This is a genomic window from Nitratidesulfovibrio sp., from assembly GCF_040373385.1.
Taxonomy (GTDB): domain Bacteria; phylum Desulfobacterota; class Desulfovibrionia; order Desulfovibrionales; family Desulfovibrionaceae; genus Cupidesulfovibrio.
Genome location: NZ_JBDXXH010000012.1, coordinates 1 through 91,391, shown reverse-complemented (window position 1 = coordinate 91,391; position 91,391 = coordinate 1). Strand labels below are relative to the sequence as shown.

General features: G+C 66.4%; 71 protein-coding genes, 1 tRNA gene and 2 pseudogenes. 23 read left to right on the top strand and 51 right to left on the bottom strand.

Annotation, left to right across the window (positions count from 1 at the left end; genetic code table 11):
* Positions 1-128 precede the first annotated feature (128 nt).
* From dapB to uvrB, 5 genes are all read right to left on the bottom strand, one after another.
* Positions 129-908 (bottom strand): 4-hydroxy-tetrahydrodipicolinate reductase, encoded by a 780-nt coding sequence (dapB, locus tag ABWO17_RS16270; RefSeq protein WP_353120380.1) that lies wholly within the window; start codon positions 906-908, stop codon positions 129-131.
* 83 nt (positions 909-991) lie between these two features.
* Complete coding sequence (gene ligA, locus ABWO17_RS16265; protein ID WP_353120379.1) at positions 992-3,412, bottom strand: NAD-dependent DNA ligase LigA; 2,421 nt, start codon at positions 3,410-3,412, stop codon at positions 992-994.
* Complete coding sequence (locus tag ABWO17_RS16260; protein WP_353120377.1) at positions 3,388-4,233, bottom strand: glycosyltransferase family protein; 846 nt, start codon at positions 4,231-4,233, stop codon at positions 3,388-3,390. Before ABWO17_RS16260 ends, ligA begins: the two co-directional genes overlap by 25 nt.
* A complete protein-coding gene (locus tag ABWO17_RS16255) occupies positions 4,230-5,270 on the bottom strand; it encodes a potassium channel family protein (protein ID WP_353120375.1) in 1,041 nt (346 codons plus the stop codon). Before ABWO17_RS16255 ends, ABWO17_RS16260 begins: the two co-directional genes overlap by 4 nt.
* 255 nt (positions 5,271-5,525) lie before the next feature.
* Entirely contained in the window at positions 5,526-7,553 is a 2,028-nt protein-coding gene (gene uvrB / locus ABWO17_RS16250) for an excinuclease ABC subunit UvrB (protein ID WP_353120374.1), read from the bottom strand.
* A 377-nt stretch (positions 7,554-7,930) separates the two neighbouring features.
* On the opposite strand from uvrB, the gene ABWO17_RS16245 reads away from it, so the two are divergent.
* Positions 7,931-8,452: a hypothetical protein gene (locus ABWO17_RS16245; RefSeq protein ID WP_353120372.1), complete on the top strand. Its 522-nt coding sequence runs from the start codon at positions 7,931-7,933 to the stop codon at positions 8,450-8,452.
* 190 nt (positions 8,453-8,642) lie between these two features.
* Here the strand turns inward: ABWO17_RS16245 and aat are convergent, their stop codons facing one another.
* The 4 genes from aat to ABWO17_RS16225 form a co-directional block, all read right to left on the bottom strand.
* The gene (gene aat, locus ABWO17_RS16240) at positions 8,643-9,464 is read right to left on the bottom strand and encodes a leucyl/phenylalanyl-tRNA--protein transferase (RefSeq protein ID WP_353120370.1); all 822 of its coding nucleotides are present in this window, start codon (positions 9,462-9,464) and stop codon (positions 8,643-8,645) included.
* Positions 9,461-11,932 (bottom strand): ATP-dependent Clp protease ATP-binding subunit ClpA, encoded by a 2,472-nt coding sequence (clpA, locus tag ABWO17_RS16235; RefSeq protein ID WP_353120368.1) that lies wholly within the window; start codon positions 11,930-11,932, stop codon positions 9,461-9,463. Before clpA ends, aat begins: the two co-directional genes overlap by 4 nt.
* Position 11,933: 1 nt before the next feature.
* A complete protein-coding gene (locus ABWO17_RS16230) occupies positions 11,934-12,236 on the bottom strand; it encodes an ATP-dependent Clp protease adaptor ClpS (protein ID WP_035069479.1) in 303 nt (100 codons plus the stop codon).
* Positions 12,237-12,702: 466 nt separating this feature from the next.
* Complete coding sequence (locus ABWO17_RS16225; RefSeq protein WP_353120366.1) at positions 12,703-13,380, bottom strand: class IV adenylate cyclase; 678 nt, start codon at positions 13,378-13,380, stop codon at positions 12,703-12,705.
* A 120-nt stretch (positions 13,381-13,500) separates the two neighbouring features.
* Between ABWO17_RS16225 and crcB the strand changes: the two genes are divergently transcribed.
* Entirely contained in the window at positions 13,501-13,875 is a 375-nt protein-coding gene (crcB, locus tag ABWO17_RS16220; protein WP_353120364.1) for a fluoride efflux transporter CrcB, read from the top strand.
* Between the two features lie 310 nt (positions 13,876-14,185).
* Positions 14,186-14,524: pseudogene (locus tag ABWO17_RS16215) on the top strand (DUF190 domain-containing protein); the annotation flags it as partial.
* Positions 14,525-14,777: 253 nt separating this feature from the next.
* On the opposite strand, the gene ABWO17_RS16210 reads toward ABWO17_RS16215, so the two are convergent.
* The 13 genes from ABWO17_RS16210 to ABWO17_RS16150 all read right to left on the bottom strand — a co-directional run bounded on the left by ABWO17_RS16210 (position 14,778) and on the right by ABWO17_RS16150 (position 32,172).
* Entirely contained in the window at positions 14,778-15,455 is a 678-nt protein-coding gene (locus tag ABWO17_RS16210; protein ID WP_353120362.1) for a ferredoxin-like domain-containing protein, read from the bottom strand.
* A 195-nt stretch (positions 15,456-15,650) separates the two neighbouring features.
* A complete protein-coding gene (locus tag ABWO17_RS16205; RefSeq protein WP_353120360.1) occupies positions 15,651-16,721 on the bottom strand; it encodes a protein-glutamate methylesterase/protein-glutamine glutaminase in 1,071 nt (356 codons plus the stop codon).
* The gene (locus ABWO17_RS16200) at positions 16,718-17,605 is read right to left on the bottom strand and encodes a CheR family methyltransferase (RefSeq protein ID WP_353120358.1); all 888 of its coding nucleotides are present in this window, start codon (positions 17,603-17,605) and stop codon (positions 16,718-16,720) included. The genes ABWO17_RS16205 and ABWO17_RS16200 overlap by 4 nt, the downstream gene beginning before the upstream one ends.
* Positions 17,602-19,782 carry a chemotaxis protein CheA gene (locus ABWO17_RS16195; protein WP_353120356.1) on the bottom strand — a complete coding sequence of 727 codons (2,181 nt, stop codon included), beginning with the start codon at positions 19,780-19,782 and terminating at the stop codon, positions 17,602-17,604. Before ABWO17_RS16195 ends, ABWO17_RS16200 begins: the two co-directional genes overlap by 4 nt.
* 325 nt (positions 19,783-20,107) lie before the next feature.
* A complete protein-coding gene (locus tag ABWO17_RS16190) occupies positions 20,108-20,470 on the bottom strand; it encodes a response regulator (RefSeq protein WP_353120354.1) in 363 nt (120 codons plus the stop codon).
* 150 nt (positions 20,471-20,620) lie between these two features.
* Complete coding sequence (locus ABWO17_RS16185) at positions 20,621-22,432, bottom strand: methyl-accepting chemotaxis protein (RefSeq protein WP_353120352.1); 1,812 nt, start codon at positions 22,430-22,432, stop codon at positions 20,621-20,623.
* Between the two features lie 315 nt (positions 22,433-22,747).
* Positions 22,748-24,853: a methyl-accepting chemotaxis protein gene (locus ABWO17_RS16180; RefSeq protein ID WP_353120350.1), complete on the bottom strand. Its 2,106-nt coding sequence runs from the start codon at positions 24,851-24,853 to the stop codon at positions 22,748-22,750.
* 409 nt (positions 24,854-25,262) lie between these two features.
* Positions 25,263-26,771 carry a DNA repair protein RadA gene (gene radA, locus ABWO17_RS16175; protein ID WP_353120348.1) on the bottom strand — a complete coding sequence of 503 codons (1,509 nt, stop codon included), beginning with the start codon at positions 26,769-26,771 and terminating at the stop codon, positions 25,263-25,265.
* Positions 26,772-26,780: 9 nt separating this feature from the next.
* Positions 26,781-27,746, bottom strand: a complete 966-nt coding sequence (locus tag ABWO17_RS16170; RefSeq protein WP_353120346.1) for a DUF3426 domain-containing protein — start codon at positions 27,744-27,746, stop codon at positions 26,781-26,783.
* Positions 27,747-27,815: 69 nt separating this feature from the next.
* Entirely contained in the window at positions 27,816-28,355 is a 540-nt protein-coding gene (gene hpt, locus ABWO17_RS16165) for a hypoxanthine phosphoribosyltransferase (protein ID WP_353120344.1), read from the bottom strand.
* 163 nt (positions 28,356-28,518) lie between these two features.
* The gene (locus ABWO17_RS16160) at positions 28,519-28,986 is read right to left on the bottom strand and encodes an N-acetyltransferase (RefSeq protein WP_353120343.1); all 468 of its coding nucleotides are present in this window, start codon (positions 28,984-28,986) and stop codon (positions 28,519-28,521) included.
* Complete coding sequence (locus ABWO17_RS16155; protein ID WP_353120341.1) at positions 28,987-29,472, bottom strand: TlpA family protein disulfide reductase; 486 nt, start codon at positions 29,470-29,472, stop codon at positions 28,987-28,989.
* A 243-nt stretch (positions 29,473-29,715) separates the two neighbouring features.
* Entirely contained in the window at positions 29,716-32,172 is a 2,457-nt protein-coding gene (locus ABWO17_RS16150; protein ID WP_353120339.1) for a homocysteine S-methyltransferase family protein, read from the bottom strand.
* 342 nt (positions 32,173-32,514) lie between these two features.
* Between ABWO17_RS16150 and ABWO17_RS16145 the strand changes: the two genes are divergently transcribed.
* From ABWO17_RS16145 to rho, 16 genes are all read left to right on the top strand, one after another.
* Positions 32,515-33,858 (top strand): sigma-70 family RNA polymerase sigma factor, encoded by a 1,344-nt coding sequence (locus tag ABWO17_RS16145; protein ID WP_502914925.1) that lies wholly within the window; start codon positions 32,515-32,517, stop codon positions 33,856-33,858.
* Positions 33,859-33,894: 36 nt separating this feature from the next.
* A complete protein-coding gene (locus ABWO17_RS16140; RefSeq protein WP_353120335.1) occupies positions 33,895-35,718 on the top strand; it encodes a tetratricopeptide repeat protein in 1,824 nt (607 codons plus the stop codon).
* A 98-nt stretch (positions 35,719-35,816) separates the two neighbouring features.
* Positions 35,817-36,695: a hypothetical protein gene (locus ABWO17_RS16135; RefSeq protein ID WP_353120334.1), complete on the top strand. Its 879-nt coding sequence runs from the start codon at positions 35,817-35,819 to the stop codon at positions 36,693-36,695.
* A gap of 112 nt (positions 36,696-36,807) precedes the next feature.
* On the top strand, positions 36,808-37,176 hold the full coding sequence (locus tag ABWO17_RS16130) for a hypothetical protein (RefSeq protein WP_353120332.1): 369 nt from the start codon (positions 36,808-36,810) through the stop codon (positions 37,174-37,176).
* A gap of 288 nt (positions 37,177-37,464) precedes the next feature.
* A complete protein-coding gene (rpiB, locus tag ABWO17_RS16125; RefSeq protein WP_353120386.1) occupies positions 37,465-37,917 on the top strand; it encodes a ribose 5-phosphate isomerase B in 453 nt (150 codons plus the stop codon).
* 258 nt (positions 37,918-38,175) lie between these two features.
* Entirely contained in the window at positions 38,176-39,633 is a 1,458-nt protein-coding gene (gene cysS, locus ABWO17_RS16120) for a cysteine--tRNA ligase (RefSeq protein ID WP_353120330.1), read from the top strand.
* Between the two features lie 20 nt (positions 39,634-39,653).
* Positions 39,654-41,111, top strand: a complete 1,458-nt coding sequence (locus ABWO17_RS16115; RefSeq protein WP_353120328.1) for a M48 family metalloprotease — start codon at positions 39,654-39,656, stop codon at positions 41,109-41,111.
* Between the two features lie 143 nt (positions 41,112-41,254).
* Positions 41,255-41,932 carry a macro domain-containing protein gene (locus ABWO17_RS16110; RefSeq protein WP_502914924.1) on the top strand — a complete coding sequence of 226 codons (678 nt, stop codon included), beginning with the start codon at positions 41,255-41,257 and terminating at the stop codon, positions 41,930-41,932.
* A 66-nt stretch (positions 41,933-41,998) separates the two neighbouring features.
* Entirely contained in the window at positions 41,999-42,556 is a 558-nt protein-coding gene (gene hslV / locus ABWO17_RS16105) for an ATP-dependent protease subunit HslV (protein WP_353120324.1), read from the top strand.
* Positions 42,557-42,600: 44 nt separating this feature from the next.
* Positions 42,601-43,590 (top strand): 4-(cytidine 5'-diphospho)-2-C-methyl-D-erythritol kinase, encoded by a 990-nt coding sequence (ispE, locus tag ABWO17_RS16100; protein WP_502914926.1) that lies wholly within the window; start codon positions 42,601-42,603, stop codon positions 43,588-43,590.
* Positions 43,591-43,652: 62 nt separating this feature from the next.
* Positions 43,653-43,728: transfer RNA gene (locus ABWO17_RS16095), tRNA-Gln, on the top strand.
* Positions 43,729-43,778: 50 nt separating this feature from the next.
* A complete protein-coding gene (locus ABWO17_RS16090; RefSeq protein ID WP_353120322.1) occupies positions 43,779-44,717 on the top strand; it encodes a ribose-phosphate diphosphokinase in 939 nt (312 codons plus the stop codon).
* A gap of 61 nt (positions 44,718-44,778) precedes the next feature.
* Entirely contained in the window at positions 44,779-45,354 is a 576-nt protein-coding gene (locus ABWO17_RS16085) for a 50S ribosomal protein L25/general stress protein Ctc (RefSeq protein ID WP_353120320.1), read from the top strand.
* A gap of 311 nt (positions 45,355-45,665) precedes the next feature.
* Positions 45,666-46,274 (top strand): aminoacyl-tRNA hydrolase, encoded by a 609-nt coding sequence (gene pth, locus ABWO17_RS16080; protein WP_353120318.1) that lies wholly within the window; start codon positions 45,666-45,668, stop codon positions 46,272-46,274.
* 314 nt (positions 46,275-46,588) lie between these two features.
* Complete coding sequence (locus ABWO17_RS16075) at positions 46,589-47,104, top strand: CarD family transcriptional regulator (protein WP_353120316.1); 516 nt, start codon at positions 46,589-46,591, stop codon at positions 47,102-47,104.
* Positions 47,105-47,452: 348 nt separating this feature from the next.
* Entirely contained in the window at positions 47,453-48,703 is a 1,251-nt protein-coding gene (rho, locus tag ABWO17_RS16070; protein WP_353120314.1) for a transcription termination factor Rho, read from the top strand.
* A gap of 203 nt (positions 48,704-48,906) precedes the next feature.
* Here rho and ABWO17_RS16065 read toward each other — a convergent pair whose 3' ends face one another.
* From ABWO17_RS16065 to ABWO17_RS15955, 23 genes are all read right to left on the bottom strand, one after another.
* Positions 48,907-50,100: a mandelate racemase/muconate lactonizing enzyme family protein gene (locus ABWO17_RS16065; protein WP_353120312.1), complete on the bottom strand. Its 1,194-nt coding sequence runs from the start codon at positions 50,098-50,100 to the stop codon at positions 48,907-48,909.
* Between the two features lie 64 nt (positions 50,101-50,164).
* Positions 50,165-50,767, bottom strand: a complete 603-nt coding sequence (locus ABWO17_RS16060) for a hypothetical protein (protein ID WP_353120310.1) — start codon at positions 50,765-50,767, stop codon at positions 50,165-50,167.
* 46 nt (positions 50,768-50,813) lie between these two features.
* Positions 50,814-51,809, bottom strand: coding sequence for an ABC transporter ATP-binding protein (locus tag ABWO17_RS16055; RefSeq protein WP_353120308.1), 996 nt, complete (start codon positions 51,807-51,809; stop codon positions 50,814-50,816).
* 38 nt (positions 51,810-51,847) lie between these two features.
* On the bottom strand, positions 51,848-52,819 hold the full coding sequence (locus ABWO17_RS16050; protein ID WP_353120306.1) for an ABC transporter ATP-binding protein: 972 nt from the start codon (positions 52,817-52,819) through the stop codon (positions 51,848-51,850).
* Positions 52,820-52,830: 11 nt separating this feature from the next.
* Complete coding sequence (locus ABWO17_RS16045) at positions 52,831-53,688, bottom strand: ABC transporter permease (RefSeq protein ID WP_353120304.1); 858 nt, start codon at positions 53,686-53,688, stop codon at positions 52,831-52,833.
* 61 nt (positions 53,689-53,749) lie between these two features.
* Entirely contained in the window at positions 53,750-54,679 is a 930-nt protein-coding gene (locus ABWO17_RS16040) for an ABC transporter permease (protein WP_353120302.1), read from the bottom strand.
* A gap of 143 nt (positions 54,680-54,822) precedes the next feature.
* A complete protein-coding gene (locus tag ABWO17_RS16035) occupies positions 54,823-56,340 on the bottom strand; it encodes an ABC transporter substrate-binding protein (RefSeq protein ID WP_353120300.1) in 1,518 nt (505 codons plus the stop codon).
* A gap of 56 nt (positions 56,341-56,396) precedes the next feature.
* Positions 56,397-58,142 (bottom strand): rhodanese-like domain-containing protein, encoded by a 1,746-nt coding sequence (locus ABWO17_RS16030; RefSeq protein WP_353120298.1) that lies wholly within the window; start codon positions 58,140-58,142, stop codon positions 56,397-56,399.
* A 267-nt stretch (positions 58,143-58,409) separates the two neighbouring features.
* Positions 58,410-60,356 (bottom strand): sigma 54-interacting transcriptional regulator, encoded by a 1,947-nt coding sequence (locus tag ABWO17_RS16025; protein ID WP_353120296.1) that lies wholly within the window; start codon positions 60,354-60,356, stop codon positions 58,410-58,412.
* A gap of 389 nt (positions 60,357-60,745) precedes the next feature.
* Positions 60,746-62,695: a multicopper oxidase family protein gene (locus ABWO17_RS16020; protein ID WP_353120294.1), complete on the bottom strand. Its 1,950-nt coding sequence runs from the start codon at positions 62,693-62,695 to the stop codon at positions 60,746-60,748.
* Between the two features lie 318 nt (positions 62,696-63,013).
* Positions 63,014-64,075, bottom strand: coding sequence for a GGDEF domain-containing protein (locus ABWO17_RS16015; RefSeq protein ID WP_353120292.1), 1,062 nt, complete (start codon positions 64,073-64,075; stop codon positions 63,014-63,016).
* A gap of 194 nt (positions 64,076-64,269) precedes the next feature.
* Entirely contained in the window at positions 64,270-66,042 is a 1,773-nt protein-coding gene (rpoD, locus tag ABWO17_RS16010; RefSeq protein WP_353120290.1) for an RNA polymerase sigma factor RpoD, read from the bottom strand.
* Entirely contained in the window at positions 66,035-67,834 is a 1,800-nt protein-coding gene (gene dnaG / locus ABWO17_RS16005; protein WP_353120288.1) for a DNA primase, read from the bottom strand. Before dnaG ends, rpoD begins: the two co-directional genes overlap by 8 nt.
* A 95-nt stretch (positions 67,835-67,929) precedes the next feature.
* Complete coding sequence (locus tag ABWO17_RS16000) at positions 67,930-70,380, bottom strand: endonuclease MutS2 (protein WP_353120286.1); 2,451 nt, start codon at positions 70,378-70,380, stop codon at positions 67,930-67,932.
* 8 nt (positions 70,381-70,388) lie between these two features.
* Positions 70,389-70,835: a GatB/YqeY domain-containing protein gene (locus ABWO17_RS15995; protein ID WP_353120285.1), complete on the bottom strand. Its 447-nt coding sequence runs from the start codon at positions 70,833-70,835 to the stop codon at positions 70,389-70,391.
* A gap of 127 nt (positions 70,836-70,962) precedes the next feature.
* A complete protein-coding gene (gene rpsU, locus ABWO17_RS15990) occupies positions 70,963-71,166 on the bottom strand; it encodes a 30S ribosomal protein S21 (RefSeq protein WP_012611647.1) in 204 nt (67 codons plus the stop codon).
* 194 nt (positions 71,167-71,360) lie between these two features.
* A complete protein-coding gene (locus tag ABWO17_RS15985) occupies positions 71,361-71,549 on the bottom strand; it encodes a hypothetical protein (protein ID WP_353120283.1) in 189 nt (62 codons plus the stop codon).
* Between the two features lie 15 nt (positions 71,550-71,564).
* On the bottom strand, positions 71,565-71,837 hold the full coding sequence (locus ABWO17_RS15980) for an HU family DNA-binding protein (protein WP_353120281.1): 273 nt from the start codon (positions 71,835-71,837) through the stop codon (positions 71,565-71,567).
* Positions 71,838-72,028: 191 nt separating this feature from the next.
* Positions 72,029-72,841, bottom strand: a complete 813-nt coding sequence (rsmA, locus tag ABWO17_RS15975) for a 16S rRNA (adenine(1518)-N(6)/adenine(1519)-N(6))-dimethyltransferase RsmA (protein ID WP_353120382.1) — start codon at positions 72,839-72,841, stop codon at positions 72,029-72,031.
* Positions 72,842-73,026: 185 nt separating this feature from the next.
* Positions 73,027-73,746, bottom strand: a complete 720-nt coding sequence (locus ABWO17_RS15970) for a DUF2062 domain-containing protein (protein ID WP_353120279.1) — start codon at positions 73,744-73,746, stop codon at positions 73,027-73,029.
* A 57-nt stretch (positions 73,747-73,803) separates the two neighbouring features.
* The gene (gene fusA / locus ABWO17_RS15965; protein WP_353120277.1) at positions 73,804-75,900 is read right to left on the bottom strand and encodes an elongation factor G; all 2,097 of its coding nucleotides are present in this window, start codon (positions 75,898-75,900) and stop codon (positions 73,804-73,806) included.
* A 106-nt stretch (positions 75,901-76,006) separates the two neighbouring features.
* On the bottom strand, positions 76,007-76,963 hold the full coding sequence (locus ABWO17_RS15960) for a hypothetical protein (RefSeq protein WP_353120275.1): 957 nt from the start codon (positions 76,961-76,963) through the stop codon (positions 76,007-76,009).
* 227 nt (positions 76,964-77,190) lie between these two features.
* Positions 77,191-78,441, bottom strand: coding sequence for a hypothetical protein (locus ABWO17_RS15955; protein ID WP_353120273.1), 1,251 nt, complete (start codon positions 78,439-78,441; stop codon positions 77,191-77,193).
* A gap of 464 nt (positions 78,442-78,905) precedes the next feature.
* On the opposite strand from ABWO17_RS15955, the gene ABWO17_RS15950 reads away from it, so the two are divergent.
* Positions 78,906-79,961 (top strand): esterase/lipase family protein, encoded by a 1,056-nt coding sequence (locus tag ABWO17_RS15950; protein WP_353120271.1) that lies wholly within the window; start codon positions 78,906-78,908, stop codon positions 79,959-79,961.
* A gap of 54 nt (positions 79,962-80,015) precedes the next feature.
* Here the strand turns inward: ABWO17_RS15950 and ABWO17_RS15945 are convergent, their stop codons facing one another.
* Both ABWO17_RS15945 and ABWO17_RS15940 read right to left on the bottom strand, forming a co-directional pair.
* Positions 80,016-81,320, bottom strand: a complete 1,305-nt coding sequence (locus ABWO17_RS15945) for a glycosyltransferase (RefSeq protein WP_353120269.1) — start codon at positions 81,318-81,320, stop codon at positions 80,016-80,018.
* The gene (locus ABWO17_RS15940; protein ID WP_353120267.1) at positions 81,317-83,194 is read right to left on the bottom strand and encodes a glycosyltransferase family 4 protein; all 1,878 of its coding nucleotides are present in this window, start codon (positions 83,192-83,194) and stop codon (positions 81,317-81,319) included. The genes ABWO17_RS15945 and ABWO17_RS15940 overlap by 4 nt, the downstream gene beginning before the upstream one ends.
* Positions 83,195-83,541: 347 nt before the next feature.
* Between ABWO17_RS15940 and ABWO17_RS15935 the strand changes: the two genes are divergently transcribed.
* A complete protein-coding gene (locus tag ABWO17_RS15935; RefSeq protein WP_353120265.1) occupies positions 83,542-85,038 on the top strand; it encodes a GGDEF domain-containing protein in 1,497 nt (498 codons plus the stop codon).
* Positions 85,039-85,220: 182 nt separating this feature from the next.
* Here ABWO17_RS15935 and ABWO17_RS15930 read toward each other — a convergent pair whose 3' ends face one another.
* Positions 85,221-85,700 (bottom strand): C-GCAxxG-C-C family protein, encoded by a 480-nt coding sequence (locus ABWO17_RS15930; RefSeq protein WP_353120264.1) that lies wholly within the window; start codon positions 85,698-85,700, stop codon positions 85,221-85,223.
* 148 nt (positions 85,701-85,848) lie between these two features.
* Here ABWO17_RS15930 and ABWO17_RS15925 point away from each other — a divergent pair, with 148 nt between their 5' ends.
* Together ABWO17_RS15925 and ABWO17_RS15920 are read left to right on the top strand one after the other, a co-directional pair.
* Entirely contained in the window at positions 85,849-87,786 is a 1,938-nt protein-coding gene (locus ABWO17_RS15925) for a LysR family transcriptional regulator (RefSeq protein ID WP_353120262.1), read from the top strand.
* Positions 87,787-88,111: 325 nt separating this feature from the next.
* Complete coding sequence (locus ABWO17_RS15920; RefSeq protein ID WP_353120260.1) at positions 88,112-88,831, top strand: queuosine precursor transporter; 720 nt, start codon at positions 88,112-88,114, stop codon at positions 88,829-88,831.
* A 144-nt stretch (positions 88,832-88,975) separates the two neighbouring features.
* Here ABWO17_RS15920 and ABWO17_RS15915 read toward each other — a convergent pair whose 3' ends face one another.
* The 3 genes and pseudogenes from ABWO17_RS15915 to ABWO17_RS15905 form a co-directional block, all read right to left on the bottom strand.
* On the bottom strand, positions 88,976-89,851 hold the full coding sequence (locus ABWO17_RS15915) for a GntR family transcriptional regulator (RefSeq protein ID WP_353120258.1): 876 nt from the start codon (positions 89,849-89,851) through the stop codon (positions 88,976-88,978).
* A 213-nt stretch (positions 89,852-90,064) separates the two neighbouring features.
* Positions 90,065-90,907 (bottom strand): phosphonoacetaldehyde hydrolase, encoded by an 843-nt coding sequence (phnX, locus tag ABWO17_RS15910; protein ID WP_353120256.1) that lies wholly within the window; start codon positions 90,905-90,907, stop codon positions 90,065-90,067.
* 293 nt (positions 90,908-91,200) lie between these two features.
* Positions 91,201-91,391 (bottom strand): annotated as a pseudogene (locus ABWO17_RS15905) (sulfoacetaldehyde acetyltransferase); the annotation flags it as partial.

The window sequence follows — 91,391 nt, the reverse complement described above, 5'->3', positions numbered from 1 at the left end:
TGGTGGGGGTCCGGGGGAGGAGGGAAACTTTGCCTCAGCCGTTAGGCGAGCGCAACGCGCGAGTCTTACGGATGAGGACCGCAGCGCGCAAAAGTTTCCCTCCTCCCCCGGTTACTCTTTTTATCTGCCTACAGCATGTCCAGCATGGAATAGAGCGTGCCGGGCTGCTGCTGCGGCAGCCACTTGGCGGCGCGCAGGGCGCCCTGCGCGAAGTTTTCGCGCGAGTGGGCCTGGTGGGTGATTTCGATGCGTTCGCCGGGGCCCATGGCGTAGATGGTGTGCACGCCCACAACGTCGCCCCCGCGAATGGTCTGGATGCCGATTTCGTCCTTGGGCCGTTCACCGATGATGCCTTCGCGGTGGTAGTTGGCCACGTCCGGCAGGTTCCAGCCGCGCGCCTCGGCCAGGCATTCGGCAAGGCGCAGGGCGGTGCCGCTGGGCGAATCCTTCTTGCGGTTGTGGTGCAGTTCCACCATCTCCAGGTCGTACTGCTCGCCCAGTTGCTGCACCAGTTGCGGCAGGATCTTGAGCAGCACGTTGACGCCGATGCTCATGTTGGGCGCCCAGAAGATGCGCGCGGTTTTGGCCAGTTCGGCCAGTTCCGACTTCTGCTCGGCGGTCAGGCCCGTGGTGCCGATGACGTGGGATACGCCAGCCCTGGCGGCGGCGCGGGCGTTGGCCAGGCTGGCCTCGGGCGAGGTGAAGTCCACCACCACGCCGCCGGGTACCTGCGCGAACACCGCATCCGCGTCGCTGCCTGCAGGGCATTTCCACACGTCGAGCGAGGCCAGGCGTTCGGGACGTTCGACGACGGCGGCCAGCGTAAGGGCCGGATCTTCCTGCGCCATGCGGCAGATGGTGGAACCCATGCGGCCACCCGCGCCCGTGACGATGATCGAAGTGCTCATGCTCGCTCCTTATGCGTTATGCACGCGCCGCCGTAACCGGATGCGGCCGGGTGGGCGCGGCGTCTGATCGGAAATGGCGGAAATCACAGCAACGAATGCTGGTCCTTCTTGCGGGACATGGCAGCTGCGGTTGATTCGGTTGATTCGGTTGATTCGGTCGAGGCGGACAGTGCAGACAGTGCAGACGGGGGCGCGACGTCCGAGGCCGCATCGGGCTCGACTTCCGGAGTCGCGTCGGACGCGACTTTGCCGCCCGCAAGAGCCTCTCCGCCCTTCCCTGCCAGCAGATCCAGAAACTCCTGTTCCCGCAGTACCCGTATGCCGAGTTTCGTGGCCTTGTCGAGCTTGGAACCGGGCTTGTCACCCACCACCAGCAGGTCCAGCTTCTTGCTGACGCTGCCAAGGATGTTGGCCCCGGCGGCAACGGCACGGCGTTCCGCATCGGAACGGGTAAGCGTGGACAGCGAGCCGGTGAACAGCACGCCAAGCCCGGCCAGGGGGCCGTTGCCTTCACCCGGTGTGCCTGTCGCGTCCGAGTCCGAGCGCACAGGGCGCACCGGCCAAAGTCCTACGCTCCGCAGCCGTTCCAGCAGGGTACGGTTGCCTTCGTTGGCGAAAAAAGCACGGATGGAGGCAGCCACCTCCGGCCCGATGTCCGGCAGTTGTTGCAGCGTCTCTGCCTCTGCCGCGCCCAGCGCGTCAAGGTCGGCAAAGTGGGTGGCCAGGGTGCGCGCGGTCTGCTCGCCCACATGGCGGATGCCCAGTGCGCAGATGAGTCGGTTCAGGGTGGCTCCGGTGCGTGCCCCATCAAAGGCGGCAACGAAATTCTCCGCCAGTTTCGGCCCCATGCGTTCGAAGGCCAGCAGGGTCTGCTTGTCGAGCGCAAAGAGGTCCGCCGGGCTGACCACCTTGCCCCGGTCCACCAGCAGTTCCACCCACTTGCGGCCCACACCCTGAATGTCCAGCCCGGCCTTGGACACGAAATGGATGATCGACTGGCGCACCACGGCAGGACAGCCCACGTTGACGCAGCGCCACGCGGCCTCGCCGGGTTCGCGGCGTACCGGGGTGTGGCAGACGGGACAGGCACGCGGAAATTCGAACTCCGGCAGGCCGGTGGGGGGGCGCTGGTCCACCAACGGGCGCACCACCTCGGGAATCACGTCGCCCGCGCGCTGCACGACCACCATGTCCCCCACGCGCAAATCCTTGGCGCGGATTTCGTCCTCGTTGTGCAGGGTGGCGCGCGACACGGTAACCCCGCCCACGGCCACGGGCGCCAGTTCGGCCACCGGGGTCAGCACCCCCGTACGGCCCACCTGAATGGCGATGTGCTCCAGCCGGGTGGTTGCCTGATGGGCAGGAAACTTCAGGGCGATGGCCCAGCGTGGGGCGCGGGCGGTATAGCCCAGCGCGGCCTGCGCGGCCAGATCGTCCAGTTTGGCCACCACGCCATCGATGTCGAAGGGCAGTTCCGACCGGCGGCGGCCCAAATCTTCGTAGTAGGCCATGACGTCCGCCGGGGTTTCGCAGCGGCGTGCATCGGGCGGGGTGCCAAAGCCGTAGTCCGCCAATGCGGCCATGACCTGGCAGTGGGTGGCCCAACGCGCTTCCGGCCCCTGTGCGCCGGAGGAGGAACCACCAGTCACCTCGGCAGGCCAGACCACCTGCCCCACCCCGTAGGCCAGAAAGCGCAGCGGACGCCCTGCCGTGACCGAGGCATCCAGTTGGCGCACCGAACCGGCGGCGGCGTTGCGCGGGTTGGCGAACAGCTTTTCGCCCGAGCCGCGTCGGGCGGCGTTGAGGGCCTCGAAATCATGACGAGTCATGATCAACTCGCCTCGAACCTCAAGCCGCGTCGGGTGTGGCCCATCACCCAGAAGACGGGGAGGCAAATTACGCACGGTACTCACTGCCTCGGTAACTATCTCCCCCTCATCACCATCACCTCGAGTAAGCGCCGTGGTGTACTCTCCGTTCTCGTAGATGACCTCAATAGCTAGGCCGTCCATTTTAGGATCACACCAGAAGGCCAGATCGGCTTTCGGCTCGGCCCGTAACAAGCGCTGTACAAATGCATCCCATTCTTCTGCTGAAAACACATTGTCCAGGCTATACATGCGAAGAGTATGCTGTTGTGCCCGCCCTTCAGCACGGATTGTACCCTCTAACTCAAGACGCGAACTGCCCGCACGGTTGATAGACGGATCCGTAGCATCTGCCAGACGACGCGGACTGCCCACCTGATGGGTGGGAGAATCCGACGTACGCAAACTCAACCATTCCGCCTCGATGTCCTGCAATTCGCGGAACAGGGCATCGTATTCAGCGTCGGAGATTTCCGGGGTACCCTTGTAGTAAAGCTGGCTGTGGTAGTTCAGCTGCTCGCGCAGCGATTCGGCACGGGCGGCGACATGGGAAGGGGCGACCGGAGCGGCTTCGGGCGCGGTATTGGCCGGGGAATTTTCGTCGGAAATGCTCACAGCGTGGTCTCGTCGGTCCATTGATGTTGCAGTCGGGCCACCTCGTCGCGCCATGAGGGGCCGAGGCGGCGGGTCATGTACTCGTGTTCGGCGCGGGCGGCGGCGTCCATGAAGCCATCCACGGAGCGCGCCGTGGTGTGGTAGCGGTGGCGCACCACCAGTTGATGATCCACCACCACCGGCCAGCCCGCGCGGTGCGCCCGCAGGGACAACCAGACATCCACCCCGTAGCCGCGCGGGTTGTCGGCGCAGTCCGCGCCGCCCACCTCGCGGGCGCAATCAAGGTCTATCAGCGGGGCAATGCCGTCCACCAGCGCCACGCGCCGGTACTGGACGCGCGCATCGCGCACCATCTGCGGGTGGTAGGGGTTGCGGTCCACCGCCGGGGCGTACACCCCCACCCTGCCTGCTGGTCCGCCCAGTCCGCGCGCGGCCAGTGCCGCGCCCATGCGAACCATGCGCAGGGCCGCCCGTGCCACCAGCGGCGGGCGCGTTTCGAAGGAAATGTCGTTGTTCAGAAACCACAGGTGCGTGCAGCCCATGTCACGCGCGGCGTCCAGACAGTAGGCCAGCGCGCCGCCCCAGAACAGGTTGTCCGGCAGCCTGCGCCATGCGCCGTTGGCTGGGCGCGGAGCCGCATTGTCCAGCACCAGTACCCGCTCCGCGTGGTTCACGGGATCGGGGTCTGCCCGGCGCAGGGTGTCGGCCAGGGTAGCAGCCAGGGCCGGGTCGCCGTAGTGCAGGATGACCGTTGCGATGACGGGGGAAGACGCGGGGCCGGATGCAGGCGCGGCGGCAGTCCCAGCATCCCCGCCGCCTTCCGGGCAGGCGCCGCCCGTCACAGGATATCCTGCAACTGCCGGAAGTTCTCCGGCCTGCCCACGGTGACCAGGGTGTCGCCGGGGTTCAGTTCATACGTGGATTCCGGGTTGAACAGCATGCGCCCGTCGGGCTTCTTGACCCCGATGACGATGAGGTTGAAGCGCTGCCGGATGCCCGACGCCATCAGCGTCTTGCCCGCCAGCTCGGAGGCATCGCCCACGGTCAGTTCTTCCATCTGGATGTTCAGGTCGGTCTTGGAGTGGGCCAGTTCCATGAACGTGGTCACCGTGGGCCGCAAGATGGACTGGGCCATGCGCAGCCCGCCAAGGTGATGCGGCAGGAATACCCTGTCCGCCCCGGCCAGTTGCAACTTGCCGATGTGCGAGGCATCGCCCGCGCGGGCGATGATGGCCATGTCCGGGTTCATCTGGCGCGCGCTGAGCACCACGTAGACGTTGGCGGAATCCAGCGACAGCGCGGCCACCAGCGCCCGGGCATGCCCGATGTTGCAGGCGTTCAGCACATCGTCGCTGGTGGCGTCGCCCGCAAGGTGCACGATGCCGTCGTTTTCCAGCCGTTCCACGGCCACGGGGTCGTTTTCCACCACCACGATGGGCACGCCTTCCTGCATCAGTTCGCGGGCCACCACGGAGCCGATGCGGCCGTAGCCGCAGACGATGCAGTGGCCGCGTAGCGACGATATGGTCTTCAGCACCCTGCGCCTCCCGAGCACTTTGTAAAGCTTGCCATCCACCAGCAGTTGCGAGAACGCGCCGAGGATGAAGGCGAAGTTGCCGACACCCGTCAGAATCAGCACCGTGGTCAGCACCCGGCCCGTGTTGGACAGGGGGTGCACCTCCTGGAAGCCCACGGTGGAAAGGGTGATGACCACCATGTAGAAGCTGTCCCACAGGGACCAGCCCTCGATGTGCGAGTAGGCCCAGGTTGCCGAGGCGAACACCAGCAGCATGGTGCACTGGCTGATGACCAGTGGCCCCCACGCGCCAAGACGGGTACGCAGCCGATGGTACGTGGTGATCAGCGGGTGTTGCCGCATGCGCCGTTTTCCTGTGTGACCGTTGTGGCCCGGAGTGGGCTGGTCATGCGCAAGGCGCACCATCGCGCACCCTCGCCCGCCATTGTCCCGCCAACTAACCCACCGTCGAACCCGCCGTTGAACCCGCCGTCGACCCCATGAACGCGGCCATACGCCACGCAGCATGCCGATGTGGACAAGGTGCCGTGCGTCTTGCGGCACGCCAGCCCCGGCTGCCCTGCATCTGGCTGGCCGGAAAGCATAGCCCCGGCAGCCCTAGCCCGCGCCGTCAGCCCCCAGCAGATGTTCGCGCAGCAGCCGGATGCGGTCGCGCAGTTCCGCCGCCCGCTCGAATTCCAGTTCCTTGGCGGCCTCGCGCATCTCGCGTTCCAGTTGCTGGATCTGTTTTGCCAGTTCGTGCGGATCGCTGGACCACGGGGCAAAGGTTTCCGCCGCCTGCGCCGCGCCCTTGCGGCCCTTGGCCTCTGCCGCTTCGGCATAGATGGCGTCGAACGGGGTTTCCACCGCCTTGCGGATGGTGGCGGGCACGATGTGGTGCGCCTCGTTGTAGCCGATCTGCCGTTCGCGCCGCCGGGCCGTCTCGTCCATGGCGGCCTGCATGGAGCGGGTCACCACGTCCGCGTACATCAGCACCCGGCCTTCGACGTTGCGCGCGGCGCGGCCAAAGGTCTGGATGAGCGAACCCATGGAGCGCAGAAAGCCCTCCTTGTCCGCATCAAGGATAGATACCAGAGAAACTTCCGGGATATCAAGACCTTCACGCAGCAGGTTGATGCCCACCAGCACGTCGAATTCCTTGCGGCGCAACGCCTGGATGATGGCCATGCGCTCCATGGTGTCGATGTCGGAATGCAGGTAGCGGGCGGCCACGCCCATCTCGTTGAAGTATTCGGTCAGGTCTTCTGCCATGCGCTTGGTAAGGGTGGTCACCAGCACCCGCTCGCCGCGCGCGGCGCGCAGGCGGCATTCGCCCAGAAGGTCATCCACCTGCCCCTTTGTCGGTCGCACTTCCGTGATGGGGTCGACAAGGCCGGTGGGCCGGATGATCTGCTCGGCCACGATGCCCTGCGAGCGGTCCAGCTCCCATTTGCCCGGCGTGGCGGAAACATAGATGGCCTGGTTCAGCCGGGCCAGGAATTCGTGGAATTCCAGCGGGCGGTTGTCCAGTGCCGAGGGCAGGCGGAACCCGTAGTCCACCAGGGTGGACTTGCGCGACCGGTCGCCCTTGTACATGGCCCCCACCTGCGAGACGGTGATGTGCGATTCGTCCACGAACAGCAGGAAGTCGTCGGGAAAGTAGTCCAGCAGGCACGATGGCGGGTCGCCCGCCTTGCGGCCATCCAGATGGCGCGAATAGTTTTCGACCCCGTTGCAGTAGCCCATTTCCTCCATCATTTCGAGGTCGAGCATGGTGCGCTGCTCCAGCCGCTGCGCCTCCACCAGGCGGTTGCCGCCTTTCAGTTCGCGCAGGCGCTCGCCCAATTCGTCGCGGATGTCGGAAATGGCGCGCACCAGGTTGTCGCGGTCGGACACATAGTGGCTGGCGGGGTAGATGACCGTCTTGCCCACGGAGGCCAGCACCTGCCCGGTGAGCGGGTCGATCTCGTTGATGGCGTCGATGTCGTCACCGAAGAATTCGATGCGCAGCGCCCGTTCGTGGTGGTAGGCGGGGATGATTTCCAGCACGTCGCCGCGCACCCGGAAGGTGCCGCGATGAAAGTCGTAGTCGTTGCGCTCGTACTGCACTTCCACCAGCCGGGTGATCAGCGAATCCATGGACAGCCGCTGCCCCGTCTCCACGGGGATGACCAGCTTGGCGTAGTATTCCGGCGAACCCAGGCCGTAGATGCACGACACCGAGGCCACGATGACAACGTCGCGCCGGGTGAGCAGCGCGTGGGTGGCCGCGTGGCGCAGCTTGTCGATGTTGTCGTTGATGGACGAATCCTTCTCGATGTACGTGTCCGACGACGGCACGTAGGCTTCCGGCTGGTAGTAGTCGTAATAGCTGACGAAGTATTCCACCGCGTTTTCCGGAAACAGCTGGCGGAATTCGTTGTACAACTGGGCGGCCAGGGTCTTGTTGGGGGCCAGCACCAGGGCGGGCCTGCCGCAGCGGGCAATGACCTGGGCCATGGTGAAGGTCTTGCCGGAACCGGTGACGCCCAGCAGTACCTGATCCGTCACGCCCGCCTCGATGTTGGAGACGATCTGGCCGATGGCTTCCGGCTGGTCGCCGCGCGGTTCGTACTCGGTGTGCAGGATGAACGGGGATTGGGTCATATGTGTTTCCGTGGCCCGCTGGCGGGCCCATGCTGCGTGGGATGCGTATGCTGGGTCTTGAACATTCGTGCGGGCACTCTGCCGCGCAGGAGCCGAGCGACACCGCCCGGCGGCCATGCAGGCCGACTGGGTGACCGTGGGTGACCGTGGGTGCCCGTGGGTGACATATCCGGGCAGGGCCGGAGACGCGGTACGGCCTGCCGCCCCCTTCCATCCGTCGGAAAGATGGTCTAGAAAATCCGGAAGCGGCACGGCCCGTTGTCTGCACCCGCAGGTACACCCCGGTCGCCCGCCACGCCAAACCCGACGAAGCACGCGCTTCCGGCGGCCAGGTCCACGACTCGGCCCCCCCCCCCGGAACCACGCATGGAGACCGCATGGAACTGACCGTCATTCCCGTGGAAGGCACGCCCCCGGTGCAGCGCATCCACGTCATATCCGTCACCATCCGCACCTTCAAGGGGCGGCGCAACGTACAGGCCCATCTTTTCCGGCTGGCCGGAGAGGACGACGCGGCGAAAGACCTGGCCAACCTGCGCGCGGTGCCCGGCCTGGTGGGCGCGCCGCTTGACCCCGACGCGCCGGGCTCCGACGACCTGAGCGGCCCCGAGGCGGAAACCGACGCCCTGCGCACGGTACTGGAATCCTTTACCGAGGCGGAACGCGACGCGGTGGTGGGCTACCTTTCGCAGCGCTACGCCGACCGGCTGACCTGCATCATCGCCTGTCCGCTGCAACTGCCGGTGCCGCGCGGCGTGGTGCCCTTTTCCGCCCTGCCCGAGGGCAAGACCATGGGGGTCATCCGCTTCGACGAGGTGCCGCGCTATCCGCTGCCCTTCGCCATTCGGGGCTTCTACGACCTGGCCCAGCACGAACCGCTGGTGCACGAACAGGAATAACCCGCCGCGCCGCTGCCCGCCACAGGGGTGCGCCACACGGGCCGCATCAGCCGGGCCAACCGGGCCGGGCAACCGGATCAACAGGCCGGGCGAACGCAATACCTTCCCGCCGCATGCGGCGCATGCGCACCACGAGCTGCGGGCGCCACGGGTGCCGAGGGCCTTTGACGCCGGGCCTTGCCTGCCCCCGTTACAAGGGTCTGAAACCGGCCGGTACACGCCAGTACCCGGCCGGTTTCACGTTGGGCGCATGTTTCCACGGGGCATCCGGCCCCGGCAGCAGTGGCCGCGCGGGCAGCTCCGAAATTTCCGGGCAGCGCGCCTCGCTGCCGTCTGCCAGGCGCAGCGCGCCGCGCACCCCTTCGGCCAGCCGGGCCAGGAATTCCGGACGCGGCAATTCGCGCGCGCCAAAGCGCACCATGTGCGGCGTGGTCTGCTGGCAGTCTATGAGGCTGCACCCCGCATGGCGCAGCCAGGCAGCCAGCCAGGTGAACGCCACCTTGGAGGCATCGGGCACCAAGTGGAACATGGATTCGCCGTAGAACACCCCGCCCAGGGCCACCCCGTACAGCCCGCCCACCAGCCTGCCGTCCTGCCACGCCTCCGCCGAATGGGCGATGCCCAGACGGTGCAGCGCCTCGTAGGCGTTGATCATGGCGGGCACCAGCCAGGTGCCGCGCTGCCCTTCCCTGGGGGTGGCCGCGCAGCGCCGGATGACCAGCGCGAAGGCCTTGTCGAAGGTGACCTCGAAGGCATCGGCGCGGATGCGCCGCGCAAGGCTGCGCTGCACGTGCAACTCGTCCGGCAGCAACGTGCAGCGCGGATCGGGTGACCACCACAGGATGGGCGTGCCCCGGTCGTACCACGGAAAGATGCCGCGCATGTACGCGGCAACCAGCCGGGCGGGCGAAAGGTCGCCCCCCACGGCCAGCAACCCCTCGGGCGGTGCGGCGGCCGGATCGGGAAAATCGGAACCGTCCCCGGTCATCCGGCCCAGCACGCGCACGTTCATTTTTCCGTGGCGGCTTCGATGCCGCCAAGCGGCTCGTAGCGGAACACCAGCCCCAGCCCGGCAAGGCCATGCTGCACGCCATGCTGCACGCCGGACGGCCCCGCCTTGACGGCATCAGCCGGAGGGGCGGCAACCACGTCGGCAGCCACGGCAGGCCGGTCGGCATCCTTCGCGGCAACCTTGCCCTTCCCCTTGCGGGGGGGCTTGGCCGGGGCAGGGGCCACTTCCGGCGCGGCCACGTCCACGATGGCGGTGCCGCCCTTGCGCAGCGCCCCGAACAACACCTCGCGGGCCAGTTCGTCTTCCAGCGCGGTGCGGATCACCCGGCGCAGCGGGCGCGCGCCGAAGGCAGGCTCGAAGCCCTTCTCGGCAAGGCGCTCGCGGGCCGCCGGGGTCAGTTCCAGGCGCACGCGGCGGTCCTTCAGCCCGGCTCCCAGTTCCAGCACGAACTTGTCCACGATGCGTTCCATGACCGGGGTGGTCAGCCCGGCAAAGGGGATCATGGCGTCCAGGCGGTTGCGGAATTCCGGGCTGAACATGTTCTCCACGGCCTTGCGCCCCTTGCCCGCCACGTCTTCCTGCGCGGTGGCCCCGAATCCGATGGACAGCGCGCTCATTTCACGCACGCCCGCGTTGGAGGTCATGATCAGCACCACGTTGCGGAAATCCGCCTTGCGCCCGGTATTGTCGGTAAGCGTGGCGTAGTCCATGACCTGAAGCAGGATGTTGAAGATGTCCGGGTGGGCCTTTTCGATCTCGTCCAGCAGCAGCACCGTGTACGGCTGCTTGCGGATGGCCTCGGTCAGCAGGCCGCCCTGGTCGAAGCCCACGTAGCCGGGGGGCGCCCCGATGAGCCGCGACACGGAATGCTTCTCCATGTACTCGCTCATGTCGTAGCGCACGAAGCCGATGCCCATGACCTCCGCCAGACGGCGGGCCAGTTCGGTCTTGCCCACCCCCGTGGGGCCGTAGAACAGGAAGCTGCCCGTGGGCCGGTCCTCGCGACCCAGCCCCGCCCGCGCGCGCAGGATGGCCCGCGACAGGATACCCACGGCCGCGTCCTGCCCGAAGACCACGTTGCGCAGGTCTTCATCGAGGGTGCGCAGGCGGTCGCGGTCGCTGGAAGACACCGTGCGCGACGGTATCTGGGCCATGCGCGCCACCACCTTTTCCACGTCCTTCACGCCGATGGCGGCATCGGATGCCGACGCGGCACGCCCGCCATAACTGGCACGCCGCAGCCGGGCCGCCGCGCCCGCCTCGTCCAGCACGTCGATGGCCTTGTCCGGCAGCAGCCGCTCGGTAATGTACCGGGCGGAAAGCTCCACTGCGGCGCGCAGGGCGGGCAGCGTGTAGCGCACCTTGTGGTGATCCTCGTAGTAGGGGCGCAACCCCTTCAGGATGTCCACGCATTCATCCTGCGAGGGCTCCTGCACGTCGATCTTCTGGAACCGGCGCGACAGGGCGCGGTCCTTCTCGAAGTGGTTGCGGTACTCTTCGTAGGTGGTGGACCCGATGCAGCGGATGCTGCCGTCGGCCAGCACGGGCTTCAGGATGTTGGAGGCATCCATGGACCCGCCGCTGGTGGAACCGGCGCCCACGATGGTGTGGATTTCGTCGATGAACAGGATGGCCCCCGGCACCTTGCCGAGATCGGTGATGACGCCCTTCAGGCGTTGCTCGAAGTCGCCCCGGTACTTGGTGCCCGCCAGCAGCGCGCCCATGTCCAGGGCGAATATGCGCACGTCGCGGAATTCCTCGGGCACGTCGCCGCCCGCCACGCGCAGGGCCAGCCCTTCGGCGATGGCGGTCTTGCCCACGCCGGGGTCGCCCACGTACAGCGGATTGTTCTTGCGCCGCCGGGCCAGCACCTGGATGGTCCGCTCCAGTTCCCTGGCCCTGCCGATCAACGGATCGATGCGGCCTTCGCGGGCGCGGGCGGTAAGGTCCACGGTGAACTTTTCCAGCGCATCGGTACGCGGCGTATCGGGCGCGCCGTCCTCGCCCTCGGTGTCGTCGGAACCGTCCCCGTCGCCGCCCTGCGGCGCGCCGTGCGAGATGTGCTGCAACACGTCCAGCCGGGTTACCCCCTGCGACTTCAGGAAATAGGTGGCGTAGGCGTCGTCTTCCTCGAAGATGGCGGCCAGCACGTCGCCGATTTCCACGGCGCCCTTGCCTGCGGACTGCATGTGGCGGATGGCCCGCTGCAACACACGCTGCACCCCAAGGGTCTGCACCACTTCGGTGGGGGTGTCGGCGGGCAGCGGTTCCAGATGGGTGGCGAAAAAGGTTTCCAGGCGCAGGCGCAGTGCCTTCACGTCCACCCCCACGGCCTCAAGGATGTGCTTGCCCGCATCCTCTCCGGTGATGGCGTAGAGCAGATGCTCCAGCGTCAGGAACTCGTGGTTGCGCGTCCGCACGTCGTTGACGGCGGCGGTAAGCGCTGCTTCAAGGCGTCTTCCGATCATGTCATACCTCTTCGAGGGTGCAGCGCAGTGGATAGCCTTCGCGCCGGGCGCGGGCATGCACGAGGGCGACCTTGGTTTCGGCCACCTCCGCCGTGTACACGCCGCATTCACCGACGCCTTTCTCGTGGACGGCCAGCATGATGCGCGTCGCCTCGTCGGGCGTTCTGCGGAACACCTCGACCAGAATCGACACCACGAACTCCATGGTCGTGTAGTCGTCGTTGTGCAGGAGCACCCGGAACATCCGGGGCTCGCGCACCTCGTCCTCGATGAGTATCTCCGTGTCCCTGCCGCCATCGGGCATGCCCGACGGATGCGACGGGCCTGCCGGTCCGGTGGGACCGCCCGGCCCGGCTGATCCGGTGGGTCCTGCTGGGCGGGACGGGCCTGCATTGTCCCCGGGGCAACACGGCCCCGCCGAACCCCTCGGACCTGCCTGACCGTCCGCACCGACAACGCTGGCCAGGCGGACCGCACAGATCGCGTAGACCGGAACGCCCGAACCGTCAGTCCGGGCCGAATCCGCCGAACAGGCCGTGCCGTCTCGCAGTGCCGTGGAGCAATGGTCGTCGAAATGGGTGCTCATGAGTGCTCGTTTCGCTGTTTCCGGCGGCCCGGCATCCCGTGGATGGGTGCGGGGAACGCCCATATACTAACATCGCGCCGCCCGCTGTCGAGGGGGTGTGCGCCTTCTGTGCGAGCTTGTCCGGCCCCTGCGCAACAAGGACGCGCGACCGCAACATTCGTGACCGTTTCCGGGCGGTGCCGGGTCATTCGGCAGCGCGGATATCCGCCCCGCCCTCACCGCGCCCGAAAACCGCGCGCCGCGCGGCGGCCAGCCCTGCCGCATCGAAGGTGAAGTCTTCCGACGGGGGCAGCCCGCGCGCCGCGCGCCACTGGCGGTTCAGGTCGTGATACGTTGCGGTGGATGCGCGCGCCCTGTCAAGGCCAAGCCGGTCGGCCATGGCCAGGATGGCCTCGCGGTCGCCCTCCAGTTCGACCACCGGGCCGAAGGGCATGGTGTCGAGGCATGCGTGCACCCCGTCCAGATGCCATACCTCGCGCACCTTGTCGTACCCGAAGGCCACGCCGTAGCCCAGGCCCGTCAGCATCTGGTGCATGGCGTCCGCGTCGGCCACGCCGGTCTGCACCTCGTCCCACACCTTCACGTCATCGGGAATGGGTGCGGACCCGCCCCCACCCGCACCACCGGCGTCCTCCGCACGGGGCGGTCGTTTCATGGTCAGCACGGCGGCGTGCAGGTTCGGCCCGGTCTTGGTGCGCAGCCGCAACAGCGTGTTCGCCGCGCGCAACCGGCGGTCCGGGGTGTCATACACCCGGTTGCATTCCAGGTATGGCGTGCCGCCGGTGGCCCCCATTGCTTGCAATGCGTCGCGAAGCGCGGCAAGGTCCGCCTCAGGGAACTTGATTTCGATTTCCAGTGCCATGTGAACTCCATGGACCGTGTCGCCGCCATTCCGCAGCCCGACGCCTGTCCGGCGCCATGATGCAAAGGGAAACGAGGCACGGCGGGCGCCGCCACACGCGGCGCGAAAGAGGGCCTTTTCGTGCAGAAAATCGTCTTGCTGGGCCTTGCGGGCGCCCTGGGCAGCCTGGCCCGCTACGGCCTCGCCGGGCTGGTACAGCGCGCCACACCCGGTTCCTTTCCGCTCGGCACGTTCATCGTCAACGTGCTGGGATGTCTGGCCTTCGGCTTTGTCTGGGGGGTGTGCGAAAACCGCATCTCCCTGCATCCCGATGTGCGCGTGGTGCTGCTGACCGGCTTCATGGGCGCGTTCACCACCTTTTCCACCTTCACCTTCGAAAGCCTGGGGCTCATGGAAACCGGGCAGTGGATGGCCTTTGCCCTGTACGCGGGCGGGCAACTGCTGCTGGGCCTTGCCATGGTGTGGCTGGGCCTGGGCACCGGACGGCTGGTCTAGGGGTCGTTTCTAAATTGTCTTTTCGCCCGTTGACTGACCGACTCGAAGTGCGCGAAGCGTGCCAGTTGGGCGAGCTTGCGAGCCCTACGAGCATCGTGCGCAACGCGGTCAAACTTCGCCTGCCATTTCTGTCAAATACGGTAAGAGTATGTTTCCTCATGGCAGGCTCGTTTTCCTTGCCAACGAACGAAACAACCCCTGGGACACCGGACGGCTGGTGCAGGACACCGGACGGCTGGCAGGCCAGCGGGCCGCCACTCTCCCACGCACGAAAACCCGACATCGCATCCGAAACCGGAAGGAGCACGTCATGCGCATCATCTCTGGCGACGCCCTGCGTCTGCGCATCTACACCGGCGAGCGCGACACCCACAAGGGCCGCGCCCTGCACGACGTCATCCTGGAATCCGCCCGCCGCGAAGGGCTGGCGGGCGGCACGGTGTTCCGGGGGCTTGCGGGCTTTGGCGCCAACAGCGTGGTGCACACCGCGCGGGTGCTGCGCCTGTCCGAAGACCTGCCCATCGTGGTCGAGATCATCGACGACGCGCCCAAGATAGAGGCATTCCTGCCCCGCGTCGAGGCACTGCTGGCCGAAGGGCTGGTTACCGTGGACCCGGTGCGCGTGCTGCTGTACCGCCACGGCCCCGGCAAGGAAGCGCAGCAGGGTGCACATGCAGCGCCCCACTCCGGCATGTCCGACATGTCCGCCACGTCCGGCATGTCCGGGAAGCAGCCGAATCAGGACAGCGACTGCCAGACCAGCGACTGCCAGACCAGCGACAAGCAGGCCATCTAGGCTCGCTGCCATCCTCTTTGCCCGCGCCTTGGTGGCGGATGCAGAAACGGCAGGACCGCCGGGCGGCCCTGCCGTACGCTTTCCGTCGGAGCGAGTGCCCCCGCGCTTACCCTACGGCGGGCAGCAGCGCGGCGCGGATGGCCTCTATGCCGGTCTTGTCCACGTACTTGGACACCCGCAGGCGCTTGCCGGAATTTTCGCGGTACATGGCCATGAAGCGCTGCACCAGGTCCAGCGCCGCCTCGCGGGTCAGGTCTTCCGCCAGCACGTCGCCAATGCGCGGATGCCCGCCGGAGTTGCCGCCCACGATCACCGTCCAGCCACGCTTGGTGCCCACAAGCCCCACGTCGCGCAGGTAGCTTTCGCCGCAGCACATGGGGCAGCCGGACACGCCGAACTTGACCTTGGCCGGGAAGGGCTGTTCCGCCAGCGTTTGCTCGATTTCGATGCCGAGCCCCAGCGAATCCTGAAGCCCGAGCTTACAGACCGCCGTGCCGGGGCAGGCCTGCACGTAGTGCACGCACAGTTCCACGGCGCGGCCCACGTCCATGCGCAGGTCTTCCCAGATGGGTTCCACCTGCTCCGCCGTCATGCCCACCAGGGCAAGGCGCTGGCCGGAGGTGATCTTGATGATGGGGATGGCGTACTTGCGCGCCACGCGGGAAATGGCGTCCAGGATGTCGGGCGACAGCATGCCGCAGGGAGTGCGGGGCACGATGGCGTAGGTCTGCTTGTCGCGCTGGAGAATGGCGCCTCTCGGTTCCGGCGTGCCGGTATCTGTCATGGTCGATGCTCCTTGAACCGTATGCGTTGTCGTTGCAGGGAACGTGATGATAGCCCCGGGACAATGGCCCCAGGGCTACCCCACAAGCGTTGCGCCCGTTGACCGTGCGCCTGTTGACCGTGCGCCCGTTGACGGTATGCCTGTTGACGGTGGCGACGTTGGCAGTTCGGCTGGCTTCGACCTGCGTCACCGGGCTCAGCAGGCCCGGAGGATGGCCGGGGCGATTTCCTCAAGGGAAACCACCTTGCGCACGCCGCCCAGTTTGATGGCCTCCTGCGGCATGCCGAAGACCACGCAACTGGCCTCGTCCTGGGCTATGGTGTGCGCGCCCACGTCGAACAGTTCCTTCATGCCCGCCGCGCCGTCGTCACCCATGCCGGTCATGATGGCGGCCACGGCATTGCGCCCGGCGTAGCGCGCGGCGGAACGGAACAGCACGTCCACGGAGGGGCGGTGCCTGCGCACCAGCGGGCCTTCGCGCACCTCGACATAGTAGCGCGACCCGTTGCGCTTGAGCAGCATGTGCAGGTTGCCCGGCGCTATGAGCACCTGGCCGCGCCGCATGACGTCGTTGTCCTGGGCCTCCTTCACGGTCACCCGGCAGATGGCGTTGAGTCGGCTGGCGAAGGCTGTGGTGAAGTGTTCCGGCATGTGCTGCACGATGGCGATGGGTGGACAGTCGGCGGGCAGTGCTTCCAGCACCACGCGCAGGGCTTCCGTGCCGCCGGTGGAAGCACCGATGACCACCATCTTTTCTGTCTGCTGCACCGTGGTGGTCAGCGGGGTGGCTGCGGGCAGTACCGCATCGGCGGAAAGCTTGGGCGGCACCCCGGCAGACAGCGGGCCAAGCTTGCGCAGCCTGGCGCGGGCGGCGGCCTTCAATGCATCGCAGATACGGATGCTGGATTCTTCCAGAAACCGCTTGGTGCCCATGCGCGGCTTCTGGATGACCTCCACCGCGCCGTATTCCATGGCCTTGAAGGTGGCCTCGGCCCCCTGCTCCGTCACCGACGAGCAGATCACCACCGGAATGGGATGCTGGGTCATGATCTTGCGCAGGAAGGTGATGCCGTCCATGCGCGGCATCTCCACGTCCAGCAGGATCACGTCGGGCGCCATGGCCTCCATGCGCTTGGCCGCCACGAAGGGGTCGGAGGCGGTGCCGATGAGTTCCAGTTCCTCGTCGCCGGAAACGATGTCGGCCAGGGTCTGGCGGACCAGGGCCGAATCGTCAACCACCAGTACCTTGATGCGGCGGGCGGTCATCGCGTCCTCCGGTAGACGGTGGGCGCCACCTGTTCAAGGGGCAGCGCCATGCCGGTAAGGCTTTCGGAGTGGCCGATGAACAGGTGCCCACCGGGGCGCAGGCATTGGCAGAACCGACCGAACAGCCCTTCCTGCGTGGGCTTGTCGAAGTAGATGATCACGTTGCGGCAGAAAATGATGTCCATGGGTTCCGTAAAGCCGAAGGGGTCCATGAAGTTCAGCCGCTCGAAGCGCACGGCGGAACGCAGCTCCGGCCCGATGCGCACCAGGCGGCGCGAACGGTCGCGGCTGCGCAGCAGGTAGCGCTTGCGGAACGGGTCCGGCACGTTGTGCACCCGCTCCTCTTCGTACACGGCGCGCACGGCCTGTTGCAGCGCCCGCGACGAAATGTCCGTGGCCAGAATGGAAAAGTTGAAACCGGGGGTGCGTTCCTGGTAGTCACGCAGCACCATGGCCAGGGTGTAGGGTTCCATGCCGATGGAACAGCCCGCGCTCCATACCCGCAGGGTGCGCTGGGAACGCAGGCGCGCCGCCTCGGTCGTCCAGCCGGGCAGCAACGTGGAGGTCAGATAGTCGAAATGACGCGGTTCGCGGAAGAATTCCGTGGTGTTGGTGGTCACCACGTCGATGAAGTTGCGCAATTCCTCGTCAAAGCCCTTTTCCGTGAACAGATAGTCCACGTACTGGTCGTAGCTGGCCATGCCCAGCACGCGCAGCCGTTTTTGCAGGCGCGCCTCCAGCATCACCCGCTTGGAGCCGGGCAGCTTGATGCCCACCTGCTCGTAGACGAAGCGGCTCATGCGGTCGAACAGCTTCTGCGACATGGGGCCCGGGCGGGCACAGCCAGCTGGCAGGGCCGGGCCGTCACTGTGGTTGGAACTCATGCACCTCCCCCGTGCGCGGCCACCGACATGCGCTGCCCGCGCGGAGGCTGGTCCGCCGCAAGCTGCACCAGACCCGGCACGTCCAGGATCAGGGCCATGCTGCCGTCACCCTTGATGGTGGCGCCGGAAATGCCCAGCACGTCCTTGTAGATGCGGCCCAGGCTCTTGATGACCGTCTGGTGCTCGCCCACCACGCAGTCCACCACCAGGCCGAAACGGCTGCCCTGCGCATCGACCACCACCACCTGTTCGATGGCGGGCGCGGGGCCGGATGAGGCAAACAGCTCGCGCAGGCGGATGTACGGCACGATCTCGCCGCGCAGGTTGATGATGCGCTGCCTGCCCTCTGCGGAACCGTGAGCGCTGGGCGTGGCGTGTTCCACGCATTCCTCCACGTGGTTCAGCGGGATGACGTACGATTCGCCGCCCACCAGCACTTGCAGTCCGTCGATGATGGCCAGGGTCAGCGGCAGGCGGATGGTCAGGGTGGTGCCCTTCCCCACCGTGCTGTCCAGTTCTATGCGACCGCGCAGTGCCTCGATGGAGCGTTTCACCACGTCCATGCCCACGCCCCGGCCGGAAACGCTGGTAACCTTCTCCGCCGTGGAAAAACCGGCCGCGAAGATGAGTTCGATGGCCTCGCGCGCGGGCAGTTCCACGTCAGGGGCGATGACGCCGCGCTTGCGGGCGATTTCCAGCACCCGCACCGGGTCGATGCCCGCGCCGTCGTCGGCGATGGTGATCAGCACCTCGCCCCCGGCATGGGCCGCCGAAAGGGTTACCGTGCCGGTGCGCGGCTTGCCTGCGGCGGCACGCACATCGGGCGGCTCCACCCCGTGGTCAAGGCTGTTGCGCAGGCAGTGCACCAGCGGGTCGCCCAGACGCTCGATGACGGTCTTGTCCAGTTCCGTCTCGCCGCCCAGGGTCACCAGTTCCACGTCCTTGCCCAGTTCCCCCGAAAGGTCGCGCACCAGTCGCCGGAACTTGCTGAAGGTGGTGCCGATGGGCAGCATGCGGATGCCAAGGGTGGTGTCGCGCAGTTCGTCGCTCAGTCGTTCCAGTTCCTCCACCAGTCCCAGCAGGGCGGGGTCGCTGCGCAGATGCGCCGCTTGCGAAAGCTGGGCCTGCACGATGACCAGTTCGCCCACCAGGTCCACCAGAAAGTCCAGCTTGGACGCCGCAACCCGAATGCTGGCCCCGGAATCGTCGCGCGCGGCCGATTCCTTGTCGCGCGACTGGCGCATGGCCCGCATGGCCTGCTGCTCGGCCAGCGCGGCCTCTACCCGTTCCGGGGGCACCACGCCCGCGTCGGTCAGCAGCTTGCCCAGAGGGCGCTGCTCGTCCAGCACGCGATGCAGATCGTCGGCACTGACGTCGCCGCGCTCGAGCAGGATTTCGCCCAGCCGCTTGTAGGCTGCGTCGTCCACGATGCGCGCGTCGTCCACCATGCGGATGTCGATGTCCGCGTCGTCCTCGACGAACAGGAACACGTCGCGGATGGCGGCCTCGTCCGATTCGCTGGAAAGCAGCACGTCCCACCACATGTGGCACAGCTCGGGCTGCAACTCGTCGAGGCCGGGCACATCGCTGAAGTGCGGGAACACCTGTGCTCCGCCAAGGTCGCGCAACTCGTCCAGCAGGGACAGGGGGTTCGCACCGCTGAAGAGAATGGACGGCGCGGGGCGAAAGCGCACCCGCCAGGTGCGGGCGCAGGGGGGACACGGCTGTTCGGGCTCGGCCGGGCATTCCCCGTCGGCGGCGTGCGCCGGGGCATCGGCCGAAGTGGCGGTTGCGGGCACCAGTGCCCGCAGCGACGCGGTGATGGCGGCGGCGTGCGACAGATCCGGGGCATCGCCGCTGACCGCGCAGTGCAGCAGTTGGGCGATATGGTCGCGCGAGGCCAGGGTCAGGTCCAGCAACTGGCGGGTGACGGGCACTTCACCGTTGCGTACCCTGTCGAACACCGTTTCCACGTCGTGGGTGAAATGGGCGATGTCGTCAAAGCCGAACATGGCCCCGGAACCCTTGATGGTATGCATGGCCCGGAACACACGCGCCACCAGGTCGCGGTCATCGGGCTGCGCCTCCAGTTCCAGCAGGGCCGTTTCCAGCTCCGCCAGCAGGTCCTGCGCCTCTTCGATGAAGGCTGCCCTGTTTGCGTCTTCCTGCGATTGCATGCGGCACTTCCTTGTCCGGCCCGACCGGCCATGCCGGGCCTGCTGAATCCGCCGATTTCGCCGTTTCCGCCGAATCCCAGGGGTTCACCGGCTCCGAGAGTCCGGCCTGCCCTGGCGATCGGGATGATCGGGGTGAACGGGATGGTCAGGATGAACGGGCGGCATGGCCTGTCTGAACTGGTTGTCAGGCCCGGACGGATTGTCGGGCCCGTGGGGCTGGGCAGGTTCGGGCCACGGGTACCCCCCGCTGCCGATCCCGTATCCGACCCGGTAATCCGGTGAACGTGTGCCCGCGTGAACCGGGCATGATCTGGCCAGGCCGGGTCTAGCCGAGCACCTTCTTGACAACGGCCAGCAACTGCTCCGGCTGAAACGGCTTGACGATCCACCCCGTGGCCCCGGCGGCCTTGCCTTCCTGCTTGCGCGTGGCCTGCGATTCGGTGGTCAGCATGACGACGGGAATGAACTTGTACGCAGGGGTCGCGCGAATCTGCCTGATCAGTTCTATGCCGTCCATGTTGGGCATGTTCAGGTCGGTGATCACCATCTTGATGGGGCCGGAGAGCTTGCTTACCGCATCCTTGCCGTCCTTGGCCTCGATGACTTCGTACCCGGCGTTGCGCAGGGTGAAGCCGACCATCTGCCGGATGCTCGCCGAATCGTCCACCGTCATGATGAGCTTGCTCATGAAATCCCTCGTGCTCGAATGTTCGGAGTTGGCGGTTCAGCGCCGGACGCCCAGACGGCGGCGTCCCCTGGCCGGTTCCGGCCTGCAAGGCCGGTCAGGCATGTCGGGCTGCCCGGCGGGCATCGCGGAGGGTGCCGCGACGCCGCATATTCAGAAAAGTTCCACGTTGTCGCCGTAGCCGTCCCCGCTCCCGTTTGCGGGTGTGGCATCGGCCGCACGGGTACCGCCCAGCACGCGGCCATGCAGCACCCGCTCCTGCTCCATGGTATAACGGTCACGCATGGCGGCAAGCCGATGCGAGGCCGCCGCCCGCGCGGAAGCGGGCAACCGTTCCCGCAGCGAGTCCGCCATCTCGCCCACGTCGCCGGCGGCACCGGAAAGCCCGGCCACCACCTGCGCGTCGAAGTCCAGCCCCTTTACCGCGTGGTCCACCCGGGCGGCCAGATCCGCGCAGGCCTGGCCCACCCTGGCGAACAGGCGGGCGGCCTCGCCGTTCACCTCGCGCAGGCCGTGGGTAAGCCCTTCCAGCTCGCCGGAAATCTCGGACACCCGCGAGGAATCGAGATAGGCGGTGGCGTAGGTCTTGAGCTGCCCGGCCACGCCGTCCACCTCGCGCAGGAGGGTGGACAGGGCCGTGGTACTTTCACCCGCGTCCTGCGACAGCCGCTGGATGGACGAGGCCAGCACCCCCAGGGCCTTGCCCTTTTCGCCGGTATGGGCGGCTCGGATGCTGGCATTGAGCGCAATGAGCTCTATCTCGTCACCAACGTCTTCTATGTCTTCAAGGAAAACGCTCATCTGCGCAACCATTTCGGCAACCTCGACCATGACGTGGCCCATGCGCTCGCCCTGCTCGGCCAGCGAGAGCATGCGCGTGGCTATCTCCGTCACACTGAGCTCCATGTGGTCGAGCACGGCAGTGCCGCCGCAGCCTTCGCCCAGGCACGATTCGTCCGAAAAACCGCCGGTGCGCTGCCCAACGCCACGCACGCTGGCGGCAATGGCCGTCAGTTCACGCCGCAAGATGGAAACGGCATCGGAAAAACTGCCCTTGGCGTTTTCCAACTGGGCCTGTTGCAGGGCGCAGATGTCTGCTGCCACGGCCAGTTCCACGGCCAGGGCTTCATCGGCAACGGAGTCCTCAGGGGAATTGGCGGGTGAGCCGCCGGGGGAAACATCCAGCCCGGCGCGAGCGTCGGCCAGGGCTTCCTCCACGTGTTCCACCTGCTGGCGGACGATGTCGTGAAATTGCAGCGAACCGATGATGCGGCCCATTGACGCGGAGATGTCCGCCGTGTGGCCGCGCACGTCTTCCGAAGCCTTGCGGCTGTCTTCGGACACATTGTGCAGGGTGTCCATGTTGTCACGGATGGAGCCGAACACGGAATAGGTGCATTCACGCTGCATCTCGTGCATCTCGCGGGTGCTGGCCTCCGCCTTTTCGGCCAGGGCGTCCAGCGTCTTCGCCTGTTGCATGATGCGGTCGGAATATTCGACGATCTTGTAGCCCAGCTTTTCCACATCGTCGGCAAGGGTGCTGAAGCCGCGCCCGTCGGAGCCAAGGCGTGCACTTTCAATGCGCGTGGAAATGCCCAGCATTTGCAGCGTGCGCACCACGCGGGCATAGTCGCGAATGGATTTGGAAAGTTCGTTTACCAACTCGCGGGCGCGAGCCAGCATGGCGAGGTCCGCTGCATCATCGTCCACATGGCAGAGGGTCTGCATGGCATCCAGTTCCGCCACCAGCTCTTCCAGAATGTGGCGCACTGTGTCGCCAGAGGCGATGTGGTTCAGCTTCTGGCTGTCCGCGGCGATGTCCTGCACCCGCATGGCCACGTCCTGCAATTCTGTGCCAAGGGCGAGAAAGTCCTCTTCGCGCCGCTGCACCAGCAGGGCAAGCCCGCTGCCGACACGCCCAAGCCGCTCCCGCATTTCGCGCGCCAGCGCCGTGTATTCCTGCATCTGCGTCCCGTCTCCAGTGGTTCTGCATCACCGCCATGCTACGCTGCGGCGGCATCATGCTTGCCGCGCCACAGTGCCTGGTCATGCCCAGCCATACGGCCTGTCCGTGCGCCGCCGTGTCCGGCTCGGCCACCCCGCCGCCCCCAGACGGTCGAATTCCGCCGTGCCCCGCGCCGGGTGCCAGACGCCCTGTCCGCGCACACCGGCAAGAGCATCGGCAAACTTACGATACCGCACCACCCATCGTGTTTAAAGTATAAAATAGGGGCGCCCCCGCAAGGAAACGCCCCGTTTCCGCAAATGGACATTGCACGGTCAGTCCAGAAAGCGGATTTCCGCCCGTGCCACATGCTCACCCTGGGGCGTCAGCTTGACGTCCACCTTGCGCTTCATGAAATCGGCAGCACCAAGAATGATCCCCTCGAAGTATTCGAACAGCGCACGGGAAGAGCGATAGGTCATCACGAGAGTGTTACCCCTATCCTCATACGTGAACGCTGGTGGATTGATGCCGGGGTAGTCCTTGGTGAGCTGCTTGTGCAGTGCATCCATGCCCAGGTACAGTTCCTTCAAATCGTTGGTCTTGAAGTAGCGGCGGTACATCCGGTAGAAACCGTCCATGGTGTAACGCCCCAGCTTGCGGAACACTTCCTTGGTCGAATCGCCCGAGATGCGCGAAAGCTCATGGGCCATCTGCTTCAGCACCTGGTCCGGATAGTTGGCGGTGGCCAGAAACACCGGATTGCCCATGGCCTCCAGCATCTTGGTCACCACATCGCGTCCGTAGTTGCCCACGGCGAATTCCTGCATCAGCTTGGGCAGCACCCCGCGCATCTGCCCCTGCGACTTCCACAGCTTGGTGGCATCCACCTTGGCCTCGCTGAAGCGCACGGCCAGGGTCAGCAGTTCCTGCGAAAGTCCGGCCAGGTCCCGCGTTGCCGCCGAAGCCTGCACCGCCCCCGTTTCCGATTCACCAGCCACGGTGGCGATGGCCTCCACCGCGCCGCTAACCTCCTCTGCCGATGCGGACTGCTGCTCTGCCGCCGTGGCGATCTGGGCCACCCGCTCCACCATGTCCTGTATGCGCACGGTAATGCGGCTGATGGCCTGGCCCGCCTCATTGGAAAGGCGCGTGCTTTCCGTCACCTGTCCGCCGGTCACCTGCATGGACTGCATGGCGTCGTGCGAACGTTGCTGGATGGTGTGCACGGCCTGCTCCACTTCCTTGGTGGCGGACATGGTCTTTTCGGCCAGCTTGCGCACCTCGTCGGCCACCACGGCAAAACCGCGCCCGGCGTCACCGGCGCGGGCCGCCTCGATGGCGGCATTCAACGCCAGAAGGTTGGTCTGGTCGGCGATGTCGTTGATGACCCCGATGATGCGGCCGATCTCGCCAGCCTGCCCGTCCAGCTGATTCAGTTCCGACGCCAGCCGTTCGGCCGACTCGGCCACGGCATTGATGCCCTCCACGGCACGCTGCACCAGCGCCGCGCCCGCCGAGGCATCATCCCGGGCGCCCTGTGCGGCATCGGATGTGGCCGATGCGTTGCGGGCCACCTCGAACACGGTATTGCGCATCTGCTCCATGGCGGTGGCCACCGAGGCTGACTGTTCCTTCTGGCGCACCGCCCCCCGCGCCTGCTCGTCGGACGAGGCGGAAAGCTCTTCGGATGCCGAGGCCACCCGCTGGGCCAGCCCGTTGATGTCGGCCCCCGTAACCAGCAGTTCCTGCTGACGCAGTTCCAGGGCGGAACACTCGCGGCGGGAATCGCTGTGATCGAACAGGGCCACCACCGCGCCGGTCAAGTCGCCATCAGCATCGACCAGAGCTTCGGAAAGCACCTGCAAAGACAGGGACATCCCGGACGGGGTGACCAGTTCGACGTCGCGGTGCATGGACATGGTGGGAAGCACGGGCATGAAATCCAGCGCACCCTTGGTCGTACCGTTGCCGCCCCCACCGCCCGCAAGGGCTTCTGCCGGAGTACGCCCGATCATCCGTTCCATCGGCAGGCCCGCCAGGGTGACCACGCCCTTGCTGGCCCTGGCGATGCGGCCCGAGGTATCGAGCAGCAGCACCGGGGCGGTCATGACGTCGAAGGCCGTGTGCAACTGGGTGGTATCGGCCTCCAGCCGGGCGGCAGCCTCCAGGGCCGGGTGGGGGGCCATGCCCCGCGCGCGCAGGTCGTCCCGCACCCGCACCGGACCTTGCGCGGCCAGGTCGGCCCGCAGCCGTTCGTGCTCGGATGCGTCGGCTCGCAGCTCGATCGCCACGGCCCCGGCGGTGAGCGCAAGGCCGCAGCACAGGGCGATGATGGCCCATGTCAGGCCGCCCGGCAGCGCAAGGCCAGCGGCAAGAAGACTCAACACGGTACCGAATGCGACGAAACGATAGGGAAGCAGCGGGCGTGGGGTTTCCATGGCAATCTCCGGTGGCGCGATGGTGTTGGGCCGGGCAGCAGAGTCGAATGTACCGTGTTACCCGGCGCAAGCAAGCAGGATTGCCAGATTATCATACGGAGGCCCAAGGTCGCCCCGCCAGTGGCTCTCAACGACAGGACAACAGGCCGGAACGAAACCGAAACCGGACCGAGCGGACGAACGACAGCACCGTGGCGTGAAACGCGCGGTACTACCACGCATCACCTATCGACGAAAATGTCGAAACACAGGGGGGAAGCAGCAATAACGGCGCCATAACGGAAACGCCGTGGCAGCCTGCGGCGGCGATGCTGGGGGAATGCAGCGTGGAGAGGCCGGGCCGGAATGCACGGGCCGGACAGGAGAAGGGGAGAAAACGGGAAAACGGCGATACCTGCCACTGCCGGGGCTAGGCCCCGTCTTCGCCCCCTGCCGGGTCGTCGCTGTCGCCGAAAGCGGCAGTTCCGTCCCCCGGACCATGCCCTGCGCGGGCGCGCGGGAACCGGTCATCCGCGATATCCGGCGGCGATGCGGGCGAAGAAGCCTGCGGACCCGATTGCGCCGGGCGCCGGGCGCGCCGGAACAGCGCATCCTGCAAGGCCGCCACCGTGGGCACACCGTGCGCGGCGTCGTCGGCGGGGTGCAGGATGGGGGTGTAGCCAAGCCTGCGGGCCTGGTCGCGGCGGATGGAATGGGCCGCCACCGGGCGTACCTGGCCGTTGAGATCGACCTCGCCCCAGAACACCGCCCGTTCGGGCAGGGGCAGGTCGTAGAATGACGACAAAACGGCAGCCACCAGCCCCAGGTCCATGCCGGGGTCCTGCAACTTCATGCCGCCGCCGATCTTGGCGTAGATGTCCACCTGCCCGAAGTTGAGACGCAAACGCTTTTCCAGCACCGCCAGCAGCAGGTGCAGGCGGTTGACGTCGAACCCCAGCCCCGTGCGGCGCGGAATGGCCAGATAGCTGCGGGTGACCAGGGCCTGCACCTCCACGGCCAGGGGGCGCTGCCCGTCCACGGCCATGACCAGCGCGGTGCCGGACAGCGCCGGGTCGCGCGCGCCGAGGAAGAAGGTGGAAGGGTCTTCCACCACCTCCATGCCCTGCTCGACCATGCGGAAGACCAGCAGTTCCTGATTGGGGCCGAAGCGGTTCTTGAGCACCCGCAACAACCGGAACATCTGCCGCCGGTCACCCTCGATGGAAATGACGGTGTCCACCAGATGCTCCAGCAGGCGCGGTCCGGCCAGCGCGCCGTCCTTGGTCACGTGGCCCACCAGCAGCACGGTGGTGCCGCTGCGCTTGCAGGCCTCCACGATTTCCGTGGATACGGCGCGCACTTGGCTGACGTTGCCGGGCAGTCCCTCTGCCCTGTCGGAGCTGACGGTCTGCACGGAATCGACGATGAGCAGCGCGGGGGCGTCGGAACCTTCAAGGTGGGGCAGGACATCGTCCAGGCGGGTGGTGGCCACGGCCATCAGGTCGTCATGCAGCACGCCAAGGCGGGCGGCGCGGGCCTTCAACTGGGGCAGCGATTCCTCGCCCGAAAGGTACAGCACGCCGCGCCCGGCGGCGGCCACGGCCCCGGCCACCTGCAACAGCAGCGTGGATTTGCCGATGCCCGGCTCGCCCCCCACAAGAATGGCCGCGCCCGGCACAAGGCCCTTGCCCAGCACACGGTCCAGCGCATCCAGCCCGCTGCCGAAGGGCTCGGCACCGTGGTCGTCAACATCCTTCAGCGGCTGCGCCCTGCCCTGCGGCCCGGCGGCGGACGCGCCGGGGCGCCTGCCAGCCTTGCCCTCTCGCGGGGCCACGGTCAGTTCAAGGGTGTTCCACTCCTTGCAGGCGGGGCACTGGCCGCGCCATTGCGGCGCGCGCGCCCCGCAGGCGGTGCAGACGTAGGTTTCGCGCAGCTTCACGGGCGCACGCTACTTGCTGTCCGGCGGGGTGCGCGCCTCCACCACCTTGACGCCGAATTCGGCCACGGAAGCGGGCGGGTTGTAGAACACCACCATGAACGGCACTTCGCCGCCGGGGGGCACGTTGGTGTTGTTGGTGAGGATCTCGATCTTGTTGTTGAGGGCCGTTTCCAGTTCCTGTTCGCCCAGCACCTGCAGCTGGAACAACGACACGGTCACGCCGCACAACTGCTGCTTGGTGACCACGGCGGTGCCCGCCGCGTCGTACAGCGAGGCCTCGATCTTGACCAGTTCGCGCGGGGAGGAAAAGTTGTTCACCACCTTGCCCTCGATCACCGCGACCTGCCCCACCTTCTCGTTGTTCACGTAGTACTGGCGGTAATTGCGCAAGGCGATGTTCTTGATCTGCTCCGTGCCATTGACCACGGGCGGCGGTGTTTCCGCCGCCTTTTCTCCGGGCCACATGCCGGTGAAGCGCAGGGTGACCCCCACGGCCACGCACAGCAGCACGGCCACGAACCCGGCAATGACCGGCCAGCCGTACTTCCTGGGGGGCACGGCTGGCGGTGCGTCGTCCAGGTTGTAGCCCTTCATGGAGCTGATGATATCACTGACGTCGGGGCCCTCGTCGGCACGGTCGCGCTTGCGCGCATCGGCCTGCACCTTCGCGCGCACGGCGGCATCAAGGTCCGCCTCCGGGGTGGACGCCACGTGGAAGGGGCCGTGGTCCAGCTCCGCGCCGTTGTCCGACGCGGTACCGGAAGCGGCACCGGACCTGCCGACGGCGTCATCGGCTCCGCCCATCCCAAGCCCGCCCATGACGGCGTCGAAGTCGGGCGCTCCCTCGGATGGCGGCGTGGCCGATTCGATGGGAAAGACGGACTTGCACAGGGTGCATTTCAGCTTCGCACCGGGGCGGGCGCGATCGTCGGGCAGATTGTACTTGGTCGAGCAGCTGGGGCAGATGACGATCATCGGGCACCTCGGACGTGGGGTCTCGGCAAATGGCCGGGGCGCGACGACAGGTTGGCGGCGTGGCCCACCCTACGCACCCTCGGGTTCGATGACGGCTTCGTAAATGCCGGGAAGTTCGCGATACCGTTCGGCATAGTCGAGGCCATACCCTACAATGAAGCCACCGGGCAACGCAAACCCCGCGAAGTCAACGCGCACGGGCACGGCGCGGCGCTCCTGCTTGTCCACCAGCGCGGCCAGGCGCAGGCTTTTGGCACCGCGCGCCGCAAGCTGGCGGAACAGGAAGTCCACGGTGTGGCCGGTATCCACAATGTCTTCCACCAGCAGCACGTGCTTGCCCTGCAAGGGCACTTCCACGTCCTTGGTGAAGCTGACGGTGCCGCAGGTGGCGGTGGACGATCCGTAGCTGGCCACGCGCACGAAGTCGAGTTCCGGCCGCATGTCCAGGTGCCGCACCAGGTCGGCGAAGAACATGAACGCCCCCTTCAGCACGCAGACCACCACCAGTTCCTCGCCCGCGTACAGCCGGTTGATTTCCTGGCCCATCTCGGCCACGCGCGCGGCAATGGCCTGCGCGTCATACACCACCTTCAAGTCCTTGATCTTCATTGTCGTCCGGCCTCCGGGCCCGTGTATCGTGGGGGGGGGCCGGGCGGCCTGCGCATTGCGCGGCGTGCCCGGCCTGCGGGATCGTGCTGTGCTGCGGCAAACGGCGGCAGCTGGCGCAGACTGCATCGCGCGCCAGAGAGCGGCTCGCGACGCGTCCTTTCCGCTACATTTCCAGCAGTACCGCCGTCTCGTCACAGTCGGGGAACTTGGGACAGTGGATGCAGTCCGCCCAGATCTTCTGGGGCAGCACGTCCTTTTCCACCACCCGGAACCCCATCCTCAGAAAGAATTCCACCTGGTAGGTCAGCGCGAACACCCGGAAAATGCCCAGGGTCACGGCATCGCTCAGGCAGGCATCCACCAGCTTGCGGCCCCAGCCCTTGCCGCGCAGGTCGTCGGCCACCACCAGCGAACGCACCTCGGCGATGTCGTCCCAGGCGATGGACAGGGCGCAGCAGCCCACCAGGGGACCGCCGTCGTCAGGGTCGATGACCAGAAAATCGCGCAGGTGGCTGTACAGCTGGTTCAGCGAACGCGGCAGCAGCAGCCCCTGGCCGGAGGTGTGCATGAGCAGGCCGTGGATGGCCTTGACGTCCTGCACGCGGGCCTTGCGGATGTATGGCTGGCCCATCTAGTTGCCTCCCAGCAGGGTATCAACGAACTTGCCCAGCTCATCGGCCTCGACGAGGCCGACGTGGTTGGCCACCAGCTTGCCCTGCCGGTCGTAGACCAGCAGTTGCGGGATGGAGGACACGTTGAAGAACCGCTGCAACTCCTCCTTGCCCTTCCACACCGGATAGTTGAACGGCGTACGGGACATGAAGGCCGCGAGCTGCTTGGGATTCTCGTCCAGCGAGATGCCGTACAGGGCCACCTTGTCTTCGGAATAGCGGGCACGCACGTTGATCAGGCCGGGAATTTCCTCCAGGCACGGCGGGCACCACGAGGCAAAGAAATTGACAATGACCACCTTGCCCTTGGCGGCGGTGACGCGGCGCAGCAATTCGCCGGAGCCCATTTCTTCCACCACCGGGGCGGCCACAGCCACGCCGGACAGGGCGGCGAGCAGGACGGCAAGCAGCAAGGGAAGAAGGATGAGCGATGTCAGGCGTTTCATCTAAAAGCCTCCGATGGGATAAAGCCACGGCGCCCGGAATGCCACGGGCGGTTGCCCAGGGCTGAGTGCCCATGGCTGTTCCGGGGGTCCGCCACGGGGGCGGAGCGCATTCTTACCGCCGAACGCGCGCCGGGGCAACCGGCGCGCGCCGGACAATGGCGGGTACGATCGCGCGGAAAACAAGGGGGAACGCGGACGCCGCAAGGCGCTCCGCCAGGCAAAAAGACACGCGTGAGCCGCCCCTTACTGGACGGTCAGCAGTTCCTTGGCCACCCGCACGGCCTCCACGGCATCGGCGGAATAGCCGTCCGCGCCGATGGCCTCGGCATAGGCGGGGGTAACCACCGCGCCGCCCACCATGACCTTGACCGGCAGGCCGCGTTCGCGCAACAGGCGCACGGTGTCTTCCATGCGCACCATGGTGGTGGTCATCAGGGCCGAAAGCCCGATCACTCGCGCGCCGTGGCGCTCCGCAGCCTCCACGATGTCGGCGGCCTTCACGTCCTTGCCCAGGTCCACCACGTCGAAGCCGTGGTTGCCCAGCATCAGGGTGACGATGTTCTTGCCGATGTCGTGGATGTCGCCTTCCACCGTGGCCATGATGATCACCGGGCGCGTTTCGTGCCCCCGCTGGGCTTCAAGCAATGGTTGAAGTTTGCGAAAGGCGTGCTGCATGGTCTCTGCCGAGCGGATGAGCTGGGGCAGGAAGTATTCGCGCCGCTCGTAGCGGCGGCCCACCTCGGTGATGCCGGGAATCAGCTTTTCCTGCACCAGCGTGAACGGGTCGGCCCCTTCGGCCAGGGCACGCTCCACCAGGGCCAGCGCGCCGTCGCGGTCGCCCCGGATGACGGCTTCTTCCAGCGTGGCGGCCTTGGCCTTCACGCCGCCTGCGCTCCCGCCGGTGCCGCCCGCAGCGCCACTGGGTGCCGCGCCGGTGGCGTCACCGCCCGGCGTCCAGCCGGAATAGCCCTCGATGAACGCCTCGGCGTTGGCGTCCAGCCCCAGCAGCACGCTGGAGGCGGCCACCGCCTCGCGGATGCGCGCGTTGCCGGGGTGGGCGATGCACGAGGAAAGCCCCGCGCCCGCCGCCATGGCCAGAAAGGTGGAGTTCAGCAGTTCGCGCGCGGGCAGGCCGAACGAGATGTTGGACAGCCCGATGGTGGTGGGCAGCCCCTGCGCCGCGCACCAGCGGATGGTGTCCAGACAGTGGCGCGCGGCCTCTGCCTTGGACGACACGGCCAGCGCCAGCACGTCCACCATGATCAGGCGGCGCGGAATGCGCAGGCCGTCGGCCTGGGCCAGCAGTTCCTCGATGATGGCGATGCGCTCGGCCGCCGTCACCGGCAGCTTGCGCCCCTTGAGCGGCAGCAGGATGAACGGCGCGCCGTGGTCGCGGCACAGCGGGCCCAGATGCTCCATGCGGCCGGGTTCGCCGCTGATGGAGTTGACCAGCGGCGAGCCGGGATGGAACGGCAGGGCTGCGGCAATGGCGTCGGCGTTGGACGAATCCAGCGACAGCGGCAGCGAATGACGGGCCACCAGGCGTTCCACCAGCGCGGGCAGCAGCGCCGCCTCGTCCACCATGGGCGCGCCCACGTTCACGTCCAGCAGCGGTGCACCCGCCTCCACCTGCTCGTCGGCAAAGCGCAGGGCCTGTGCGAATTCGCCCGCTTGCAGTTCCGCCGTCAGCAGCTTCTTGCCGGTGGGGTTGATGCGCTCGCCAATGATACGGATGGGGCTGCCCGCCCCGACATGCACGGCCTGGGCGCGGGTGGTCAGGACGATGCCGTCGCGCCGGGCCGGATCGGGAACAAGACCGCCGGAAAGGTTGTCCAGCGCGCCGCGCAGGGCGGCTATGTGGTCGGGCGTGGTGCCGCAGCAGCCGCCCAGCAGGCGCGCACCGGCAGCGGCAAAACGCGCGGTGTGCCTGGCGAAGTCGTCCGGCCCCAGGCGGAACAGGGTCTTGCCGTCCACCAGTTCCGGCAGCCCCGCGTTGGGTTCCACCAGCACCGGCACTTCGGCAAGGGCCAGCAGTTCGTCCACCACCTCGACCATCTGCTCCGGTCCGGCGCTGCAATTGGTGCCCACGAGATCCACGCCCATGTTGAGCATGGACTGCACGAACACCTCGGGCCGCGTGCCGGTAAGGCTGACGCCGCCCTCGAAGGTCATGGAAACGCCCACGGGCAGGTCGCATTCGGCGCGCACGGCCAGCACGATGGCCCGTGCCTCGGCCAGGTCGAACTGGGTTTCGGCCAGGATCAGGTCCACCCCGCCCTGCACCAGCCCCCGGATCTGGGCGCGGAAGGCCGCCACAAGTTCTGCGGGGTCCAGGTCGCCCAGCGGGCGCATGAAATGGCCGGACGGCCCCACGCTGCCCGCCACGAAGGCCTCGCGGCCACTGGCAAGCACGGCCTCGCGGGCGGCGCGGGCCATGGCGCGGTTGAACTCCACAACGTCGGGCGCGCCGGGGCCGGTGCCCAGCTTGTAGACGCAGCCGCCGAAGGAGTTGGTGGTCAGCACGTCGGCCCCGGCGCGCAGGTAGTCGGCATGGATGCACACCAGCACGTCAGGCCGGGCCAGGCAGAACAGCTCAGGGCTTACGCCGGGTGGCAGCCCACGCGACTGGAGCATGGTACCCATGCCGCCATCGAAGACCAGCCGACGACCGGAGCGAAGCGCTTGACGAAAATCTGGCACAGCCTGTACTCCTGAAACTTGGCTCGCAGGCGTCCGGACGGGCGATCAGGTGATCGGGCAACCGTGAACCGCGAGTGTTCCGAAAACGTGTCCGACCGGCGCGTACCGCCGCACGGGAAGGCCTGTGTACCGGAAAGCCTTGTAAAGGACAAACAAAAATCATACCATCCATGCCCGTACGGCCCCGTCACGCGCATTGGGATCCCGCTACACGACGCACGAACCAGCGCGGCCCGCGCCGCGCCTTGACCGGATACCATGACCGATATCGTGAAAACGCCGCGCCGCGCCGCGCGCACGCGCGGCGCCAAGGCAGCCGGGCCCGCAGGGGCATCCGGTGCCATGCCTCATGCCCCTGAAACGTCTGGGGCACCCGAAGCGCCCGTAACGCCTGAAGTGGTGCTGGACGCCGAGGTGCTTCTCGACCCACAGCCGGAAGTTGCCTCCAAGCCCCGCGCAAGGGCGGCGTCCGGCAAATCCGCACCTGCCCGCCCCGGCAAATCCGCCAAGGACAGCTCGGCTGCAGGCACCCCCGCGCGCAGCCGTCGTGCCGCCCCCTCCCCCACTGGTGACGCTGACGCCCCGGCCTCCGCCACCGTGGTCGGAGAAGACCCGGACGAAGCGGATGACGCCGACGATAGCGCCGACGACGAACTGGACATCGACTTCGACGGCCCCGTCGACGACGCCATCGACGTGGATATGCTGCACGGCGACGACGAGTCGCCCCGCGCCCGCCAAGGAGCCCATGACGCAGCGGGGGCGCACGATGACGGCGAAGGCCGCAACCGCTCCCTGCCTGTACTGCGTCCGGCCATGCCCGGCGCCTCCACGCGCGACTCCCTGCACCTGTACCTGCGCGAAATCAGCCGCTTTCCGCTGCTGAAGCCGGACGAGGAATTCGACCTTGCCCGCCGCGTGCAGGAACAGGGCGACAGCGACGCCGCCTTCCGGCTGGTCACTTCGCACCTGCGCCTGGTGGTCAAGATCGCCATGGACTTCCAGCGGCGCTGGATGCAGAATGTGCTGGATCTGATTCAGGAAGGCAATGTGGGCCTGATGCGCGCGGTCAACAAGTTCGACCCTGAAAAGGGCATCAAGTTCTCGTATTACGCCGCGTTCTGGATCAAGGCCTATATCCTCAAGTTCATCATGGACAACTGGAGGATGGTCAAGATCGGCACCACGCAGGCCCAGCGCAAGCTGTTCTACAACCTCAACAAGGAACGCCAGCGCCTGATCGCCCAGGGGTACGACCCCGACGCCGCCACCCTCTCGGAAAAGCTCAACGTGACCGTGGAACAGGTCATAGAGATGGAGCAGCGGCTCGATTCGTCGGACATGTCCCTGGACATCACCGTGGGCGAGGATTCCGGCGGGGCCACCCGCATGGACTTCCTGCCTGCCCTTGGCCCCGGTATCGAAGAAACGCTGGCCAACAGCCAAATCGCGCGCATGGTGCAGGACAGGGTGCAGACCATCCTGCCGAAGCTGTCGGACAAGGAGGCGTACATCCTCCAGCACCGCCTGCTTACGGAACAGCCCGTCACCCTGCGCGAGATCGGCGAGAAGTACGACATCACCCGGGAACGCGTCCGGCAGATAGAGGCACGCCTGCTGCAAAAGCTGCGCGACCATCTGTTCAAGGAAATACGCGACTTCTCCTCGGACTGGATATCACAGTAGCCGCCCGGCCCGGTCAGGCCGTTGCACGAGCCCTCCATGCCATCCATTCATCGCATCGCCCCCGTCCGCAACGCCGCAGGCACGCTGGCGGCCATCCGGGCACCGCGCCGCCCGGCATTTTTCCAGGTGGCCGCCCAGACGTCCGCCACGACGCGTGGGCGGTCACGCATCGGGTCGCTTTCCCGCGCCGCCACGCTGTTGGCGGTGGTCTGTCTGGCATCCGTCGTTTCCGGCTGCGCAACCCGCCAGGCCGCCCCGGAGCAGCCCGCCGCGCCCGTTGAATGGCGGCTGTCGCCGGATGCGGCCACCACCTACTATTACCTGCTGCTGGAGCAGGCGGGGCGCAGCGGCAACATGCGCGACGCGCTGACCGCCATCGAGCAGTTGGTGGCCCTCGACCCGTCGCCCAGGGTGTTCATCGACGGCGGCTCGTTCCTGCTTTCGCGCAAGGAAGCAACCCTGGCCCGCCAGGTATTGCAGGAAGGCGTGACGCGCTACCCCGACGACCTGGACATCACCCTGCTGCTGGTGGAAACCTACCTGGAGGAAAACCGCACCAGCGATGCGCTGTACACCCTGCGCAGCTTCGTCAACGTCCATGGCGAGGACGAACAGGCCCGCCAGGAACTGGCCCTGCTGCTGGTGAAAACCCGCAATTTCGCCGAGGCGGACAAGCTGCTGTCCGGCATTGCAGAGCGCAACCGCACCCCGGTGCTGCGCTACTACCACGCCCGCGCCCTGGTGGGGCTGAACCGCCATTCCGAGGCGCTGGGCCAGTTGCGCAAGGCGGTGAAGGCCGCGCCCGACTTCCTGGAAGCCTGGGCGGAACTGGCCTTCATCTACGAACTGCGCAAGGACTACGTAGAAGCCGAGCGCACCTACGAGCAGATCATCACCCTGGACGAAAGCAACCAGGACGTGTGGCTGCGGCTCATCGCCATCAGCCTGAAGCTGAACAACCCGGCCAAGGCCTACGAAATGGCCCGCCAGGGGCCGGAAACCTTCGGGTTTCTGCTCACGGCGGCCACCCTGTTTCTGGAAGAAAAGTTCTACGAACAGGCCGACGCCCTGCTTACCGTGGTCAAGGATACCCCCGGCGCGCCGGAAGAAGTGTATTTCTACTTGGCCGTACTGTCCTTCGAGGGCAAGCGCGACCCGGCCGGGGCCATCCACTGGCTGGCGGAGATCACCCCGTCCAACAAGTACCACGACCGGGCACTGCGCCTTAAAAGCCAGCTGCTGTATGAATCCGGCGACCTCACGGGGGCGCTGGCCACGCTGAAGGAAGGGCAGAAGCTCTACCCCGGCCAGAAGGAATTCTGGCAGATGGAAGCCCAGCTGTACCTGAACAGCGACAAGCCGGAAGCAGCCCTGGCCGTCATGGAAGAGGCGCGCAGGTTCTGGCCAGAGGACGCGGAAATCGCCTTCATGCGCGGCATCATCCTGGACGAGCGCGGCCAGAAGGCCGAGGCGTTCACCATGATGGAGCAGGTCATCGCCGACCACCCGCGCCATGCCCAGGCCCTGAACTACGTGGGCTACACCCTGGCGGAGCAGGGCCGCGACCTGGACCGGGCGCTGGAACTGATCACCCGTGCCCTTGAAGAAGCGCCCGACAGTACCTACATCCTCGATTCGCTGGCCTGGACACACTATCGCCGGGGCGAACTGAACGAGGCATGGCAGGCCATTGGCCGCGCCGTGGAACTGGGCGCCAGCGACCCCACCATATGGGAACATTACGGCGACATCGCCGCCGCCCTCGGCAAGAAGGCAGAGGCGCGCAAGGGCTATCGCAAGGCCCTGGAAATGTCGCCCGCCAACGCGGCGGACGTTACCGCCAAGCTCAAGAATCTGTGATGCATCCATCCTTCCGGCTTTTCATCGCGTCCATGGGATATGGGGCGACTTCGGCGTCCGGGGCAGCCGGGACAACCGGTGTGACCGGGGTGACCGGGGTGACCAACGCAATCGGGGCGCACGGCACTGCCGTGCGTCGTTGCGTGTGGTCCCAACTGGCCGTGACCCTGCCTGTCTTCATCCTGCTTGCCATGGCCGCACTGCTTCCGGGCTGTGCCCCTCGCGTGGCCCCCGGCGTGCCCGCCCCCGCCGACCAGGCGGACGCCGCCTGGCATGCCTACCGCAGTTGGGCGCAGACCAACGATGCGGATGCCGGTCCCTTCCGGGTCAACGCCAGCCTGCGCTACAAGACCGGCGAACACGACGGCAACCGCGTGGTGGCCCTGCTGTGGTCCAACGGCGACGTGCCGCTGCGCCTGGACATCATGGCCGGCATCGGGGCCACCGTGGCCCGCATCCGCGAGGACGACACCACCTTTCTCGCCTATGCCCCCAACGAAAACCGCGCCTACTACCATAGCGGCGGGCTGAACCAGGGCGGGCGCGCCCTGCTTTCGTTCGGCGTGCCGGTGCCCTTTTCCGTGCCGGATCTGGCCAACCTGCTGAACGGCCGGTTCGCCAGGGTCTTCGACGATGCCCGCACGGACGCACGGCTTGTGGCCGACGGGGGAATCGCCTACACTCTGACGCGCGGCAGGGTTGGCGGAATGCTTGAACTTTCCCCCGAAGGACTGCCCCGCCACTGGACCGATACCGCCCCCGGCGCGAAGCAGGCCGGGTGGGACATGCGCATCGACTATGACGAGGCCGTGCCCCCCCTGCCCCGCAAGATCACCATCACCCACGCCAAGGGATATTCGGCCATTCTGCTGGTGAAGGAACGGGAACGGCCACAGGCCTTCACCGGCGAGCAACTGGGGCTTGAACTGCCCGAAGGCACAGAGGTTCTGCCGTTGCGCGAAGGCGCGCGGCGCTGATCCTGCCCATTCCGCGCCAGCCCGCGTCACGGCCAGCCGCCAGCATCGTCGACGCACGCAACGTATCCACCCATTCACGTCACGCAGGCACCATAACGCGACGGAGACGCTCATGACCGCGCCCGATACCCAGACCACCTTTTCTCTTTCGGCCGTGCTGTCCAACCTCAAGGTGGGGCTGTGCGTGCTGCGTGGCGAACTGTGCCGCGTGGCCTCGGGCGTGCTGCGCAGTACCGAGGCGCGCCAGTTGCGCCGCCGCATGGACGAGGAGCACGCCGCCCTTGGCCGCCGCGTGGCGGAACTGCTGGAGGCGGGCAACCTGACGACGGACGACGCCCGCGTCCTCGAACTGGCCGGGCGCGCCGCCTTCCTGCGCGACGAACTGGCCCGCCACGCCGCCGGTGCCGATGCGGACCGCGAACGCCATCTGGCACGCATGGCCCGCTGTTGCGGCCCGAATTGCACGGACGGCAGGAACTGACCTGACAGGCACGGATGCGGCAGGCGCCCTCTTTCCGGGTTGGCGCGCGGCGCCATCTTGACAAGCGGCCCCCGGAACAGCACATTCCCTGCGCCGCCAATCCTCGGGGTTTCAGGCTGTCGCCCTCCGGGCTTGCCGTGCCTAGGCCGCCCCACAGCCCTCCGCACGGCCACGGCCCGGCACACTGAGGACACCTCGGCTTTCCGGCACGCACCGCGCCCCGCCACGGGCCAACACCCCATATTTCCGTCAGCACCCAGCGAGGGAACCCCCATGCCCGCATCCGTCATGCCCGCATCCGTCATCATCGGCTCCGACCACGCCGGTCTCGCCCTGAAGCAGGTCATCGTGGCCCACCTCAAGGCCACGGGCCGCCAGGTGGAAGACCTTGGCCCCCAGACCGCCGAAAGCTGCGACTACCCGCTCTACGCCGCCAAGGTGACCGAACGGGTGCTGGCCACCGGCGGCTTCGGCATCCTGGTCTGCGGCACGGGCATCGGCATGTCCATGGCCGCCAACCGTTTTCCGGGCATCCGCGCCGCGCTGTGCACCTGCGAATTCCACGCCCGCGCCACCCGCCAGCACAACGACGCCAACGTGCTGTGCCTTGGGGAACGGGTGACCGGCCCCGGCGTGGCCATGGGCCTTGTGGACGTGTTTCTGGACACCCCCTTCGAGGGTGGCCGCCACCAGCGCCGCATCGACCAGTTCTATGGGCCGGCCTGTACCGGTGGCTGCTAGGGGGTGTTTCTAAATCGTCCTTTCGCCCGTTGGCTTCGTCAAACTTCATCTGCCATATCGGCCGAATACAACAAGAGTATACTCCCTCATGGCAGGCTCGTTTTCCTCGCCAACGAACAAAATTCCTGATTTAGAAACACCCCCTGAGGGAACATCAACCTTGCAGTGGCACGTTCCTCTCTCCGTACCCGGCCCACCTGCTGGGCGCACACACGATGCCATGCTGACGCACCACACCGCACTTCCACGGGAGCATCAATGCAACTGTACAATACCCTGACCCGCAAGAAAGAGCATTTCGAGCCTGCCGTGCCCGGCAAGGTCAACATGTACGTCTGCGGCATCACCGCGTACGACCTGTGCCACATCGGGCACGCCCGCTCTGCCGTGGTGTTCGACGTGCTGGTGCGCTATCTGCGCCACACCGGGCTCGGCGTCACCTTCGCGCGCAACTTCACCGACGTGGATGACAAGATCATCACCCGCGCCAACCAGGAAGGTCTTTCCAGTCAGGAGGTCGCGGAAAAGTACATCGCCACCTTCTACGAGGACATGGACCGCCTGAACGTGCTGCGGGCGGACCTGGAACCCCGGGCCACCACCCATATCGCGGAAATGATCTCGCTGTGCGAGCGGCTCATCGAACAGGACAAGGCCTACGCCACCCCTTCGGGCGACGTGTACTTTCGCGTGCGCGCCTTTCCCGGCTACGGCAAGCTTTCCGGCCGCGATGTGGACGACCTGCGCTCCGGTGCCCGCGTGGCCCCCGGCGAGGAAAAGGAAGACCCGCTCGATTTCGCCCTGTGGAAGGCGGCCAAGCCCGGCGAACCCTTCTGGGAAAGCCCGTGGGGCCAGGGGCGCCCCGGCTGGCACATCGAGTGCTCGGCCATGAGCGAAAAGCACCTGCCCCTGCCCCTGGACATTCACGGCGGCGGGCAGGACCTGGTCTTTCCGCACCACGAGAACGAAATCGCCCAGACGGAAGCGGCCCTTGGCAAGGACTTCGTGCGCTACTGGGTGCACAACGGCTTCGTGCAGGTGAACGCCGAAAAGATGTCCAAGTCGCTCGGCAACTTCCGCACCATCCGCGACATTCTTGAAAACTACCTGCCGGAAACGCTGCGCTACTTCCTGCTGACCAAGCACTACCGCAGCCCCATCGACTTCACCTTCGAGTCCATGGACGAGGCGGAAAAGAACCTCAAGCGCATCTACGAGGCGCTGGGGCTGCTGCACGCCGAACTCACGCGCGAAAAGTGGACCTCCGGCCCCCTGCCCAAGGACGTGACCGAGGAATTCGAAGGGCTGCGCCAGGCCTTCACCGACGCCATGGAAGACGACATGAACACTGCGGCCGCCCTGGGCCACGTGTTCACCATGGTCCGCCTGGCCAACCGCATCCTGGACAACAAGGGCCAGCGCAAGACCGAGGGGGCCCGCGCCTTCTTCCGGGCCGTGCTGAACCAGGCCGCCACGTGGTTTGCCGTGCTGGGCGTGTTTGGCCGCGAACCCGCCGGGTTTCTGGCGGAACTGCGCGCCTGCCGCGTGGCCCGCAAGGGTATCGACCCGACACGGGTCGAGGAACTGTTGCAGGCCCGCATCAACGCCCGCGCCGACAAGGACTTTGCCCGTGCCGACGCCATCCGTGACGAGATCGCCGCCCTCGGCATAGAGGTGCGCGATACGCCTTCCGGCGCGGTGTGGGACGTGCTATAAGCCGCGTCATGGCTTCCCGCATGCCCATTCGCCTTCGCGCTTCTTCCGCGCCCCGTACCGGCTGGCTTCGCGCCCGCCTGCGGGGCGCGCTTGCCCTGTGCCTGTGCGCGCTCATGCTGCTGGGCCAGGCCCTGCCCGCCTTCGCCCCGACAGCCGGGGCCTTTCTGGGCGACTTCACCGTCAAGGACGAGGTGGAACTGGGCAAGAAGTTCAACGTGCTCATCAAGGCGCGCCTGCCGCTGGTGGAAGACCCGGAGGTCAAGGAGTACGTGCGGTCCATCGTCGAACGGCTGAAGGCGGTGGTGCCGCCGCAGCCCTTCGACTTCGAGACCAACGTGCTGCTGCACAACGCCGTCAACGCCTTCGCCAGCCCCGGCGGGTACATCTTCGTGCACACCGGACTGCTGATGGCCATGGAGCACGAAAGCGAGGTGGCGGGCGTGCTGGCACACGAAATGGGCCACGTCACCCAGCGCCACATCGCCAGCCGCATCGAAAAGTCGCAGCGCATCACCCTGCTCAGCCTGGCTGGCGCGCTGGCCGGGGCCTTCATGGGTGGCGGCAGCAGCAAGGGCGCGGCCATGGCCGGGTCGCTGGCGGCCGGGCAGACGGCCATGCTCAATTACAGCCGCATCGACGAAGCGGATGCCGACCAGGTGGGCATGCAGTACCTGGTGGCCGCCGGGTTCCGGCCCGACGGCATGGCCGGGGCCTTCGAAAAGCTGCGCAGGCAGAGCTGGATGACCGGCACCGACGTGCCCACCTATCTCAGTACCCACCCCAACCTTACCGAACGCATCAGCGAAGTGCGCCTGCGCGTGGAGCAGCAGCCCGCCAGCGTGCGCAACCGGCAGGACGACGACGAGCGCTTCCACCGGGTGCAACTGCTGGTGCGCGCCCGCTACGCGGACGCCACCATCGCCCTGCGCACCTTCGAGCAGGCCAAGCCCACCGACTGCATGTCGCAACTGGGGCTGGCCATCCTGTATTCGCGCCTGAACCGGGTGGGCGAGGCCACGGCGGCCTTCGACAGGGCGTTGGCCTGCAACCCCAAGGACCAGCTTGTCTGGCGCGAGGCCGGGCGGTTCCACTACACCAAGGGCGACCGCAACCGCGCGGCGCAGATGCTGCAACGCGCCGTGCTGATGAATTCGCGCGACTACATGGCCCTGTTCTTCTACGCCCGGCTGCTGTTCGATGCCGGGCAGCGCAATGAGGCCTACACCTACTACAAGGAAGTGTTGCGCCACCTGCCCGAGGATTCCGAGGTACACGACTATTACGGTCGCGCCCTTGGCATGGACGGGCAGATATTCAAGGGCTACCTGCACCTTGCCTACAGCGCGCTGTACGCCAACGAGAAGGAAAAGGTCGAGCAGTTGCGCGACAAGGCGCGGGCGGTCATCCGCACGCCGGAGGACCAGACGGAACTGGAGCGCTTCGACACCCGGTATCAGGAGCGCAAGGCGGTCTGGTAGCGCTGTCCGGCTGCGGCGGCATCGCGTGCGCCGTGCCGGAGAAATTTCGTGGCGCAGCGCGCCAGCGACCGGCACCGGCCCATGGCAACGGCGCCCCGGCCGCATCCCGGCATGGTTCACGCAACGCGCACGGCAGTATCCACATGACTTTTCCAGGACGGCCCCCTTTGGACGAACTGTCCCTGACCATCCCCGCCCCCGCTGGTCACGGCCTGCTGGTTGTGTCCACCGGCGACCTTGCCGCCACGGCAACCGACGCGGTGGTCAACGCCGCCAACGCCGCACTGCGCGGGGGCGGCGGCGTGGATGGCGCACTGCACCGCGCCGCCGGGCCGGAGCTGCTGCCCGCCGGGCGGACCATCGTGGCCCGGCGCGGCCCGCTGGCCGCCGGAGAGGCCGTCATCACCCCGGGGTTCAACCTGCCTGCCCGCCACGTGATCCACGCCGTGGGTCCCATCTGGCACGGCGGAAGGCACGGCGAGGCGCAGGCGCTTGCCGCCGCCCACGCCAACAGCCTGCGGCTGGCGGCGGAGCACGGACTGGCCCGGGTGGCCTTTCCGGCCATCAGTTGCGGCAGCTACGGCTATCCACCGGAGCAGGCAGCGCCCATCGCCCTGGCCGAGGCCATACGCGGCCTGCGCGCCGGACTGGTGCGCGAGGTACGCTTTGTCCTGCACGGACAGGCCATGCTGGCGGTGTGGCACACGGCGCTCCAGGCGCTTGCCGGGCAGAGTGCCCGTGATGCGGGCGACGCCCAAACCAGGCCCGACCAGTCCAGACCAGGCCAGACCGGCGCCCTGCCACCGCCTGACATCGCCTGACATCGCCTGACATCGCGCCCCCCAACCTTTGCGAAACCGGCGCGACGACGCCGAAGGGACAACCATATGGAATTGAAGGGTACCACCATCCTTGCCGTGCGCGGCGCGGCAGGCGTGGCCATGGCCGGTGACGGGCAGGTGACCATGGGCCAGAGCGTGGTCATGAAGCACACCGCCCGCAAGGTACGCCGCCTGTACCGCGACCGGGTGCTGGCCGGGTTTGCCGGGGCCACCGCCGACGCGTTCACCCTGTTCGAACGCTTCGAGGCCAAGCTGGAGGAATTCGGCGGCAACCTCACCCGCGCCGCCGTGGAACTGGCCAAGGACTGGCGCAAGGACAAGTACCTGCGCAGGCTGGAGGCCATGCTGCTGGTGGCCGACGCGGAAACCATTCTCATCCTGACCGGCACGGGCGACGTCATCGAACCGGACGACGGCATTGCCGCCATCGGCAGCGGCGGCCCCTATGCTCTGTCCGCAGCCCGCGCCCTGGCCCGGCACACCACGCTGGACGCGGAAACCGTGGTCCGCGAGGCCATGGCCATTGCCGGGGAACTGTGCGTGTTCACCAACGACCACCTGACCGTGGAAACACTGCGCCGCGATGCAGGGGCCGAAGCGTGAGCCACCACGGCACTTCCGCGCCGGACAGCGGCCCCGCCCGGCCCGTGACGCCGGACAGCGGTCAGGTTGCCGCGCCCCGCGCCGTCACCCTGCGCGCCGGGTGCAAGGTCAACCTGTACCTGCGCATCACCGACGTACGGCCCGACGGATACCACGAACTGGACACCCTGTTCCTGCCCCTGCCGGAACCATGCGACCTGCTGCACGTGGCGCCCCGCGCGGATGCGGGCATCGCCTTCACCTGCACCGAGCCTGACGTGGACCCCGCCCGCAACACCGTGGTGACCGCGTACGAACGGTTCGCGGAGGCCACCGGGTTTCGGCCCCGCCTTGCGGTGCACCTGGAAAAGCACATCCCGCACGGGGCGGGGCTGGGCGGCGGCAGTGCCGATGCCGCCATGCTGCTGCGCCACCTTGCGGCGCTGTGCGCGCAGCAGGCCCCCAACGCGGCCCCCACGCCGGAAGCCCTGCGGGACATGGCCGCCGGTGTTGGCGCCGACGTGCCCTTCTTCCTGATGGATGGCCCGGCGCGGGCAACCGGCATCGGCGAGGTGCTCACCCCGCTCGCGCCCGGCGAACTTGCCGCGCTGGGGTTGGCTGGCATGCATCTGGTACTGGCCTGCCCGCCGATACGCGTCTCCACCCCCTGGGCCTACCGGGCCTGGGATGCCGCCAATATCCCCGCACCGGGCAATATCGCCGCTTCCGGCAAACCCTCCGCGCCCGGCTGCCACTCCGGCATTGGACAGAGTGCGAAATCATTGCGCCCTTGCTTGACATCGGAAAGTCTAGAAGATAGAAATCCTCTCTCTCGCGGACCGTGGCTGACCAACAGCTTTGAACCGGTTGTTTTTCAGGCACATGCAACCCTGCGCCGAACCAAGGAATTTCTTCTTCGACGCGGGGCCTGTGCCGCGCTGATGAGCGGGAGCGGCGCCAGCCTGTTCGCCCTGTTCAGACAACACGGCACGGCGCGCGATGTGGCCGAAGCACTTCGCAACGACAACATCGCGGCCTTTTTGCACGCGCTGTGAGATGCGCGCCGCAAGGCGCACGCAGGCCAGCCCCTGCGTCACGTACGAAATTTTCCTCATGCTGGGGTGTCGCCAAGCTGGTAAGGCAACGGGTTTTGGTCCCGTCATCCGAGGGTTCGAGTCCTTCCGCCCCAGCCACTTTTTTCCGATGACGCTTGCCATCGCAACCACAAGCCGGAAGTCGAAACATGCACGGTGATCTGAAGATTCTTACCGGCACGTCGAACCCCGCCCTTGCCAAGGCCATCTGCGACCACCTGGGTTGCCAGCTCACCCCGGCCCTGTGCGAGACGTTCAGCGACGGCGAGATTCGCATCGAGATCGGCGACAACGTGCGCGGCGACGACGTATTCGTCGTGCAGGCCACCTGTTCGCCCGTCAACTACAACCTGATGCAGCTGTGCCTGATGCTGGATGCGCTGAAGCGCGCCAGCGCCGGTCGCGTTACCGCCGTGGTGCCCTACTACGGCTACGCCCGCCAGGACCGCAAGGTCAGCCCCCGCGCGCCCATCAGCGCCAAGCTGGTGGCCGACTTCCTGACCACCGCCGGCACCGACCGCCTGGTCACGGTGGACCTGCACGCGGGCCAGATTCAGGGATTTTTCAACGTGCCGGTGGACAACCTGTACGCACAGCCGGTCATTCTCGAATACCTGCGTCCGTACGCGGGCGACATCGTCATCGTCTCGCCCGACGCGGGCGGCGTGGAGCGCGCCCGCTCGTTCGCCAAGAAGCTGAACGCGGGCCTGGCCATCATCGACAAGCGCCGCGACCGTCCCAACCAGGCCTCGGCCATGCACGTCATCGGCGACGTCAAGGACAAGATCGCCATCGTTGTGGACGACATGATCGACACCGCAGGCACCATGTGCGCGGCGGGCGAGGTGCTGCTGAAGAACGGCGCCAAGGAAGTGATGGCCTGCGCCACCCACGCCGTGCTGTCCGGCCCGGCCATCGAGCGGCTGTGCAATTCCACCTTCTCGCAGGTCATCGTCACCGACACGGTGCCGCTGGGCGACAAGCTGGCCGCGTGCAGCAAGCTGAAGGTACTTTCCGTGGCGGGCCTTCTGGCCAAGGCCATTCATAACATCCACACCGAATCCTCGGTGAGCGTACTTTTCGTATAGCAATTCACATTCCGACGCGGGGCGGGATGCCTACGCGGGAATGAATTTAAGGAGAACTGCAATGTCCGAACTGAAGACTCTGAGCGTGCGCAAGCGCGACGGCCTTGGCAAGGGCGCCAACCGCAAGCTGCGGGCCGAAACCCTGGTTCCCGGCGTGCTCTACAACGCCGAAGGCCTGAACGTGCCGATCGTGATGGACATGCTTCCCGTCGTGAAGATGTTCGAAGCCGTGGGCCGCACCACCGTCTTCAACATTGAACTGGACGACAACGGCACCACGTCCACCCACCCGGTGCTGTTCTGGCAGATCCAGTACCACCCGGTGAAGAATCGCTTCTCGCACATCGATTTTCGCGGCGTGGACCTGGACAAGCCCGTCAAGATCCGCGTGCCCCTCGAATTCACCGGCACCTCCAAGGGCGTGAAGGCCGGCGGCAAGCTGGAAGTGTACCGCGAAGCGCTGGACCTTTCTGCCAAGCCCCTGCTGATGCCCAGCAAGATCACCATTGATCTGACCGACCTCGAAATCGGCAAGACCATCAGCGTGAACGACCTGCCCTTGGGCGAAGGCGTCAGCGCCGTTACCGACCGCAACTTCGCCGTCGTGGCCGTTGTCTCGCCCAAGGGCGAGGAATAGCGCCTGAGGCCGGGAACGCCGCCGTCCGCCGCACTCTGATGCGGGCTGTCCTCGCCACGTGGACGGCCTTGCCAATGTGGACTTGACGCGCGACTTCCCAAGGTTCGGACCGCGGTTTCCCTCCGGCCCCGCGCATCTCGCGCGGGGCCGGTTTCCGCGTTTCCGGAACCCGCCGTCGCAGCCCGCCGCACATGCCGACGGGGCCCAGCCCCCTCCCCTTGCGCCAGCATGCGCATTCGTGCCCGTACGCAGGGCAGCCCACCTCACGCCGCCTTTACCGTCCCGCAGAACCCCAACCCCCCCTACCGCGCATGAACGTCGCCGGTCTCATCGTCGGCCTGGGTAATCCGGGCAAGGAATACGAACGCACCCGCCACAACCTTGGCTTCATGGCCGTGGATGCGCTGATGGACACTGTTGCCCGTGAGACGGGCAGCGGGTGCGACCAGCTTTCCGGCGGCAAGAAGAAGTACGACCTGTGGCGATGCCGCATCACGCCCACGGGCGATCCGTGGCTGGTGGCCAAGCCGCAGACGTTCATGAACCTGAGCGGAGAGGCAGTGCTGGCCATTGCCTCGTACTACCGGATCAAGCCGGGTGCCATCCTGGTGGTGCACGACGAGTTGGACATCCCCCTCGGTCGCATGAAGTTCAAGACCGGGGGCGGCAATGCCGGGCACAACGGGCTGAAGTCCATTACCCAACTGCTCGGCACGCCGGACTTCCACCGCCTGCGCCTGGGCATAGGCCGCTCGCCCCACGGCGGCGAGACCACCAACTGGGTGCTGGGCAGGCTTTCCGGTCCGGAACAGGATCTGCTGGACACCCTGCTGCCCGCCGCCGTGCAGGCCATGACCACCTTTGCCAGCCAGGGCGCTGCCGCCGCCACCCAGTTCGCCAACGCCTACAAGCCGGAGTGACGCGGCAGGGCCACAGCCTGCCCGAAGCAGAACTGGCGGCAACCGGCAAGCCGGACGGGCGATGCGTGTCCGCACCACGCCGGTGCCTGGCGTGCCCCCCATTGCGGATGGGCTCCTGGGGCATCACCGGGGCTGTTCCGCGTTTTTCCCCTTGTCCCATGCGCATGCGCGCCGACTGCAAGCCGCCTTGCGGTGGCGCGCCCCGGCCCTGTGCACTGCTGCTGACCGCCAGCGGGATGGACTCTTGCTGCGGATTGGAGTAGAGTGTCTTTTCCTGCCGAATTCAACCTTGTTTTCCCCGCATGGAGTTCCGAGTGTTTGCCCAGGATCAACTCGTCGTCTACCCGGCTCAAGGCGTCGGCAAGGTCGAACGCGTCGAGTCGCAAGTGGTTGGCGGCGTTGCCACGGACTTTTATATCGTCCGTATCCTAGGCAACAACGTGACCCTCATGGTGCCCGTGCGCAATGCCGCCAATGTGGGGCTGCGCCCGTTGTGTGCACCGGAGATGGGGGCCGACATCCTCGAATCACTGCGCGACCGCACAGGCTTTACCGGCTACACCGGCCAGAACTGGAACCGCCGCTACCGTGAATACTCCGAAAAACTGAAGAGCGGCGATCTTGCGGACGTTGCCTACGTGCTGCGCGAACTCTTGCTCATCGGCCGGGACAAGGAACTCTCGTTCGGCGAACGCCGCCTGCTGGAACAGGCCATGGGACTGATCACCCTGGAACTGGCCTGCGTACTGGACCGGACCCAGGACAACGTACGCACCGAAATCGAAGAGATGTTCCAGGATGTCCTGCAAGCCAGGGAAAAAAGCGAGTAGACCCCTTGCCATCCCCTGTCGAATGGGCTAGGTAGCCCCTTGTACGGCGGGTGGAAGCAACCGAACATTGCAACACCTCTCTTATGGGTCTCCTTCCCTCCTTACCGGGCAACGAAAACCCGGCTTCGGACCCGACACAGTGTTCCCGCCCGTCCACCACAACGATTTTCCTTCATACCGTCATTCCGACAACAGTCTTCGCTTGCGTACGGATCGCCATTGTGCGGTCTTTCGTGCCGTGCGGTAGGCTGTAATGACACCCTTCCATACACCCCCACACCCTTCCAAAAGCAGTCCCCCACCACGCCTATGAGGAAAAAGAAGAACGTCCAGGGTTCCGAGACGGCCATGAATCTTTCGGAACTCAAGATCAAGAGCATGAGCGAGCTCATGGAGCTTGCCGAGCAATACAACGTCGAAGGCGCCAGCGGCATGCGCAAGCAGGAGCTGATCTTTGCCCTGCTTCAGGCCTGCGCTTCGCAGAACGGCGCCATCTACGGCGACGGCGTGCTGGAAATACTGCCCGACGGTTTCGGCTTTCTGCGTTCACCGCTGTGCAGCTACATGCCCGGCCCCGACGACATCTATGTTTCGCCGTCGCAGATTCGCCGCTTCAACCTGCGCAAGGGTGACGTGGTTTCCGGCCAGATCCGCCCGCCCAAGGAAGGCGAACGCTACTTCGCCCTGCTGAAGGTGACCGAGATCGGCTTCGAGCCGCCGGAAAACGCCAAGAACCTCGTTCTGTTCGACAACCTTACGCCCATCTACCCCGACCGCCAGTTCACCATGGAGAACGGGGACAAGAACTACTCCAGCCGCGTCATCGACATGATGGCCCCCGTGGGCCGCGGCCAGCGCGGCCTGATCGTGGCGCCCCCCCGCACCGGCAAGACCATCCTGCTCCAGACCATCGCCAACTCCATCAACGCCAACCATCCGGATGCGTACCTCATCGTGCTGCTCATCGACGAGCGGCCAGAGGAAGTGACCGACATGGAACGCACGGTGAAGAACGCCGAAGTGGTCAGCTCCACCTTCGACGAACCCCCGCAGCGTCACGTGCAGGTCTGCGAGATGGTGCTGGAAAAGGCCAAGCGCCTGGTGGAACGCAAGCGCGACGTGGTCATCCTGCTCGACTCCATCACCCGTCTGGGCCGCGCATACAACGCCGTCACCCCCTCTTCCGGTCGCGTGCTGTCCGGCGGTCTGGACGCCAACGCCCTGCAACGCCCCAAGCGCTTCTTTGGCGCGGCGCGCAATATCGAGGAAGGCGGCAGCCTGACCATCATCGCCACCGCCCTCATCGACACCGGCTCGCGCATGGACGAAGTGATCTTTGAAGAGTTCAAGGGCACCGGCAACATGGAAATCTACCTGGAACGCCACCTGGCCGAAAAGCGCGTGTTCCCGGCCATCGACATCAACCGCACCGGCACCCGCAAGGAAGACCTGCTGCTGTCGGACGAAGTGCTCAACCGCGTGTGGATCCTGCGCAAGATCCTGGCGCCCATGTCGCCCATCGACAGCATGGAATTCCTGCTGGACAAGATGCGCGCCACCAAGAGCAACCGCGAATTCCTGAACGTGATGAACAAGTAGCGCACCAGCGCCACGGTTCCCGACACGGAAACACCAAGCCCGCCGCCCCTGCATGGGGTCGGCGGGCTTCTTCATGCACGCGGGGCGCGCCAAGCCTTCCGGGCACGCGGCCTCGGGGGTGCCGTCATGAGGGAAGCGGCTCACCGGCATGGGGAACATCCCCGCCCGGCAGCCCTCCCCTTCGCCCACGCCGCACCGGTCCCTCAGGCGTTATTCAGCTTCACGCACTTCCTGGGCGACCTGTTCACGACCTCATCATTGAGTTCGATCCCCAGCCCCGGCCCCTCGGGCAGTTCGAAGCAGCCGTTGTGCGGTTGGTAGTCCTCCTTCACGATGGCCCGGGTGCCGGGGTGGCGCAGGCGCACATGGTGCTCGTGCAGGGTGTAGTTCACCACGGCCGCGGCCATGTGCAGGCTTGCGGCCACGCCCACGGGACCGCCGCAGACGTGCATCTGCGTCTGCACGTCGAAGATGTGGGCGAGATCGCAAATCTTCTTCACCTCGGTGAAGCCGCCGGCCAGGCCGATGTCGGGCTGGGCAAGGCTGATGATGCGTTCCTGCAGGTAGGGCAGGAACTGCCAGCGGGTGTACAGACGCTCGCCGCCTGCGAGCGGGATGTTCACGCGGGCCTTCATGTCGCGCATGAGACTCATGTCCATGAAGTGTACCGGCTCTTCAAGGTACATGATGTCGAATTCCTCCAGACGCTGTCCGAGTTGCACGGCGGCCTCGGTGGCGCAGCGGGAGTTGAACTCGATGAGGATGTCGAGGTCGGGGCCGCCTTCCTCGCGCACCGCCCGCACCCTGTCGGCCATGGCGCTGACGGTACTGGCTGGCAGCTTGCCGCCGATCTGGGGAAGAAATTCGCCGTTGGGACCGAAGCGCAGCGGGTTGACTTTCACGCAGGTGAAGCCTTCGTCCACCATGATACGCGTCACGCGGGCGTAATCTTCCGGCCTGTGCAGCCAGACCTCCTTGTCGGGGCTCCAGCCGAACTGCACCTGGCTCGCGTAGGTCCTGATCCTTTCGCGGCACGGGCCGCCCAGCAGTTTGTACACGGGCAGGCCCAGAGCCTTGCCCTTGATGTCCCACAAGGCGATGTCGATGGCGCTGATCGCCCCGTAGATGACCGGACCCGGGCTATACCCCCAGAACGTATGCGTTTGCAGTGTGTTCCAGATGCTTTCCGTTTCCGTGGGGTCCTTACCGAGCAAAAACTCCTCGGCCAGGTTCACCAGCATGCCGGCGGCGCCCGAGTGCCCGCTGCCATACGCCAGACCCGCCTCGCCAACCCCACTGATGCCCTCATCCGTATGGATGCGCACGACCACGGGATGCCAGGGAATGGCGGTTCCCTCGACATCAAGGTCAAAAACTTCCACTGCGGTGATTTTCATACCCGGCCCCTGTTGCGTTGAGTGTTGAACGGACAAACGCCGCCTTGCGGACCTGCGAAAAAGGCTATCCAGCGTTCTTCAACCGCGTCGCAAGGTAGCGCGCGACGGTTTCGTGCGTTTCGGCGCTTGGCATGTACAAGTGGAGCATGTGCCAGAAGCCCCGGCGCAGAATGATCACCCGCAGCGAAGGAACGCTCTGGAACGAGCGCACCTTTTCCCACGGCAAGTACCGGCTGCGCGTACGCCGTGCCCTCACTGCCCCGGCCACGGGGTACGGCAGCACGTTGCGGCAGAGGACGGTATCGCCTTCACTGTGCCCCCTGGTTCCTTCATGGTAGATACCTCCAGAATCCATCTGGTACAGGGCGAAGTACCGATTGTCGAAAAACAGGACGGCAATGGCGGCGAACCCGATGACAATCGCCACCGCCGTCGCAAGGGCGGCCTGCACCGCAATGACGAGGTCGGGCAGCGTCAGGCCCCCGTCCGTCCAGAAAAGGCCGACGCACAGGGAAATCAGGACGACCGAGCCTCCGACCAGCGCGAACTGCGCCACTTCGATCAGCAGGAACGGATTGGTGACCAAGGGGACCGCTGCCTGCCAGCGCGGCGCGTCCGCCTCGTCCGGCCGGGGTTCGAGTATCTTGCGCAACGTTTTTCGGTTCACGGCATCTCCCCCGTTGTCGCGTGTCCGATCCCGCGTGCGGCGCCCGTCACGCCCCGCACCCCCCCGGTTTTCGGATGGGGCCAGGATGAAAACAGGCCACGAAATGGCCTGGGGCGATCTGCTCCAACTCGGGCGAACGCGTCTTGCAATCGTCCCGCCGGGACGGGCAGCGTCCGTAAAACCGGCAACCGGCGGGGGGATTGATGGGACTCGGCACGTCACCCTCCAGAAGTATCCTGTTCTTGCGCGAGGCGTCGATGCGCGGAATGGGAATGGCGGAAAGCAGGGCCTGGGAATAGGGATGCGAAGGATTATTGAATATTTCCAAATGGTCCGCCAACTCTATCACCTTGCCAAGGTACATGACCGCGATGCGGTCGGAAATGTGCCGGACCACGCTGAGGTCGTGCGTGATGAACAGGTAGGTGTATCGGAATTCGTCCTTGAGATCCTGCAACAGGTTCAGTATCTGCGCCTGGATGCACACGTCGAGCGACGAAACCGGCTCGTCCAGCACGATGAATTCCGGGTTGAGCGCAAGCGCCCTGGCCACGCCGATGCGCTGCCGGCGCCCCCCGTCCAGTTCGTGCGGAAAGGACGTGGCCAGCCGCTGGGCAAGTCCGACGATATCCATCAGTTGCCTGACCCGCCCGGTGATCTCCCGCTCGTCGACACAGACCCTGTGGATGCGCAACGGCTCGGAAATGAGTTGCTCCACGGACAGACGAGGATTCAGCGAGGAATAGGGATCCTGGAAAACCATCTGCGCCTTTTTCCGGAATGCGCGCAGATCCTTGGCGTTGTAGCTGACTATGTCCGCGCCGTTGAACAGCACGGAGCCTGCCGTCGCATCCAGCAGGCGGATGACCACTCGCCCGAACGTGGACTTGCCGCAGCCCGACTCCCCGACCAGGCCCAGCGTTTCGCCCTTGGCGATGGAGATGTCGACATCGTCCACGGCGTGCAGGGCGCCCCTGGGCGTCGCGAAGTGCTTCTTCAGATTGCGGGTCTGGATGAGCGGGGTATCGTGTCCGGTATTCATGGCATGTTCCTTCGTCGGCAAGGGCGAGAGCCGGTGTTTCAGGCGGCCTTGAAGCAGGCCGCGAAATGCCCCGCCGTTATTTCGCGCAATTCGGGCTGCATGTTCCTGCACGTATCGTCAGCATGCTCGCAGCGCGGGGAAAAGCAGCAGCCGGCAGGCAGATCGGTGGGGTCGGGCGGAAGCCCCGGCAGGGAGAAAAGGCGCTTCACATTCTTCGTCAGGTCGGGAATGGACTGGAAAAGCCCCTGCGTATAAGGATGCAGCGGATTGGCGTACAGGCTTTTCGCGTCCGCCGTCTCGACTATGCGCCCGGCGTACATGACGGCCACCGAATCGCACAATTCGGCGATGACGCCGAGGTCGTGGCTGATGAGGATGGTCGCGGTGTTGTAATGCTGTTTCAGTTCGCGCATGACTTCCAGAACTTGCGCCTGGATGGTCACGTCGAGGGCGGTGGTGGGTTCATCGGCGATCAGCAGCGAGGGGTTGCAGGCAAGCGCGATGGCGATCACGACCCGCTGCTTCATGCCGCCGCTGAACTGGTGCGGGTAATCCCCTCCCCTTTCCGGACGGATGCCCACCAGCCCCAGCATGTCTCGGGCCTTGTCGAGCGCCTCGGCCTCGGTCACGGCATTGTGCAGGCGCACCATTTCGGCGATCTGCTCCTGCACCGGCAGCACGGGGTTCAGCGAGGTCATGGGGTCCTGAAATATCATGGATATCTTTCCGCCCCGGACATGCCGCTTTTCCTCTTCGGACAGCGCCAGCATGTCCTTTCCCTCGAAGTGAATGCTGCCGCTGGCTATCCGGCCGGGGGGCGAGGCGATGATCTGCATGATCGCAAGGGCGGTGGTGGTCTTTCCCGCGCCCGTCTCTCCCGCCAGGCCCAGGGCCTCTCCCTTGCGCAGGCGCAGGTTGAGACCTTCGACGGCCTTCACGAGGCCCGTGTCCGTATGGAACTGGACACGCAGGTCACTGATGTCCAAAAGAATTTCGTCGTGTTGCGGCATGTGGGTCTCCCCTATCTTTTCATCTTGGGGTCCATGGCGTCGCGCAGTCCGTCACCAAGGAAGTTGAGGGCCATGATGGTGATCATGATGGCAAGCCCAGGAAAAATGGTCATGTAGGCATAGTCGCGCACGTAGCCGCGCGCGCCCGCCAGCATGCCGCCCCATTCGGGAAACGGCGGCTGGATGCCGAGGCCGAGAAAACTCAGCGCCGCGGCGGCCAGAATGGCCTGCGCCACGCGCAGGGTCGACTGCACGATGATGGGCGCGCTGCAATTGGGCAGGATGTGGCGCGCGATGATCCATGCGTCCGAGGCCCCCATGCAGCGGGCGGCCTCGATGAACTCCTGCCCGACGATCGACATCACGGCCCCGCGCACCACGCGGGCGAAGGTGGGCAGCGCGGCGACGCCCACCGCGATGGTCAAGTTCAACAGCCCGGGACCAAGCGCCGCCGCAATGGAGATGGCAAGCAATATCTGCGGAATGGAGAGCAGGATATCCATGACGCGCATGATCACGCCATCGATGCGCCCGCCGTAATACCCAGAGATGGCCCCCAGCACGCCGCCGAACACCATGGCGATGGCCACCGCGAAAATGCCCACCTGCAGGGACACCCGCGCGCCGTAGATGATGCGGCTCAGAATGTCGCGGCCGAAGTCGTCCGTACCCAGCGGATGCGCCCAGCTTGGCGGCTCGAAGGCGGCCAGTAGGTCCTGCGTCGCGAAATGGTACGGCGCGAGCCACGGCGCGAATACCGCCGTCGCCACAAGCAGCAGTAGAACTATCAGGCCCAGCACCGCCAGCCTGTTGCGGCTCAGGCGCACCAGCGTCAGATGAAGATTGCTGTTCTTACGCAACGTGAACATATCGCCCCTCTTGATGGGATGAAAACCTGTTTACCGGGCGGGACAGCGCGGCGCGGCGGAATCACCTGTAACGGGTGCGCAGGCGGGGATCCACCCAGGCGTACAGGAAATCCACGATGAGATTGAGAACCATGTACGCCATGGCTATGTACAGCACTGCCCCCTGCACGACGGGGTAGTCGCGGGCCTTGATGCCGTCCACCGCAAGACGACCGACGCCCGGAATGGAAAAGACGGATTCGGCGAGAATCGAGCCGCCCATGAGATGGCCCAACTGGATGCCGACGATGGTTATGATAGGGATGAGCGCGTTGCGCAGGGCATGCTTGATGATGATGACCGACTCTTTCTGCCCCTTGGCCCGCGCGGTGCGGATGTAGTCCGAGCGGATGACCTCGAGCATGCTCGAGCGCGTCATGCGGGTGATGATCGACATCGAGGTCGCCGACAGCGTGATCCACGGCAGCAGGCGCTGGCTCATGGTGTCGAAGCCGGAGGACGGCAACCATCGCAGCCGCACCGAAAACCAGAGAATGAGCAGGATGCCCAGGTAGAATATGGGGGTGGAAATGCCGAGCATGGCGATGACCATGGTGACGTTGTCGAAGATGGAATACTGCTTGACGGCGCAGACCACCCCGAACGTCATGCCCAGCGCGGTGGCAAGCGCGATGGCCCCCAGCGACAGGTTCAGCGTGACCGGAAACGTGGACGCTATCTCCCCCGACACGGGGCGGCGCGTGGCGTAGGACCGGCCAAGGTCCTGATGCACGACGACATCGTAAGCGAAGGAGAGGTAGCGGGTGAGGAACGGCTTGTCCAACCCGTGCTCGCGGCGGAATTCCTGAAGGCTTTCCTCGTTTGCCTCCTGGCCCAGGAACAGGCGGGCGGGATCGCCGGGGGTGATGTACAGCAGCGTGAAGATGATGAGCGACACCCCGACGGCTACGGGTATCATCGCGAGAATCCTGCGAATCAGGTACGGGAACATGCATGCGCCTCCTCATGCCGGGACGGGATGTGCAGATAGCGGGCGCCGTGCCCCCTGTGGCCTGCAACCGGCGGCAATATGCGCCTGTCCTTTCCGGCCGGTACGGGCAGCACCCGTACCGGCCGGAAAGGAACGGTTTCTAGCTATTCGAAGTACGCATTGCCGAAGTAGTTGATCACCGTGGGCGAATACTCGATGCCTTTCAGGTTCTTCACTTTGCCGTACAAGTTCATTGGGGCCAGCAGCGTCGTCTGGGGCAGGTCGGCGTTGAGGATGTCCCATATCTCGCCGTAGATCGCCGCCTTTTCCGGGCCTTCGGGAGTCTGGACGCCCTTGTCGAGCAACTCGTCCACCCGGGGGTTGCTGTAGTAGTAGCGGTTCGTCTGACCGATGCCTCGCGAGTGGAACAGCGGCGTCATGGAGAAGAACGGGTCCGCCGTGGGCACGTTGCCCCCCCAGTTGGTGAGATAGGGATCATGGTCGGCTTCGCGGACCACATCAAGGAAGGAGCCGGACTCGATGACCTTGACTTCCATGTCGATGCCTATTTCCCGAAGGTTGTTCTGGACCACCGTGGCGATGCCCAGATAGTCGGTGCGGTCGGGAATCAGCAGGGCCGTCTTGAACCCTTTTGGAAAGCCGGCTTCCTGCAGCAGCTTCCTGGCCGCCGCCGGATCGTAGGGCGTTTCAGGGGAATTCCCGAACTTGTTGTAGGTGATGGTGGAGGGCACCGGGCCGCGTGCCGCTTCGGCTTGGCCCCGGAAGACTACCTTGATGATGCCCGGACGGTTGAGGGCCATGTTCACGGCTTCGCGCACCTTGCGATTGTCGAAGGGGGCCTTCTTCAGGTTGAAACCGATGTGGTAGCTACGGGACGACGGCACGGACACCACCTCGAGGGCCGGGTTATCCTTGATGCGGCTGACGTCGACAGGGGCGACGTCCATGATCGTGTCGACGGCGCCGCTTTCCAGTTCGATGGTACGGCTGGTGGCCTCGATGATGGAACGGAACACCAGATTCCTGACGCGGGCCTTCGTGCCGTGGTAGCCGTCGAAACGCTCCAGCACCACGCGGTCGCCGGGCACCAGTTCCTTCAACCTGAACTTGCCGGTGCCCACGGGGTGCTGCCCGTAATCCGGGCCGGAAGCTTCCACAGCCTTCTTGCTGAAGATGGACGCCCACGGGTGGCTCAAGCTGCCGAGAAAGGTTTCGCCCATGGGACTAACGGCCCGCAGCACCACGGTGTGGTCGTCGATCTTCTTCGCGTCGGCCAGATACATGGAGAACGACTTGATGGCCACGCCAGCGGGGCTGAGCGCCCGCTTGAAGGAAAAGACGACGTCGTCCGCGGTCATGGTCTCGCCATTATGGAACTTCACGCCCGGCTTCAGCTTGAATTCGTACGAAACCTTGTCGTCCAGCATTTTCCAGCTTTGCGCCAGAAGCGGAACGAGCTTTCCGTCCTCCAAGCCTACAAGCGTTTCGTTGATGTGCACGACGACGCCGTAGGTCACGCCGGCTATCGTGTTCTGGGGGTCCAGCGCCTTACAGCCCTGGACGATGCCGACGGTCAGCGTATCGCCCTTGGCGAATGCCGTGCTGGCGCACATGGCAAGGATGAGCAGGGCCGAAAACAATGATCTGATCAGTGTGTACATTGCTCCTCCGAATCAGAAAAATGTTGTGCATATCCAGAGAGCCTCTGCAATACGTGTCACTTTTTCTCGAACAACTGAAAGGACACTGCACCGTCCTTTCTGATGCGCTCCACAAGTCCGAACTCCCAATCAAAATAACTGTGCATGGCGTCCGGCGAAGCGTCGGGATCCTGGTATGGCCTGTACCAGGCGTCATCCTCGGCGCACAACGCCCACGGCATGCCCGTCGCCAGCGGAAAGCCGCCCGAGGCCCAGGCGGGGTTGCCGCCCGCGAGCACCCTGACCGGGGCCTTGTCCCACAGCAACGCCGCGTCGGCCGCGGCAAGCCGCGCATGATATTCGGTGTCCGACGTGACGACGACCTCGGTGGCGTCCGGATGGCAGGCGTGCGCCAGCTCCAGATACCCCCGGGCGACCCAGGCCGCCCTGGGGATGTGCCCCTTGCGGTGCGCGCCACTGCCGCCCACGTTGATGACCAGGCACGCGGGGGCCGCCTCCAGCCGTGCCGCAAGGACCGGGGCCGGAATCGTCTCCGTCGCGGGCGGCGCATAGCTGCATGCGGGGGCGACGGTGCCCGTGTCCAGGCCCCCCGCCCCCAAGCCCGACCCGCCAAGCCCCCCACGCAGCACGTACACGTGGGGAAGGCCCATCTGCTTGAGCCAATGCGCGGTCATGATCGCGCGGATTTCCGTATCGTCCACGAGGACGAAGCGCGCGTTGCGCACAGCGGCGTATTCATCAGTCGATTGAACCAACTGGCCTCCGGGCGCGTTGCGCGAGCCAGGCAAGTGTCCGGTTTCGAATTCCTCGGGCTGCCGCACGTCGAAAAGATACAGCGTCGTGCCGTCCGCCTCTTTCTGCCAGGCATGCACCTCGTCGGCCTCGGCAAAAGGGATGGCGAACGCCTCGGCTATGGCGAAGGCGCGTTGCCGCGCGTATTCGATGGATTTCAGGGAAGGCGGGGCGGAACATTCGGCGGTGCCGAAGGCAAGCGAAAGGCCGGACAGCCGCCAGTTCATCGTCCCGCCCTTCAGCGCGAAGACGCGGTTGGGAACGCCTGCGTTCAGCAGGGTCTGCGTGCCGATGATGCTGCGCGTGCGACCGGCGCAGTTGATGATGACCGTGGTGTTCGCGTCGGGCACCAGGTCGGCGAAGCGGTACAGCACCTCGCAACCGGGGGCGTTTATCCCCCCGGGGATGTTCATGCGGGTGTATTCGTCGCGCGGACGCACGTCGATGATGACGGAGTTCCTTTCCTGTTCGAGAAGCTGCTTAACCTCTGCCGGGTCAAGCGCCGGAGTGTGCAGCCGCGACTCCACGTATTCGCCGAAGCCTTTGCTCAACGCGCCCACCCCGGAGACCTCCGTCAGGCCTTCCGAAAGCCAGGCCCGCATGCCGCCCTTCAGTACCCGCAGTTGCGAATACCCGATGTCCGCCAGGCGGCTCGCCGCCCTTTCCGCCCGGGGAGAACATTTCTCGTCGCCATCGTCGACAAGCACGATCAGCGTGCGTCGGCACGGCACAAGGTCTTCGGCAAGCAGCTCAAGCCGGCTGAGCGGCACGCACGAAGCCAACAGGATATGCCCCCGGGTAAACTCCCCCTGCTCGCGCACATCCAGAACCGCAAGCTCTTTCGTTCCGGCAAACAGCGCTTCGGCTTCGCGGGCGGTGCACCATGTCCAGCGCTCTCCCGACGTGGCGGGATACTTTGCCTTTGCGGCACATTCACTCATACGACCAGACCTCCCTTTGTCCGCGATATTCTCTACCAGCGCGTACGCCGCGCGGTCGGGGAATAGCACGAAGCATACCACGCCGCGCCCGCCAAGCACGGAGTGGACAGCGGGAATCCGTCGTAACAGTCTTGAATATAAACTGTTTCCATTCCACCACATAAAAGTGACGGAAAATGACTGCCCGTGCAACATCCCTTTCTTGTTGGACTTATTTCACAGCACATCGGGCATGCGCACGACAGTCACAAGGGGGGCGGAAGCAGTTTTTTTTGCAGAAATGCATTTCAAATGCAAAAACGCAAAAGCGCATCGCGCCGGGAAGGATGATCGGGACTACCCGGACTCGCTGTCTGAAGGCTCCGGTGAACCGCCATGCGACATGGCCCGCCAGAGGGTGGAATAGTTGATCCCGAGCGAGCGGGCGGCGGCCTTCCTGTCCCCGCCATGAAAGGTCACGGTCCGTTCGACGATGAACCGCCTGGCCTCGTTCAAGTTGTCCCGCAGTGTTCCTTCGGGATCGAACAGTGACGGAAAAGGCGACGCGACGCCGATATCGGCGTGTTCCGGCATCATGTTCTCCTGCAGTATGGCCGCGAACAGCTCCGGGTCGGACCCGTCCGTTTTCAACTGGATGAGGTAGCTTTCCATGACAGCCAGCAATTCCCGGATATTGCCCGGCCAATTCCACGTGCGTATCTGCCGTTCCAGTTCGGGACAGAGCACACTTTCCGCTTTACCGTAGCGGGGCAGCAGCTTGCGGACGAGCAGCGCCGCGTCGTCCAGCCGCTCCCGCAGGGGGGGCACCTGAATCTTCAAGGTGGAAAGACGGTAGTACAGATCGCGGCGGAATTTCCGTTCGGCCACCAGTTGCAACAGTGGCTTGTGCGATGCGCTGACGATCCGCACCTCCACCGGCAGAAAGCGGCTGCCGCCCACGCGCATGACTTCGCCCGCCTCGAGGACGCGCAGCAGGCGCAACTGCATTTCGTGGCTTATCTCGCCCACCTCGTCCAGAAACAGGGTGCCGTTGTTCGCCAGTTCGAACAATCCGGCCTTTCCGCCTCGGCGGGCGCCGGTAAACGCGCCCTCTTCATAGCCGAAGAGTTCGCTCTCCAGCAGGTTTTCCGGAACGGCGCCGCAGTTCACCGCCACGAAGGGGTGGGCGCTGCGCGTGCTCCGTTTGTGAAGGGCGTGCGCCGCGAGTTCCTTCCCCGTGCCGGTTTCGCCGTTTATGAGAACCGCTGCCGAGGTCGGGGCGAAATCTAGAATCTTCTTCTTCAGGGTGCGGATGCCGGGGGTTTGTCCCAGAATGTCCTCCACATCATAGCGGGCGACAAAACCCTTGGCGTAGAGTTCCTCGCCGATCTTGCGGTTGATTTTCTGCAGCGCGGCGACATCCTGAAAGAGCGCGACCGCGCCCGGCTCGCCGTGATGGATAAAGGTGGGCAGCGTGGCGACCACGAGTTGCGCGCCGTTTATTTCAACCAGCGCATCCTGACTCGGCGCCCTGCTCGCAAGCACCTCGGGCAAAAGCAGCCTTTCGAGGATCGCCCCGGCCTGAGCCCCCAGCCCGCGCGGCAGCCGGAGCAGGTTCAGCGCCCGCTGGTTGACGAACAGAAGCCTGCCCGCCGCGTCCACGCTCACCACGCCTTCGCCCAGTTGCTTGAAGACCGCGAGCAGATCCTCGTGCTGCATTATTTCGCGGCGTTTGCGGCGAGCTATCGCCTCCGCCTGGCGGAAGGCCTTTTCGATGCTGTGCCTGTTCGGCGCGATGACGAACCCCGTGCCGCCCAGGCGTTCCATGTACGCCTTGCTGACCCCGCCGCCCACGAGAACGCGCACCCCCTGCCGGTACAGGTCGTCTATCGAGGCGAAAAGTTCCTCGGACGAGGAGTAGGCTATATGGTGAAGCCGCACGTCGAGAAGCTCTTCGATGGCCTCCATGTCGTGCTCCTCGTCCAGGTACGCGGCCAGAACCATGTCCCGGCCGACCGCGCTCGCCCGCCGCACGGTCTTGATGACGTCCATGTCCGTGCGGTCGATCGCGACCACGGAATGTCCAAGGGCCTGCAGAATGCTGTTGCCGGTGCCGCCGTGGCAGATGACCACTTCCGTGCCGCTTTGCAGGCATTCCCTGGCCACGGACACGGCCGTCGTGAAATTCACGATGCGGAACTGGGTGTCGTAACCGGAATCATGCACGAAAAGCCGGACGGACTCGGCCACGTCGGGCGAATGCGCGAGCAGGGCGAACCGGTAGGGGGGAGCTTCGGGCGACATGGAAAACCTGCGTCGTGATGGAATGTTGCGCGGGAAGGGACCCCGCATGCGTGTCGGGCGGCATGGCCCGGGGGACTGCTTTCTCGTTAGGGCAGGACCGGAAAATTCACAACACCATGGCTCGCGGGAATGATGCGTGAAATTCCGGGGATGCGACAGGGGCATGGCATGCCCGCCCTCCCAGTTCCCGTACGGACAAGCAGCGCTTCGTACTCCCTTCCGCTGGCTGCGGGGCGTCGACAACGCAGGCACGACGATGCGGACCCGGCTTCAGGCGGCGAAGCGGGCAACGGTATCCCCGTGGGGGGATTTCGCGGTCATGGAACGCGCCCGGAACACAGAGGGATCCCGGAACTGATGGCGAACGGGATGCCCGTGAGACGAACCGCCTACGGCAAGCGCACGTTGACCATCATCCCCTGGTCCTCGTGCTCCAGATTGTGGCAGTGGAACAGGAATATCTGTTCGCCGGGGTAAGCGGGATTGCCGAAGTTCACGTCGGCCAGCACCGTTTCACCGGGCCACACCAGAACAGTATCCTTCAGGCCAAGGTCGGTGGGCAACCTGCCCGTGCCGTCCACGGCCAGGGCGCGCACCTGCGCCGGGCTGCCCCGCCGTTCGCGCACCCGCAGGAAATACCCGTGCAGGTGCATGGGGTGCGGCATGCTGCGAGCCGCATTTTCCATGGCCCACGTCTCGTGGCGCCTGTCCGGCACGGTGATGGGATGACGGTCCATGACAAAGGTTTCCCCGGCGATGGTCCAGCGCTTGCCGTTGGCTTCCAGCCGCAGCACACGACTGAACGCGGGCTGCCCCCCCGTGGCGGGCACGGGCTCGCCCGGTACAGGCAATTTTTCGGGGATCTTGCGGTCGTAACGTTCCGTGCGATCCACCGACACCCGCAGGATGGGGTAGTCGCCGCCCTCGGCCAGCCCGGCAGATTCCCCATCTGCACTGCCGGACGCAGGCCCGCTCCCGTGCCCTGCGTGTCCGCCCTGCCCACTTGTTCCGCCTTGCCCACCCGGCCCACTTGGGCCAGCCAGGCTGCCCGTTGTTGCTGGCAGGGTGGCACGGTTCATGCCGTGGGCCATGGAACCGTCATGACCCATTTCCATTCCCCGTGCGGGACCGGTGGGCGTAACCGCACCGGCGTGGGCCCCGCCCGTGTTGTCGTGCCCAGCCTCTCCGGTCCCGTGCTCCATCTCGTTGTGCATGGGATCGAAGGGAAGATTGCGCAACCACACCTGCGCCCCCAGTTCCATGCCGCGCAGGTCCAGCAGCACCTCCACCCGCTCGCCCGGTGCCAGGAACACTCCTTCCACCCGAAGCGGGGCGGGAAGGAACCCGCCGTCATTGGCTATCAGGGTCATGGGCAGGCGCGCACCGGCCTTGCCCGCACCGCCTCCCGTGAAAGCCAGGTTGAAAATCCGCGCCGTGCTACCGTTGAGCATGCGGAACCTGTACAGCCTGGTGGACGCGGACAGCGTGGGCAGATGGGCGCCATTGGCAAGAATCCGGTCGCCCAGATACCCCATGAACAGTTCATCCTCGGTGGGTGCATAAACCAGCCCGCCATCCGGGCCGATGCGTTTATCCTGCAACAGCAACGGAATATCGGTGGTTCCCAGGGACAGATCCAGTTCGCGGGCAAAGGCGCGTTCCGCGTCGTCGCGCACGATGAAGAACGAGGCCAGGCCGAGATAGGCCTGCCGCGCGGTGTCCCCGTGCGGGTGCGGGTGGTACCAGTAGGTGCCCGCCCGGTTGGTTACAGGAAAAGCGTAATCGTAATGCTCCCCCGGTCCCACGGCATACATGGGATGCCCGGCCTGCTGCCACGGGCAATCCACGCCGTGCCAGTGAATGATGGTGTCCGGGCCGGATGGCGCTGCCCCGGCGCTGGCACCGTGGGAACCGTGGCCGACGGGTGCCGGACCCAACCGATCGAGTCCGTTGACCATCCGCACGGCGAAGTCCTGCCCCTTCTCCAGCACCAGCACCGGGTTATGGTAGACGATGCCCTGATGTTCGGTCGTGTAGGCCAGCAGAGGCCCGCCCGTTGCGGGCAGCAAGCCGGCCTGAAGCCCGGCGGCAAGGGTGAACGGTCCGGTGGGGCTCAGAACCCCGAACAGGCCGGATTGGCCGGGTAGCGGCAGCGGCCCGCCGGACATCATGCGGGGCGTGGCCGCCCCTGCCCGGCCCAGCCATGGCGGCAATCCGGAGGCAATGCCCAGCGCCAGGGCCGTTCCGCCGGTAAGCAGCAGAAAATCCCGGCGGCTCAGGCGCGCGGGGGCATCGGCGCGAGTCGGCCTGGGATCGTTGCGATGGACCTTCGTGGACATGGCGTGCCTCCCTCGTAACAGGGATTCAGGGGGAGCAGCGTCGCGGGCGACGTGCGCAGAAGGGTCGATGTTTCCAGAATACACCTTTCCCTTCCCACTGCAATCCGTGCACGCGAAAGAATGCCCCTGGGTGTCCAATGCTGTCCGTCACAACGAAAGACGCCCAGACCATATGGCCGGGGCGACTTCAGCTCGTCATCACGCGAGACGGAGAGACACGGGGCATCGTTTCCGGCAGCCCCCTGATGATTCAGCAAGACATTGAAGTATACGAAGAGGTTGCGGGAATATCGCGGCCATGCGCCGGGCGCCTGCCCGCTAGGTGGCGTCCATGGCCACCCGCACCCGGTTGCGGCCTTCGCGCTTGGCCTCGTACAGGGCCTTGTCGGCCAGGTCGAACAGGCTGTCCGTCAGCGGTTCTGCCAGGCCCGGCCCGGCGTGGGCCACGCCCGCGCTCAGGGTCACGCGCACGCCATGCTCCACCACCTGGCCCTGCCCGTCACGGATGGCAAAGCTGACGCTCTCCAGCCCGGACCGCACCGACTCGGCGATCTCGCCTGCCCGCTGCGCGCCCTCTCCGGTCAGCACCAGGGCAAACTCTTCGCCGCCATAGCGCGCCACCACCGAGGCACATTCCCCGCCCCTCTCGGGCATGCTGCGGTTGCAATCATCCACCTTGCGGCGCAGCACCTCGGCCACGGTGCGCAACACCTGATCGCCGATACGGTGGCCGTGCTGGTCGTTGATCCGCTTGAAGCGGTCCACGTCGAACAGCACCAGCGCCAGGGCCGTACCGCCCTTCCAGGCCGCCTCGCCCGCCGCCAGCGCCGTATCGAAGGCACGCCGGTTGCCAAGGCCGGTGAGCGGATCGGTGACGGTCAGTTCACCCACCCGGATGGCATCATTGTCCATCTGCTCGCGCACCTCGCTGAAGGTGGCCCGCAACAGGCGCACCACTTCCGCAGGGTCCAGGCCGCTTTCCACGGCGCGCACGCTGTCCTGCTCCAGTTTGTCCATGTCGCCCCGCCGCTGGTGCAGCATGGCGCGGAATTCGCGGGCCAGCCGTTCGGCTTCCTGCAACGCCTCGCGCATGCGGCATTCGTAGGGTTCCACGCGGATGTCGCGGTCTGCCCGCAGCACGTCGTGGTAGCTCTGCTCGCTGAAGTCGCGGCGGTGCAGCACGTCCACCAGCAGTTGCTGGATGCGGGCCTTCTGGTCGTCATTCAGGGTGCTGAACTCGCCCAGCCCGCGCATGTAGAAGATCAGCGTGCGCCACTTGCTGTCGTGCGGCACGCCCGCGCGGTCCAGCATCTCGCACAGCCGCTCCTCGCCCGAGAAGGTACACTGGCGGCGTGAACAGTTGCAGGTATTGTCGGCCATGGGTGTCCGTCCTTCCTACCGGAATATCAAGTCCACGCATCGCCAGGCCGGTACGGAGCCGCGCCATGCGTATGCGCCGCCACGTGCGTACAACGGCTGTCCGTTGCCCCCCAACACGCGGCAGGGGCGGCCTGCTGGCCGCCCCTGATCTTATCAGCGAATGCGTTGCGCCGCCATGGGCGGCCGCATGAATTCTAGCTTTCGTAGTATGAACGCAACATCTGGCTGCGCACGGGGTGGCGCAGCTTGCGCAGCGCCTTGGCCTCGATCTGCCGGATGCGCTCGCGGGTAACGTTGAACAGCTTGCCCACTTCCTCAAGGGTGTGGTCCGACTTTTCGCCGATGCCGAAGCGCTTGCGCAGCACCTGCTCCTCGCGCGGGGTAAGGTCGGCCAGGACAGAGGCGATCTGCTCCGACAGCTTGGTGTTGACCACCTCTTCCGCCGGGGCCACTGCCTTCTTGTCCTCGATGAAGTCGCCGAGGCTGGAATCTTCCTCGTCGCCGATGGGCGTTTCGAGCGAGATGGGTTCCTTGGCGATCTTCAGCACCTTCTTCACCTTGTCGATGGGGTAATCCATGCGCTCGGCGATTTCCTCGGGGGTGGGGTCGCGCCCCAGTTCCTGCACGAGGTAGCGGGAGGTGCGGATGAGCTTGTTGATGGTTTCGATCATGTGCACCGGAATGCGGATGGTGCGGGCCTGGTCGGCGATGGCGCGGGTGATGGCCTGGCGTATCCACCACGTGGCGTAGGTGGAGAACTTGTAGCCGCGCTGGTATTCGAACTTGTCCACGGCCTTCATCAGGCCGATGTTGCCTTCCTGGATCAGGTCCAGGAACTGCAAGCCGCGGTTGGTGTACTTTTTCGCAATGCTGACCACCAGGCGCAGGTTGGAGCGGATCAGCTCCTGCTTGGCGCGCATGGCGTGGGTGTTGCCGCGCTTGATGCGCCACAGCACTTCCTCAAGGTCCGTCACGTTGTGGCAGCACTTGTCCTGCAACCGGCTCAGGATCTCGATCTTGCCGATGATCATTTCCTTGAACGAGAACAGCTCTTCCACCGTCATGCCCAGCGCGGCGGACGCGGCCACGGGGTTCATCTCGCGCGCTTCCAGCATGCGGAAGATGTCCTGAATCTCGACCTGGGTCTTGCCCGTGGACAGGATGTAGGCGGAAAGGTCGCGCTGGCAGTTGTGCATCTGCCGCACGTAGTCTTCCACCGTCTCGATGATCCGGTCGATGAGGGTCTTTTCCAGCTTGATGTCGCGCAGGCGGTTGACGATGTCTTCCTTGAAGCCCAGGATTTCCTTCTGGATGGCGGTCACCCGGCGTTCAAGGGTGCAGCAGTCGTCCAGCTTGGCGTAGACCTTGCGCTTCTTCTTGTAGGTATGCTTGATCTCGTCCAGCAGCAGGATGACCCGCGAGCGCTGGTTCATCTCGTCTTCGCTGGGGTCGTCTTCCTCTATGGTCTTGACGACGTCCTTCAGCTTGATGCGGTTCTGCTTCAGGTCCTCGCCGACGTTGATCAGTTCCTCTACCGCCACCGGCACTTCCACCAGGGCGTACAACACGTCCTGCTCGCCGAGTTCGATCTTCTTGGCGATCAGCACCTCGCCGTCGCGGTCAAGCAGCGGCACGGCACCCATTTCGCGCAAGTACATGCGCACCGGATCGGTGGAGCGCGACGAATAGTCCGCCGACTCCTCGTCCTCCACCAGGTCCAGCCCCGGTTCGCCGGAAGGTTCCTCTTCCGACTCGCCGGGCGACACGGAGATCTTCTTGCCGTCCTTCTCGGTATCGACGATGGCGATCTCGAGCTGGTCGAAGATCCCGATGATCTCCTCGATCTGCTCGGGCGTGTTGACCTCTGCCGGCAGGGCCTTGTTGACCTCGTCGAAGGTCAGAAAGCCGCTTACCTTGCCTTTGGCGATGAGCGACTTGATCTGCTGAATATCCTTGATGTTACCCATTCGATCTCCCCAACGTTTCCTGAAGGGCCCTGAGCAATTCAATGCCTGCGGCAGGGTCGGTGGAAGTCGCCGTCTGGCGAAGGGCGGCCATCATGCTTGATGCGCCGAGTTCCCGTGTGGTCACCGATTCGATGCCGGAAAGCAGATCCTGCAATTCCTCGAGTTCCTTGTCGCGGGGCGGGACATCGCCCGTCCTGCACCTGATCCAGAATTCCTTTTCGCGTTCCGAAAGATTGGGCAGCAGCTGTTCCGGCTCTGCGCCGTGGCTGGCCATCTTGCCCCACAGTTCCCGTGCCCAGGGACTGGCCAGCACCAGTTCGGCCCCTGCCTCGCGCAGACGGGCGAAGTGGTGCGGGTAGCGCACCAGAAAGAACATCACCGCCCGGTCACGCTTGGCCGGGGCGTCGCCGCTGGTGTGCACGGCATCCACCCGGCGCTGGGGCGCGGACTGGCGCGCCTCTCTCCCGCCGGGTGCGGCCGCTGCGGCACCCTTGTAGAAATCACCCGAAAGCCCTTCGCGGATGGCTTCCTCGCGGATGCCAAGGCCGGAAGCGATGCGCGACAGAAAACGCGACGCCAGCAACTGGCCGTCCGCGTGCCCCGCCCCGGCCTGCCGCAGCAGGTTGCGCGACCACTCCAGCGCGTCGCCCGGCGAATAGAGCGTGCGCAGGGTGTCGATGCAGAATTCCAGCCCATCGGGAGCGCTCTTGCGCAGCGCCTCGAAGGCGTCCTTGCCCTGCTCGTGCAGCAGGCTGTCGATGTCCTCTCCGTCGGGCAGCAGCACCACCTTGCAGCGCATGCCGCGCGTCAGCAGCATTTCGCAGGCGCGCATGGCCGCCTTGCGACCGGGATTGTCACCGTCGAACAGCAGCTCCACCGTGGAGCAGAACCCGCCCAGCCGCTTGACCTGGTCCGGCGTCAGCGCGGTGCCCAGCGCCCCGCAGGCCATGTTGTAGCCGTACTGGTGCAAGGTCAGCACGTCCATGTACCCTTCGGTGAGCATGGCCGTCTTGTGCTGGGTCATGGCCCGGCGCGCCTGGAACAATCCGTAAAGATGCTCGCCTTTCTTGTAGATGGCCGAATCGCTGCTGTTGATGTACTTGGCCTGGTCCTCGTCGGCGATGATGCGCCCGCCAAAGGCGATGACCTGCCCTGCCAGGTTCTTGATGGGAAAGATCATCCGGCCCCGGAAACGGTCGAACATGCGGCCCGCGTCGTTGCGCGACAAAAGGCCCGCCTGGGCGGCGTCCGCCTGCGCAAAGCCCGCCCGGCGCAGTGCGTCCGCCAGGGCCGACCATTCGCGCAGGCTCCAGCCGAGCTCGAAGGAATTCACGATCTCCGGCGAAAGCTGGCGCCGCGCGATGTAGTCGCGGCATTCCTGACCGGCCGGGATGGTCAGGTTGCGCCGGAAATGTTCGCGCGCCACGTCATACATGCGCAGGCACTGGCGCTTGAACGACTGTTCGCGCTGCACCTTGGGGTCCGGCTTCCAGTCGTCCTCCAGCGAAACGCCCGCCTCTTCGGCCAGGGCCTCCAGGGTTTCGCGGAATTCGAGACCGTGGATGCGTCCGTAGAAATCGAAAATGTCGCCCGATGCCTGGCACCCGAAGCAGTAGAAAAATCCTTCCTCCTCGTTGATGGAGAAGGAAGGCTTGGTCTCCTGGTGGAACGGGCACGGCGCCATCCAGCGCGGGCCGCCGGTGTGGCGCAACTCGACGTAGCGGCGCGCCACCTCCACGAGGTTCAGGCGGGCCTTGATGGCCTGCACGACCGAGCCGTCCCTGCGTTTCATGCCGCCGTTCCGGTGTTCCGGGTGCGTGAAAGGAAGGACCGCGTGGCACGCGGACCGCCCTGCATCATTACAACCCTGTTCTTCAACTGGACCAGCTACTTGAGTTCGATAACGGTAACGCCGTCGCCGCCCTGGTCTTCCGGGGCCAGGACAAACGACCGCACGGCCGGAAATGTCTTCAGAAACGCGTGAATTTCCTTGCGCAGGGCCCCGGTGCCGCGACCGTGGATGGCCTCCACCGCCGACATGCCCGCGAGCAGGGCCTTGTCCAGCGCACGCGAAAGTTCGCTTACGGCAACATCAGCACGCATCCCGCGCAAGTCAACCCTCATGGACGCGGTTGCGTCCGAAATGGTGCGGGTCACCGCGCCAACGGCCACACGAGGCTTTTCGTCCAATGCGGCCAGGTCTTTAGCCTCTGCCCACATGGTCACCCCGCTCAGGTCCATGCGTACCCTGCCGCGCCGGGCGTCCACCTCGACCACGGTGCCCTTCTTGCCCCACGGCACATAGCGCACGGCCTGCCCGGCGCGCAGGGTTTCCACCTGCAACGCGGGCGGCTGGGGCGCATCGGACGCTGCCGCGCTGCCGTCGGCCTCGCCCGCAGCGCCGGAAACCAGCCGGGCACGGGTTTCCGCCAGGGCCTTCAGGGCCTGCTTGTGGCTGACCTTGCCGGACTTCCATTCCTGCAACACGGTCTTGGCCTGCCCCTGCACGGCTTCGAACAGGGTGCGGCGCTCGCGCTCGAAGCGCTCGTCCAGCTTGGTGCGCTTGTCGCGCAGGCGGGCTTCTTCGGCCCGCAGCGAGGAAATTTCCGCTTCGCGCTGCACGGCCAGGGTGTTCAGGCGGTCCACCAGCGCGCTGGTGTCCTCGCCGTCCAGCAACAGATATTGCTCGGCGCGGCGCAACACCGCTTCCGGCAGGCCGTGCTCGCGGGCCACGTCCAGCGCCTGGCTGGCCCCCACCTGGTCGTAGGCCAGACGGAACAGCGGCCGCTTGGTGACGGGGTCGAACAGCACCGAGGCGGCGCGCACCTTGTCGCGGGTCAGGGCGTAGGCCTTCAGTGCCGGGAAGTGGGTGGCGGCCACCACGGTGGAGCCCGCGTCCATCACCTCGTCCAGCACGGCCTGGGCCAGGGCCGCGCCCTGTGCCGGGTCCGTGCCCGCGCCGAATTCGTCCAGGATCACCAGCGCGCCGTGGCCCAGGCGGTCCCACACCCCGCTCAGGTGGCGAATCTGCGCGGTGAAGGTGGACACGTTGTCCTCAAGGCTCTGTTCATCGCCGATGAATGCGAAAATGTCGGTCAGGAACGGCAGCGAGCTGCCGGGGCGCACCGGCACGGGCAGCCCGGCCAGGCCCATCAGCGCGATGAGCCCCAGCGTCTTCAGGCACACCGTCTTGCCGCCCGCGTTGCCGCCGCTGATGACCAGGCCCAGTTGACCGGGCAGCAGTTCGATGTCCACGGCCTGCGGGCCATGCTGCGAAGCATGTCCGGCGGAGCGCTTGCCCTTGTCCGTACCGCGCGGACCACCGGGGGCAGGCGACGCGGACTGCCCGGCGGCTGCCCCGCCCTTTTCACCGCGCGCGGCGGCCAGGGCCAACAGCGGATGGCGCGCGCCCAGCAGGGAAACATGACCGCCCTCGGTGACCGAAACGGCCCCGGCATCGCCGGATTCCTCGAACCGGGCGGACAGGGCGCACCGTGCGCACAGCACGTCGCCCTCCACCAGCAGGTCGTAGGCACCGCGCACGGCAGCCAGTTCGTCGCGCACGAGGTCGGTGAGATAGCGCAGCACCTTGCGCTCTTCCTCGCGTTCCTCGCGCTTCAGTTCCTGCAGGCCGTTGTTCAGCTCCACCAGAAACATGGGCTCGAAGTAGCAGGTTTCGCCGGTCTGCGAATAGTCGTGGATGATGCCCTGCAAGCGCCCCTTGAAATTGGACTTCAGCGGCAGCACGTACCGGTCGGACGAGAGGGTCATGAACTCGTCCTGCAGGTAGTGGGCGATGTTGTAGCGCTGGGCGTATTCCTTGACCTTGCGGGTGCACTGCTGGTGGATGCGGCGGATTTCTCCGCGCACCAGAGAAAGTTCGGGCGAGCTTTCGTCGCGCAGCAGGCCGTCGTCGGACACGCAGCGGTCAAGGCCGGAGACGGTGCGCTGCGGCAGCGGGTGGGCGTCCACCAGGCCGGTCAGCAGATCCCAGCGGCCACCGGTGGACTGGCCCTCGCGGATGGACACGGCCAGCTTGCGGGCCAGCCCCAGGGTCTGGCGCAAGGCCCACAGCGCGTCCAGGTCCAGCACCGTGGCCGGGGCGTCCAGCGCGCGGAACACGCCGTCCAGGGGGGGGAAGGAAGAGAGGCGGAACCCCGTATGACCGGCCCAGCGCCGCGCCTCGTCAAACAGGGCGGCGGCGTGATGCACGGCCTCGATGCCGGTCAGCGGGCGCACGGCACGGGCCGCGTCCGCTCCGGCTTCGGAAACGCACAACCCGGCAAGATGCGCCAGCACCTTGCCGAATTCCAGCACCTGAAGGCTGCGGGATTCCATGTGAAAGGCTACCCCTGCAAGCGCGCGCGAACGGTGGCGGAAAGCGCCTTGCCGTCCACCCGGCCCTTGTGGGCGTTCATGATGGCCTGCATCACCCGGCCCATGTCCTGCGGACCCTTGGCGCCGGTTTCGGCAATGGCGGCATCGATGGCGGCGGCAAGGTCGTCGCCTTCCAGCGGGGTGGGCAGGTATTCGCGCAGGATGACCAGTTCCGCCTGTTCCTTGTCGGCCAGGTCGGTACGGTTGGCAGCGGTGAACTGCTCGATGGAGTCCTGCCGCTGCTTGGCCTGCTTCAGCACCACGTCCAGCAGTTCCGCCTCGGTGACCGGGCGCATCAGCTCGACCTGAAGGTTCTTGGCGGCCGTCTTCAGCATGCGCAGCACGCCCAGGCGCACGGCGTCCTTGGCCTTGTAGGCCGACACGTAGTCCTTCTCGATGCGTTCGGAAAGATTCATGGTCGCCACCCGGTGCTAAAGAGGGGTTCTGAAAATACGGAATACGGGAAACCCGGAAGACCTCCGGGTTTCCCGTTCCAGGCATGTCGCGGACTGCTGGGGCGTAGCCCCGCGCAGGCGGAGCGGCTTAGGCCATGTTCATCTTCCTGATCTTCTTCAGGAGACGCTTGCGGGCGGCCGCCTTCTTCTTCTTGCGCATCACGCTGGGCTTTTCGTAGTGCTGACGCTTCTTCATTTCGGAAAGAACGCCGGCCTTTTCGACCTGCTTCTTGAAGCGACGCAGCGCGATGTCGAAGTTGTATTCGTCGTCGTTAAGATACACACCGGGCAAAGAAATCACCCCCTTCGCCAGAAATCCCCTTGCGGGGTGGGTGCGAACGGGTTGTTTACACCGCTCGCACGCAAAAGGCAAGCCCTGTCCGTGCCCGTCAAGGATATACCTGACTGGGCCATGCCGGACAGGGCCGAAAAAGAACCCGTTGGCGGCACCGCGCAAGCGGCCGGTAACGGGTGGAAAGCTGACGCCTAGTGATGCCCCTCGGAATGACACCCGCCCTTGCAGGATTCCATCACCGACTTCAGGATCACGTAGCCCACACCGCTGCAGATCACGAAAAGGACGCCGTACAGCACGCCGAAGAAGATGGCGTGGTCGGGCATCCACCACGGAATGTCCAGCGGCAGGGGGCTGTGGATGGTTTCACCGTGCAACATGTTGTTCCTCCAACCCTAGTTGATCGAGTCCTTCAGGGTCTTGCCGGGGCGGAACTTGACCACCTTGGACGCGGGAATCTTGATTTCCGCGCCGGTACGGGGGTTGCGGCCCTTGCGCGCCTGGCGATCTTCGACCGCGAAGGTGCCGAAGCCGGTCAGGGTAAGCTTGCCTTCGGCGGCCAGAGCGTCCTTCACCGCGTCCAGGAACGCGTTCAGCGAGCGCTCGGCGCTGGCCTTGGTCAGGTTGGCCTTTGCCGCGATCTTGTCGACCAGATCAGCCTTGGTCATCTGCCTTTCCTCCTCTCGGGTTAGCTGCGGTCGGGTTGCCTGGGGACTTCGGCGCCGAGGGCGGCATGACACCCTGCTTGCGCTTTTTTTCTCAAGCAGCCTCGGTAATACCAGAGGCGCGCCCGGCACGCAACGGAACAACGGTACACTCCGCATCGACAAACACGATTCAAGGCACAAAGTCAAGGCTGTCAGGGGATTTTGACGGTTTCCGAGAGCATGTGAAAATCTTCCGGAGCAAGGCTTTCCGGCCGCACCGCCGGGTCCAGCCCCAGGCCCGTCAGCAGCGCAGACACATCACCCTGCACATAACTGCGCAGAATTCTTTGCAACTGCTTGCGTCGTTGCTGAAAACACACCTTCAGCAGGCGCGAAAGGCGCGCCGGGTCGAACCGGCCCCGCGCCGCCCCCAACGGCACGAAGGACAGCACGGCGGAATCCACCTTGGGACGCGGCACGAACACCTGCGGCGGCACGATGAACTCCATGCGCGGCGCGACGAAGCTTTGCAGCCACACCGAAAGCGCGCCGTACGTCCCGCTGCCCGGTGCGGCCACGATGCGCTCGCCTACTTCCTTCTGGATCATGAACACCGCCCGCGCAAGGCCGGGGGCCGTGCTCAGGATGTCCCACATCAACGGCGAGGCCACGTTGTAGGGCAGATTGCCGATGACCTTCCACGAGCGGGCCGGGGTCAGCCGTTCCCACGGAAAGAGCAGCGCGTCGGTGAGTACCGGGGTAATCACCGGCGGTTCCGCCGGACGGGTGCGGCCATGCTCGCTCGCCCAGTGGTAGTCCTTCTCCAGCAAGAAAAGCTGGGCGGGGCCGGCGGCGTGGATATGCCGGGTCAGCGCGCCGGGGCCGGGGCCGATCTCGATGACCCGGTCCTCCGGGCCGATGCGCAGGGCCGCCACGATCTTGGCGGCGATGTTGCGGTCGCGCAGAAAGTTCTGGCCCAGGCTCTTCTTGGCGCGCGGCCCCCCTGCCCCGTCGGGCGAGGGCATGGTGTCGTCCGCGCATGATCCGGCAATCGCGGCGGCAGCCACGTCCGCGACCATGTCGTCCGAGTCGGGCGACGGACCGTCGAAACGGTTGCGTCCCCGCCCCGCCGGACCAGCCACCGAACGGTTCGGACAACCCGAACGGGGCCGGGAATGGCCGGGCTTGCCGGAATGCTTGCCGCGCTGGGTCATGAACCATCTCCATCGCGAACGCCGGAAGCGTTGGCGTCTGCGGTTTGGGCTGCCTTGGTGGTCTGGATAGTCTGGGTAATCTGGGTAATCTGGGCGATGTCGTCGGCATGGGCTGCCGGATCCGCCCCGTCGGCAAGATCGGCCTGGCCGGTCGGTGTCGTCTGGGTGGGCTGGGGGGGCTGCATCGCCTCGGCAGACTGAGCGGGCTGGGCAACTTGGGCAAGCTGGGCGTCACGCCGGGCCTGCCACGCGCGCAGCAGCTTGATGGTCCTGCGCTGCCGGTAGGCATTCACCCCGCGAAAGGTCAGCACGTAGGTGGCGAGGGCGGCGGGAATGCCCAGCACCACCCCGCCCAGGCACATCACCAGAAAGAAATCCAGTCCCAGTTCCAGCATGCGGGTCATGTCCAGGTTGGCCGGGTCGAAGGGCACCGTGGTGTGCCAGAACAGCCCGCCCACCCAGTACAGCATGGCGTAGAAGGGAATGACATTCAGCGGATTGGACACGAACGTGCCGATCCCCGCCCCCACGGGGCTGCCCCGCAGCACGAAGGCCAGCGCCAGCGAGACCACCGTCTGGAACGGGATGATGGGCAGAAAGCCCACGAACACCCCCACGGCCAGCCCCAGGGCCAGCGAATGGGGCGACGCGGACTGGCGCATCAGCCGCAGATACTGAAAGCGCACGAAGCGCCGCAGCCTACCCCACCATTCCATCTCGGTTCCTTGGCGGGCGCGCCGTGGCGCGCGTCATCACGGGAAATGCAGGAAACATCATTCCATCCTGTCGAAGCGCTCGAAGCGCATCACCAGCCCGGCACGGCCCTGAGTGGCCGAACGCAGGGCCGTGGAAAAACCGAACAGTTCGCGCAGCGGGGCCAGGGCCTGCACCACCTTCTGGCCGGAATGGTCGAACATGTTCTCCACCTTGCCGCCGCGCGCGCCCAACAGGCCGATGGCCGAACCCACGTGGGCCTCGGGCACGCCGATTTCCACGAACATGATGGGTTCCAGCAGCACCGGGTCGGCCTTGGCCAGGGTATCCTTGACGGCGGCCACGGCGGCCATGTGGTAGCCCGCCGGGCTGGAGGCGCCATCGCGGCGGCGCAGCTCGGTAACGGCAATCTCCACGTCCTGCACCGGATAGCCCTTGACCACGCCGCTTTGCAGGCTGTCGGTAATGCCCTGCTCCACGGCGTCCACCCACGGGCGGGGCCACTGCTGGGTATCCACCTCGAAGCGGACGCGGGTGCCCGCATCGCGCGGGCGGGGGGCCATGGACAGGGCCACATAGCCGTAATGCTGCTGGTCGCCCAGTTCGCGGTCGAATTCGCCGCTGCCCGCAGCGACGGAAAGGATGGTTTCCTGATGCACCACCTGCGGGTTGCCCACGCGGGGCGACACGCCATATTCACGCCGCATGCGTTCCAGCACCACTTCAAGGTGCAGCTCGCCCATGCCGGACACGATGCGCTGGCCGGTACCCTCGTCCAGTTCCATGGCCAGGGTGGGGTCTTCCAGCGTGAAGCGCTCCAGCACCTCGTCCAGCTTGGCGCCTTCCTCGGTGTTGCGCGGTTCCAGCGCCAGCGAGATCACCGGGCGGTACGCGGCGATGTTTTCCAGCAGCAATGGCCGAACCGGGTCGGACAGGGTGTCCCCGGTACGCACCGACCGCAGCCCCACGGCGGCCACGATGTCGCCCGCCACGGCGGTTTCGATCTGCTCGCGCCGCCCGGCATGCAGCCGGTACAACTTGGAGAAGCGCTCGTCCTTCTCGCGGGTGACGTTGCGGCAGGCGTCCCCTTCCGAGGCCGAGCCCGCGTACAGGCGCAGCAGGGCATACTTGCGGCTGCCCTCCATGACCACCTTGAACACCAGCGCGGACAGCGGGGCGTCCGGGTCGAACGGCACGGGCACCTTGCGGCCCTGCGCCGTGTCATAGCCCATTACCGGGGCGGTCTCGTCCGGGCCGGGCAGGTATGCGCATACCCCGTCCAGCACGGGCTGCACGCCGGTATTGCGCAGGGCGGAACCCGCGAACACCGGCACCGCCCGCCGGGCCAGGGTGGCCCGGCGCAGCGCGGCCCGGATGACCTGCGGGTCCATGTCGCCGCCGCCCAGATACACGTCGATGAAGGCATCGTCCGCCTCGGCCAGGGTTTCCAGCATGCGCTCGCGCCAGACGGCGGCCTCGGCCAGCGCCGCCGGGGCGGGGGCGTCCGGCAGGGAGGCGACCAGGTCCACCGGGGTCCGCGTATATTCGCGGCCCTGGGTGGATTGGTCGAACGAAAGATATTCCATGGTCACCAGGTCCAGCAGTCCCTCGAAGTCCTCGGCCTGCCCCACGGGCGCCATGACCGGTACCACAACGGCCCCAAGGCGGGTGCGCATGGCCTCCAGCACCGCGCCAAAGTCCGCCCCGGCGCGGTCCATCTTGTTGACGAAGGCCAGCTTGGGCACGCCGAACTTCTCGGATTGCCGCCACACCGTCTCCGACTGCGGTTCCACCCCGCCCACCGCGCAGAACACGCCCACCGCGCCGTCCAGCACGCGCAACGAACGCTCCACCTCTATGGTGAAGTCCACGTGACCGGGGGTGTCGATGATGTTCACGGTATGGCCGTTCCACGCGCAGGTCGTGCAGGCCGAGGCGATGGTGATGCCGCGCTCCTGCTCCTCGGGCATGAAGTCCATGGTGGCGGTGCCGTCGTGCACCTCGCCCATCCGATGGATGCGGTCGGTATAGTACAGGATGCGCTCGGTGAGGGTGGTCTTGCCCGCGTCGATGTGCGCGATGATGCCGATGTTGCGCAGCGGTGCCGCCTTTTCGCGGGGATGGGGGCGTTTGCCGCCGGTGGCTGCGTGAGACATGGATGGCTCCGGGGATTGGCGTGCGAGGAAATGGGGAAACCGGAGAACGGGGCGAGCGGAGGCACGGCGGGTGCCGCCCAAGGCGATCAGGAACGATCAGGAACGATCAGGGCAGGCCCGAGGAACCGGACGAAGCCGTCACGGGCAGCAGGGCCACGGCGCGCCGCGTGAACCAGGCCGGGGAAAGGCCTGGGTGCATCCAGCACCATTCGTGCCCGGGGCCCAGCACCAGACCGGCATGGTCAAGCCAGGCCGAGGCATGCGCCGGAGCGCAGGCGACGGCAGCCAGAGGGGCGAACGGCGTTAAGGATGCGGCACGGGCTGTGGACTGCGGCAGGGGCGGAACATCCACGAAGGTGGCGTCCGGGTGGGCTGCGCGCAGGGCAGCACCATTCGGGCAATCGGATTCATCGATGGCATCGCCGCGCGATACAATTCCGATGGTCGGTAAAGACGCATCGCGCCAAACGGGAACACCGTACGCGCGGGCCAGGACGGAGACATGGTCGGGATGCTCGCCAAGCAACAGCAGACGCCCCCCGGCTTCCGTTGTCCTACCAGTGCTTCCAGAAGCCACCAGCACCTCCAGCAGCGTGGGCAGCACCTCGGGCGCGGCGTCGGCAACCACCTCCTGCCCGGCCAGTTCCAGTGCGGCCAGCACGGGCGCGGGCCACGGCCCGCTGCCGCCCGTTCGCAGCACGGCCACGCTGCCAACCCCGGCAAACAGCGCGGGCAACACCGCCGCCAGCAGGCGCGGCGCCGAAACCCATGCCGCGTCCACGCAGACCAGCGTCCAGCCACAGGGAGAGGCGTGTTCCAGGCTGGCAAACCCCTGCCGCCAGCGCGTGGCGGTGCGTCCCTCGCGCACGTCGCCAGCGCCTGCCCCCCCTGCTGCCCCGTACAGCACATGCAGGCGGGCGATGCAGGTCTTCAGGCGGGCGCGGTCCACGTCGCCAGCGGCCTCGTAGGCGGCGGCGAAGGCGGCGTCGGCAACGGGGGTGACGCCGGGCGTGGACGCCAGCACATCGGCCATGTCTGGCTCGGACATATCTGGTCCGGACATGTCTGGCTCGGCAGGGTCTCCGGCGCATGCCGAAGGGGAAGAGGAAGGATCGCTGGCTGAAGACATGCGGTTCCTGCTGTTGCGGTACGAAAGCGGTGCGCGCGGGACGGATGCCATGGTGGCGCCGTACGCTGGGCGCACTATAGCCGCTCGCCGGAAACGAGGCAACGCGCGACGTTGCGCCGCGCGTTGCCGTTGTCGCCGATGGCTCGGGGGAACGGGCCGGACTACGAACCCAGCGCGGGCTTGCCCAGCCGTTCCTTCATGTAGTTCTTGAGCAATGCGCTGACCAGTTCCTCGCGGCTCAGGTGGCTGGCGTAGGCGCCATCCTTGATGATCTTCCAGAAGTCGTCGCGGGAGAGAATGGAATCGTCCTTGGCCACCACGGCCAGCCGCACGCTGTAGTCGGCCAGCGCGGCGCGCAGGGCGTCCCCGTTCATGCGATCGAACTCGTCGGTGCGCGCGGCAATGGTTTCTGCCGGGGGCAGCCGATCCGATTCCAGCACCTGACGGAACCCGGACAGAAAGCGCTCCGCCCCGGAACGGATGTGCTTGCGCTGCACCACGTTCAGGTTGGCCCACCCGGCCTTCACCCATTTGAACAGGGAGTACCCGGTGGCCTTGGCGCCGGGCTGCTCCTCGAAGAATACGGTGATGGTGGCGGAATCGTACATGTAGGTGTCCATCCAGCTGATGCCGCGCGTGGTGGCGCCGGGCACGCCGGAATAGACGTATTCCCAGTCGGTGTCCTTGCCCACGATGGCGCCCTTGCGGCCCACGGTGGAAGGTTCGGCCTGCCGCGACACGGAAACCAGCACCGCCCTGCCCTCGTGCCGCGTGAGCACCAGCAGGCGGTTCAGGGTGTAGGCGTAGTAGCAGCCGCTGAAGGTATCGGGGGTGATTTCCTCGCGCTCGGCACCGTGCAGCACCAGCGGGGCATCGGCCAACCCCTGGTCGGCGGCGCGTTCCCACAGTCGCAGGCTGCTCTTCATGATGTCGCTGCCCGGCTGCCAGCGGCTGCTGCGGATGGACGCGGGAAACACCGCTTCCTGCGGAATGGCCGGGTCGTAGCAGTAGCGCAGCAATTTTTCCAGCGGGGCATTGATCATGCTGCGGTAGAAGACGCCGTAGCCGGGGTCGCGCTTGGCGGGCAGGGCCTTTTCCGTGGCGGCGGCGGGCTGCATGGCGAAGTCGAGCAGCGTGCGCAGGGCGGCAAGGTCCAGGCCCTTGCCGGGTGCGGCACCCCGGTCGCCCACGGCGCCGAGCAGCATGGTGACGGCGCCCTCCACCGGTTCGGGCAGGTTGCCCTTTTCGCTGGTCTTGTCGGCGTTGTCGTCGGAAGCCTGAGCCGCCGAGGGCAGTGACAGAACAAGGGCAAGGACGCAGGACGCGGCCAGCGCGAACGCGGCCCGGGAACATGTACGAAAGGCGGCGCAAAGGGCCGCGACGCGGCAACGCGGAAGAAAACACATCGGCATGGGGCGAAAGAACCTCGTGACGGATGGCGTGTCGGCAGGGGTGGGCGGCGCAGGGCGGACAGGGCCGGAGAATGCGCCGTGAAAACGCGGCATGAAGTTGCCCTGCGACACGCAGGATGGCTGCGCGCCGCTGGGGGTACGGCCCGTCAGCCAGACGTTCCGGTAAAACCGGGGCAGACGTTCCAGTAAAACCGGGCCAGACGTTCCAGTAAAACCGGGCCAGACGTTCCGGAAAAACCGGGGTCGGACGTACCGGTAAGCATGGGGCCGGATGCAGAACGCCCGACCCGGCCCCATGCCTGGCCGACAAGGCACGGCAAGGGGGCGCGACGGGCGGTGCCGGGCCATGGCCGGTCATGCTTGTCGCCTGAACAGTAATTGGCTACTCTGCCCACGTCAAGACAACCGGCGCGGCGGCGGGCGCATGCCCCCCCGCGCCGCATTCCTCACGACGAGGCTCATACATGTCCTTGCTGCTGGTGCCGCTGTGCATCGCCCTGACAATCGCCATAATCAGCTACCTGCTGTTCTTCCGCGCCGCGCGCCGCGACGCCGCCCCCACGCCCCCGCCCGCGCTGGTGGTGCGGGGCGTGGTCTACAGCGTGGCCGGGGTAGCGCTGGCGCTGGCCTTTTATCCATTCGGCCCGTGGTTCCGGCAACGCTGCCGTCCCTGCCCCCATCCGCGCCAGGCCGCGCCCCGGGACGAACACCACGGTGGCGCACCGTGCGGCGGACATGCCCCCGCTTCCTCTCCGCGCCCAAAACTGCCGCCAGACATGCCGCCCGTCCTGCTGGTCCACGGCCTGTACCACAACGTCACGGCATGGACCCTGTACCGACGCTGGCTGATGGCAGCCGGGTTCACGCGGGTGTACTGCCACGGCTATTCCAGTTGGCACACCGAGTTCGGACTGCTGGTGGACGAACTGGACGAGGCAGTGCGCGACCTGCTGGCCGCGCATCCGGGTGAACGCCCCCTGCTCATGGGGCACAGCCTGGGGGGATTGCTGATCCGGGGCTGGCTGGCCGACGCGGCCAACCAGCAACTGGTGGCCGGGGCCGTGACCCTGGGCACCCCGCACCAGGGCAGCACCCTGGCCCGGCTGGGCGCGGGACGCCTGGCCCGCAGCCTGACCTTTCGGGGGGCGCTGATCCGCGAACTGGAAGCCACCGAGGCCCCGTCCGACGTGCCGTGCGTGGCCCTGTATTCGCCCATCGACAACATGGTGGTGCCGCAGGAAGGGCTGCACGTCATCACGCCCGGCTGGACCCTGCGCACATCGCCCGCCGTGAGCCACATCTGGATGCTCTGGGACCGGGGCACAGCGCAACTGGCCATCGAATCGCTGCGCGGACTGGCGGCCCGGCACGCCGCGCGGGAACAGGAGCGCTGCACGGGCGGTCACCCCGCCCCCGGTCAGACTGCACCCAGTCACCCCGCATCCAGTCAGGCCGCACCCGGTCACGCCGTGCCCGACGAGGCGACGTGCACCGGAAATGCCCTCGAATCCACGGGGTGATGCCAGCCCGAAACAGGCCGCGCCCCCCGGAAACTCCGACAGGAAGGATCCCGGCTACAGCCGGGCGTAGACCTTCAGGTAATCCTCCACCATCCTGCCCACGGTAAACCGTGCCCGCCAGGCGTCCTGCCCGGCCCTGCCCAGGGTACGGGCCAACCGGGGCCGTTCCAGCAATCCCGCCACAGAGGTGGCCAGACCACCCCAGTCGCCCTCATCGGCCAGGGCACCGGTAACGCCGTCCTCCACCTGTTCCGGCAGCCCGCCCACGCGGAACGAACACACCGGCACCCCTGCGGCCATGGCTTCCAGCACCACCAGGGCGTGGTTGTCGGCCAGCGTGGGATACACGAACACGTCCGACGCGGCCAGCAGGGTATCCAGCATGGCACGTTCCACGTAGGGCCAGCGCAGCAGGTCGCCGTCGCGCCCGGTGGCGTCGCCGCCTACCATCAGCCCCACGGCGGCGGGCACGGCGCGCTTCACCTCACCCCACAGGGCCATCCAGCGGTGCCCGCCCTTGAGCATGGCCTGCTCGCCTCCGTGCGCCACGAAAATGGCCACCCGCGCGTCGGGCGCGATGCCCAGCGCGGCGCGGGCCTCTGCCTGCGAGGGGCCGCCCGCCGGTTCCACGCCATTGGGCACCACCGTGCACGGCAACTCGGGAAAGCGCGCCCGCACCATGCGGGCCAGCCACCCCGAGGGGCTGACCAGCAGCGGCGCGGCGGCGCGCAACGCACTGGCCCGGCGATCCTGCAACGATGCCGCGCCAAGGTAACCGCGCGGGCACGGGGTGGGACAGCCGGTATGCCAGCCGTCGCAGTCGATGGGGTACACGCAGCCGCCGGCAAGCAGCGAACAGTCGTGCACGGTGATGACAAGAGGTACGGGGGACAGCGGCGGCGCGGGCCGGGCCGACCTGCCGGAAGCGCCCGACTCCCCCGACTGGCTCGACTGGCCCGGCTCCCTCGACTGGCCCGGCTCCCTCGACTGGCTCGACTCCCTCGATTGGCCCGCCCGGACGATGGACCCCAGGCAGGCCGTCCAGTCCAGCGTGGCGTGCAGATGCAGGGGCATGCCGGGCATCAGGCAGTCGCCCACCCCGGCGGCGGGCACCACGCCATGCACGGCCCCGCCGTCATCAAGACAGCCAGGGGAACCGCCGGGGAGGGCGCCATCGAAACCGTCGCCGCCCGGCTGCTCGCCTGCCGGAATATCACCGTCAAGAATCTCACAGGTCCGGTGCACCACCACGCCGCGCCGGGCAAGCCCCCGCGCCAGCATGTGCGCCACCCGAGTGGCACCGCCCCGGTGGGAAAGCAGGGTATGGAAATGCAGTGCAGCCGGAAGCGCGGCGGTCATGCGCCCTCCCCGCCCCCCTGGGGCGTGGCCGTAGATGCGTTGTCAACGGATGCGGCCTGCCCGGCCTGCCCTGACAGTCCCGGGGCTTGCGCCGGGCCGGAAGCGGGCCACGTCCTCTCCAGCAGGTCCTGCTTCAGCGCCCACAGCAACAGAAAGCTGGCCGCCTCGCGCGCCATGCCCTCTTCCGCCAGCACGTCCAGCAACCGGCCAGCGGTCACGGGCCGACGCGCGGCAAACAGCAGCCGCTGCAACCGGGCGGGCGGCACCAGCCGCTCCACCCCGGTGTACAGCACGGGAAATTCCTGCTTGCGGTACACGGCCTCGCCCGCGCGGGTCCAGCGCAGCACCATGGCGCCGTCCAACTGCGCCGTGGGATAGCCGCCGAACACCTCTCCGTAGGGCATGTGCAGCGGATGAACGACCTCGCGCAGTTCGCGCAGGGCCTCCGCGTCCGTGTCGTCCCCGCATTCGGCGCATGCGTCCGCGCCGGAACAGCCCGTGTCGGCATCCTGCGCACCGGCAACGTAGCCAGCGTGCCCGCCGGGCGCGGGCTGCCGCCACAATGCTTCCCACAGGTCCAGCCAGCGGGCCGCCACGCCATCCCAGGTGAATTCCGCCAGCACCCGCACCCGCGCGGCAGCGCCCATGCGGGCGCGCAGTTCCGCGTCGGTGGCCAGCCGGGCCAGTGCGTCGGCCAGTGCGGGCACGTCCACAACCGTCTGCTGGGCCAGCAACAGGTGGTACTGACTGTCGAAAAAGACCGGCGCCAGCATGTCCACGTCCGGCGTGGTCAACGGGGCCAGGGTGGGCACGGTGAACCCGGTTTCGCCGTGCACCACGATGTCGCGGTAGCCGTCGTAGTCGGACACCACGGCGGGCAGCCCGGCGGCCCCGGCTTCCACCAGGGTAAGGCCGAAGGTTTCCTGCATGTTGTCCACGGGAGAGACGAACACGTCCGCCGCCGCGAACAGCGCGGCCCGCTCCGCATCGGAGGGTGAGGGAACAACGCGGATGCGGATGCCCAGCCGCCCGGCAAGTTCGGTGATGCGGGCCGGGGTATCGTCGCCGGGTTTCACGAATCCGGCCACCACCAGCAGGCAGCCGCCGCGCACCAGCCCCAGCCCCTCGGCCCTTTGCAGGGCACGCAGCAGGGGCAGCAGGTCCATCTTGGAATAGTGGGCGATGCGCGCGAACACCAGCAGCACCGGCTCGTCCGCCACGCCCAGCCGCTGGCGCATGTCCGCCCGCTGCGCCGCACCGCCCTGCGGTTGGGCGGCACCGGAAGCGGCGTTCAGGAAGTCCGCATCCACGCCCAGGGGTATGCGCTCCACGTGGGGCGCGGGATACGCCTCCTCATCCAGACCGTAAGCACGCCGCAAATGCTCGAACAGCCGCAGCACCACCGCCTGCCCGGCCGTGGATGTGGCTACCACGGCATCGCGCGCGGTGGTGCCCGGCCACAGGTGGGCCAGGAACCGCGCAGGATAGCGGGCATAACTGAGCGAATGGGTAACCCCGGTCACCGGGAACAGCACCGGCGCGTGCGCGTTGCGCAGCCGGGCCAGATGGGGCTGGTCGGTGACGCTGTCCGACAGATGAAAGCAATGATAGGGGGTGCGCGCCAGCATCCGGACCAGATCGTTGCGGGTGGACACCCGGAATCCGCCGCGCGCGGCGATGGCGGGAAATTCCTCGCGCAGGCGGGCGTCCGTGGTCCTTGCCACGTCCTGCCCCGGCAGAAAGAAATGGTATTCGGGAAACGGGTCGGCCCGCAGCAGCGCCCGCATGAAGCCCGCATTGGCCACTGGACGGCCCATGATCTCGCCGGTTTCAAGGAAGGGGTGCAGGGTGCCCCAGGCGCGTTTGGTGCTCATGGTGCAGCAAAGACACAACTTGTCGAGGCTGTCAAACCGCCCGGCAACGCCGCGCGTGGCCTCCTTGCCCAGCCGGTTTCTCGTCCTCCTCCCGAACACAGGTCATCCCCAGACCAGCCTTGAACCATCCCCGGCAAAGCTTGCCGCTGCTACCCGCCGCCAGCCACGGCGGGCCGAATTGCCCGCGCCAGTCCCGCATCGCACACTACATGGACCGGTTCTTGCTTCAGCACGGTGCAACGTCGTGTTTCCGACGCCCTGCCACCCCCGGCGCCCCAACCGGCCCGGGCCGGGCAGATCAGGACCCTGGCCGTACGCCGCATACCCCTGGGGGGGGAGACCGGATCATGAAGAAGACACCGCAACACACCATGTGGACCATGGGCCTTTCCGAGGCCGATGCGGGGCTGCTGGCCGCCCACGCGGGCAGCGACTACCGCATCATCGCCCTGCCTCCGGGGCGTGCGCCGTCCGCCCTTGAAATGGAGCGCGACGACCCGTGCCTGTTCTGGCTCACGTCCGACGCGTGGACCGCCATCGCCAGCCAGCGCGAAGGCAAGTCGCAGCATCTCGACCTTGTCCCGCGCGTGCTGGTGCTGGAGCCCGGTTACTCGCGCGAGGAAATAGAACGGGCGCTGGACAGCAGCTTCACCGACGTCATCAAGCCGCCGCTCACCCGGGCCCGCGTGCTGGACGTGCTGCGCCGTGCGGTGGAAACGCGCAACCTGTACCACGACATCCTGCGCATGACGCGCGAGATATTCCTTGAGCGCGAAATGCTGGCCCGCAAGAACGACACCCTGTCGTTCCTGGTGACCTTCCTGACGCAGGCCACCGAAAGCCTGGACCCGGCGGAAATCCTGGGCAAGGTGCGTGAAAATCTTTCGCTGCTGCTGCCGGTGACGGCGGTGCACGGCATCTTCTGGCCTCCGGTGCCCGAGGGGGGGGCGATGGAGGCGGAACTGTTCGTGGCCACCGCGTCCGATTGTCCGGTGAACGTGCAATGGGTGGACCTGTTGCTGGAATCGGCGCGGCGCCTCGGCAACGCACCCGTGGCGGGCTACCGCGTCACCCACGTGCCCGGCATGGCCGAGCTGCTTGACGCCACCGGCTGTGCCGTGGATCCCGGGCAGCCTCCCTTGCCCGGTCGGGTGATCCTGATGCCGCTGCGCACCGGCACCGAAGCCATGGGGGCGCTGGCCATCCTGACCGACGGCAGCCAGACCATGGGCAAGGACCAGGCCCAGGCGCTGGATTCGGCCATGAAGCACCTTGCCCTGGCGCTGAAGAACGCCATGGTCTACCGCGAGGTGAAGTTGCAGGCCGACCACGACGCCCTGACCCGGCTGCACAACCGCCGCAGCCTGGACGAACGGCTGCGCACCGAATTCGAACGGCACCGCCGCTACGGCCACTCCATGAGCCTGCTGATGCTGGACCTGGACCATTTCAAGACCATCAACGACACCTATGGTCACCTTGCGGGCGACGCGGTGCTGCGCGAACTGGCCGACGTGCTGCGCAACTCCATCCGCACCACGGACTATGCGGCCCGCTACGGCGGCGAGGAATTCGTGGTCATCCTGCCCCATACGGACGAAGCGCAGGGCCACATGCTGGCCGAACGGCTGCGCCACCGCATCGAACAGTGCCGGGTGCAGCACCACGGCGTGCAGCTTGCGGCCACGGTGAGCATCGGCGTTGCGGGCTTTCGTCCCGGCGCCTTCGCCAACGTGGAGGAACTGGTACGCGAGGCCGACCGGGCGCTCTACCTGGCCAAAGCCAATGGCCGCAACGTGGTGTGCACCATGTCCGGCTGCGATGATGCCAAGGCCGCCGGATAGCCGGACAAGGACTGGAATTCCGACGCGGGGCGCTCCATGCGGGGCGCCCCGCTTGCGTTGCAGCGATGCCGGTGAAAACCGTGCCGCTTCCATGCCGGGCAAAGCACCAGCAATGCGTCGGCACCGGAACTCGCGCGGCAGATATCCCCCTGCCGCCCTGTTCCCCCTATCGTGTCCCCCAATCAGGCCAACCTGGCGCCTGCCGCACGCCCCGGTGCCACAGGCGGCACAAGTTCCCCGTTGTCCCGCGCCTGACGCAGCGGTGCCACCACCTGCCCGGCAACCATGGTGGTGAAGCGGATGCAGTGCTGCATGCCGGTCTGTTCGCCAAAGGCGTGCAGCAATTCGCCACAGCGGATGCTGCCGTGCGCGGCCAGGGCATCCTCGCGCGCCATGCGGGCCAGCCGGGCCGCAAGGTCCCAGTCGGCTCCGGGCCGTTCGCGTCCGCACAGTGCGCCGATGGCCAGCACGGCCCCCGCCACGGCCCCGCACATTTCCTCCTTGCATCGGCCCACGCCGCCTCCGAAGGCGGTGGCCAGCCGCACCTGATCCGGCGCATCAAGGCCGAACGCCTGCGTAACGACCAGAAAAACCGCCTCTGCGCAATTGAACCCGGCTTCGAAAATTGCCTGCGCTTGATCCCGAGCTGCATCAGTTTCCATGAACGTAGCCTCCTGTTCCGTGTGCCGTCCGACCATTCACGCGATCGCCAAATATCTAACGTGCCGCATACACGTTGCCCAAAATCGAATCCAACGATACCTTTCGATGCAGTCAATCGCGGTTTCCGAACGATCAACGGAGACGGACATGGAACTACGCGACCTCAGAACCTTTGCGGCAGTTGCCCGTCTGCTCAGTTTTCACCGAGCGGCTGCGGAACTGAACGCCGCGCAATCCACGGTATCCGCGCGCATTGCCGCACTGGAAACCGAACTGGGCCTCCGGCTGTTCGAACGGTTGGGCCGCCGCGTGGCCCTTACGGATGCCGGCGAGCGGCTGGTGCAGTACGCGGCCAAGCTCATCGACGTCGAAGACGAAGCCAGGGCCTGGGTCACCGGCGAATCGCGGCTGCGCGGCCTGCTGACGGTGCGCGTGCCGGAATCGCTCTGCGCGTATCGCCTGCCGCCGGTCATCGCCGCGTTTCGCCGCCGCCACCCCGAGGTGGCCCTGCACCTGACCGCCTGCACCCTGAACGGTCTGGAAAAGGACCTGCGCCAGGGCATCACCGACCTGGCCTTCGTCATGGCCGACAGCGTGCGCGGCGGCGACCTGAACGTGGAAGCCTTGGGCATGGAACCGCTGGTGCTGGTGGCTGCGCCGCACCACCCGCTGGCCACGCGCGACCGGGTGACCGCCCGCGACCTGCACGGCGTCACGCTGGTGCTGTCCACGGCGGACTGCGCCTACCGCACGGTGATCGAGGAAGCCCTGGCAGCCGAAGGGGTGCACCCCGCTGCCGGGCTGGAATTTTCCAGCGCTGCGGCCCTGCGCGGCTGCGTGGCATCCGGCGTGGGGGTCACCCTGCTGCCCGAGGCCGCCGTGCGCGACGAACTGCGCGCGGGCACCCTGCGCGCGCTGGCCTGGACGGACCAACCCTTTGAAACGGCGGTGCTCATGGTGCGCCACCGGGGCAAGTGGGTGTCTCCGTACATGGACACCTTCATGGAACTGTGCCGCGCCGCCTGCGCGGAAGACGGAGGAAGCGGGATCGTCCCCGAGGCCGTCTGGGACTTCCCCTGCCCCATGGCGGACGTGGCCACCATCCTGGAACCGCCCAAATCCGCCACCAGCGCCACCAAGCACCCGGACACCACCGGCCAGCCAGCCTTGACGGGCGCCGTGGAGACGCCACCCGCTCCGTCCTTGCCCGATGCGCCCGATACGCCCGATGCGCCGGTAGTCGAGCCGGAAGCCGCGCCGGGCGACATGCCCGGTGGCGTGGTGCATGACGAACCGGAGGCCACGCGCCCGGAGGCCATGCGCCCGCAAGCCTTCGGCGAAGCCGGCTCCGACGCCGCGCCCGATACGCCAGACAGCCTGCCGGACAATCTTTCGTTTGCCCCGCCCGCTTCCGACTCCACTCCGTGGTCCGATTCTTGGTCCGATGCGGAATTCATGGATGATGCGGACACCGGACCGGAAACGGTCTGGGGCAACCCGCCCGATATGACACCCAACATGGCGCCGGAGATGGTGCCGGAGATTGAGGCCGAGCCGGAATTCGTAACGTCGACGGACGTCCCCTGGGATTATCCCGACGATTTTGGCAGCACTGTGCAGCCCGACGAACCATACCCTGGTGGAAATGACGGACCGGGGGATAGTGGAGCTGCCGCCCCCGACGACACGAGGGACATGCCCCCGTACGCCCTGGAGCCCATGTCAATCCCGGTAGAGTCCGCGCCCGACCAGGCAACACCCGCCATCTCTGCGGCTACTGGCGTGGCCCAGGAAAACCGCCAGCCGTCGCTGTGGGACATGCCACAAGCATCCGGGCAACCGCCGGTATCAGCCGCGCTTGCCACCGAATCCGCCGGAGTGAACGTGCCGGATACGCCGACCGCGCCCCCTGAACCGACACAATCGGGGCAACCGGGAGAATTGGACGAACCAAGAGAACCGGGTGAATCGGACAAACCGGGCGCCCCCCCGCACGAACCCGCCCGGCCTGACGCCCCGGAACGAGCACCAGAGCCCGTTCCGGAGGCGCCGCAGTGGCTGTCGCTGCTGCCGCCCAAGCGCTGAGGGCGCACCCTGTTCCCGGCACTATCGGACACAGGCCCCCCCCCTCCCGTGCTGCCGTCCGCAACCAGCGGACGGCACCGGCCAATCCCTGCGCACACTCCGGCTTGACCGGGCGCTTCGACAAGCCCAGGCCACGCCGCAGTTCGACCGGATGCAGGCCGCCACGCGTCTTGATACGCCCCGGCTTGACCGGGCGCGCGGCGTGGCGTAAGCCCCCGTTCCGCCGCCCACCGCCCGCAGCCCGCGCCGTCCGGTCGCCTTTCGCGCCGCCATTCCGCCACGCAGGCTGGGGCACGCGGCCCCATTCCCCTTTCCGGAGTTCCGCATGAACGAACTGCTCTGGTTGTGCTTTGCCCTGTTCGACATGGGCATTACCGTGCTCATGCACCGCCTGTTCGGTGCCGCCGGGCTGCATGGCCTCATCGTGCTCAACCTGATGGTGTGCAACATCCAGGTGCTGAAAACCGTGACCCTGTTCGGCATGACCACCACCCTCGGCAACATCGTGTACGCCGGGGTGTTCCTGGCCACCGACATGCTGGGCGAATTCCACGGCAAGGCAGAAGCGCGCAAGGGCGTGCTGATCGGCTTCGCCACGCTGCTGCTGGGCACGGCCTACATGCAGGTCTCGCTGCTGTATGCCCCGGCCCCCTCGGACTTCGCCCACCCGCACCTGCAAGCCCTGTTCGGCCTGCTGCCGCGTCTGGCCGGTGCCAGCCTGCTGGCGTACCTGGTCTCGCAATACCACGACGTGTGGGCCTACCACTTCTGGATGCAGCGCACCGGTGGCCGCCACCTGTGGCTACGCAACAACGCCAGCACCCTGGTCAGCCAGGTGCTTGATTCCTCGGTGTTCTGCCTGGCCGCCTTCACCGGGGTGTACCCGTTCGAGGTGGTGCTGGAGATCATGCTGACCACTTACCTGTTCAAGGCCGTGGTGGCTCTGCTGGACACCCCGTTCATCTATCTGGCCCGCCGCCTGCACCGCGCCCGCCCGGCTGACGCCCCCGCTGCCGCAGCCACTGCGGCCACTGCGGCGGGCTGAGGCCGGGCTTCGACGCTGCCCGCCCGGTACCGCAAGGGATGGCGGCCACCCAGCGGCACGCAATCCCGCCGCGCCCCGAGCATAAAAAGGCCGGACTCCCCAGGGAGTCCGGCCTTTTTATGCCGTGCCGTTGCGCAGGCGCGATCAGCCTTTCGCCTGCCCAGGCCGGGTGGCCGCCCCCTGCTGCTGATTCGGGCCACCCTCGCCAATTCCGGCAGTACCCCTGATTGCGCCAGCCCCGTTGGGGTCCACCAGGGCTCCGGCAAGCGGGGCCTGCCCAGCGGTGCCGTCCTTGTCGTACACGTACCCCCCGATGGCGCAGCGGAAGCGGTACTTGTCCCCCCGGTGCAGGGCGCGGCTGAATTCCACCGCCCGGCCCGTGTCGGTGTAGACCACGCTCTCCACCCAGATGCACGGGCAGTTATCTCCGATCTTCAGATACTTGCGTTCGTTCTCAGTGGGCATCGCCGCCCCCAGTTCCTGCCGCGAATGCAACAGGCGCATGCCGTAATCCTCGTGCAGCACCTTGTAGAGCACGGTATCCAGCTTCTTTTCCAGAAAGTCCGGCACCAGATCCGTGGGCAGGATGGAGCGTTCCAGCACCAGCGGCACGCCGCTGGCCAGCATCAGCCGGTACAGGAATATCACCGGCTGGCTTACGGAAAGGTTCAGGTGCGCGGCCACCTCGGCATCGGCAAACTCTATGCCCGCCGCGATGGTCTTGTAGTGCGGCTCAAGCCCGGCGTTGACGATGTCGTCGTAGTACGTGGTGATGCTTTCCAGCGAACGGGTGAGCACGGGACTCTTTTCCGAAAGCAGGAACGTGCCCTTGCTGCGCTTGCGCACCAGCATGTGGTCGTTGACCAGCTTGTCGATGGCCTGGCGCACGGTCATGCGGTGCACACCAAACATGGCGGCCAGGTCGTTCTCGTTGGGAATCTTGTCCCCCGGCTGGTACACCTTGTTCCGTATCTGCTCCGAAAGCCATTCGTAGATGACGAGATACTTCGATTTAGCCATGTCCTTCCCGTGGCTGGGTACCGTGCAGACACCGCACCCCGCGTAATCCCCCTCATTTCGTTTGTTGCAGTCCGCATGGGAGCAAACAGCTTCGCCCGGCACCAGCGGACCCAGCCCGCGTATCACGGAAGCGTCCGTCCGGCCAGCCCCAGGGCACATTTTGTCCGTTTTCATCCGGCATCCCCCAACATGGCGTGTCCACGCACGGCGGCCTCAGGTGGGATACGGCACCTCGCCCCGGGCAAGGCGCTCCTCTATGGCTTCGATGACGGAAAAGCAGTCGGCGATGGAATCCACCACATAGTGCGCCCCGGCCTCACGCAGCCGGGCCGTGGCCACGGCCATGCGCGCGGTCAGCATATCCCTATCCATCCGGGCAGCCTCCACCTCAGAAAGGCCCACGTCGTTGCCGGTGCGCACCACGCCCACGGTCCACATGCCCGCGTTGCGCCCCTCGTGCATGTCGGCAACCGTGTCGCCAATCTTGACCATGGATTCCATGGGGTGCACCCCCAGCCGCATGGCGTTCAGGTAGCACATCCACGGGTACGGGCGCCCGGCGGGCACCTCCGATGCATGCACCACCACGTCGGGGCTGTAGCCCTGGCGGGCTGCCTCGGGCACCAGCACTTCCATCATGGGGCCGGTGTAGCCGGTGCACGAGCCAAGGCCCATGCCCCGACCCCGCACCCTGTCCACGAATTCAGCAAGGCCGGGCACCGGCACGGCATGGGCGGCGATGGTTTGCAACATCAGCGGTTCCACGTCGTTGTACACGGCGTCCACCGCCGCCTCACCGGGCACGTGCCCGTGCACGGCGCGCCAGCGGGCCGCCACGTCATCCATGCCCAGCATGCGGCGCACGTGCTCGCGCTTTTCGGTGCCCATGGGTTCGCGTGCTTCGGCCACGGAAACCTCCACCCCATGCAGGGCAAAGGCCCGCACAAACACTGCCGCCGGGCCCAGGCAGCCGTGATCCACGGCGGTGCCTGCCCAGTCCAGCACCACGGCCCGCACCAGGCCGTCGTACACGCGGGTACGAAGAAACGGTTTCATGTCCACCTGCCTGTCAAACACATCTGGGGGAAATGGAACGCCCGCAGGGCGCGGACGCCGCCGCGCGAGATGGCGGCACGGCGTGCCATGTGCCGGGAACAGGACCGGCACCCCTGCAAGAGTGCCGGTCCGCGTCTTGTAATCAGAAAGGGGGGGGGAATCACCCCGCCTTCCCATCAAACCTTGGATGGCACTGGCGGCGCGCCGTTCAGGGCATTTGCCATGGCCTGTCCGGGTTCATTGCTGCGCACCGTCCGGCGCGCCGCCCATGCCGTTTCTCTGTGATGCGGCGGCTACTTGGGAAAGTGCCGCTTGTCCAGGTGCTCGTACTTGGGCAGGTGCCGGGTGGGCAGGGCCAGGGCATCGCGCCGGAAGGGCGGGGCCAGGCGGGTACCGTCGGTCATGATCTCGATGACGGCGGGCTTGCGACTCTTGCGGGCGGCGTCCAGCGCGTCGGCCAGGTCGGCCTGGGTGTTCACCTTGT

Coding starts and splice junctions, on each gene's coding strand:
- dapB (WP_353120380.1), bottom strand. CDS start 908: ATGAGCACTTCGATCATCGTCACGGGCGCGGGTGGCCGCATGGGTTCC.
- ligA (WP_353120379.1), bottom strand. CDS start 3,412: ATGGACCGACGAGACCACGCTGTGAGCATTTCCGACGAAAATTCCCCG.
- ABWO17_RS16255 (WP_353120375.1), bottom strand. CDS start 5,270: ATGCGGCAACACCCGCTGATCACCACGTACCATCGGCTGCGTACCCGT.
- uvrB (WP_353120374.1), bottom strand. CDS start 7,553: ATGACCCAATCCCCGTTCATCCTGCACACCGAGTACGAACCGCGCGGC.
- ABWO17_RS16245 (WP_353120372.1), top strand. CDS start 7,931: ATGGAACTGACCGTCATTCCCGTGGAAGGCACGCCCCCGGTGCAGCGC.
- aat (WP_353120370.1), bottom strand. CDS start 9,464: ATGAACGTGCGCGTGCTGGGCCGGATGACCGGGGACGGTTCCGATTTT.
- clpA (WP_353120368.1), bottom strand. CDS start 11,932: ATGATCGGAAGACGCCTTGAAGCAGCGCTTACCGCCGCCGTCAACGAC.
- ABWO17_RS16230 (WP_035069479.1), bottom strand. CDS start 12,236: ATGCCCGATGGCGGCAGGGACACGGAGATACTCATCGAGGACGAGGTG.
- ABWO17_RS16225 (WP_353120366.1), bottom strand. CDS start 13,380: ATGGCACTGGAAATCGAAATCAAGTTCCCTGAGGCGGACCTTGCCGCG.
- ABWO17_RS16210 (WP_353120362.1), bottom strand. CDS start 15,455: ATGACAGATACCGGCACGCCGGAACCGAGAGGCGCCATTCTCCAGCGC.
- ABWO17_RS16205 (WP_353120360.1), bottom strand. CDS start 16,721: ATGACCGCCCGCCGCATCAAGGTACTGGTGGTTGACGATTCGGCCCTG.
- ABWO17_RS16200 (WP_353120358.1), bottom strand. CDS start 17,605: ATGAGTTCCAACCACAGTGACGGCCCGGCCCTGCCAGCTGGCTGTGCC.
- ABWO17_RS16195 (WP_353120356.1), bottom strand. CDS start 19,782: ATGCAATCGCAGGAAGACGCAAACAGGGCAGCCTTCATCGAAGAGGCG.
- ABWO17_RS16190 (WP_353120354.1), bottom strand. CDS start 20,470: ATGAGCAAGCTCATCATGACGGTGGACGATTCGGCGAGCATCCGGCAG.
- ABWO17_RS16185 (WP_353120352.1), bottom strand. CDS start 22,432: ATGCAGGAATACACGGCGCTGGCGCGCGAAATGCGGGAGCGGCTTGGG.
- ABWO17_RS16180 (WP_353120350.1), bottom strand. CDS start 24,853: ATGGAAACCCCACGCCCGCTGCTTCCCTATCGTTTCGTCGCATTCGGT.
- ABWO17_RS16170 (WP_353120346.1), bottom strand. CDS start 27,746: ATGATCGTCATCTGCCCCAGCTGCTCGACCAAGTACAATCTGCCCGAC.
- hpt (WP_353120344.1), bottom strand. CDS start 28,355: ATGAAGATCAAGGACTTGAAGGTGGTGTATGACGCGCAGGCCATTGCC.
- ABWO17_RS16160 (WP_353120343.1), bottom strand. CDS start 28,986: ATGGGCCAGCCATACATCCGCAAGGCCCGCGTGCAGGACGTCAAGGCC.
- ABWO17_RS16155 (WP_353120341.1), bottom strand. CDS start 29,472: ATGAAACGCCTGACATCGCTCATCCTTCTTCCCTTGCTGCTTGCCGTC.
- ABWO17_RS16145 (WP_502914925.1), top strand. CDS start 32,515: ATGCCTCATGCCCCTGAAACGTCTGGGGCACCCGAAGCGCCCGTAACG.
- ABWO17_RS16140 (WP_353120335.1), top strand. CDS start 33,895: ATGCCATCCATTCATCGCATCGCCCCCGTCCGCAACGCCGCAGGCACG.
- ABWO17_RS16130 (WP_353120332.1), top strand. CDS start 36,808: ATGACCGCGCCCGATACCCAGACCACCTTTTCTCTTTCGGCCGTGCTG.
- rpiB (WP_353120386.1), top strand. CDS start 37,465: ATGCCCGCATCCGTCATCATCGGCTCCGACCACGCCGGTCTCGCCCTG.
- cysS (WP_353120330.1), top strand. CDS start 38,176: ATGCAACTGTACAATACCCTGACCCGCAAGAAAGAGCATTTCGAGCCT.
- ABWO17_RS16115 (WP_353120328.1), top strand. CDS start 39,654: ATGCCCATTCGCCTTCGCGCTTCTTCCGCGCCCCGTACCGGCTGGCTT.
- ABWO17_RS16110 (WP_502914924.1), top strand. CDS start 41,255: ATGACTTTTCCAGGACGGCCCCCTTTGGACGAACTGTCCCTGACCATC.
- hslV (WP_353120324.1), top strand. CDS start 41,999: ATGGAATTGAAGGGTACCACCATCCTTGCCGTGCGCGGCGCGGCAGGC.
- ABWO17_RS16090 (WP_353120322.1), top strand. CDS start 43,779: ATGCACGGTGATCTGAAGATTCTTACCGGCACGTCGAACCCCGCCCTT.
- ABWO17_RS16085 (WP_353120320.1), top strand. CDS start 44,779: ATGTCCGAACTGAAGACTCTGAGCGTGCGCAAGCGCGACGGCCTTGGC.
- pth (WP_353120318.1), top strand. CDS start 45,666: ATGAACGTCGCCGGTCTCATCGTCGGCCTGGGTAATCCGGGCAAGGAA.
- rho (WP_353120314.1), top strand. CDS start 47,453: ATGAATCTTTCGGAACTCAAGATCAAGAGCATGAGCGAGCTCATGGAG.
- ABWO17_RS16065 (WP_353120312.1), bottom strand. CDS start 50,100: ATGAAAATCACCGCAGTGGAAGTTTTTGACCTTGATGTCGAGGGAACC.
- ABWO17_RS16055 (WP_353120308.1), bottom strand. CDS start 51,809: ATGAATACCGGACACGATACCCCGCTCATCCAGACCCGCAATCTGAAG.
- ABWO17_RS16050 (WP_353120306.1), bottom strand. CDS start 52,819: ATGCCGCAACACGACGAAATTCTTTTGGACATCAGTGACCTGCGTGTC.
- ABWO17_RS16045 (WP_353120304.1), bottom strand. CDS start 53,688: ATGTTCACGTTGCGTAAGAACAGCAATCTTCATCTGACGCTGGTGCGC.
- ABWO17_RS16040 (WP_353120302.1), bottom strand. CDS start 54,679: ATGTTCCCGTACCTGATTCGCAGGATTCTCGCGATGATACCCGTAGCC.
- ABWO17_RS16035 (WP_353120300.1), bottom strand. CDS start 56,340: ATGTACACACTGATCAGATCATTGTTTTCGGCCCTGCTCATCCTTGCC.
- ABWO17_RS16025 (WP_353120296.1), bottom strand. CDS start 60,356: ATGTCGCCCGAAGCTCCCCCCTACCGGTTCGCCCTGCTCGCGCATTCG.
- ABWO17_RS16020 (WP_353120294.1), bottom strand. CDS start 62,695: ATGTCCACGAAGGTCCATCGCAACGATCCCAGGCCGACTCGCGCCGAT.
- ABWO17_RS16015 (WP_353120292.1), bottom strand. CDS start 64,075: ATGGCCGACAATACCTGCAACTGTTCACGCCGCCAGTGTACCTTCTCG.
- rpoD (WP_353120290.1), bottom strand. CDS start 66,042: ATGGGTAACATCAAGGATATTCAGCAGATCAAGTCGCTCATCGCCAAA.
- dnaG (WP_353120288.1), bottom strand. CDS start 67,834: ATGAAACGCAGGGACGGCTCGGTCGTGCAGGCCATCAAGGCCCGCCTG.
- ABWO17_RS16000 (WP_353120286.1), bottom strand. CDS start 70,380: ATGGAATCCCGCAGCCTTCAGGTGCTGGAATTCGGCAAGGTGCTGGCG.
- ABWO17_RS15995 (WP_353120285.1), bottom strand. CDS start 70,835: ATGAATCTTTCCGAACGCATCGAGAAGGACTACGTGTCGGCCTACAAG.
- ABWO17_RS15985 (WP_353120283.1), bottom strand. CDS start 71,549: ATGTTGCACGGTGAAACCATCCACAGCCCCCTGCCGCTGGACATTCCG.
- ABWO17_RS15980 (WP_353120281.1), bottom strand. CDS start 71,837: ATGACCAAGGCTGATCTGGTCGACAAGATCGCGGCAAAGGCCAACCTG.
- rsmA (WP_353120382.1), bottom strand. CDS start 72,841: ATGCCCTCGCCCGACGGGGCAGGGGGGCCGCGCGCCAAGAAGAGCCTG.
- ABWO17_RS15970 (WP_353120279.1), bottom strand. CDS start 73,746: ATGGAATGGTGGGGTAGGCTGCGGCGCTTCGTGCGCTTTCAGTATCTG.
- fusA (WP_353120277.1), bottom strand. CDS start 75,900: ATGTCTCACGCAGCCACCGGCGGCAAACGCCCCCATCCCCGCGAAAAG.
- ABWO17_RS15960 (WP_353120275.1), bottom strand. CDS start 76,963: ATGTCCGGACCAGATATGTCCGAGCCAGACATGGCCGATGTGCTGGCG.
- ABWO17_RS15955 (WP_353120273.1), bottom strand. CDS start 78,441: ATGCCGATGTGTTTTCTTCCGCGTTGCCGCGTCGCGGCCCTTTGCGCC.
- ABWO17_RS15950 (WP_353120271.1), top strand. CDS start 78,906: ATGTCCTTGCTGCTGGTGCCGCTGTGCATCGCCCTGACAATCGCCATA.
- ABWO17_RS15945 (WP_353120269.1), bottom strand. CDS start 81,320: ATGACCGCCGCGCTTCCGGCTGCACTGCATTTCCATACCCTGCTTTCC.
- ABWO17_RS15940 (WP_353120267.1), bottom strand. CDS start 83,194: ATGAGCACCAAACGCGCCTGGGGCACCCTGCACCCCTTCCTTGAAACC.
- ABWO17_RS15935 (WP_353120265.1), top strand. CDS start 83,542: ATGAAGAAGACACCGCAACACACCATGTGGACCATGGGCCTTTCCGAG.
- ABWO17_RS15930 (WP_353120264.1), bottom strand. CDS start 85,700: ATGGAAACTGATGCAGCTCGGGATCAAGCGCAGGCAATTTTCGAAGCC.
- ABWO17_RS15925 (WP_353120262.1), top strand. CDS start 85,849: ATGGAACTACGCGACCTCAGAACCTTTGCGGCAGTTGCCCGTCTGCTC.
- ABWO17_RS15920 (WP_353120260.1), top strand. CDS start 88,112: ATGAACGAACTGCTCTGGTTGTGCTTTGCCCTGTTCGACATGGGCATT.
- ABWO17_RS15915 (WP_353120258.1), bottom strand. CDS start 89,851: ATGGCTAAATCGAAGTATCTCGTCATCTACGAATGGCTTTCGGAGCAG.
- phnX (WP_353120256.1), bottom strand. CDS start 90,907: ATGAAACCGTTTCTTCGTACCCGCGTGTACGACGGCCTGGTGCGGGCC.